This is a genomic window from Candidatus Baltobacteraceae bacterium (assembly GCA_036489885.1).
Lineage (GTDB): Bacteria > Vulcanimicrobiota > Vulcanimicrobiia > Vulcanimicrobiales > Vulcanimicrobiaceae > JAFAMS01.
Map to the genome: position 1 here is coordinate 461374 of DASXEW010000003.1, position 114362 is coordinate 575735.

Annotated in this window: 116 protein-coding genes and 2 tRNA genes (2 of these 118 only partly in view); 57 read left to right on the plus strand and 61 right to left on the minus strand. The window is 60.7% G+C overall.

Annotation, left to right across the window (positions count from 1 at the left end; genetic code table 11):
* Positions 1-493, minus strand: the 5' end (the start) of a protein-coding gene (locus tag VGG22_08120; protein ID HEY1728321.1) for a LuxR C-terminal-related transcriptional regulator. Its footprint begins 1307 nt before the window's first position; 493 of the gene's 1800 nt are visible here — the first part of the coding sequence; its start codon is at positions 491-493; the stop codon falls past the left edge of the window.
* 87 nt (positions 494-580) lie between these two features.
* Positions 581-1180, minus strand: a complete 600-nt coding sequence (locus VGG22_08125) for a DUF4336 domain-containing protein (GenBank protein ID HEY1728322.1) — start codon at positions 1178-1180, stop codon at positions 581-583.
* A gap of 55 nt (positions 1181-1235) precedes the next feature.
* Here VGG22_08125 and VGG22_08130 point away from each other — a divergent pair, with 55 nt between their 5' ends.
* Together VGG22_08130 and VGG22_08135 are read left to right on the plus strand one after the other, a co-directional pair.
* Positions 1236-2993, plus strand: coding sequence for a chloride channel protein (locus tag VGG22_08130; GenBank protein ID HEY1728323.1), 1758 nt, complete (start codon positions 1236-1238; stop codon positions 2991-2993).
* Between the two features lie 49 nt (positions 2994-3042).
* The gene (locus tag VGG22_08135; GenBank protein ID HEY1728324.1) at positions 3043-5304 is read left to right on the plus strand and encodes a hypothetical protein; all 2262 of its coding nucleotides are present in this window, start codon (positions 3043-3045) and stop codon (positions 5302-5304) included.
* A gap of 3 nt (positions 5305-5307) precedes the next feature.
* Here the strand turns inward: VGG22_08135 and VGG22_08140 are convergent, their stop codons facing one another.
* Positions 5308-5577 carry a hypothetical protein gene (locus VGG22_08140; GenBank protein ID HEY1728325.1) on the minus strand — a complete coding sequence of 90 codons (270 nt, stop codon included), beginning with the start codon at positions 5575-5577 and terminating at the stop codon, positions 5308-5310.
* A 62-nt stretch (positions 5578-5639) separates the two neighbouring features.
* On the opposite strand from VGG22_08140, the gene VGG22_08145 reads away from it, so the two are divergent.
* Positions 5640-6527: a helix-turn-helix domain-containing GNAT family N-acetyltransferase gene (locus VGG22_08145; GenBank protein HEY1728326.1), complete on the plus strand. Its 888-nt coding sequence runs from the start codon at positions 5640-5642 to the stop codon at positions 6525-6527.
* Here the strand turns inward: VGG22_08145 and VGG22_08150 are convergent.
* The 5 genes from VGG22_08150 to VGG22_08170 are packed head-to-tail and all read right to left on the minus strand — an operon-like array spanning position 6524 to position 11824.
* Positions 6524-7813: an MFS transporter gene (locus VGG22_08150; GenBank protein ID HEY1728327.1), complete on the minus strand. Its 1290-nt coding sequence runs from the start codon at positions 7811-7813 to the stop codon at positions 6524-6526. The genes VGG22_08145 and VGG22_08150 overlap by 4 nt on opposite strands.
* A 44-nt stretch (positions 7814-7857) precedes the next feature.
* Complete coding sequence (locus VGG22_08155; protein HEY1728328.1) at positions 7858-8619, minus strand: 5-oxoprolinase subunit PxpA; 762 nt, start codon at positions 8617-8619, stop codon at positions 7858-7860.
* The gene (locus VGG22_08160) at positions 8616-10229 is read right to left on the minus strand and encodes an ABC transporter substrate-binding protein (protein HEY1728329.1); all 1614 of its coding nucleotides are present in this window, start codon (positions 10227-10229) and stop codon (positions 8616-8618) included. Before VGG22_08160 ends, VGG22_08155 begins: the two co-directional genes overlap by 4 nt.
* A 9-nt stretch (positions 10230-10238) precedes the next feature.
* Entirely contained in the window at positions 10239-11642 is a 1404-nt protein-coding gene (locus VGG22_08165) for an amidase (GenBank protein ID HEY1728330.1), read from the minus strand.
* On the minus strand, positions 11639-11824 hold the full coding sequence (locus VGG22_08170) for a hypothetical protein (GenBank protein ID HEY1728331.1): 186 nt from the start codon (positions 11822-11824) through the stop codon (positions 11639-11641). The genes VGG22_08165 and VGG22_08170 overlap by 4 nt, the downstream gene beginning before the upstream one ends.
* Positions 11825-11916: 92 nt before the next feature.
* Here VGG22_08170 and VGG22_08175 point away from each other — a divergent pair, with 92 nt between their 5' ends.
* Positions 11917-12504 (plus strand): TetR/AcrR family transcriptional regulator, encoded by a 588-nt coding sequence (locus VGG22_08175; protein HEY1728332.1) that lies wholly within the window; start codon positions 11917-11919, stop codon positions 12502-12504.
* Here VGG22_08175 and VGG22_08180 read toward each other — a convergent pair.
* From VGG22_08180 to VGG22_08190, 3 genes are read right to left on the minus strand one after another with little or no spacing between them, the layout of a single operon-like run.
* On the minus strand, positions 12486-13352 hold the full coding sequence (locus VGG22_08180; GenBank protein HEY1728333.1) for an ABC transporter permease: 867 nt from the start codon (positions 13350-13352) through the stop codon (positions 12486-12488). The two genes, VGG22_08175 and VGG22_08180, sit on opposite strands and share 19 nt — an antisense overlap.
* Entirely contained in the window at positions 13352-14299 is a 948-nt protein-coding gene (locus VGG22_08185; GenBank protein HEY1728334.1) for an ABC transporter permease, read from the minus strand. Before VGG22_08185 ends, VGG22_08180 begins: the two co-directional genes overlap by 1 nt.
* Positions 14299-15063, minus strand: a complete 765-nt coding sequence (locus VGG22_08190) for an SDR family NAD(P)-dependent oxidoreductase (GenBank protein ID HEY1728335.1) — start codon at positions 15061-15063, stop codon at positions 14299-14301. The genes VGG22_08185 and VGG22_08190 overlap by 1 nt, the downstream gene beginning before the upstream one ends.
* A gap of 59 nt (positions 15064-15122) precedes the next feature.
* Between VGG22_08190 and VGG22_08195 the strand changes: the two genes are divergently transcribed.
* Positions 15123-16199 carry a YXWGXW repeat-containing protein gene (locus VGG22_08195; protein ID HEY1728336.1) on the plus strand — a complete coding sequence of 359 codons (1077 nt, stop codon included), beginning with the start codon at positions 15123-15125 and terminating at the stop codon, positions 16197-16199.
* Positions 16200-16272: 73 nt separating this feature from the next.
* On the plus strand, positions 16273-17814 hold the full coding sequence (locus VGG22_08200) for an FAD-dependent oxidoreductase (protein ID HEY1728337.1): 1542 nt from the start codon (positions 16273-16275) through the stop codon (positions 17812-17814).
* Here the strand turns inward: VGG22_08200 and VGG22_08205 are convergent.
* Together VGG22_08205 and VGG22_08210 are read right to left on the minus strand one after the other, a co-directional pair.
* Positions 17811-18203, minus strand: coding sequence for a RidA family protein (locus VGG22_08205; GenBank protein HEY1728338.1), 393 nt, complete (start codon positions 18201-18203; stop codon positions 17811-17813). The two genes, VGG22_08200 and VGG22_08205, sit on opposite strands and share 4 nt — an antisense overlap.
* Positions 18204-18220: 17 nt before the next feature.
* Positions 18221-19333 carry a PilZ domain-containing protein gene (locus VGG22_08210; protein HEY1728339.1) on the minus strand — a complete coding sequence of 371 codons (1113 nt, stop codon included), beginning with the start codon at positions 19331-19333 and terminating at the stop codon, positions 18221-18223.
* A gap of 260 nt (positions 19334-19593) precedes the next feature.
* Between VGG22_08210 and VGG22_08215 the strand changes: the two genes are divergently transcribed.
* The 5 genes from VGG22_08215 to VGG22_08235 are packed head-to-tail and all read left to right on the plus strand — an operon-like array spanning position 19594 to position 24294.
* Positions 19594-20793 carry an MFS transporter gene (locus VGG22_08215; protein HEY1728340.1) on the plus strand — a complete coding sequence of 400 codons (1200 nt, stop codon included), beginning with the start codon at positions 19594-19596 and terminating at the stop codon, positions 20791-20793.
* A 9-nt stretch (positions 20794-20802) separates the two neighbouring features.
* Positions 20803-22251, plus strand: a complete 1449-nt coding sequence (locus VGG22_08220) for a M20/M25/M40 family metallo-hydrolase (protein HEY1728341.1) — start codon at positions 20803-20805, stop codon at positions 22249-22251.
* Entirely contained in the window at positions 22251-23384 is a 1134-nt protein-coding gene (locus VGG22_08225) for a threonine synthase (GenBank protein HEY1728342.1), read from the plus strand. Before VGG22_08220 ends, VGG22_08225 begins: the two co-directional genes overlap by 1 nt.
* Positions 23381-23854, plus strand: coding sequence for a RidA family protein (locus tag VGG22_08230; protein ID HEY1728343.1), 474 nt, complete (start codon positions 23381-23383; stop codon positions 23852-23854). The genes VGG22_08225 and VGG22_08230 overlap by 4 nt, the downstream gene beginning before the upstream one ends.
* A gap of 44 nt (positions 23855-23898) precedes the next feature.
* On the plus strand, positions 23899-24294 hold the full coding sequence (locus VGG22_08235) for a cyclic nucleotide-binding domain-containing protein (protein ID HEY1728344.1): 396 nt from the start codon (positions 23899-23901) through the stop codon (positions 24292-24294).
* 5 nt (positions 24295-24299) lie between these two features.
* Here VGG22_08235 and VGG22_08240 read toward each other — a convergent pair whose 3' ends face one another.
* Genes VGG22_08240 through VGG22_08250 form a run of 3 tightly spaced genes read right to left on the minus strand, consistent with a single transcriptional unit; the run spans position 24300 to position 26519 of the window.
* Entirely contained in the window at positions 24300-24716 is a 417-nt protein-coding gene (locus tag VGG22_08240) for an ATP-binding protein (protein HEY1728345.1), read from the minus strand.
* Complete coding sequence (locus tag VGG22_08245) at positions 24709-25035, minus strand: STAS domain-containing protein (GenBank protein ID HEY1728346.1); 327 nt, start codon at positions 25033-25035, stop codon at positions 24709-24711. Before VGG22_08245 ends, VGG22_08240 begins: the two co-directional genes overlap by 8 nt.
* Positions 25032-26519, minus strand: a complete 1488-nt coding sequence (locus VGG22_08250; GenBank protein ID HEY1728347.1) for a SpoIIE family protein phosphatase — start codon at positions 26517-26519, stop codon at positions 25032-25034. The genes VGG22_08245 and VGG22_08250 overlap by 4 nt, the downstream gene beginning before the upstream one ends.
* 113 nt (positions 26520-26632) lie before the next feature.
* Here VGG22_08250 and VGG22_08255 point away from each other — a divergent pair, with 113 nt between their 5' ends.
* From VGG22_08255 to VGG22_08275, 5 genes are all read left to right on the plus strand, one after another.
* The gene (locus tag VGG22_08255; protein ID HEY1728348.1) at positions 26633-28165 is read left to right on the plus strand and encodes a Na+/H+ antiporter; all 1533 of its coding nucleotides are present in this window, start codon (positions 26633-26635) and stop codon (positions 28163-28165) included.
* A 69-nt stretch (positions 28166-28234) separates the two neighbouring features.
* Positions 28235-28423: a hypothetical protein gene (locus VGG22_08260; protein HEY1728349.1), complete on the plus strand. Its 189-nt coding sequence runs from the start codon at positions 28235-28237 to the stop codon at positions 28421-28423.
* Positions 28424-28484: 61 nt separating this feature from the next.
* Positions 28485-28979, plus strand: a complete 495-nt coding sequence (locus VGG22_08265; GenBank protein HEY1728350.1) for a lytic transglycosylase domain-containing protein — start codon at positions 28485-28487, stop codon at positions 28977-28979.
* A gap of 15 nt (positions 28980-28994) precedes the next feature.
* Positions 28995-30155, plus strand: coding sequence for an LptF/LptG family permease (locus VGG22_08270; protein ID HEY1728351.1), 1161 nt, complete (start codon positions 28995-28997; stop codon positions 30153-30155).
* A gap of 35 nt (positions 30156-30190) precedes the next feature.
* Positions 30191-32716 (plus strand): hypothetical protein, encoded by a 2526-nt coding sequence (locus VGG22_08275; GenBank protein ID HEY1728352.1) that lies wholly within the window; start codon positions 30191-30193, stop codon positions 32714-32716.
* A 7-nt stretch (positions 32717-32723) separates the two neighbouring features.
* Here VGG22_08275 and VGG22_08280 read toward each other — a convergent pair whose 3' ends face one another.
* Both VGG22_08280 and VGG22_08285 read right to left on the minus strand, forming a co-directional pair.
* Positions 32724-32888: a hypothetical protein gene (locus VGG22_08280; protein HEY1728353.1), complete on the minus strand. Its 165-nt coding sequence runs from the start codon at positions 32886-32888 to the stop codon at positions 32724-32726.
* Positions 32885-33673 (minus strand): hypothetical protein, encoded by a 789-nt coding sequence (locus VGG22_08285; GenBank protein HEY1728354.1) that lies wholly within the window; start codon positions 33671-33673, stop codon positions 32885-32887. Before VGG22_08285 ends, VGG22_08280 begins: the two co-directional genes overlap by 4 nt.
* On the opposite strand from VGG22_08285, the gene lnt reads away from it, so the two are divergent.
* From lnt to VGG22_08300, 3 genes are read left to right on the plus strand one after another with little or no spacing between them, the layout of a single operon-like run.
* A complete protein-coding gene (gene lnt, locus VGG22_08290; protein ID HEY1728355.1) occupies positions 33672-35243 on the plus strand; it encodes an apolipoprotein N-acyltransferase in 1572 nt (523 codons plus the stop codon). The two genes, VGG22_08285 and lnt, sit on opposite strands and share 2 nt — an antisense overlap.
* Positions 35222-35752 carry a hypothetical protein gene (locus tag VGG22_08295; GenBank protein ID HEY1728356.1) on the plus strand — a complete coding sequence of 177 codons (531 nt, stop codon included), beginning with the start codon at positions 35222-35224 and terminating at the stop codon, positions 35750-35752. Before lnt ends, VGG22_08295 begins: the two co-directional genes overlap by 22 nt.
* Before the next feature lie 5 nt (positions 35753-35757).
* Positions 35758-36276 (plus strand): hypothetical protein, encoded by a 519-nt coding sequence (locus VGG22_08300; GenBank protein HEY1728357.1) that lies wholly within the window; start codon positions 35758-35760, stop codon positions 36274-36276.
* On the opposite strand, the gene VGG22_08305 is transcribed toward VGG22_08300, so the two are convergent.
* Positions 36273-36617 carry a hypothetical protein gene (locus VGG22_08305; GenBank protein ID HEY1728358.1) on the minus strand — a complete coding sequence of 115 codons (345 nt, stop codon included), beginning with the start codon at positions 36615-36617 and terminating at the stop codon, positions 36273-36275. The genes VGG22_08300 and VGG22_08305 overlap by 4 nt on opposite strands.
* Before the next feature lie 67 nt (positions 36618-36684).
* Between VGG22_08305 and VGG22_08310 the strand changes: the two genes are divergently transcribed.
* The gene (locus VGG22_08310) at positions 36685-38274 is read left to right on the plus strand and encodes an amidohydrolase family protein (protein ID HEY1728359.1); all 1590 of its coding nucleotides are present in this window, start codon (positions 36685-36687) and stop codon (positions 38272-38274) included.
* Entirely contained in the window at positions 38271-39002 is a 732-nt protein-coding gene (locus VGG22_08315; GenBank protein ID HEY1728360.1) for a BsuPI-related putative proteinase inhibitor, read from the plus strand. Before VGG22_08310 ends, VGG22_08315 begins: the two co-directional genes overlap by 4 nt.
* Here VGG22_08315 and coaE read toward each other — a convergent pair.
* From coaE to VGG22_08355, 8 genes are all read right to left on the minus strand, one after another.
* Positions 38896-39507 carry a dephospho-CoA kinase gene (gene coaE, locus VGG22_08320; protein ID HEY1728361.1) on the minus strand — a complete coding sequence of 204 codons (612 nt, stop codon included), beginning with the start codon at positions 39505-39507 and terminating at the stop codon, positions 38896-38898. The genes VGG22_08315 and coaE overlap by 107 nt on opposite strands.
* Positions 39507-39995: a hypothetical protein gene (locus VGG22_08325; GenBank protein HEY1728362.1), complete on the minus strand. Its 489-nt coding sequence runs from the start codon at positions 39993-39995 to the stop codon at positions 39507-39509. The genes coaE and VGG22_08325 overlap by 1 nt, the downstream gene beginning before the upstream one ends.
* 12 nt (positions 39996-40007) lie before the next feature.
* Entirely contained in the window at positions 40008-41069 is a 1062-nt protein-coding gene (locus VGG22_08330; GenBank protein HEY1728363.1) for a S1 RNA-binding domain-containing protein, read from the minus strand.
* Between the two features lie 299 nt (positions 41070-41368).
* Entirely contained in the window at positions 41369-42181 is an 813-nt protein-coding gene (gene mutM, locus VGG22_08335) for a bifunctional DNA-formamidopyrimidine glycosylase/DNA-(apurinic or apyrimidinic site) lyase (GenBank protein HEY1728364.1), read from the minus strand.
* Positions 42165-42596 (minus strand): DUF192 domain-containing protein, encoded by a 432-nt coding sequence (locus VGG22_08340; GenBank protein HEY1728365.1) that lies wholly within the window; start codon positions 42594-42596, stop codon positions 42165-42167. Before VGG22_08340 ends, mutM begins: the two co-directional genes overlap by 17 nt.
* Complete coding sequence (polA, locus tag VGG22_08345) at positions 42593-45292, minus strand: DNA polymerase I (GenBank protein HEY1728366.1); 2700 nt, start codon at positions 45290-45292, stop codon at positions 42593-42595. The genes VGG22_08340 and polA overlap by 4 nt, the downstream gene beginning before the upstream one ends.
* Positions 45289-47622, minus strand: coding sequence for a hypothetical protein (locus VGG22_08350; protein ID HEY1728367.1), 2334 nt, complete (start codon positions 47620-47622; stop codon positions 45289-45291). The genes polA and VGG22_08350 overlap by 4 nt, the downstream gene beginning before the upstream one ends.
* Positions 47623-47656: 34 nt before the next feature.
* A complete protein-coding gene (locus VGG22_08355; GenBank protein HEY1728368.1) occupies positions 47657-48073 on the minus strand; it encodes a hypothetical protein in 417 nt (138 codons plus the stop codon).
* A gap of 205 nt (positions 48074-48278) precedes the next feature.
* Here VGG22_08355 and VGG22_08360 point away from each other — a divergent pair, with 205 nt between their 5' ends.
* Both VGG22_08360 and VGG22_08365 read left to right on the plus strand, forming a co-directional pair.
* Positions 48279-48821, plus strand: coding sequence for a hypothetical protein (locus VGG22_08360; protein HEY1728369.1), 543 nt, complete (start codon positions 48279-48281; stop codon positions 48819-48821).
* Between the two features lies 1 nt (position 48822).
* Complete coding sequence (locus VGG22_08365) at positions 48823-49092, plus strand: hypothetical protein (GenBank protein ID HEY1728370.1); 270 nt, start codon at positions 48823-48825, stop codon at positions 49090-49092.
* Here the strand turns inward: VGG22_08365 and VGG22_08370 are convergent.
* Positions 49082-50452, minus strand: coding sequence for a DUF5069 domain-containing protein (locus VGG22_08370; GenBank protein HEY1728371.1), 1371 nt, complete (start codon positions 50450-50452; stop codon positions 49082-49084). The two genes, VGG22_08365 and VGG22_08370, sit on opposite strands and share 11 nt — an antisense overlap.
* A 160-nt stretch (positions 50453-50612) precedes the next feature.
* On the opposite strand from VGG22_08370, the gene VGG22_08375 reads away from it, so the two are divergent.
* The 6 genes from VGG22_08375 (at position 50613) to VGG22_08400 (ending at position 54996) form a co-directional block, all read left to right on the plus strand.
* Positions 50613-51485, plus strand: a complete 873-nt coding sequence (locus tag VGG22_08375; protein ID HEY1728372.1) for a fumarylacetoacetate hydrolase family protein — start codon at positions 50613-50615, stop codon at positions 51483-51485.
* On the plus strand, positions 51485-52621 hold the full coding sequence (locus VGG22_08380) for a Re/Si-specific NAD(P)(+) transhydrogenase subunit alpha (GenBank protein HEY1728373.1): 1137 nt from the start codon (positions 51485-51487) through the stop codon (positions 52619-52621). The genes VGG22_08375 and VGG22_08380 overlap by 1 nt, the downstream gene beginning before the upstream one ends.
* Complete coding sequence (locus VGG22_08385) at positions 52618-52932, plus strand: NAD(P) transhydrogenase subunit alpha (protein ID HEY1728374.1); 315 nt, start codon at positions 52618-52620, stop codon at positions 52930-52932. The genes VGG22_08380 and VGG22_08385 overlap by 4 nt, the downstream gene beginning before the upstream one ends.
* The gene (locus VGG22_08390) at positions 52929-54335 is read left to right on the plus strand and encodes an NAD(P)(+) transhydrogenase (Re/Si-specific) subunit beta (GenBank protein HEY1728375.1); all 1407 of its coding nucleotides are present in this window, start codon (positions 52929-52931) and stop codon (positions 54333-54335) included. The genes VGG22_08385 and VGG22_08390 overlap by 4 nt, the downstream gene beginning before the upstream one ends.
* A gap of 74 nt (positions 54336-54409) precedes the next feature.
* Entirely contained in the window at positions 54410-54589 is a 180-nt protein-coding gene (locus tag VGG22_08395; protein HEY1728376.1) for a hypothetical protein, read from the plus strand.
* Entirely contained in the window at positions 54589-54996 is a 408-nt protein-coding gene (locus VGG22_08400; GenBank protein HEY1728377.1) for a hypothetical protein, read from the plus strand. The genes VGG22_08395 and VGG22_08400 overlap by 1 nt, the downstream gene beginning before the upstream one ends.
* Before the next feature lie 88 nt (positions 54997-55084).
* Here the strand turns inward: VGG22_08400 and VGG22_08405 are convergent, their stop codons facing one another.
* The gene (locus VGG22_08405) at positions 55085-56215 is read right to left on the minus strand and encodes an MFS transporter (protein HEY1728378.1); all 1131 of its coding nucleotides are present in this window, start codon (positions 56213-56215) and stop codon (positions 55085-55087) included.
* Between the two features lie 90 nt (positions 56216-56305).
* Here VGG22_08405 and VGG22_08410 point away from each other — a divergent pair, with 90 nt between their 5' ends.
* The gene (locus VGG22_08410; protein ID HEY1728379.1) at positions 56306-57145 is read left to right on the plus strand and encodes an amidohydrolase family protein; all 840 of its coding nucleotides are present in this window, start codon (positions 56306-56308) and stop codon (positions 57143-57145) included.
* Position 57146: 1 nt separating this feature from the next.
* Here the strand turns inward: VGG22_08410 and VGG22_08415 are convergent, their stop codons facing one another.
* Genes VGG22_08415 through VGG22_08425 form a run of 3 tightly spaced genes read right to left on the minus strand, consistent with a single transcriptional unit; the run spans position 57147 to position 60720 of the window.
* Positions 57147-57935: an enoyl-CoA hydratase/isomerase family protein gene (locus VGG22_08415; GenBank protein HEY1728380.1), complete on the minus strand. Its 789-nt coding sequence runs from the start codon at positions 57933-57935 to the stop codon at positions 57147-57149.
* Entirely contained in the window at positions 57920-59131 is a 1212-nt protein-coding gene (locus VGG22_08420; GenBank protein ID HEY1728381.1) for a CaiB/BaiF CoA-transferase family protein, read from the minus strand. The genes VGG22_08415 and VGG22_08420 overlap by 16 nt, the downstream gene beginning before the upstream one ends.
* Before the next feature lie 5 nt (positions 59132-59136).
* On the minus strand, positions 59137-60720 hold the full coding sequence (locus VGG22_08425) for a peptide ABC transporter substrate-binding protein (protein HEY1728382.1): 1584 nt from the start codon (positions 60718-60720) through the stop codon (positions 59137-59139).
* Between VGG22_08425 and VGG22_08430 the strand changes: the two genes are divergently transcribed.
* From VGG22_08430 to VGG22_08455, 6 genes are all read left to right on the plus strand, one after another.
* A complete protein-coding gene (locus VGG22_08430; GenBank protein ID HEY1728383.1) occupies positions 60684-61634 on the plus strand; it encodes a hypothetical protein in 951 nt (316 codons plus the stop codon). The genes VGG22_08425 and VGG22_08430 overlap by 37 nt on opposite strands.
* Entirely contained in the window at positions 61631-62440 is an 810-nt protein-coding gene (locus tag VGG22_08435; protein ID HEY1728384.1) for an isocitrate lyase/phosphoenolpyruvate mutase family protein, read from the plus strand. Before VGG22_08430 ends, VGG22_08435 begins: the two co-directional genes overlap by 4 nt.
* 194 nt (positions 62441-62634) lie before the next feature.
* Positions 62635-63120 carry an Lrp/AsnC family transcriptional regulator gene (locus VGG22_08440; protein ID HEY1728385.1) on the plus strand — a complete coding sequence of 162 codons (486 nt, stop codon included), beginning with the start codon at positions 62635-62637 and terminating at the stop codon, positions 63118-63120.
* Positions 63117-64187 carry an L-erythro-3,5-diaminohexanoate dehydrogenase gene (locus VGG22_08445; protein HEY1728386.1) on the plus strand — a complete coding sequence of 357 codons (1071 nt, stop codon included), beginning with the start codon at positions 63117-63119 and terminating at the stop codon, positions 64185-64187. The genes VGG22_08440 and VGG22_08445 overlap by 4 nt, the downstream gene beginning before the upstream one ends.
* A complete protein-coding gene (locus tag VGG22_08450) occupies positions 64184-65539 on the plus strand; it encodes a KamA family radical SAM protein (protein ID HEY1728387.1) in 1356 nt (451 codons plus the stop codon). The genes VGG22_08445 and VGG22_08450 overlap by 4 nt, the downstream gene beginning before the upstream one ends.
* 8 nt (positions 65540-65547) lie before the next feature.
* Positions 65548-66102 carry a TIGR00730 family Rossman fold protein gene (locus tag VGG22_08455; protein HEY1728388.1) on the plus strand — a complete coding sequence of 185 codons (555 nt, stop codon included), beginning with the start codon at positions 65548-65550 and terminating at the stop codon, positions 66100-66102.
* Here the strand turns inward: VGG22_08455 and VGG22_08460 are convergent.
* Positions 66079-66753, minus strand: a complete 675-nt coding sequence (locus VGG22_08460; protein HEY1728389.1) for a hypothetical protein — start codon at positions 66751-66753, stop codon at positions 66079-66081. The genes VGG22_08455 and VGG22_08460 overlap by 24 nt on opposite strands.
* 76 nt (positions 66754-66829) lie before the next feature.
* Between VGG22_08460 and VGG22_08465 the strand changes: the two genes are divergently transcribed.
* A complete protein-coding gene (locus VGG22_08465; protein ID HEY1728390.1) occupies positions 66830-67255 on the plus strand; it encodes a pyridoxamine 5'-phosphate oxidase family protein in 426 nt (141 codons plus the stop codon).
* On the opposite strand, the gene VGG22_08470 is transcribed toward VGG22_08465, so the two are convergent.
* The 3 genes from VGG22_08470 to VGG22_08480 are packed head-to-tail and all read right to left on the minus strand — an operon-like array spanning position 67252 to position 72106.
* The gene (locus tag VGG22_08470; GenBank protein HEY1728391.1) at positions 67252-67602 is read right to left on the minus strand and encodes a VOC family protein; all 351 of its coding nucleotides are present in this window, start codon (positions 67600-67602) and stop codon (positions 67252-67254) included. The two genes, VGG22_08465 and VGG22_08470, sit on opposite strands and share 4 nt — an antisense overlap.
* A gap of 38 nt (positions 67603-67640) precedes the next feature.
* Entirely contained in the window at positions 67641-68153 is a 513-nt protein-coding gene (locus VGG22_08475) for a DUF1697 domain-containing protein (protein ID HEY1728392.1), read from the minus strand.
* Complete coding sequence (locus tag VGG22_08480; GenBank protein HEY1728393.1) at positions 68153-72106, minus strand: multifunctional oxoglutarate decarboxylase/oxoglutarate dehydrogenase thiamine pyrophosphate-binding subunit/dihydrolipoyllysine-residue succinyltransferase subunit; 3954 nt, start codon at positions 72104-72106, stop codon at positions 68153-68155. The genes VGG22_08475 and VGG22_08480 overlap by 1 nt, the downstream gene beginning before the upstream one ends.
* A gap of 132 nt (positions 72107-72238) precedes the next feature.
* Between VGG22_08480 and VGG22_08485 the strand changes: the two genes are divergently transcribed.
* Positions 72239-74347 carry an adenylate/guanylate cyclase domain-containing protein gene (locus tag VGG22_08485; GenBank protein HEY1728394.1) on the plus strand — a complete coding sequence of 703 codons (2109 nt, stop codon included), beginning with the start codon at positions 72239-72241 and terminating at the stop codon, positions 74345-74347.
* 3 nt (positions 74348-74350) lie between these two features.
* Here the strand turns inward: VGG22_08485 and VGG22_08490 are convergent, their stop codons facing one another.
* Positions 74351-75412: an HD domain-containing phosphohydrolase gene (locus VGG22_08490; protein ID HEY1728395.1), complete on the minus strand. Its 1062-nt coding sequence runs from the start codon at positions 75410-75412 to the stop codon at positions 74351-74353.
* Positions 75413-75475: 63 nt separating this feature from the next.
* Positions 75476-75829, minus strand: coding sequence for a metalloregulator ArsR/SmtB family transcription factor (locus VGG22_08495; protein HEY1728396.1), 354 nt, complete (start codon positions 75827-75829; stop codon positions 75476-75478).
* Between the two features lie 131 nt (positions 75830-75960).
* Between VGG22_08495 and VGG22_08500 the strand changes: the two genes are divergently transcribed.
* From VGG22_08500 to dctP, 4 genes are read left to right on the plus strand one after another with little or no spacing between them, the layout of a single operon-like run.
* Positions 75961-76197, plus strand: coding sequence for a hypothetical protein (locus VGG22_08500; protein HEY1728397.1), 237 nt, complete (start codon positions 75961-75963; stop codon positions 76195-76197).
* A gap of 5 nt (positions 76198-76202) precedes the next feature.
* Positions 76203-77801 (plus strand): DHA2 family efflux MFS transporter permease subunit, encoded by a 1599-nt coding sequence (locus VGG22_08505; protein HEY1728398.1) that lies wholly within the window; start codon positions 76203-76205, stop codon positions 77799-77801.
* Positions 77798-78454 (plus strand): hypothetical protein, encoded by a 657-nt coding sequence (locus VGG22_08510; GenBank protein ID HEY1728399.1) that lies wholly within the window; start codon positions 77798-77800, stop codon positions 78452-78454. Before VGG22_08505 ends, VGG22_08510 begins: the two co-directional genes overlap by 4 nt.
* A gap of 12 nt (positions 78455-78466) precedes the next feature.
* The gene (gene dctP, locus VGG22_08515) at positions 78467-79438 is read left to right on the plus strand and encodes a TRAP transporter substrate-binding protein DctP (GenBank protein HEY1728400.1); all 972 of its coding nucleotides are present in this window, start codon (positions 78467-78469) and stop codon (positions 79436-79438) included.
* Here dctP and VGG22_08520 read toward each other — a convergent pair.
* Positions 79435-79656 (minus strand): hypothetical protein, encoded by a 222-nt coding sequence (locus VGG22_08520; GenBank protein ID HEY1728401.1) that lies wholly within the window; start codon positions 79654-79656, stop codon positions 79435-79437. The two genes, dctP and VGG22_08520, sit on opposite strands and share 4 nt — an antisense overlap.
* 86 nt (positions 79657-79742) lie before the next feature.
* Between VGG22_08520 and VGG22_08525 the strand changes: the two genes are divergently transcribed.
* Complete coding sequence (locus VGG22_08525; GenBank protein ID HEY1728402.1) at positions 79743-80000, plus strand: GlsB/YeaQ/YmgE family stress response membrane protein; 258 nt, start codon at positions 79743-79745, stop codon at positions 79998-80000.
* 265 nt (positions 80001-80265) lie between these two features.
* Positions 80266-80646: a DUF805 domain-containing protein gene (locus VGG22_08530; protein HEY1728403.1), complete on the plus strand. Its 381-nt coding sequence runs from the start codon at positions 80266-80268 to the stop codon at positions 80644-80646.
* A 211-nt stretch (positions 80647-80857) separates the two neighbouring features.
* Here the strand turns inward: VGG22_08530 and VGG22_08535 are convergent, their stop codons facing one another.
* The 6 genes from VGG22_08535 to VGG22_08560 form a co-directional block, all read right to left on the minus strand.
* Entirely contained in the window at positions 80858-81739 is an 882-nt protein-coding gene (locus tag VGG22_08535; GenBank protein HEY1728404.1) for a hypothetical protein, read from the minus strand.
* Positions 81739-82107, minus strand: a complete 369-nt coding sequence (locus VGG22_08540; GenBank protein HEY1728405.1) for a hypothetical protein — start codon at positions 82105-82107, stop codon at positions 81739-81741. Before VGG22_08540 ends, VGG22_08535 begins: the two co-directional genes overlap by 1 nt.
* A 91-nt stretch (positions 82108-82198) precedes the next feature.
* Positions 82199-82789, minus strand: a complete 591-nt coding sequence (locus tag VGG22_08545) for a hypothetical protein (protein HEY1728406.1) — start codon at positions 82787-82789, stop codon at positions 82199-82201.
* A 30-nt stretch (positions 82790-82819) separates the two neighbouring features.
* Positions 82820-82906: transfer RNA gene (locus VGG22_08550), tRNA-Leu, on the minus strand.
* Between the two features lie 43 nt (positions 82907-82949).
* The gene (locus tag VGG22_08555) at positions 82950-84131 is read right to left on the minus strand and encodes an MFS transporter (GenBank protein HEY1728407.1); all 1182 of its coding nucleotides are present in this window, start codon (positions 84129-84131) and stop codon (positions 82950-82952) included.
* 32 nt (positions 84132-84163) lie between these two features.
* A complete protein-coding gene (locus VGG22_08560; protein ID HEY1728408.1) occupies positions 84164-85033 on the minus strand; it encodes an oxaloacetate decarboxylase in 870 nt (289 codons plus the stop codon).
* Between the two features lie 68 nt (positions 85034-85101).
* Between VGG22_08560 and VGG22_08565 the strand changes: the two genes are divergently transcribed.
* From VGG22_08565 to VGG22_08600, 8 genes are all read left to right on the plus strand, one after another.
* Positions 85102-86049 carry a trypsin-like peptidase domain-containing protein gene (locus tag VGG22_08565; GenBank protein HEY1728409.1) on the plus strand — a complete coding sequence of 316 codons (948 nt, stop codon included), beginning with the start codon at positions 85102-85104 and terminating at the stop codon, positions 86047-86049.
* Between the two features lie 7 nt (positions 86050-86056).
* On the plus strand, positions 86057-87559 hold the full coding sequence (locus tag VGG22_08570; protein ID HEY1728410.1) for an MmgE/PrpD family protein: 1503 nt from the start codon (positions 86057-86059) through the stop codon (positions 87557-87559).
* Positions 87559-88737: an MFS transporter gene (locus tag VGG22_08575; protein ID HEY1728411.1), complete on the plus strand. Its 1179-nt coding sequence runs from the start codon at positions 87559-87561 to the stop codon at positions 88735-88737. The genes VGG22_08570 and VGG22_08575 overlap by 1 nt, the downstream gene beginning before the upstream one ends.
* 18 nt (positions 88738-88755) lie before the next feature.
* Complete coding sequence (locus VGG22_08580; GenBank protein HEY1728412.1) at positions 88756-89457, plus strand: 2OG-Fe(II) oxygenase; 702 nt, start codon at positions 88756-88758, stop codon at positions 89455-89457.
* A 14-nt stretch (positions 89458-89471) separates the two neighbouring features.
* Positions 89472-89876 (plus strand): VOC family protein, encoded by a 405-nt coding sequence (locus VGG22_08585; GenBank protein HEY1728413.1) that lies wholly within the window; start codon positions 89472-89474, stop codon positions 89874-89876.
* A 209-nt stretch (positions 89877-90085) separates the two neighbouring features.
* Positions 90086-90688, plus strand: a complete 603-nt coding sequence (locus VGG22_08590) for an RNA polymerase sigma factor (protein ID HEY1728414.1) — start codon at positions 90086-90088, stop codon at positions 90686-90688.
* On the plus strand, positions 90685-91467 hold the full coding sequence (locus VGG22_08595; protein HEY1728415.1) for a methylated-DNA--[protein]-cysteine S-methyltransferase: 783 nt from the start codon (positions 90685-90687) through the stop codon (positions 91465-91467). The genes VGG22_08590 and VGG22_08595 overlap by 4 nt, the downstream gene beginning before the upstream one ends.
* A gap of 73 nt (positions 91468-91540) precedes the next feature.
* Positions 91541-93319 (plus strand): hypothetical protein, encoded by a 1779-nt coding sequence (locus tag VGG22_08600; protein ID HEY1728416.1) that lies wholly within the window; start codon positions 91541-91543, stop codon positions 93317-93319.
* Here the strand turns inward: VGG22_08600 and VGG22_08605 are convergent.
* The 4 genes from VGG22_08605 to ligD (VGG22_08620) are packed head-to-tail and all read right to left on the minus strand — an operon-like array spanning position 93282 to position 97270.
* A complete protein-coding gene (locus VGG22_08605) occupies positions 93282-93815 on the minus strand; it encodes a hypothetical protein (GenBank protein HEY1728417.1) in 534 nt (177 codons plus the stop codon). The genes VGG22_08600 and VGG22_08605 overlap by 38 nt on opposite strands.
* A 30-nt stretch (positions 93816-93845) precedes the next feature.
* Entirely contained in the window at positions 93846-94697 is an 852-nt protein-coding gene (locus tag VGG22_08610; protein HEY1728418.1) for a Ku protein, read from the minus strand.
* Between the two features lie 3 nt (positions 94698-94700).
* Positions 94701-95654, minus strand: coding sequence for a non-homologous end-joining DNA ligase (gene ligD, locus VGG22_08615; GenBank protein HEY1728419.1), 954 nt, complete (start codon positions 95652-95654; stop codon positions 94701-94703).
* Positions 95651-97270, minus strand: a complete 1620-nt coding sequence (gene ligD, locus VGG22_08620; GenBank protein HEY1728420.1) for a non-homologous end-joining DNA ligase — start codon at positions 97268-97270, stop codon at positions 95651-95653. The genes ligD (VGG22_08615) and ligD (VGG22_08620) overlap by 4 nt, the downstream gene beginning before the upstream one ends.
* A 159-nt stretch (positions 97271-97429) precedes the next feature.
* Here ligD (VGG22_08620) and VGG22_08625 point away from each other — a divergent pair, with 159 nt between their 5' ends.
* Positions 97430-97711: a hypothetical protein gene (locus VGG22_08625; GenBank protein ID HEY1728421.1), complete on the plus strand. Its 282-nt coding sequence runs from the start codon at positions 97430-97432 to the stop codon at positions 97709-97711.
* Positions 97708-99438, plus strand: coding sequence for a DUF255 domain-containing protein (locus VGG22_08630; GenBank protein ID HEY1728422.1), 1731 nt, complete (start codon positions 97708-97710; stop codon positions 99436-99438). The genes VGG22_08625 and VGG22_08630 overlap by 4 nt, the downstream gene beginning before the upstream one ends.
* Here the strand turns inward: VGG22_08630 and VGG22_08635 are convergent.
* Both VGG22_08635 and VGG22_08640 read right to left on the minus strand, forming a co-directional pair.
* Complete coding sequence (locus tag VGG22_08635; protein HEY1728423.1) at positions 99420-100709, minus strand: hypothetical protein; 1290 nt, start codon at positions 100707-100709, stop codon at positions 99420-99422. The genes VGG22_08630 and VGG22_08635 overlap by 19 nt on opposite strands.
* Positions 100625-101779, minus strand: a complete 1155-nt coding sequence (locus VGG22_08640; protein HEY1728424.1) for a hypothetical protein — start codon at positions 101777-101779, stop codon at positions 100625-100627. The genes VGG22_08635 and VGG22_08640 overlap by 85 nt, the downstream gene beginning before the upstream one ends.
* A 24-nt stretch (positions 101780-101803) precedes the next feature.
* On the opposite strand from VGG22_08640, the gene serA reads away from it, so the two are divergent.
* The 3 genes from serA to VGG22_08655 all read left to right on the plus strand — a co-directional run bounded on the left by serA (position 101804) and on the right by VGG22_08655 (position 104565).
* A complete protein-coding gene (gene serA, locus VGG22_08645) occupies positions 101804-103414 on the plus strand; it encodes a phosphoglycerate dehydrogenase (GenBank protein ID HEY1728425.1) in 1611 nt (536 codons plus the stop codon).
* Entirely contained in the window at positions 103415-104044 is a 630-nt protein-coding gene (locus VGG22_08650) for a histidine phosphatase family protein (GenBank protein ID HEY1728426.1), read from the plus strand.
* 446 nt (positions 104045-104490) lie between these two features.
* Positions 104491-104565, plus strand: a tRNA-Ala gene (locus tag VGG22_08655).
* A 97-nt stretch (positions 104566-104662) separates the two neighbouring features.
* Here VGG22_08655 and VGG22_08660 read toward each other — a convergent pair.
* The 10 genes from VGG22_08660 to VGG22_08705 form a co-directional block, all read right to left on the minus strand.
* A complete protein-coding gene (locus VGG22_08660; GenBank protein HEY1728427.1) occupies positions 104663-106267 on the minus strand; it encodes a glycosyltransferase in 1605 nt (534 codons plus the stop codon).
* A 2-nt stretch (positions 106268-106269) separates the two neighbouring features.
* Positions 106270-106908, minus strand: coding sequence for a hypothetical protein (locus tag VGG22_08665; protein ID HEY1728428.1), 639 nt, complete (start codon positions 106906-106908; stop codon positions 106270-106272).
* Positions 106909-106919: 11 nt separating this feature from the next.
* Positions 106920-109541: an alanine--tRNA ligase gene (gene alaS, locus VGG22_08670; protein HEY1728429.1), complete on the minus strand. Its 2622-nt coding sequence runs from the start codon at positions 109539-109541 to the stop codon at positions 106920-106922.
* A gap of 160 nt (positions 109542-109701) precedes the next feature.
* Positions 109702-110520 carry a SigB/SigF/SigG family RNA polymerase sigma factor gene (locus tag VGG22_08675; GenBank protein ID HEY1728430.1) on the minus strand — a complete coding sequence of 273 codons (819 nt, stop codon included), beginning with the start codon at positions 110518-110520 and terminating at the stop codon, positions 109702-109704.
* Positions 110521-110533: 13 nt separating this feature from the next.
* On the minus strand, positions 110534-110959 hold the full coding sequence (locus VGG22_08680; GenBank protein HEY1728431.1) for an ATP-binding protein: 426 nt from the start codon (positions 110957-110959) through the stop codon (positions 110534-110536).
* 3 nt (positions 110960-110962) lie between these two features.
* Complete coding sequence (locus tag VGG22_08685; GenBank protein HEY1728432.1) at positions 110963-111307, minus strand: STAS domain-containing protein; 345 nt, start codon at positions 111305-111307, stop codon at positions 110963-110965.
* Between the two features lie 24 nt (positions 111308-111331).
* Positions 111332-111538 (minus strand): YtxH domain-containing protein, encoded by a 207-nt coding sequence (locus VGG22_08690; GenBank protein ID HEY1728433.1) that lies wholly within the window; start codon positions 111536-111538, stop codon positions 111332-111334.
* 3 nt (positions 111539-111541) lie between these two features.
* Positions 111542-111934, minus strand: coding sequence for a hypothetical protein (locus VGG22_08695; GenBank protein ID HEY1728434.1), 393 nt, complete (start codon positions 111932-111934; stop codon positions 111542-111544).
* A gap of 65 nt (positions 111935-111999) precedes the next feature.
* Positions 112000-113160: a cysteine desulfurase family protein gene (locus VGG22_08700; GenBank protein HEY1728435.1), complete on the minus strand. Its 1161-nt coding sequence runs from the start codon at positions 113158-113160 to the stop codon at positions 112000-112002.
* Positions 113157-114362, minus strand: the 3' portion of a protein-coding gene (locus tag VGG22_08705) for a replication-associated recombination protein A (GenBank protein ID HEY1728436.1). It continues 99 nt past the right edge of the window; only the last 1206 of its 1305 coding nucleotides appear in the window; its start codon lies off the right edge, out of view; the stop codon is at positions 113157-113159. The genes VGG22_08700 and VGG22_08705 overlap by 4 nt, the downstream gene beginning before the upstream one ends.

Sequence of the window (114362 nt, forward strand, 5' to 3'; positions counted from 1 at the left end):
GGCGCGCGAGCCGCAGCAGAATTCGACTCGCTTCAGGCACAGTCTCGTCGTGCTTGGCGTAGATGTCGAATGCGCGCTCAAGCCACGGGCGCGCCCTCTCAGGACGTGGCCCGTAGAACAGCGCAAAGGCGACCTTTTCGCAGAGCCTCGCTTTGTCTGTCGTCGTTTGGCTCTGAGCCGTGGCGCGTTCGAAATGCGACGCCGCATCCGAATAGGCGTACTGCTCGACGGCTAAATCGCCGGCCGCTTCGTAGTCGCGCCCGAGCGTAATGCTGCGACGTCGATCCTGCTCGCGGACGCGAGCGCGGCGGACACGCAATGACGCGGCATCCCGGCAGGGACCGCATGTCGCCTTACCGGCCGGCGGCCGTCGTGCGCAGCAGGTCGCGCAAAGACCCAGTGTACGCGCAAGTTCACGCCTGCGCTGAACGCGGTTGTTCGGTTGCGATGAGACCTTAGTGGGCATCGTCTGCGCGGAGCGTTCGTTGATCATCACCTGCGCTCCGCCATGAGAAGGCGCCGGCACGCTGCAGCGCATGCGGGCGCACAATCGATCAGGGTCTCGTTGACGTCGGGACGATCAGCGGTCTTCTTTGCGCCTAAGCCATGAAAAAGCGCGTTCGACGAATGGCTTTGCGTCTCGGTCCAGGCATTTTCCGTGTGCGATAATGAGCTTGTCGAAATCCCAGGCAAGAATTCTGCTCAGCGATTGGCGCGCGAGGTCGCGACGCGTGAACGACAACCGCGCATCCAGTGGCACCCCTCTCCATGTGCGGTAGTTCTGGATCAAGTCCGCAAAGATCAACGTGTTCGATCTTGTGTGGAAGAACTCGAGCTCTTGGATGAAGGCGTTCCCACGGAAGAGCACCTGATCGATATCGGCCGCCCACGCGGCGCCGCTTGCCTTCGGTCCGCAGAGCTCGGCCGACGGAAAGCACGCCTTCCATGATGCGAGTCGCCATACATGGAGCGGCGTCGGCGCAACGAGATATCGAATCGGACCCATCTGTGAGACACTCTGCATCTCTTCCGTAGACGCCTCGATCGGCGAGTTGATCCAAAGCGAGCCATCGGAGAGTTTGACGACGATCATTCGTGTCGGGAGCTTGAACGGCCCGAATACGTTGACGGGTGGACCGTCGCCGATCCAGATGTCCGGCCCGAATTGCTGCAGATTCAAGTTACGTCCAGATCAGACATCAGATGTCGACCAACGGGTATGCTTAGAGAGATTCATGACGACAGCGGTACAGCAGCCACACATTTTCCTACCCCGGTACGTCGAGACCGACAAAGGCTATGCACTTTACTTCGGACGAGTGCAGGTCAGTCAGAGCACGTTCATGCTTTGCGCGGCCGTTCTTATCGGCATCGGCGGTGGCTATGGTGCCGTCATCTTCCGCCACATGATCGACGGCGCGGGATATCTCGCGTTCGATCTCATCGGCGGGAGGCTGCTCGGACACCTTGGGTTCCTCGCAATCGTCATCGTGCCGATTATCGGCGGCATCGCGACCTCGGCGATCGTTGCCCGCTTCGCCTCGGAAGCACGCGGTCACGGCGTGCCCGAAGTAATGGAGGCAGTTGCACTGCGAGCCGGTCGAATGCGCCCGCGCATCATCGCCGTCAAAAGCATTGCGTCCGCGATCTGCATCGGATTCGGCGGCAGTTGCGGCCGCGAGGGACCGATCGTGCAGATCGGCTCAACGATCGGCTCCGTGCTCGGACAGCTCGGCCGCGTTCCGGCGCCGATTGCGCGAACGCTCGTCGCATGCGGAGCTGCAAGCGGAATATCGGCGACGTTCAATGCGCCGATCGGCGGCGTGTTCTTCGCGAGCGAAGTCATCCTTGGAGAATTCGCGCCGCGCTCGTTTGCCGCAATCGTGATTGCAAGCGTCGTTTCAGCCGTAATCGGTCGCGCGTACTTCGGAAATCACCCGTCGTTCACGGCGGCAGCCTTCAACCTCGTTTCTCCGGCCGAACTGCTCTTCTATGCGGTGCTCGGTGTGATTTGCGCGTTCTGGGCTGCAGGCTTCGTCAAGCTGCTTTATGCGGTCGAAGATCGATTCGACGCGCTCAACGTGCCGGGATGGCTCAAGGCCACGATCGGCTTCGGAACACTTGGACTCATTGGCTTATGGAAGCCGCAGATTTTCGGCGTTGGTTACGGGGCCATCGATCAAGTTCTTCGCTCGCACGTGCCGCCGTCGCAAGCGTTGCTACTCTCAGTACTCAAGCCGATCGCAACGGCACTCACACTCGGCTCAGGAGGAAGCGGCGGCGTCTTCTCTCCGTCGCTCTTCACGGGCGCGATGATCGGCGATGCGTTCGGCCGCGTGGTTCACATGTTCGCGCCGACGTGGACGGCAACGGGGGCCGCCTATGGTCTCGTTGGCATGGCGGCCGTCTTCGCGGCTGCAGCCGAAGCCCCAATCACCTCGATAATGATCGTATTCGAAATGTCGAACGATTATCTGATCGTCCTGCCGCTAATGGTTGCTACGGTAATTGCGACCATCCTGGGTCGATGGCTCATTCGAGGCACCGTTTACGAACTCAAGCTGATTCGACGCGGAATCAATTGGGCAGCCGTCCGGCATCCGCGCTTGCTCACTCGGCGCAACGTTGCGTCCATTAAGCGCGAACTGCCGCCCGTGGGTTACGCGGGTGAACCGCTCTCGCAGATCGCGCAACGTATTTCGACGGCTGCCGAAGGCGCAATTCCCGTACTGCGGGACGGGCATTGCATCGGTATCGTTCCATTCCCGGACTTTATCGAGCATTTGCGCAGCGAGCCAAACGCATCGATCGACACCATTGCACGCACGACGGAAACACTCGTCCCCGATGACAGCTTCGAGCGCGCGGCTACGCTCCTTGCCGACCCGGGGATCGCAGCGCTTCCCGTTGCGGACCCGGCCACGGGGAAGTTCATCGGCATGATTACGCGTCGCGACGTTCTTGAGGCGTATCGAAGCGCGGTCGAACTCTAAGCAGTCGCTTCCGGGAACAGACGTGCTCGAAGTAGCGTTACAGAGTAAGATGCGATACCGACGTCTCGTCATTGCGTTGATCGTCGCGGGTCTCCTCGGACCGCTTGCGGCACGCGCCGATCAGGCCCAGCCTTTTGCCTTCGGAGCCAGCGTCGGCCCGGCCGCGTCGTCGCGCATTGAGGCCACCGTAACGCGCACCTTCGACGGAAAGCCCGTCACGCTACCGGCAGCTGCCGTCCCGGCGCTCGCGCCCGGCGACAAGGTCTCGGTACGATTTGTCGATTACACGCGACCGCCCGCCAAGGTGAATTATCACGTCAACGTCGCGTTCATCACCGAGACGCCACCGGTCGGCTGGCTCTACGCCAAGAGCGGAACGGACGACCGTCTTTTTTCGAATCCGCACGGGCGTCGCAAGATAACACCAACGACCCCTACGACGCACTTCGTCTACGGAAGTGGCGACCACCGTGGAATCCCCGTCTTTTTCGTCGTCCCCGAAGACGGGAAAACGCGCGGCATGGACGGCGTGCGCGATTACGTGCAAGCCCATCCAACCGACTTCAAAGACATGTCCGTCTCCTCGAACGATGCGGTCGAACGCTACAGCTGGTTTAGCGATTTTCTCTCGTCGCTTGCGCAAGGCTCGATCGATCCCATCTCCGATCAGCAGCGCGTCGTCGGCATTGCGACCGCGCTTGGTGCATCACCCGATTCGGTCAGCGAATGCTACGAGGCAGGCGCGACGAACGCTGAAGTCGCGAATTGCGTGCAGAGTAGCCTTCTCTCGGTACAATATCAAACGAATATCGAAGCACCGACGCAGGCGCAGTTTTTCGGGGGCGTTGCAAGTGCGGCGACGCCGGTTCAGCTCGCGCTCTACATGCAGCCGCTCTTGGCGATCTGGAAAATCTTCTCGCAAGACGGCCACAAGGAATACGAATATCTTCCCACCGCGCTTCGATTGACGAAACCCGTCATGCCCGGGACGTCGCCGCAGCAGCTCTTGATGGGTCTCAAAGTTCCAACGTTGCGGCCGCCGGCCGCATACTCGAGCGTGCTGTTCTTCACCATCGGCGATCCCGATGCAATCGGGAGTCCCCCGACCGTCGTAAGCGACGATAAGGGCGGCGGCTCGTGTGCGGCCGCCTTACGCGTCGAGCTTCCGGTTCATCTGAGTAAGACGTCGCAGTATGTCAACGACACGAGCGTGACGTTGACCTCGGGAAGCGGCGCAACGATCCACGTTCCGATCGACCCGCGAACCGCAGCTGCGCCAACCATCGATCGCTCGTCGTTGCACGCCGGCCAAGGCTACGATGTCAAACTCAACGGCCGTTTCGGATTCAATCCGTTGCCGCAATCGCAGCGTGCGCTCGCGCATATTGCAGTCCCCGGCGCTGCTGCATGGAAGGTCGAAACGATCGCCTACCATCCCGCGCTCGCGGGCGGAACGCTCGACGCCGTCGCATCCTCGGAGGCGGCACCGTGCGTGTCGGGTGCTGAATTGCAGATGGCCGGCAACACGCCGGTCTCGCTCACGATCGATCATCTTGACGATCGGCGCGTTGAGCTCAAAGGCTCGCTGGCGGCCATTCCCTCAGGTCTTGCGCACATTCACCTTTTTCAATCCGACACGGCGCAGCATCGGCGCATCGCCGATGATACGACGCTTGCAATTGCACCGGCGCCGGCAGAGGTCGATGCGAAGAAAGGGCAAGTCGCGTACATCGGAGATCACGAAATCTTATTAACCGGTGCGGGCTTCGATGGAATAAGCGGGGCGCGCATCGGACCGAACGTCTACAAAAAGGCGCCTGCCTCGAATGCGGACGTCGCGTGCTTCACCGGCCCGCCGATCGGTGGCGGCGATGTACGCGAAGGAAGCGTCGTGACGGCGGAGCTCATACCCTCAGCCGGCGGAAGTGGAGAAGCGTTTGCACTTCGTCTCGGCGGTATGCGTCCCGAGCTCGATACCGTCGGTGTGACGCCGTCCGCCTCCATTCATCATGCAAGCGATGCGCTGACGATCGGTCTGCGCTCGCAAACGCTGCCGCGCCGCTTTGCGGTTCGAATCCGCCAAGTGCCGCAAGCCGCAACGCCTTGCGACGCTCTGCTCGACGATGCGACCGCGGTCGCGGTACCCCCGGCCGACGTGCATCGCGATTCGGCGTCCGACGCCGACGTCAACCTTGCTGCCGCCGACCTCTTGCACGACGACGCGTTCGGGACGTTACAAGTTCAGATCGTCGACAGCGTTACGAAGCTCGCGAGCGACTGGACCGATCTTGCAGGTCAGTTCACGCAATAAGCGTCAACCGCCGGCTCGTTTCACTCTTCGCTTCTGCTCTTCAAACCACGCCACGACGCGGTCGCGGTGATCGCCCTGTAGCTCGACGATTCCGTTCTTCGCGGTACCGCCGGTACCGCAGAGCTTGCGAAGCAATCCGCCGACCGAATCGATCTCGTTTGGCGCGAGGCCGTGGATCATGGTGACACTGCTCGCGCGACGCCGCTCGCGGCTGACACGAATGACGCCGTCATCCGGGAACCCGTGTGCGCCCTGCTGCGCTCGCTTCTTCACAGCCGTCAGTTCGTCGTCGCCGTACGGGAGGCTTGCCGGGATTATCTGACTAAGGTCAGAGAATGGACCGGGCCGCTGTCGAGCGTGTGCGCAGCTTCAACCGCATCGTCGCCGAGCGTACGGGGACGGTCGCGGATCGCTTCTTGGACCGGCCCCGCCCGTACGGCGAGTCGCGCGTGCTCTGGCAAATCGGGCGGGACGGCAGCGACGTCCGCGATTTGCGCGCCAAGCTCGGCCTCGATTCGGGCTACGTCAGTCGCGTCTTACGTTCGCTACAAAAGCATCGTCTGATCAGAGTGGTGACGAGCCAACAGGACGCACGCGTGCGTCGCGTTACGCTCACCGCTGTGGGACTCAAGGAACGCGAGGAGATCGACCGGCGCGCGAACGCTGCGGCGCGCTCGCTGCTCGAACCGCTCGACGAAAAGCAGCGCGAACGTCTCGTCACGGCAATGCACGAAGTCGAAGTTCTCCTTGGCGCCTCGCTCGTCGAATTCAACGTCGAAGACCCGAACTCGCGCGACGCGCGCTGGTGTCTCAAGCAATACTTCGCCGAGCTGGCGAAGCGCTTTCCGGGCGGATTCGATCCTGCGCAGAGCATTTTCGCAACGGCCGAACATTTCAAGCCGCCTGAGGGATACTTCATCATCGCGCGATTGCACGGCGAGCCCGTCGCGTGCGGTGCGATCCTATTTCTCGAGAAGTCACGAGCGTATTTCAAACGAATGTGGGTCTCGCGGACGGTTCGCGGCGCGGGACTCGGGCGGCGACTGCTCTGTGGACTCGAACGGCTCGCGGGCGAAGCGGGAGCCAAGATCGCCTGCCTCGAGACGCACAACGCTTTGTCCGAAGCAATCGCGATGTACCGTAGCTCCGGCTTCCGCGAAGTCCCGCCGTTCAACGACGAGCACTACGCGCACCATTGGTTCGAGAAGCGGCTTAAGGTTTAAGTCGCGGCTACCGGTTGAAGCGCCGGGCGACGGCGGCCGAAACCGATTGCGAGCGACGCGATGGCAGCCACGAGACACAAGCCGGCCGATATGTAAAACGCGTTGTCGTAGCTGCCTTGCGTCGTGCGAATGATCCCGGCAAGAAGCGCGATCGAGCTGGCCCCGAGCTGATGGCCCGCGGAGATCCAACCGAACACGAGCGGGCCTTTATCGCGGCCGAACGCATCAACGGTGAGCCGCACGGTCGGTGGAACGGTCGCGACCCAATCAAGTCCGTAGAATAACGCAAACAACGGTAAGCCGAATGGTCCGGTGATCGTGAACGCAACCGGAACGAACATCAACGAGAGTCCGCGCAAACCGTAGTACCAAAACAGCAGATACCGGCTGTTGAGCCGATCGGTGAGAATGCCCGACAGGGTCGTGCCTACGAGATCGAACGCGCCCATCATCGCGAGATACCCCGCAGCACGAACTTCGGGGATGAAATGATCGCCGCAGGCCGGGATGAAGTGCGTACCGATGAAACCGTTCGTGCTGGCGCCGCAAATGAAGAACGTTCCAAAGAGCAGCCAAAAGTCTCGCTTCTTCGAGGCGTCCCGCAGCGTCGTGAACGCGGTGCGAAGAGGATTGCCGCTGCGCAGAAGCGGCGAATCGCCGGCTTCGCTGTCGGCCGTCGCGCCATAAGGTTTTTCACCAACGTCTTCCGGGCGGTTGCGCATGAGAAACGCAATCGGAATTGCGGTTACAAGTGCGGCCGCTGCGACGAAAAGCCCGACGTTGCGCCAGCCGAAGTTTTGTGCAATGAGGGCGAGGACCGGTAAGAACACGAGCTGACCGGTCGCATTCGCGGCCGTCAGAATTCCCGTCACGGTTCCGCGGCGCTTCACGAACCAGCGTGTCGAAACGGTTGCGGCGAGCACGATGCCGATCATGCCGACGCCGAGTCCGACGCCGATACCCCACGTGAGCACGAGCTGCAATGGTGTGTGCACGAATGAAGTCAAGGCCGTCGAGATCGCTACGACAACAAGTCCGAGCAGTACGGTTTTGCGTACGCCGATGCTTTGCATGAGCGCCGCAGCGAAGGGACCCATAAGCCCGAACAGCGCGATGTTGATCGCAACGGCGATCGAGATCGTCGCAGCAGTCCAGCCCATTTCGTTTTCCATCGGCTGCATCAGCACGCCGGGCGTCGAACGCGCGCCGGCTGCGACCAGCAGCACGAAGAACGTCAGGGGAACGATGATCCAACCGTAGTAAACGCGCGAAGCCGGGGCCTTCATACTTCCCCTGTAACTCGGCCGGAGTTACAGAGGCTGCGCTTGGTTTACCGGAACCACTCTCCCAGCGGTTTAACGACACAGCCTGCTTGCTCGAGCGCGCTACGCACGGCCCCAGCGATCTCGTCCGCACCGTCCGTATCGGCGTGGCACGCCACACTTTGTACCGATACAGAAAACTCGCTGCCGTCAATCGCGCGAACTTTTCCCTCGCGCACCATGCGAACGGCTTGCGTGGCCGCCATTGCGGGATCGGTGATCAAGGCGCCCTTCGCCTTTCGCGAGACGAGTGTTCCATCGGCGTTGTAGCCGCGATCGGCACAGGCTTCCGTTGCAACGCGCGCACCTTTGCTCTTCGCAACCTCCGCGTAGCGGCTCGACGAGTGCGCGATGAGGATGAGATCCGATTCGATCGCCATCTCCGCCATTGCACCAGCGAGCTCGTCCTCCATGCTCATCATGTGATAAAGGATGCCGTGCGGCTTCAGATGCTGCAGCGTTTTTCCGGCAGCCCGCGCATACTCGCGCAACGCGCCGATTTGGTATCGAACGTAATCGCGCATCTCGCTTGGGGTGACGTCCATCTTGCGACGCCCGAAACCCATGAGATCGGGCAGACCGGGATGTGCGCCGAGTGCGACGCCGTGCTTGAGCGCGAGATTCACGGTCCGGCCCATCACCTGCGGATCGCCGGCGTGAAATCCGCATGCGATGTTTGCCGAGGTGACGTGCGGCATGATCGTCTCGTCGTAACCCATCGCGTAGGCACCGAACGATTCGCCCATGTCGCAGTTGAGATCGATGTTCACGTCTTTGTCAACCATACCGTATCGAGCTGTTGATTGAGATAGTGACTGGGCGTGATCGTCCAGCCATGCACCTTCGCGTTGTATGGGACGATGCGGTGCCATTGGATCGTCATGATGTAATGACATTCGTCATCGATCAGCCGCTTCTCGAAGCCGCGGATCAGTTTCTTTCGTTCACCCACGTTCGAGGTGCGCGACTGCTTGATATACAGATCGTCGAGCGTGCGGTCCGTATAACGTCCGAAGTTGAAATCGCTGACGTCCTTGGACTGATACTTGAACAGATCGAGCGACGGATCGACGATGTAGCCGCAATTGTTGTCACTGGCGACGTCGAAGTTCCCTTTGGAAAGCTCGCCGTAGAATTTCGATGCCTCGACCACGTTCTGCGCCACGTTCAAGCCGATCTGCTTCCATTGATCGATCAGCCAAATGCCGAGCGGCTCAAGCGGCATTGGAATTCCACGGTTCATGTACGTGAACGAAAAGCCGTCCGGAACGCCGGCTTCGCGGAGCAGCCGTTTGGCCTCGGTGCGCGAGCGCTCGATGTCGTGAGAATAGCCCGCCAAACTCTGCAGCTCCGAAGCTGATGCTGCGTAAGGAGTTCCCGGAACGAGCACGCCCGCGACGTCGCGCAAAATTGCAATCTTCGAAAGCACTTCCGATCCCTGATAGCGATCCAGTGCGAGTGAGAGCGCGCGGCGCACGCGCTTATCGTCGAAGGGTTTCCTCTCGTGGTTGATCGCGAGGACGACCGAGCAATCCCACGGACTCTCTTGCACGGCAATCTTGTCATGCATCGTGCTTACGAGCGTGTCGCGCTGTTGAGGCGTAAAGCCGCGAAACTCGATCATCGCCCGCTCACCGCGAATCGCGGCGACTTGTTCCGATGGATCGCCGACAAAAATCGCCTGAAACCCGTCGAGGTAGGGCTTGCGCTTGTCCCAGTAGTTGGGATTCTTCTTTCCGGTCCAATGCGAGCCGCGAACGTGTTCGACAAACGTGAACGGACCCGTCCCCATAATGTTGGTTTCGTAAAAGTGAAGGTCTTTTGCGAGCAGATCGGCCTTGTAGACCCAGTTGAAGGGTGACGCGAGCGACGAGAGCAGCGAGCTCATCGGATACTTCAGCCGAAACACGATCGTGTCCGGATCGGGCGCGTCGACCGATTGCATGCCGACGTACTCGCCTTTGCGCAGCGAGACGACGCCCGCCGGCGGAAAGATGATCTTGTCGTAGGTTGCTTTGACGTCGCGCGACGTCATCGGCGACCCGTCATGGAACCTCACGCCGCGCCGCAGCTTGAACGTGTACGTCTTGCCATCGTCGGAGATCGTCCAGCGCTCAGCCAGATCGCCGACGATCTTGATGCCGAGCTTGTCGAACGGATCGATCCGCAGGAGTGTGGAGTAGTGCGGCGCCGCAACATCGATCAGGGTAAACGTGCCTTCGCGATGCGCGTCGTATGTGGGCGGCCCCGTCTGCACGATATAGACGAGCTCGCCTCCGTATTGAGGCTGATCGCCGGCAGCAGCGACTCGAACGGGACCGCCAAGCATCATCGCCGTCGCGAACGGCCCCGCGATCGCACCGAACTCTGCTCGATTCATTTTACGCATTTATAGCCTCGCAATCGTGTAGGGAGAAACGCGGTGCCACTCGGTAACGTTTTGAAAACTTGCCGCGACACGGAACAATGTGGCTTCGTCAAACGTCTTGCCGATTATTTGCAAGCCGACGGGTAAATGTTCGTTCGTGAATCCACACGGAATCGAAATCGCCGGATGACCCGACAAGCTGAACGGGCTCGTGCAAAGGTTGCGTCCGCCGAAGACGGTTCGCCAAGCCTCTTCTTTGCTGCGAATCCGCGCGGCAGTAATCGGCGGCGCGCCGCCCGTCGTCGTCGGCGAGACGAGCACGTCGACGTTTCCGAGCGTCTCATCGACTTGCTGCTGCAGAAGCTGGACGAATCTCACGGCTCGAGCCCGGAACGATGCAGGGATCAGACTGGCCGCGAACAGACGGCACCGCGGCAAGACGTCGATGTCGCCCGGCCGCTCCATCAGATGCTGCCGATACCATGCTGCAGCCTCGGGCTCGGCGATGACGGTCTGCGCCGTCGAGGCGAGATCGATATTCGCAATCGAAACCGCTTGGACCGAGGCTCCCAATTCTTTGAGCGTGCCGAGCGCTGCTTCGAACGCGCTGCGGGCGTCCGGTTGCAATTGATCCGTCTCGAGAAATTCGCGCACGACGCCAATGCGCATTCCTTTGATGTTCTCGTTGCAAGCGGCGAGATAGTCGGGAACGCCGTCGCTGCTACTCTGCGGATCGTTTGCATCGAGGCCGGCAATCGCGCCGAGCACGATCGCACAATCAGACGCACTGCGTGCGAGCGGTCCGGCGCAATCGAACCAGCCGCCGAAACTCATCAAACCGTAGCGGCTCACGCGTCCACGCGAAGGTTTCATCCCTGTGACGCCGCACAGGGCCGCAGGTAAGCGAATCGAGCCGCCCGCGTCAGCACCCAGTGTCACCGGTACGAGATCGGTAGCGATCGCCGATGCGGAGCCGCTGCTCGAGCCGCCTGGAGTGCGTGAGAGATCCCACGGATTTCGCGGAACGCCGTACGGCGGTTCGAGCGTCGGACCGAATCCGAGCTCCATCATGTTGAGCTTGCCGACGAGAATCGCCCCGGCATGCAGCATCCGGGCGACGACGGTCGCGTCGGCATCCGGAACGAAATCCGAATAGAGACGCGATCCGTTCGTGGTTCGAATCCCACGAGACCAAAATTGATCCTTGACCGCGAAGGGGATTCCGTGGAGCGGTCCGCGTTGCTCCCCTTTGCCGATTTCGCGATCGGCACGCTCGGCCGCCTCGAGCGCCGCGTCCGCGCACACGGTGATGAATGCGTTCAGCTTCGGGTTTTGCTTCTCGATGTTTGCAAGGCACGCGGCAACGAGCTCTTTGCTTGCAACACGGCGCGCACGCAGCTGCGCAGAAAGATCGAGAACGCTCACGCGTTCCGCAGGTCCTTGTCGCTCAAGAAGTACGTTTCGTCGAGCTCGACTCGATCGAGATCCCGCACGCGTTCGAGCGTAGCGTTTATGCGAAACGCGACGTCGGCGATGTCATCTTCACCGGGCCTCAGGCCGAGTGCGGCTAAGGCATCGCGGACTTGCTCGAGCGTTAGATCCGGCATGGGCGCACCTGTGCTTGACGATCGACGACCCGGGTGATAGGTTGGGCCTGTACTGACCGAACGGTACACAGTCCTCCCGAGAGGTCTACGGGTTGAATACGGCACCCTCGAAACAGCTGCGCACGATCACCTCGATCGCGGCCAAGCTTTTCGCGAAGAGCGGTTACCACGGAACGTCCATGAGCGACATCTCCGAGGCGACGGGCCTCGGCCGCGGCGCGCTGTACTACCACATCAAGAGCAAAGAAGATCTGCTGTGGGAATGCCACAACGTCTTCATCGAGCCGATTCTTGAGTCTGCGTACGAAATTGAACGCGGCGCCGGCACGCCCGAGGAAAAGCTGCGCGGCCTCAGCGAGACGCTGCTCAACATGCTCGATGAATACCGGCCATTCGTGCGAATCTTTCATCGCGAGCTGAACGCACTCTCGAAAGTGCGCCTCGCAAAGCTCGTGCAACGGCGGCGCGAGTACGAAGACCTCATCGAACGCGTGATCCGCTCGGGGATCGCCGAAGGCGAGTTCGAAATCGAAGATGCGCGCATTTCCGTTCTTACATTCTTAGGCATCCACAATTGGACGTTCGAGTGGTTCAATCCGCGAGGCCGGCTTAGTGCACGCGAACTCAGCCGGCAATTCATGGATATCTTCTTGCGCGGAATTCAGCGCGGATCGAGATAGTCGCGCAGCGCGTCACCGAGAACGTTGAATGCAAGCACCGCGATGCTGATCGCGAGCCCGGGGAAGACGATCATCCACGGCGCCTGCGCGTAGAAATCCGCCGCCGAGCCGGAGAGCATTAGGCCCCACGACGGCGTCGGCTCTGCGACGCCGAGTCCGAGAAACGATAGCGACGCTTCCGCGATAATCGCCTGCGCCATGAACGTCGTCAGCATGATCAAATACGGCGCAGCGACGTTCGGAATCATGTGCCGGAATATGATCCGCGCGTGCGAACAGCCTGTCGCCTGCGCGGCTTCGACATATGGAAGCTCGCGAATGAGAAGTGCCGCCGAGCGGACGACGCGCTGAATCGACGGAACCATCGGCAACGCGATCGCGATGACCAGATTAATGTCGAGTCCACCGACCACGTGCCGTCCGAGAATCGCGACGATGACCAGCGCGAGCACGATGACCGGAATTGCCTGCATCACATCCATCACGCGCTGCACGAGCATATCCATCTTGCCGGAGAAGTATGCGGACGACACTCCAATGATCGTTCCCAGCGTCGCAGACGTAAACGATGCAATGAAACCGACGGAAAGCGCCGTCCGCGCGCCGTAGATGATTCGCGAAAAGACGTCGCGCCCGAACGCGTCGGTGCCGAGCCAGTGGTGCGGTCCCGGCCGTGCTAACATCGCACCGTAATCGACCGCGATCGGATCGAACGGGGCTACCCATTTTGCAAAGATAGCCGCAAATGCCATGAGCAGGATGACAACTAAGCCAAGTGTTCCAAGCGGCTGACGGATGACGAAGTTCGCGACGAATCCGCTTCGTCTCTCAAGACCGATCGTCGACATCAGTTGTACCTAATGCGCGGATCGAGCGCCGCATACATCAGATCGACGACGAAGTTCGCGATGACGAACGCCGTCGCTACCAAGAGGAGCAGCCCTTGGATCAGCGTGTAGTCGCTGTGCGCGACGGCCTGTACGAGCAGCTTTCCAACGCCGTTCAAGTTGAAGACTTGCTCTGTGACGACCATGCCGCCGATCAGGAATGCAAACTCGATGCCGATCACGGTCGTGACGGGAAGTAAGGCGTTGCGTAGTGCGTGTCGCCCAATCACCAGCAACTCGTAGGCGCCTTTGGCGCGCGCGGTGCGAATGTAATCCTCGTGCAAAACCTCCAGCATCGATGAGCGCATCATCCGCGTCGCAACCGCCGAGTAGCGATAGGCGACGGCAATCGCAGGCCAAATCAGCTGCTCCAGATTCGCTTTCGGATCGACCCAGAACGGCGTAAACGTGATCGGCGGCGTGTACGAGAACAACGCCAGCAGCGAAAGAATCATGATCATGCCGATCCAAAATGACGGAATGGCGAGCCCGCTGATTGCGTAGAAACGCACGCCGTAGTCGATCCAGCTGTTGCGGAAAACGGCCGCGAGCGTTCCGAGCGGCAACGCGATGACGATGGCTAAGACGGCCGCCATCACGACGACTTGCAACGAGAGCTGCAGACGAATCGCGATCTCGTGCGAAACCGGATGGCCTGTCCACATCGAGAGGCCGAGATTACCGTGAACGATTCCCCAGAGCCAATTCGCAAATTGAACGGGTACGGACTGATCGAGGCCCAAGCGCGAACGCTCCGCCGCGAGAACGTCCTTGGTTACCGCCGTTCCGCCGAACATCGTAGCAACCGGATCGCCCGGCATCAGACGCAGCATCGCAAAAACCAAGACGCTCACGCCGAAGAGCGTAGGAATCATGAGCACCAGCCGGTTGATGCAGTAGCGGACCATTAGAACTTAGTGTAGCCGCCGTCGATCAAGAAAACGTCTCCGGTGTGGTACGAGCTGGCGTCGCTCGCGAGGTAGACCGCGATTCCCGCAAAGTCGTCGGGTGTTCCCCAACGGCGAACAGGCACGCGGCGCAGCACGTTCTCGGTGAATGCCTGGCCATGCAACGCATCGTGGGTCATGGCCGTATCGATCCAGCCCGGCAGAATCGCATTGGCGCGCACTTTGTAACGCGCTAGCTCGACGGCAAGGCCTTGCATCATTGCGATTAGACCGCCCTTACTCGCAGCGTAGTGTTGGTTGCGCGGAGGTCCCGAGATAGCCGCCAGGCTCGAAGTCACCACCAGCGAGCCACCACGTTTTGTTTCCATCATATGGCGCGCAGCGGCACGCAACGTAAAGAACGCGCCGTCGAGGTTGATGCGAAGAACGCGCCGCCATTCGTCGGCCGTAATATCGACGAATGATTTGACGTCGTGACTCCCGATGACACCGGCATTTGCGAAGACAGCGTCCACCTTTTGGAGCTGCGAAAGTGACTCGGCGAAGGCTCTTTCCACCGCAGCTTCATCGCCGATGTCGCACTGCAAGGCCACAACGCGAGTCCCATGTGCCCGCAGTTTCTCCAGTGCCTCCGCGTTTTTGCGTTCGCTCGTGCCCCAAATACAGACATCAGAGCCGGCTTTCGCCACAGCCTCCGCCATCCCGAGACCGATACCACTATTGCCGCCTGTTACGACGGCCACTTTGCCGCTTAGATCAAACACCACGAAGATTTCACGGGCCGGGGATTGTCCGCCCCTTGTTTGGGGGACAAGGACAGTATATGAAAGCACTTCGTCTTTTTGCGGTCATGATTGCGGCGCTCGCATTCGTGGCATTTCCTCTAACGGCGCGAGCGCAAGTCTCGGTCGGGATCTCGATCGGAACGCCACCTCCGCCGATCCCGGTCTACGCCGTTCCGGGCCCACCGGGTCCCAATTACGTCTGGGAACCGGGCTATTGGGCGTGGGGCCCCGGCGGCTATTACTGGGTCCCCGGCACATGGGTGTATGCGCCCCAATACGGGCTGTACTGGACGCCCGGTTATTGGAATTGGACCGGATTCGGCTTCGCGTTCGTCGCCGGATATTGGGGCCCGCAAGTCGGCTACTACGGCGGCGTCAACTACGGCGGCGGCTATTGGGGTAACGGCTACGTCGGCGGTTACTGGCGGCACAATTCGTTCGTCTACAACACCTATGTCGTCAACGTAAACCGCAACGCCGTCGGAGGGAACGTCTACTACCATTCGTATCCGCGCGGCGGAACGCAAGTAGGCTATGTCGGCGGAACCGGCGGGTTGCGGACGCGTCCAACCGCTCAACAAACGACGTATATGCACGCGCACCACTATGCGCCGACGTCCGCGCAGGTTCAACACGCGCAGATCGCGTCGCAGAATCGCGCCTACTATGCGCACGTCAACAACGGACGCCCGGCGACTGCCGCAGTAGCTCGCCCCTACACGGCCGCAACGCGACCTGCGAATTTCCGTCCGGTGACGACGCAAGATCGCACCGCGGCGCAGGCTGCCATCAGGCATGCGCCGGCCGCAGCTCCGCACGCAGCCCCAATGCAACATGCGGCTCCGGCGCACGCGGCGCCAGTGCATCATGCGGCTCCGGCGCACGCGGCCCCAATGCAACATGCGGCTCCGGCGCACGCGGCCCCAATGCAACATGCGGCTCCGGCGCACGCGGCCCCAATGCATCATGCGGCTCCGGCGCACGCGGCCCCAATGCATCATGCGGCTCCGGCGCACGCGGCCCCAATGCAACATGCGGCTCCCGCGCACGCGGCGCCTCAGCATGCTGCGCCGCAACACGCAGCCCCACCAGGCGATCACAAGGAGCAGCACTAGTAGAAACTCGGACAACCGAAAAGCCCCGCTCCGGCGGGGCTTTTTTATTTCATCTCCGGAAATAGCATTCTCTATGAGACGGCGAGATTTTGTTGCACGCGTCGCGATTGCCGGAGGTTCCGCGTACTCGGCGATGTCGGCGCTCCAGCTGCTGTCGCCCGAACGCACCGAGGCTGCGACGCTCGATATCGAAGGTTCGGGAAACGGCGCGAGCGTCATCATTCTCGGCGCGGGCGTCGCGGGGATGTGCGCGGCGTACGAGCTCGGCAAGCACGGTTACAACTGCCACATTCTGGAGGCACGTTCGCGCGCAGGCGGACGCGTGTGGACGATCAGGGGCGGCACGACGGAAACTGAAATCGGCGGTTCTCGTCAGGCCGCGACGTTCTCGAAGGGATTGTACTTCAATCCCGGTCCGGGACGCGTCTCACACAATCACGTCACGATGGACTACTACCGTGAACTCAACATCGCAATCCAGCCGTTCGTTAACGATAACTACAACGCATACTATTACAACTCGACGATAAACGGCGGCTTACGCGTGCGTTCGCGTCAAGCGCGCTTCGATATGCTCGGCTACACGTCGGAGCTGCTTGCAAAGGCGATATCGCAAGACGCACTCAACGCGGAGATGACCAAAGACGACAAGGCCGCGCTCTTCGATTACTTGCGCGCGAGCGGTAATCTCGATCCGAACATGATCTACAAAGGATCCGGACAAGCCGGCTACTCCGTCCCGCAAGGCGCATGCGATGCACCCGGTATCCCACTCGATCCGCTCGGTCTGATCCCGCTTATCAGTTCGCGCTTCGGAATGAACGCCGTCTTCACGAGTGAGTACGATCAACAGCCGACGATGTTCCAACCAGTTGGCGGGATCGATGCACTTCCGATCGCGTTCGCAAAGAAGCTCGGCAACCGTATCACCTATAAAACCGAAGTGCGTGAAATTCGGCGGACGCCGAGCGGCGTGCGCATCGTCTATCGCGATGGCGACGGCGCTGAGAAGACGGCTGAGGCGCAGTACTGTATCTGCACGATTCCGCTCTCAGTCCTCAAGAAGATTCCCTCGGATCTCTCTACCCGCATGAAGACTGCGATCGGCGCAATCCCTTACGCGCAAACGATAAAGATCGGCCTCGAATTCAAACGCCGATTTTGGGAAGAGGACGATCGCATCTACGGCGGCATATCGAATACGAACGACGACATCACGCAGATCTGGTATCCGAACTTCGACTTTTTCTCAAGCCGCGGCGTGCTCACAACGGCGTACGCATTTGATAAACCGGCGGGACGCCTCGGGGCACTTTCACCCGGCGACCGGATCAAAGCCGCGCTCGAACAGGGTGGCAAAATCCACACGCAATATGCCACCGAATATGCGAACGGATTTTCCGTGGCGTGGGATCGCATACCGTACACCGAAGGCGGCTGGGGCGCCTACACGCGCGACATGCGCAAGACGTATTACCCGACGCTTTGCGAAGGCGACGGTCCGTTTTATCTTGCGGGCGAGCACATGAGTTATCTCACCGGCTGGCAAGCCGGATCGCTCGAATCAGCGCGCTCCGTCGTAACGCAGCTGCACAAACGCGTGCACGCGGCTTAAACGGCGGCGATCGCTTCGATTTCGATCAGTAGCTCGGGTTTGACGAGCCGGCTGATCACGAGCAATGTATTGGGCGGATAGCCGCCCGACGGATAGAGCTTCGCAAAGATCTCCTTGCGCGTCTCCATGAACGTCGCCAAGTCGGAGTCGCGCGTGATGTACGTCGTGAACTTCGCAACATCGGCAAACGAACCGCCGGCTGCTTTCAAAGCGACGCCGAGATTTTCGAACGTCTGACGCATTTGCGCCGAAAAATCACCCGGACTGACCAGACGCCCTTGCGAATCGACGCCGACTTGTCCGGCAATGTAAATCGGAGTCCCCGATTTTACGCTACTGACGTGCGAATACAGACCAAGAGGTGCAGCAAGTTCGCCGCACTCGACCATCTCGACGCGCGAGTTGCCTACGCGCTTACCCTTCCGAGACCGAATATATCGTGCTCATCGACAACCGGTACAGCCGGCGTGAGACCAAACAGTTCATCGGCCGGAGCGGATACGGCGGTTGTGACCGGCATAGGCTTGCTGAATCCGAAGATGTCTTCGCTTGCAGGCGCGAGGCGAGGTGCCTGAACCGGAAGCCGCAGCCTTTGGGGTTCTTGCATGCGCTCGCGATGACGTTCGTGCTCGATTTTCGGAAGAGCCGCTGCCGCGAAGACTTCACCGACCGCTTGACGCAGCGTGATCGTTCGCGCGGCAACCGTGTATTCACGGTGTTTCGCCGCAAGCGTCGATTGGCGTGCCGGAGTCGCGGCACGCGCAACCTTACGATGTTTCTTCGGCTCCTTTGACTTGCGCAGCTGAATCAGCTGGTGCGCATGAATCCAACGGGCAACTTCATCCTCGAGCAAGCCTGAGAGACCGACGAAACGGACACCGAACAGGGGTTGCCCGTTGCGCGCGTTGCCCAGCACCTTGATGATGCGTGCACGCGTTTGGATCTGTTCGAACGGACGAACCGGAGTCGATGTGTTGCGGCGGCGTTCACCGAAGGGCGTCACCTCGACGACTACTTTGTTGTTCGCATCGTGCGCTTCGTGATCGAAGGGCAGATGGAAGGCGACTTCGAGCTCCGTTCCCTTTTCGAACTCTTCCGGAAGGGCGAGCATCATGCCGCCGATCGAAAGGTCGCGCGCTTCACCACGCAGCGGAATCCACGTTTGCGCGTTCTTCTTGACTTGCACGGTGACAGGGAATTGTACGACGGTTCGATAGGCTTTGCGGTCGGCGACGCGTTCAAACGCAAAGTCGCCCATCATCTCGGCGGTCGCGTTCATTATCTTGTCGCGCCGGCGGCGCTGGACTTCATGCAGCTCGAAGCCCAGGCGGTCGCGCACGCCGTCCGTCATCGTAAAGTCGATGTCGTACTCGGCCGTGCGCTTGTCGATCATGCGGGTATCGGAGACATGGCCATGCACGACCAGCGTGTCGCGCGACGGGCCCATCCATTTAAAAGTAAGACCGGCTTGCAAAGGCAGAACGACGCCCGTCCGGAAACGCGCGCGATTTTCTGACATGTCGACAAGGTGCATCTTGACCTGACGGCCATGATCGTGGAGATGAACAACGATCTCGGCGTTCAGTTCGAGGCGTAGTGCTTGTGGATTATCTGGGCGCTTCTCAGCTGCGAGATTACCGCAGCATTTCAGCGCACTTGCTTCTTGAGACGAACGTGAAAGAAACGTAGGACTGCCCTCCGGCCCGCTTCTTACCTAATCGGCCTCCCGGAAAGGGGGTATTAGCTCTGCCCTATCGCGCCCGCGACCTTCCGCTGTTCCTGGGGGCCCGCGTCCTCTCGGAGTTGGCGACGCTGGTCCAGTCCGTCGCGGTCGGCTGGCAGCTCTACGCGATCACGCACCAGCCCCTGGCCCTCGGGCTGGCCGGCCTGGCACAATTCGTCCCGATCTTCATTCTAACGCTCCCAGCCGGCGAGCTCTGCGATCGCGTGGGTCCCAAGCGCGTCCTCGCGGTCAGCATGGTGCTCGAGGGGGTCTGCGGCGCGATCTTCCTTTGGCTGACGCTGACCGGAATACACGCCGCGTGGCCATTTTTCACCACCCTGGCGATCTTCGGCGTCGCACGATCTCTTTACGAACCGGCGGTCCAATCGACGCTCCCGTTCCTCGTTCCGCGCGACAAGCTCCCGAGATCGATCGCCCTTAACTCGTCGCTCATGGAGGCCGCGATCATTTCGGGGCCCGCGGTCGGCGGGATCGCCTACACGCTCTCTCCGCAGCTGCCCTACCTTATTTGCATCGTGGCCTCGCTGATCGCGGCGCTTGCTGTTCTGCCGCTCGGCGGCCGCCGCGTCGAACGTGAAGACACAGCACCCCTCGCGGGACGGATCGCGCGCGTCATCGAGGGATTGCGCTTCGTCGCGAAGCGGGAGGTGCTGCTCGGTGCGATCTCACTCGACCTTTTCGCCGTGCTGCTCGGAGGCGCGACGGCGCTCTTGCCCGTTTACGCCCGCGACATTTTGAACATCGGCCCGATCGGACTCGGTATTTTGCGCAGCGCCCCGGCGGCCGGTGCAATCGTCACGGCGTTGTTTCTCGCGCAGCGGGGACTGACCCGACGCGTCGGTTCGAGTCTCTTCGTTGCAGTCGCAATTTTCGGCGTCGCCACGATCGTGTTCGGACTGTCGCACAGTTTCATACTTTCGCTCGTCGCGCTTGTCGTTGCGGGCGCATCCGACCAAATGAGCGTGTACATTCGCGCTTCGCTGACGCAACTCGCGACGCCGGATTCGATGCGTGGACGCGTCAATGCCGTGTATATGGTTTTCGTAGGCGCCTCGAATGAGCTTGGAGCGTTCGAATCCGGCGCTGTCGCTGCGCTTTTTGGAACGATTCGATCCGTCGTGTTCGGCGGCGTCGGCACGATCATCGTGGCTGCACTTTGGACGAAGTTGTTTCCGGCCATCCGCAACATCGATTCGATGGATGAGGTCCAGGAATTCGCTGAACTTCCGACATAACGCTGAACGATGTACGTACGTTTAGCTTCGATCGCAGCTTTTGTCTTAACAGTCGTATCATTCGGTCCGCCCGCCATCGCGCAAGCACCGTCGCCGGCGCCCCCGATGTTCTCAGCCGCCACGCTCGCAGCGTGCGCGAAAATTCGCGATGCTGCCCTCGATGACGACTATTCACTCCGACGCGTCGAGGATCTCGCTGATACGATCGGTCCTCGCTTGTCAGGCTCGCCCGGGGCAGCCGCGGCGGTAACGTACGTGCAGAAACAGTTTCAAGCACTCGGTGTGACGACGCGTTTGCAGCCGATCATGGTGCCGCATTGGGTGCGCGGTGCCGAGTTGGCGCAGCTCACGTCGTGGCCCGGCCAACCGCAAGGCCTCACGCAGAAAGTCGTCGTCACCGCGCTCGGTTCGTCACCCGCAACGCCACAAACCGGAATCGAAGCACCGGTTGTCGTCGTCCCGGATTTCGCAACGCTCGAACGTCTCGGTCAAGCCGGCGTCGCCGGTAAGATCGTCTTGTTCGAAGAGAAGTTCGACGTCCAAATGGCGCACGACGGCCTCGCAGGACAAGCGTACGGGAGCGCTGTCGCATATCGCGGCCGCGGACCCGCTGCAGCATCCAAGCTCGGTGCCGTCGCCGCGCTCGTGCGCAGCGTCGGCAGTGCCGACTTCCGCATAGCACACGCCGGCGGAACCGGCTTCCGCGATGCAAAACCGATTCCAGCAGCCGCGATTGCCGCTGAAGATGCCGACAAGATCACACGGCTCAGCCAACGTGGCGTCGTTCGTCTGCGCTTGATTCTCACGCCACAGACAATGCCCGACGTTCCAAGCAATAATGTCATCGCGGAGATTCCCGGACGCGAACATCCCGAACAAGTCGTCACGATCGGCGGACATCTCGACTCGTGGGATCTCGGCGACGGTGCGATCGATGACGGGGCCGGTGTCGCAATCGCGATGGAAACGGCACAGCTGCTCCAACATCTCCAGCTCCGCCCGAGACGGACTATTCGTATCGTCGCATTCATGAACGAAGAAAACGGAACGCGCGGTGGACAGGGGTATGCCGACGCTGAGAAAGCCAAACCGCAAAACGACGTGGCTGCAATCGAAGCCGACACGGGCGCTTCGCACCCGCTCGGCGTCACGGCCTACATCACGCCGGCGAGCGAACGCGCGCTCCGGCCGCTGATGAACGTTCTTGCGCCGATCGGCGCGATCGCGATACGGCGCGCCGACGAATCACCCGAAGAAGACATCCGCCCGCTAAGCGAGCTCGGCACGCCCGCGCTCGGAATTCTGCAAGACGACCGGCACTACTTCGACTACCATCACACGGCCGCGGACACGTTCGACAAAATCGTTCCTCGCGAGCTGGCGGAAAGCTCCGCTGTGATGGCGGTCGTGGCGTATGGCCTCGCCGAGGCCGACACGACGCTTGCGCGCATGAAATAATGCTGCGGCACCTCGAGTGCTCGCTCGTTCCCGAGCACACGCTCGACGCGGAAGCGCTCTACAATACGTGCCCGCATGACGACGCGCCGTTGCTCGTACGTTACGACGACTTATACATCGACGTCGACGAGAGCGAACGTTCGATGTGGCGTTTTCGCGGCGTCTTGCCGATCGATTCGGGCGAAGATCCGATAACGCTCGGCGAAGGTCTAACCCCGCTGTTGCTTCTCCAGAACGCGATGGCGTCGCTGCAGCTCGACGCGCCGCTGTACGTCAAAGACGAATCACAGAATCCGACGGGTTCGTTCAAAGCGCGCGGCATGTCGGTTGCGGTGACGGTCGCAAAGCGACTCGGCGCAACGGCGCTCGTTGCGCCCAGCGCCGGCAATGCCGGGAGCGCGCTCGCTGCTTATGGCGCAAAGGCCGGTTTGGCGGTGCACGTCTTCTTGCCCGCGGACACGCCGCGCATGATAATCGAACAAACAGAACGCTACGGTGCGCGCGTTACCAAGGTCGACGGATTGATCACCGATGCCGGAAAGCTCGCCGCGGCGCACGCGCGCGAAACCGGAGCGTTCAACGTCGCGACGCTGCGCGAGCCATATCGCGTCGAGGGTAAGAAAACGATGGCGTACGAGATCGTCGAGGAGCTCGGCGCCGTTCCGTCCGCGCTCATCTATCCGACGGGCGGCGGCACAGGTATCGTCGGGATGTGGAAAGCCTTCGAAGAGATGGAACGTCTGGGATGGATCGGCAGCGAGCGTCCGCGTCTCTTCAGCGTTCAATCCAATTTGTGTCCCACGATCGTCAACGCATTCGCATCCGGAGCCGAAACGGCGCAGCCGACGGCATGTTCGACGAGCATTCACGGCTTGCGCGTCCCCTATCTGATCGGCGACCGCCTGGTGCTGCGTGCTTTGCGCGAATCCGGCGGTGGCGCGGTTGCGGTCAGCGAGCCGCAAATGATCCAGGACATGCTCGTGCTGCACGCGCGCGAGGGCATCGACGCGACCGAGGAAGGCGGCGCGACGCTCAGCGCATTGCGCGCGCTGCTCGAGCGCGGCGAATCATTCGACGGTCCGATCGTGCTTTTCAATACCGGCTCTGCATTGAAATACGGAGAACGTTCGTGAGCATCACCGCTGAAGCACGACTCAAGCAGCTCGGTATCGAGCTTGGTCCGCCACCGAAACCGGCGGGGAACTACGTGCCGTACGTCATTACCGGAAATCTACTGTACGTTTCCGGAAATGGTCCACGCCTACCGGATGGTCGGTTCAAATCCGGGAAAGTCGGCCGTGAGGTAACACCGGAAGATGCGTATGATGACGCGCGACTTGTCGGCATCGTTATCCTCGGCATCGTTCGTACCGCGCTAGGTTCGCTCGATCGCGTAAAGCGTGTCGTAAAACTGTTCGGTATGGTTAATGCGGTCCCAGAATTCACCGATCATCCCAACGTCATTAATGGATGTTCCGATCTTTTCGTCGAGATATTCGGTGAAAACGGACGCCATGCGCGTTCCGCAGTCGGCATGGGCAGCTTGCCGATACAGATCACCGTTGAGATCGAGGCGATCTTCGAGATAAGTCCCGAAGTGTAATCCCCCGCACTTATGCGGCCTCGAGAAGCTGCTAAGATGCGAACATGACCAATGGCGAGATGATTAGTCACGCGGGTGGCGACGTAGTCTCGGTAGCCAAGGACGAGACGGTCTTTCTGCACGGCTCGATTGGTGCGCACATGTACGTCGTGCTGGACGGACAAGTCGAGATTCGGATCGGCGAGCGTGTCGTTGACGTCGTGAGTCCCGGACAATTCTTTGGTGAGATGGCGCTCGTCGACGAACGTCCGCGCGCCGGTACCGCAATTGCACGTACCAAAGGAAGCCTGCTGCGCATCGACAGCAAGCAATTTCTGAAGCTCGTTCGCGAGTCGCCGGATTTTGCACTCAAGCTGCTACGCGTGGTGGTTGGACGCGTGCGCCGCGCCGATTCGCTCGGCGGGCTTACGGTTCCGACGAAGAGCTCAACCCAAACCTAGCGCGTTTACTTGACGGCGCGAATCCGGCGCCGGCGTTGATCGATATCGAACGACAGGTGCACCTGCGTTCCGCGCGAGCGATCTATTTCGACGCTACGTGCGATCGCACGGGCGATGCGCAAACCGAATCCACGTCCGGCGCGCTCCGAGCGTTCGATATATCTCCCCGAATCTCGAACGTCGACGGCGAGTATCGCTTGACCGGCGCGAGCGTGGATTTCGACGCTCCCGGCCGCTCCATCGACATAGGCGTGCTCGACCGCGTTTGCCAGCACTTCGCCGACGGCGGTCAAAACGTCGTCGACCGTATCCGGGGCAAGCTCGAGCGCTTCAAGAAACGAGCGCAGTGCATGACGCATCGGCCGCACGTTTGCACGCGCAGCCGTCCGCGTCATACGCAGCTCGGCAACGCCGTCATCCATTATTTAGGAGATACGTCAAGGCAGCCGAACGTTCCCTGAACACCGGGAAGGCCTCGCTAAGCCCGGCGTACTCCAACAGTCGAATGAGCTGCGGCTTGACCATCAGCACGGCGATCCGCACGTTCGCTGCCGTGGCCTTTTCGCTGAAGTGAAACAACGCCGAAATCACGGTCGAATCCGCATAGGATACGTCCGAAAGGTCGAGCAACACGGGCGTCCCGCTTCCTGAAAGCGCCAGACTGCGCGCGACTTCGTCGGCTCGGCCGACGTCGAGCTCACCCGAGAGTCCGATGACGACGACCGAAGAGTCGCCGCTCACGCCGCGTTCGCTCCGGTAACGGGGGTCGAGCTCGTCGAAGGCGTATGGCCGCCGCGCGACGCGCTCGTGATGATTTGTGCCTCGCGTGAGCCGTCGCCCGCATATTCTTCCCGTTGCACAAACGCGAGCGTCAGAATCGCGACGTCGTCTTCGGCTTCTCGAAATCCGAAGATATGATCGCGAATCGCTCCGGCCGGCTCCGGATTGCCATTTTCGACCGCGAGACGGATCGCTTCCAGCAGCACTTTCTCTCCCTCGATCGGGTCACGCGCGAACTCGACGGCCCCGTCCGTATAGAGCACCAACGTCGCGCCGGGCACAGTTTGAATGCTTTGCGTGCGATATTCACGTGAGGGAAGAACACCGAGCGGAACCCCGCCCACAGGAAGAATGCGCGGCGCGCGCCCGGGCTCGACGAGAATCGGCGGCGGATGCCCGGCCGTCGCATAGATGAACGAAAACTTGTTCGCGTCGGCGATACCGCACACAGCGGTCACCATGCGTCCGCGATCGTCGATCAACTCGTCGTTGACGCGGCTAAGCATCTTGGCCGGATCGGCGTGGAGCAGCGCCGCGGAAACGATTGCCTGCCGCGCACGATTCATCGAGACCGCAGCCTCGAGTCCGTGTCCCGCGACGTCGCCGATCGCAAACATGACGCGACCGTCCTGAAGCTCGACACCTTCGTACCAATCACCACCAACTTTGCGTTCTTCGCGTGCCGGGATGTACGTCGCGCTGAACGCAACGCCGAGCAGCGTCGGCAACGGCTTCTGTAGAAATGCGTCTTGCAGCGCATCCGAAACGCGCCGTTCTGCGGCATATGCGGCACGCAACGTCGCGGCTTCGGCCTCACGTTCTGCGAGCTGCCGTATCGAACGCGTCTGCACGATTCCAACAACGATGCCCGTGAGCCCGAGAATGACGAGCGTGCCCACCGTCACGAGCGCGTTCTGCTCGATCGCGGTACGCGTCGCAACGTCCGTCTTGCTCTCGAGTGTGGCCAAAGCGTCTTCAATCGAGGTGATGTCGAGGCGATAGCGATCGATGAGCTTTTTTCCGTAGCGCTGGATGGCGTCGGTACCTAGCGGACCGCCCAATACCGGCGCCGCGACGAGCTGCAGCCACTGGCTATTGACCTCGCGCGCGTCGTTGAGCGCAGCCGCGCGTCCAACATCGAGTTTTGAGAGAAGCGCTCCGAGATGGTCGAATGTTTTCGGCAAGACAGGCAACGCGGCTTGATATGGCTCTAGAAGCACGCGCGATCCCGTTGCGGCCCAACCGCGAATTCCGGTCTCCTCGTCGAGCTGGAGCGCGAGCGCATCTTCAGCGAGCTGCCGCGCGCTGCGAACTTGCGCTTCGGTCGCAAAGCTTCGTGAGATAAGGCTGTTCACGGAAGCGCTCGCTTCCGCTAAGATCGCCATAGCGACGACCAGCAAGATAGCAAAGGCGACGATGGGCCCGTTGGCCCGCAAACGTTCCATGCGTCGGCTTATTTTGTTGACTTCCTAGGTTGATGCCTGCGATGCTTGGGTAGGTAAGCGTTCGAGCGAGGTGCGCGGAGCTGGAACAAAACGATCTTTGGATTCTGGTCGGACTGCTCGGCGCAGCGATACCGCTGATCGCGCTAGCGCGCCGCGCAAACATCCCTTATCCGATCGTGCTCGTGCTCGGCGGCCTCGTCCTCGGGTTCATTCCCGGCCTGCCGCAGCTCGAGCTGGATCCGAATCTCGTGCTCGTGATCTTTTTACCGCCGCTTCTGTACTGGGAAGCGGTCACCGCGCCGACCGACGTGATGCGCCAGAATTGGTCGCAGATTTGGGTTCTCGCATTCGGTCTCGTCATCGTGACCGCGATCGTCGTCGCGGCGATCGCGCATGCTACGATCTCGCACCTGACGTGGGCGATGGCGTTCGTGCTCGGCGCAATCGTCGCGCCGACCGACGAGCTTGCTGCCGCGCCCGTTCTCGAGCGGATGCGAATGCCGCGACACCTGATCGCGATCGTCGTCGGTGAAAGCCTCCTCAACGACGCGTCCGCGCTGATCTTGTACAAATTTTCGATCATTGCCGTCGTGACAGGCAGCTTCATCTTCAGCGGCGCGTTGTTTCACTTCGTCGTTGCGGCTGTTGGTGGAATTGCAGTCGGACTGCTGGTGGGCCGGCTCGCGGTCGAGGGCTGGCAACGCATCAAGGATACGCAGCTACAAGGGATCATCTCGTTCGAGCTTTCGTATCTTGCGTACTTGCTCTCGGAGCACTTCTCGCTATCCGGCGTGCTCGCGGTCGTGTACGGTGGTACGTACATCAATCGTTTCACGCCGCGTGTGGTGACGCCGGCGTCCCGATTGCAAGTCGTCGGCTACTGGGAAACGGTCGTCTTTCTCATCAACGCCGTGCTGTTTTTGATAGTCGGCATGCAGCTGCACGAAGTTGTGCACAACGTCTCGCTCGAATATTCGTGGCAAAGTATCGCGTGGTACGCACTGGTCGTCAACGTCGCCGTTGTCGGCGTCCGGTTTGCGTGGATTCTCGGCGTCGAATACATGCCGTTCATCGGTGCATCCTCGGAGCATTCGAAGGGCGATTGGCGTCACGCCGTCATCGCAAGCTGGTCGGGATTGCGCGGCGCCGTATCGCTCGCAGCAGCGCTTGCAATTCCCGTTTCACTTCAGGGCGGCGGACCGCTGCCGCATCGTCATCTCGTTATCTTTCTCACGTTCAGCGTGATCTTCGTAACGCTGGTCTTCGGCGGATTGACCTTGCCGTGGATCGTGAAGTTACTCTCCGTTCCCGAAGACGAGAGCGAAGAGGAAGACGAGTTGCGCGACGGATTGCTCGGCATGACGAAAGCGGCGCTCGAAGAGCTGGATGCAATCGACGCCGAGGGCGGTCTCGATGCGCCGGCCGTCGCAAGGCTTCGCAAGCAGTACGAACACCGGCGCGACCACGCCGAAGGCCCGCCGCCCGAAGAGGACGCCATCCTTGATGCGGAGCGCCGCTTGCTCGCCGCCGAGCGGCGCGCATTGCTCGAGATGCGCGAGCAAGGCAGCATCGACAACACCGTTTTACGCCGGCTCCAGCGCGTGCTCGATATCTCCGACGAGCGTCTCGACCGCGGGATTCATTAAATGGGCGAACAAACGTTCGATGCGAATGGCGGTAGGCCGCCGGGCATCGAGAGCTAAGACAAGAGGCCGATGGATCATCCTGAAAACGAGCCGAAGCAGGACGAAGTCGAACATCTTCAGCGCTCCGAAGAAGAAGTTGCGCTGGAAGATCTCGATATTCCGGACGACCTCAAATCCGAATTGCTTCGCGAGCTGGATGGATTTAAGGAAGGGGACGACGCACGCCGGCGCGGCGAGCGCCCTCCCGGGAGAGCTTAAGCCTCTACTCATCGTGCGCAGCAGGCCGCTACGCCGCGCAGAGTCGAAGGCGGGTCCGGTCGTGTGCAATCACTTTCGGACAGCTTTTGCGCGGCTGGGCCCGATCACGATCGCCGTTCTTTTATCTGCCTGCTCCGGCTCGGGGAGTTTGCCGTTCTCATCGTACTCGATGAACCCGCAGACGCTCGCGCATCTCGAGAAGACGTATGCGCAATCGAACCGCGTCCCGGTCGCATTGGTTCGCGCCGTCGTCGACGCCGAGTCGAAGGGGAATCCTTACGCGATCAGCCGCGCCGGCGCGCAAGGGCTCATGCAGTTGATGCCCGCAACGCAAGCGCGTTACGGTGTCTGCGATCCCTACGACCCTGCCGCCAACATGGACGGCGGGACGCGTTATCTCCACGATCTTTTGGCGAAATATCACAACGACGTCCAACTCGCGCTGGCGGCATATAACGCAGGTCCCGGCGCGGTTGCGTACTATCACGGAATTCCGCCGTTCGCCGAGACGCGGTCGTACGTCGCGCGCGTGAGCGCGGCGCTCCGAAGCCTCTAAGGGCCTCCGCTTTCTATGGCTTCATTCCCGGGCGTCGTGAGCGCCGTGCTCACCGCATCGCCACGACGGAAATTGACGCTGCCGATTCTCGACGGATACATCTTCCGCGAGATGGCGCCGCCGTTTGCGATCGGCCTCTGCGCCTATCTGCTCTTTCAGTTCTTGAACATTTTCTTCTTAGCGGCAGACTACGTCATCAACCAGCACGCGTCGGTACTCTTGGTCTTGCGGTTTTTGATTCTGCGCGTTCCGCAAGCTGCGCCGCTGGCGTTCATTTTCGGATGTCTGTTTGGAACGATGCTCGCATTCGGCCGCTTAGTCGCGGACAACGAGATCACGGCCCTGCGCACTTCGGGCATCTCGTTTTGGCGCATCGCTCGCGTCCCACTGCTGTTCGGGTTGGGCGCATTTTTGCTGTCGTGGTTCATCAACGAAGAGCTCGCACCGAAAGCCACGACGCTCTCGACGCGAACGTTCTATCAGATCATCTACCACACCTCAGCATTGCCGATCGAGCCGCAAATCTTCCGCAAAGATCCGACGACGGGACGCGTCTTCTTCGTCAACACCGTAGATTCGATCACGCACGAGATGTCCGATGTGATGATCTTCGATCGCGGAACCAGCTCGCCGTTCGACTCGGTCATGACTGCAAAGCAAGCCTACATCAAAGACGGCAAGCTGCACTTGCAACATCCGACGATCATCCGCTTCAAGCCGAGCGGCTTCGTGGACGTGGAGAATCGCAGCGAAGAGGTCATCGTCGGTTTGCCGCTCGACGTCAACGCCGATGAATTCTTCAATCAATCCGGCGGCGATCCGACCGCGCTTGATTCGAAAACGCTCTCGGCACAAATCAGAGCTCTCCAAGTAACCGGCACGGGCGGACAGGCGATCGACAATTTGAAGTTAATCCTGGCATCGCGCCGCGCGTTGCCCTTCGGTTGTTTCATTGCGATTCTCGTCTCACTGCCGTTGGCCGTCGTTTTCGGCCGGCGCGGGCGCGAGCTCGGCATGGCGCTCTCGTTAACCGTGATGTTCGTGTACTATCTCGCAGCCTCCGCGATGGCGGCGCTCGGAAGGAACGGCGTCGTCGACGCAACGCTCGCATCGTGGACGCCGAACATCATCGTCGGAGTGGCAGGCGCCGTGCTTTTGCGCAAAGTCGAACGATAAAGCGGTACCAGATGCGCGGGTGGATAGCTTGTTGCTTGGCAATCGCGGTGTTCGCGATTTATGCGCTCCCAGCTAACGGCGAAAACGCATATCAGACGCCTGAAGCCTTACAGGCGCTTGCGATTCTCGATCATTCGTGTTCGCCCGACTCCAACGTCAAAGACCGTCTACCGGACATCAAGTCGCTGCTGAAGCGCGCCGGACGCCGCAGTACATATTTCCAAGTCGCGCAAGCCGAAGAAAGCGCGTCGCCCGCGCCGGTACCGACGGGACCGGGCAACGGAACTCCGATTCCGGGCGCCTCACCAACGCCGTTCGCTCAACAGCCGCCGATCGGTCCGGGCGTCATTCCGCCGCCGACGACGCCGCCGTCCACGTCGGCGCCTGCGCCGCCAGCCGTTCCGTCGCCATCTCCGTCGTCGACCGGAACGCTCGGACCGCTGCCGATCGTGCGTCCGACGGGCGGCGTGCCGACCGTGGCGCCGAGAAGCACATCACCAACGCCGTTTCCAACGGGTTCGCCGTTGCCCGGACCCTCGCCGACGATCGCGCCGTTACAGCCGGGACAGATTCTTTTGTTGTCCGACCGCTACGCGGGCTCAACGGACGAGAGCAAGCCGCAAGATTTCGACGGCAACGTCAACCTGTTCTACGATCAGGGCGTCATCGTCGCCGAGCACGCGCACTACGACGGCTCGCGATATCTCGATTTCACCGGACATCCGTACCTGCGCAATTATTCGGGCGACACGGTGTTCGTCGCGGATACCATTCGCTTCGACAAGTTTACGCAGCAGGCAACGTTGGTCCATGGCAGCGGCGACACGACCGAAGGTGTTGAGAAAGGCAAACTGCATTTCTCGGCGGCCGAGATGGTTACGCTACGCAACGGACACACGGTCGGCAAGAATGCGAGTTGGACGACGTGCGACAATCCGCACGCCGGCTATCACATGGAATCCAAGACGTTCGAAATGCGCCCTAACGACAAGATCATCGCGCGCAAAGTCACCGTCTTTCTCGGCCCGCTTGCGATCTTCTACCTTCCCGTACTCGTCATCAGTCTCGTGCACGACAAGGGTCCGCCGCGGACTTCATTCCTGCCGCTCTTCGGATACGATCAAGCCGAAGGCTTTTGGGTCAAGACACGATTCGGCTTTGGAAACAGCCAGCAATTCTACGGATATTACCGGCTCGAGTATTATTCGAAGCTGGGCATAGGTTTCGGTGCGAACTTCGTTATCGGTACGCGCAATCACCGGCGGCAGACGACGATTGACTTTTATCGTTCGCCGCCCAAGCCCAGCGGCGGCGCCAACAACTTCAACCTGAACGATCAAGAGAATCTGAGCTCAAAGCTCAAGGCTCAATTTCAGGTTCAGTACATCAGCAATTACGGTCCGCTCGTCACCGGTCAACCTCCATCGACGACGATCGGCGGCAGCATCGCATACACCGGCGCGCGCACGAGCGACGACTTTACGTTTCAGCGCTACCAACAAGGCTCCGAACAAGGCTCCGACAATCTCGGCTACACCGAGACGATCAATTTCCGCCAGAACCTCACCGAAGCGCTCAACATCGGCTGGACGCGTAACTTCAACTCGCTGGCCGGACAGTCGAGCAACGTCGACTCGACCACGATACAATCGTTGTTGAACTATACGACGCCTTGGGCGCTTTACAGCATGAACTTCAACAAGACGTTGTCGCTCGAGCCCAGTGGAAAAGACATCGAGCCGGAGTTCTCGATTCAGCCGCGTGCGATCTTCCCGTACGACAAAGCCATACCGATAACGGCGCAGTTCGTAACGGGCGAGTATACCGAACCCCAAACGCCGTTCTCAACGGCGGCGGGAGATCTCTCGCTCAACTTCGGTCCGGCACTTGCGCACTTCTGGGGCAGCGATTTCTCAGCAACCATGCGCGTGCAGCAATATGCGTTTGCAACCGGCGACATGAAGGCTGAAATCGACCAACAAGCTTCATTTACGACTCCGTTCGGCAATCATGTCCTCAACGCGATCACGTACACGGAAACGAATTCGAACGGTCCGGAAAGCGAGCCGTTCCAAACCTTCGACTTGCTTTCCGGCGGCTCGCACGGTGCGCAAGACGTCATACAGTTCTACAATCAGGACGATTGGGTGTTGCGTCTCGCAAGCGGCACCGGTTTCAACCGTCAGGCACAACCGATTTCATATTCGCTGACCGTACGGCCGTCGTTGCGCTCGTTTTTCACGATGAACGGTTCGTGGGCTCCGGGTCCCGGTCAGGGCTTCGAAACCACGCAATATCAGATCATCACGCCGTTCGGCTACAAAACCGATCTACAATTCGCAGCCACACAGAATTGGAAAGCCCGGGGACAGATTACCGACAAAGTCGTGTATCTACGGCGTATCATCGGCGACTGTTATGACGTGCGCGTATCCTACAACCAGGACCTCAAGCTCGTCTCCGTCGGGTTCGACTTGCTCGCATTCCCGTCGTACGGCGTCAATTTCGGTTTAGGTCAAGTCGGATCGATCGTTCCGGGCAACCTCACCGGCTCGTTCTAGTCTTCTCCTAGCGATCGTCGCACGGCGGATGACCGCATTCGCAGAAGTCCATCTCTTCGGCTTCATCCGCAGCCTGGCAGTATTCGCTGCAAAATGCCTCGGTGTCGATCACCTCGGTAACCATGCAATTACAGGTCGCATTCGCGCACTCAATCGTCTGCTGATTGCTCATGGGAACGCGTTCTTGATCTCTCCGCCGGCGATAGTTGTACTTGCATTACCGGTACCGACCGCGCCGGCTGGTACGGTCAGCTGGTTGACGTAGTCGAATATCGTGTTGGTCGGCAGCGGCAGCGAGAACGTCGTGTCCGTGCGGCCGTTGAGCCCCAGTGCGTCTAGTGGTACCCCGTTTTGATCGAGGACAAAGAAGTTCACGTACCACGTGTCGCAGACATAGAGAAATTGCACGCTGCACGAGTTGCTGGGCAGTGGTGAGGGTGACGGCGTCACGCCCGGAGGCAGCGGCGTCGGGCTCGGCGTCGGCGTTACGCCGGAGGGCAGCGCAGTCGGGGTAGGCGACGGCGAGGGAGTTGCGGCGCCGATCGGTGGCCGGTCGAGGAGCGTACGTGAGAAGAGCAACGTGAATTGGGTGTTCTGTCCGTTGCTGTTCAATGTAAGCGTCGCCAAGTTGAGCGGCACGACGATTTGCTGGGTCCCGACGTTGGTCGTGCTACCGGGGGTCAGATAGTATTGCAGCAGGACGGGCGGACTTTGAACGGTTCCGAATTTTCCCCCGATGAACCAGGCAAACGAATAATTCAAGAAGCCGCCGTTGAATTGCGTATTGGCATACGGCGTACCGCCGTTAGCGCTCGTGTTGAACACGATCGCGTACGTGTAATCCGTGAAGTCGAAGGGTCCGGAAACGGTGTAGCGGATCAGCATGTTCCCGGACGGAAGACCGGCGATGGTCCCCGGCGCGGGGAACGTCACCTGGCGCCCGCACGCGGCAAGCATGATCGCGACGAGAGAGAAAGCTAAACCGATCGACCGTAACATCCTGACCTCAACGCGCACACTCGCAATAGTGATCTCTGTGGCGTCCGCAGTTGCGTTGACGGCGGCATTCCCAAAGCTCGATTGGGCTTGGATTGCGCCGTTTGCAATGGCCGGACTTTTTTGGTCCTGGTTCGTGACTCCCGCTCGCACCGCGTTCTGGATCGGACTTCTCAACGGGGCTTTGTTTTTCACGATCATGTACTCGTGGTTTGGCGTGACCGCGGCCAGCCTGGTCGGTCCCTATGGCTTCGTGACCGTTCTGGGACCCGCGATCGGCGATGCGCTCGCCTTCGCGTTCGCCGGGTTCTTCGCGTCGCTCGTTTTCGCACGCGCTCCGGGGCTTCTGGGAGCATTTGCCGGAGCTGCGGCGTTCGCGGTCAGCGAATGGTGCCGTTCGGTCGGGGTGCTGGGCGTGCCGTTCGCGCAGATCGGCTACTCGCAAACATCGAGCCTCTTTGGGCCGCTCGCCGCGTATGGCGGATCGATCTTCGTCACATTCATAGTCGCCGCAATCGGCGCCGTGTTCGCCTCCTATGTCATCGAGCGCACGCGCCTCATTCAAACGATTGCGGGTCTGGCCGCGATCGGGCTGTTGACCCTCGCAGCGTATGCGTTCTGGCCGGCACGTCATGCCGCGCCGGCTACGATTCCGGTTTCCGCAATTCAAGGCAACATCAAACAGCAGACAAAGTGGGATCCGCAATCATTTTTTCTCGCCTTCGAACGCTACGTCGAATTGACGCAGGCCACGCAGGCTACGCATCCGGTTTTCGTGCTCTGGCCGGAAACGGTGATCACTGCGGCGATTGGCGACGATGATGCACTTGCACCAAGAGACGTCCCCGGCGCGCGTCAAACACGCGAACGCTTCGGGATGCTCGCGCAGAGCTTGAACACGACGATCGCGGTAGGCTCGCTCGAAGTCTCACACGACGGTTTGCACAACGCGCTCTACTTTTTCGCACCGGACGGCATGCTCGACGTCCTCTACCGGAAACGTCAGCTGGTGCCGTACGCGGAGTGGATTCCGTTTGGCAGCTCCTTGCTCAAATGGTTTCCCTATCTCGATCAGCTCGGAAGGCAAGTCCCCGGGCACGATCCGGCGGTCGTCACGATCGGTCCGCTTGACATCGCGCCGCTCATCTGCTGGGAATCCGCATTTTCCGACGTGGTTCACGATCAGATTGCACGCGGCGCAAACCTCCTCGCAATTTCGACCGACGACGGTTGGTTCGGCGAAAGCGCCGGACCCTACCAGCACGCGCAAATTGCGCAAATGCGCGCGATTGAAAGCGGCCGCTGGGTGCTGCGCGCGGCCGCCACGGGTGTCTCCGGGATCATTGCGCCCGACGGTCACTGGACGCAGCGCTCGGGTCTCGACGAGCAAGTCGCGATCAATGGTTTCGTCGGACCCCCGGCCCCAACGCTGTTCGCAACGATCGGACCCTGGAACGTCGCGTACGCGCTGTTCGCATTTTATCTTCTCTCGCTCCTCATCGGTTGGCGATGGCAAAACGCCTTGCACTAATCGCGACGATCGGCTTGCTTCTCGGACTCGGCTTCGCATTGTGGCGTGCCGGCGAAGAAGATCTGCCGCCGCCGACGGAAACGCAGACGATGAAAACGGGCGAGGCTCAGGGGCGCCGCGCGCAGTTCGCATCGTGGCAATTCACATACGATAGTGCAACGACGCTCCAGGACGGCGTCACCCAGGAGATCGATGGCATTCACGACGGCGTCTATTTAAAAAAAGGGAAGCCATTCGTGCGCATGCACGCCGATCGCGCCGTCTACAACTCGCTGACGCACGATTTTACCGTAAACGGTCCCGTGCATTTCGACGTCAACGATCATGGTAAGAACCGCACGTTCGATACGGACTACGCCGTCTGGACCGAGGCTAACCAGACGCTGCGCATCCCCGGGAAGGCGACGGTCGGCAGCGGTCGCGAGCAGGTGACGGTCACCGACATCACGGTCGACCTTAGCAAAGGCCAATACACCATAGGGAAGATTCAGGGCGCCGCCCAACCGTGAACAGCATGCGCAGCTCCTTGATCGCGTGCTTCATTCTCGTTCTCATGGTGTCGGCATGCAGCGGAAAGGGCGGCGGTGGCGCCTCACCCGACGCGACGCCGACGAGCGATACATATCTCTCCCATCGCGGCGAGGTGATGCCGCTGCGTAGCGCGCTCGGCGGAGTCGCATTTCGCCCGTTCATTCCGGCGCGCGAGATCATCGAAACCGCTGTTCTTCCCGCTTACAACGGCGGAGACGACACGCGTGTTAATCGCGGCATCGGTTTCGAGTACACCTCGAAACGAGAAGCTTACGTTCTCAAAGAATGGCCGGGAAGCGGCTTGCCCGGGCCGCGCAACGTCGCTACGATCGACAATTGCCTAATCACGTCGTACGACATCAGTGGCGGTGCGACCGGAAAGCAAGGAGCGCTATGGTCGAACGGACGAGTCGTTTCCAATCTTGTCGCGGTCGGCAACGCCTCTGACCGTGAGACGTTCGAGGAAGCGCGCCGGCTCGTTCGTCTCGGCGCGTGCCGTTAAGTCTTTTTTCCTTCCTCGATTTCGAGAGCTTTTTTCGCGTCGGCGATCAGCTTCTTGACTTTCTGACCGCCTTTGTGACCGATCTCTTCGTAGAAGTCAGAGCCGTACTTGTTCTTGACGACCTTGCCGCCTTTTTGGCCGATCGCTTCATAGAACTCGGCGCCGTGCCGCTCGCGGGTAACTTGACCACCCTTACGGCCGATCTTTTCGTAAAAGCCTGAACCGTAGCGATCACGCACAGTGTCGCCGCCTTTTTTGCCAGCTTCACGCACCGACATTTCGCCGCCATCGTTTTCATCTTGTGGGCGTTCGTTCACATTTTTATCCTTGTCGGTTGCCATTGATTCCCCCGGCCATTATCGAGCGACTCCGTGGTTCGTTCCCCCCGCAGCAAGCGACTAAACGCCAATGCTCAACTACATATTTGAGCGAGCAAGCGTCTACGACGGTTCTGGGAAGCCACCGTACGTCACAGACGTAGCAACGTTCGGCGATCGCATCGTGCTCATCGGTGATCTTTCCCAGCACGATGCAATCGAACGCATACCGTGTAGCGGTCGTGCGCTCGCTCCCGGATTCATCGATATTCATTCTCACTCCGATGAGAATTGGCTGATCGACGACGCTGCTGCAGGCAAGATAACGCAAGGCGTTACGACGGAAATCGGCGGCAACTGCGGCTCATCAATCGCTCCGTTGCTCGGTTATGCGCGCGAACGCAAACGCGCAGAGGCCAAACGGCTCGAGATCGAGGTCCAATGGTCCTCATTCGATCAGTTCTTTCGGGAAGTCGAACGTGCGGGTGTTGCGCTTAACGTCGCGTCGCTCGTCGGACTTGGAACCACACGGGCGTGCATCGCCGGACCTGAAGATCGCCGGCTCGAACGCGAGGAACTTCGTTCGCAAGCGCGACTGGTGCGCGAAGCGATCGACGAAGGTGCCGTCGGAGTTTCCAGCGGTTTGATCTACGAGCCGGGACGCTACGCAGATTTGGACGAGCTTGCGAGCTGCGCAATTGCAGCGCGTGAAGCCGGTGCCCCGCTTTATGCGTCGCATCTTCGCGACGAAGGCGATCGGCTGATCGAGGCCGTCGACGAAGCACTGGCGGTAGGCGCACGAGCCGACGTCATGGTGCAACTCTCGCATCACAAGGCTGCATGGCGGCGCAATTGGGGCAAAGTGCATCGCTCGCTCGAGATCGTCGATCGCGCGCGCACCGCGGGGCGGAGCATTGCCTGCGACGTCTATCCGTACGTCGCGATGTGGACCGATCTCGATACGATCCTGCCGGACGACGTCCGTGACGGCGGTCCCGAGGCAACCCTCGCGCGTTTGCGCGATCCAAAGACCGCGACGGCCGTGCATCTCGCGCTCGAGATGCGCTTTACCGCGCAGGAGTGGCACGATATCTTGATCACCGACGTGCGCAGCGCCCGTAATGAAGAGCTGGCCGGAAAGCGAATGGACGAGATCGCCTCCATGCGTGGCGTCAAACCGGCTCGTGCCGCCCTCGATCTGCTGGTCGAGGAACGTTTGCACGCACAGGCTGCGTTCTTTGCAATGAATGAAGACGATGTTGCAACCGTCCTCTCGGCCTCGTTTTGCGCGGTCGCAAGCGACGCTTCGACGCGCGGATTTTCCGGCCTCACGCGCCACGGCGTGCCGCATCCACGCGCATTCGGCTGCTTCCCGCGCATTTTCCGCAGGTTCGTGCGAGCGCGCAAGACGCTTACGAACGAAGAAGCGGTGCGGCGTATGACTTCGTTACCCGCGTCGCTGTTCAATTTGCGCGGCCGCGGAAACATCGCGGAGAACGCCTACGCCGATCTGGTTGTCTTCGATCCGGCACAGATCGGGGATCGCGCCACGTACGAGCAGCCCTACGAAGCAGCCGAAGGAATCGCACACGTCTTTGTGAACGGCTCGCCCGTAATGCGCGACGGTAGGATGACGCAAGCGCGTCCGGGACGTGTACTGCGTGGAGGAGGAGCAGCGTGATCGCGCTTTTCTTTGTTCTCGCACTTGCGGCTGCCACGCCGCCACAGCCGTTGACATTGACGGTTTCCGTCAATCCGGCGCATACGGCTTCGCTCGTCCCTGTTTCGATCTCGCTGACGGTTACGAACCGGACGCGCTCACCGATCACGCTCGAGTTTCCATCGCCGGATCTCTTTGACGTTCAAGTCCTGGACGCGGGCGGACAGGTTCTTTTCGATTCGCACACCGGGCACAACCCGATCGACGTGCATCGCAAGATGGTCTTCCCGGTCGGACGTACGAACATCGCGACGTACGCTTGGAGTGGTTTAACCGACGAACGTCACGCGCTTGCCGCGCCTGCGCAATACACGATCCACGTCGAGATGGCGAGCTCGTCGACAACGCTCGCAACGGACGTACCGCTCACGCTCGATGCGCCGCAAACGATCGACTCCGTGGTCGCGGCAGCAAAACCCGCAATCGCGACGATTTCCGGAACGCCCGAACGCGAGGGCGGCATCACCTACCTACGCGACGACACCGGACGCGTCGCGATCACGCAACCGCTGGGAATTCGTCCGCAAGGCACGTTCATCGCCCGCGGAATCATGCAAACGGTTTTGAATGAGCGCCGATTCGTCATTGACCGGTTTGCTCCGGCGTCCGACAATTCCGATCCTGAAGGGACGACCATACCGCGCGCGATGCCGCTTCCAAACTCGAGTAGTCTCCCGCGTTCTCGATAACGAACGTTGCTTTTGCGCGCGCGATCTCGGGATCGATTTGCGCGCCCATCCGGCGTAGGACGTCCTCGCGGCTCGCGCCGTCACGGGCGAGAACGCGCGCGATCCGGGTTTCGACCGGTGCGATGACGACGATCGTCGCATCGCATTTCTTCCAATAGTCGCCTTCGAAGAGTAACGGCACGACGTGTACCGCGATGCCGTCGCCGGCATTGCGCTCGACTTCGGCTGCGCGCGCACGCACACGCGGGTGAACGATCGCGTTGAGCGCGTCGCGCTCGCTCGCATCCGCAAACACGATCGCCGCAAGCGCAGCCCGGTTGATTGCACCGTCGCGGATCACCTGCGGCCAGCGCTTCGCTACCGCAGCAAAGCCATCGGTTCCCGGTGCGACAACCTCACGCGCGAGCTGATCGGCATCTATTATCGTCGCGCCGACCTGCGCGAAGATGCGTGCGACCTCGCTTTTTCCCGAACCGATCCCACCGGTCAGACCTACGCGCAGCATTAGGGCTGGTGCGGCGTTTCCTCGATCGTTTCTTTGACCGCGGAGAAGTCGGCTTCGAGCTCTTGCTGCAACATCTCGAGCAGCATCTTGGCCGTCGCTTCGGCGATACGTTTGCCGATAACGGCATCGAAGGCTTCACCGACGAGGCCGAGCGGCGGTTGATATTCGCCGCTCAGCACGATCTCGGTGTTGAGGCCGACCGGATGCATCTTCAGCGAACCGGTGAAGGTCGGAAAAGGTCCGCCGCCTGATGGCTCCCATACGAATTGCAGCTCGTCGTGCAAAAGGCGCTCGCCCTTGTGCCCGTGCAGCGGAACGAACGAAACGTCCACCTCACGTTCGATGCCCAGATTCGCTCCGAATCCCAGCTTCGCGAGGGGGACGCTTAATTTTAGGCGATGTTTCTTGACGCGCAAGCGCCGTACAATCGAATCGAGTGCAACCGAGTAAGGCGCGTTGACGGTGGTCGTTCCGTAGACTTCAGTCATCGCGCCTTTCGCTTATTCGACTTCGACGGTCTCCGCGATTGTGCCTAAGGGAGCGCCGTCATCCAGTGCGTAGTCCGCGATCTCTTCCGGAGAGATGTCGGCGACGTGTTGGATCGAGCCGGTGATGCGTCGCGTACCTTGATTGATCGTCAGCAGTGTGACCTCGACTTCTTGGCCGGGACTGTACTGCGCTGCGGGATCGAACTCGCCTTTCGGAACCATAGCCAGAACACCGGGGACGATTTCGACGAGGATGTAGTTCGGCGTAACCTTGACGACTTGCGCAACGAGCTTGTTGCCCTCGATCAGCTGATCTGCATGTTGCAGCCAGGGATCGGGCAGCGCGTGCTTGAGCGACAGGCTAACCTTCTTCGCTTCGGGGTCGAACTTCATGACTTCGACCTGCACCACGTCACCGATCTTGACGACTTCGGACGGATGCTTGATGCGCGCGTAGGAGAGCTCGCTGTTGTGAATGAGACCATCCACGCCGCCGAGATCGACGAATGCGCCGAACTCCGCGAGCCGGACGACAACGCCTTCGCGAATCTGTCCGACTTCGAGCGTTCCAAGCAGCTCTTGCTTCTTAGCGTTGAGCTCTTCTTCGAGAACCAAACGCTGGGAAAGCACGACGCGATGACGCTTGTGATCGAGATCGATCACTTTCAAGCGCAGGCGCTTTCCGACGAGTTCGTCGAGATTGCCGACAGGCTGCCGGCGAATCTGCGATGCGGGAACGAATCCGCGCATGCCGAGATCGACGAGAACGCCGCCCTTTACGACTTGCGTGACCGTTGCTTCGATCACTTCGTCGCGCTCGTGCGCTTCAATGACCTTTTCCCATGTCTTGAGCGCGCGTGCACGCCGTTCGGAAAGAAGCAGCTCGCCATCATCGTCAATGCGATGAATCATCACTTCGAGCTTGTCGCCAACCTTGAGCGTCTTCGGCTCGATCGCGAGACTCAACTCGCGGAACGGAAGCGTGCCTTCCGACTTGCCTCCGATATCGACGAGTAATTCTTCTTGATACTTCGCGACGATGACGCCGGTTAGGACTTGACCCTCGTCGAGCACTTTGAGGCTCTCTTCGTAGAGCCGTTGCTCGAGGGCGAGTTGGTCTTCTTCAGTTACCGCCGGTTTCGGCGGAGCGATTTCTGTTGTAGAGATCTGTCTTTTCCTATCAATATCACGGTCGTCGACCGTGAGCCCCGGAAATCTCCCGACCCGTCATCGTCCCGGACGAGGTGGACCCCGTCGGGGCCCGGGACGAGCAAAGTAGCCGAGAGCCGATCACAATAAGTGGCCACAGGAGCCTAACCGATATAAGCTCCGTTAGTCAAATCCGCTATGGCGGTAAAGGGTTTCTATGCGGCTCAGCGTTGACAATTCCGGCACCACCAGGTCCCCCGCTGCGCCAAAACCGTCCGAACGAGCGGCCTCTTACAACGAGGACACGGCTCGCCCTCACGGCCGTAGACCGTGAGCTCGTTTTGGAAGCCGCCTTCCATCCCTTCGGCATCAACGTAGTCGCGCGAACTGGTCCCGCGCATCTCGATTGCCTTGTGAAGCACGGCTTGGAGTGCCCCGTGCAGCCGAACGATCCGTTCATGCGAGAGTTTCCCAGCCGGCGTCGTCGGCTTGATCTGCGACTCCCACAGCGCTTCGACGGCATAGATATTTCCGACACCCGCGATCCGCCGCTGATCGAGTAGAAACGGCTTGATCGCGGTTGGCCGGCCTTTTAGAATTGCCGCAAATCTCGGAATGTCAAATTCCCGTGAAAGCGGCTCGACACCGAGCTCGGCATCCCATATTTCATCCTTCTGAACGAGCCGCATTCGCCCGAACCGGCGCACGTCGGCGAACGCCAGACGCGTGCCGTCCGTGAAGTCGATGACGACGTTCGTATAAGGATAGAGGGCGTCTGTCTGTCGCTGTACGATCAACCGTCCCGTCATTCGCAACGACACGACGAGTTTGCGTCCCGATGCGAGATCGATGACGGGATACTTTCCGCGACGTCCGGCACGTGCAATACGATCGCCGGCGAGCTGCTTCGCGAATGCCGGCCGCCGCGGGGCGATCACGATCTCGGGACGTAGCGCACGCGCACCGGCGATCGTTTTGCCGACGATCGTACTTGCGAGTCCGCGAGCTATCGTCTCGGCTTCAGGAAGCTCCGGAATCGCGTGGCTCCAACTTTGGAATCGTCAGCTTCAATCCCGGGTGTAAGCCGGCGCGTTTGGCTTCTCCAGCCGCCAGCTCGATCACGTATTTGCCGTAACCGTCGCGCCGAATCTCTTCGCCCGGCGTTTGCGCCGATTGAGCCGGAACGTCGGCCGCGATCGAATCGATCGTGCCGTTGGCTCGTACGAACAGCATGTCGAGCGGAATCAAGGTGTTCTTCATCCAGAAGCCTTGCCGCTGATCGGCGGAAAAAATGAAGATCATCCCCTCGTGCGCCGCGAGTTGCGTGCGGAACATAAGACCGTATTCACGTGTAGCGTTGGTGTCGGCGATCTCGAGCATCAACTTTTCATTCGGGGCTTGGACGGTGATGCTGCGCGCGAGCGCCAGCATCAACGCGAGCAGCACCATCATGCGACGTTTTCTCCTTCGGCGCCGGCCTGATCGGGATCGTAGGCGGCGATGTCATACCAACTGCCGCCGACTTTGATCGTGGCCTCGACCGGGACGGAAAGCTGCATCGCGCCCTCCATCTCGCTCTTAACGAGACGCGCTACCTTATCGCGCTCATCGGCTGCGACTTCGAAAATCAGCTCGTCGTGAATCTGCAGCTGCATGATCGCATCCAGCTTGGCGTTGCGCAGCGCGGCGTCGACTTTGACCATCGCGAGCTTCATGAGATCCGAGGCGCTGCCTTGCAGGGGTGCATTCGTTGCCTCGCGCTCGGCCGCCGCTCGCAACGCGAAGTTTCGCGCACGCAAATCCGGCATGTAGCGGCGCCGCCCGAGCAGCGTGCTGACGTAGCCTTTCTCGCGACCCTCTTCGAGATTACCGTCAATCCAAGCGCGTACGCTGGGGAAGCGCGCGAAGTACGCATCCGTCATCGCACGCGCTTCGGCTTTTGGAATCTCGAGACGCTGGGAGAGTCCGAATTCCGACATGCCGTAGAGCAACCCGAAGTTGACGGACTTCGCGATGCGGCGCTGATTCGGATCGACGTCCTGTCCTTTCGGCACCGCGAAGATTTGGCGAGCCGTAAAATCGTGAATGTCCTCGCCTTCCGCGAAGGCCGTGCGCATCGCCTCATCGCCGGAGAGATGCGCCATCAAACGCAGCTCGATTTGACTGTAGTCTGCGGCCAGCAACACGCGTGCGTCCGGCGCGACGAACGCTTTGCGGACGCGGCGTCCAAGCTCACTGCGCACCGGAATGTTTTGCAAATTCGGGTTCGTCGAGGAAAGCCTTCCGGTCGCGGTCGAGGTTTGATTGAATTCCGTGTGGATTCGGCCACCGGAATCGGCGAGCGACGGTAAAACATCGACGTACGTATTCTTGAGCTTCGAGACTTCGCGGTATTCGAGGATACGCGCGCAAATCGGATACTCGCGCGCAAGTCCTTGCAGCACTTCGATCCCGGTCGCCCAACCGGTTTTCGTTTTCTTACCGCCCGGAATGCTCAACCTTTCGAACAGGACGCGGCCGAGCTGCAGCGGTGAGCCGAGATTGAACGTCTCGCCGGCCAGCTCGTAAACCTCGTTTTGCAACGAAGTGATGCGCGCGTCGATTTCCCTCGACATCTTGTTGAGCTCACGCGGATCGAGCTTGATCCCGGCGCGTTCCATGTGCGCGAGGATCGTGGCTAGTGGGAGCTCGAGCTCTTCGTAGAGTGGAATCTGCTCGCGCAGCGCCAGCTCGTGTCGCAGCTTTTCGGAAAGACGCCAAACCGCATCCGACCAGGCCGCAGCTTCTTCCGGCAGCGTAAGCGCCAGATGCTCTTCGGCGGCATCGGTTAAGCGGGTGTACGCGCGTCCCGGATTGAGCAAATGCGCCGCGATCATCGTATCGTCAACGACGTGACAGACGTCGCTCTTGGTCGCTGCGATCAATGCTTTCGCATCGTGCACGACGATCTGCGCTTTCCCGGACCATAGCTCGGAAAACGCTGCGCCGACGTCATCCAGTTCGAGCGCCGTCACCAGGAACGAAATGCCCGTCCCTTCTTCGGCCGTAATTCCGAGCGTCTCGTTGCTCGGCAACAAACCACGTTCGGTGATCCCCGGTTTGAGCGCAATTGCCAAGCGCGTTTTCTTCGCGAGCTCGCGCAACGTTGCAGCCAGGCGTTTGAAGTTCGGTGGATCCGTGTCGCCGACGAAGGTCATATACTTGCCGGAAAGGGCTTTCGGTGCAGCTTCCATCGCCGCCGCGTCTTTCGGTGCTTCCAGCTTAGCGAGCAACGATTTGAATTCGAGCTCGCGATAGAGCATGTACAACGCGTCGTTGCCCGGCGGTTTATAGTGCGCATGATCCCAGTCGACGTCGATCGGAAGATCGCGCAGCGCGGTCGAGACGTCGCGGCACAATTGAGCCTGCAGGCCATACTCACGCACCAAGCCTTCGAGCTTCGGCGTTCCGGCGATCGCCGGATTTGCGACCAGCGCGTCCAGTGTCCCGGCTGCATTTATCAATTTGCTCGCAGTTTTTTCGCCGACGCCCGGGATGCCGGGCAAATTGTCGGACGGGTCGCCCTTGAGCCCGCGATAGTCGGCGAGCTGGCTCGGTTCGAGATCGAAACGTTCGCGCACCGCGGCTTCGTCGTAACGGCCAAGGTCGGTAATACCGCGGCGCGTCATCAACACGGTCGTGCGGTCGTCGACGACTTGCAAGAGATCGAGATCGCCGGTTACGACGAGCGTGCGCTGGCGCGCTTCGACGGATTTCTTCGCGAGCGTTGCGATGATGTCGTCGGCCTCTTCGCCGTCGATCTCGACGATTGGGATATCGTATGCTGCCAGAACTTTGCGCACGAGCGCGAATTGGCTGCGCAAATCGTCTGGCGTCTCCTGACGGTTGGCTTTATACTCGGCGTAGCGCTCGAGCCGCGCGCGCGGAACGCCTTTGTCGAAGGCCGCGATAACGTGCGTCGGGCGTTCGTCGGCGAGCACTTTTTGTAGCATCATGATGAAGCCGTAGGCCGCATTGGTCGGCATGCCGGTCGCCGTCGTCATCACCGGCAGCGCAAAGAAGGCGCGATAGACGAGCCCGTATGTGTCGAGCAACATCAAGGTCGCCGTATCAGGCGGCGGTGTACGCGCGGCGGTAGTCGTGGTCATTGCACGGAAAGCGCGAGCGACGCGGCCCCGACGTCGCCGTCGTCCGAGATTTTCAGCACGGAGACGACGTAGCGACCCGGTTGCGTCGGAAGATCGATATTGAATGCATCGCCTTCATTCTGCCCGATGCGCCAAACGATCGCATGCGGCGCTGAGATCGCAAGACTATTGTCAGGCGCTGCAACCGTGCGCGCGTTATCGGCGCCGAAAATATCTTGCGCTTTCGATCCGGCCGGCGCGACGTATGCGTGCCAACTCGGGTCGGTCGATGCGGGATCCTGAGTCGTCGTTCCGCCGGCTGCCAAAATGGCCGGGGCGTTGTCAAACGATGCGCCCGCGCTCGGCCGGCCGTCGGAGACGCGCACGGCGAGCAACGCGGCAGCCTGTTCTCCGCCGTCCTGAATCGAGATATGCGCGGTTGCACCCGGCGCGTAATTGCCGCGGTCGGCGCTGAGCGCTGTGACGCGCGGATAACCCGGCCCGTCGATCGCGACCGGAAAATCGCTCGTGTAGACGGCGCCGTCTTTGACGAACGCGACACCTATCCGAACCGTACCTACCGCATTTGCGAGCGATAGACGTGCCGTCGCGTGTCCGCCGGATGCGCTCACGACACGTGTGTCCGCGATGCGTGCGCCTTCAACGGTAAATAGCGCGCTGCCGTACGCGCCAGTCAGCGTCGCGTCAACGTCGATGTGATCGCCGAGTTTGTAACGGTCTTTATCGAGCGTCAAAGTGACGTCGGCGCTCCGGCTTGCAAGCCGGGCTCCCAACACGCTTGGCGCGACCGTGACGGCGGTTGCGTCCATTGCCGCCGAGTTATCGGTCAGCTGCGCGGTCGCGATATTGGTGCCGAGCTGCATCGAGTGAAACGTCGCTTGCGCGTGCCCGAGCGAATCGAGCTTTACGGTTTCATCCGACGTGTTCGGACCTTTCGTCAAAACCACGTGCACTTGCCGGCCTGCCGCCGGGCGTCCGTCCGCCGCATCGAAGCCATGCACATCGAAGATCGCGGCTTGCCCGACGTCGAGCTGCGCATTATCGGGTGTGATCGAAACAACGGTCGATGCATTGGGAACGACGACTTGGGTCGTGGCGGTCGCGCTTTGCGTCGATGCGACGACACCGTACGTCGACGACAGCCCGTCCGTCGGCGCCGCCAGCGTCACGAGCGCAGTTCCATCCGAGGTCGTGCGAACCGACGTGTTCAGAATCGTCGTCGTTCCCCAGCGAGGCACATCCGGATTTTCGCCGGGCGGGATGACGTGCGGCGTGCGCACCACACGAACTTGCACGACTTGCCCGGAAATCGGTTTGCCCTGACTGCGTAGCGACACGCGCAGCGGGACCGAGGACGATGCCGAACAGTTTGCGCCGCACAATGCGGCGACGCTCAGTGTGAAATCGCCGCCCCCGTCGACGTGGACGGCAGTGCCGCCCGTACCACCGCCGGCAGTTGCGATGATGGCAAGCTCGCCGGCCGGCGTATCTTGTGAGATCGGGAGCGCGCCCCAAAAACCGCCGCTCGGTTCCAATTCGAAGATCGCGTTTGCGACGGCCCGTCCATTGACGAGCGCGCTGACGTGTACTTGTCCGCGCATCGGCTTGAACATCGCGCCCTCGCGCTTGCGCGCGAACCCGACGACACGCAACGTTTCGCCGGCGCGCACGACACCACGATCGGCGCGAACGCCGACTATCGCGAGCGGTAAAGGCGGCTGCGGCGTGAGCGATACGAACGCTTTGCTGCGTCCCCACTCGGCAAGTGCAAAGCGCGCGCCGGCGATGCCGTGCGCAATTCCGTCGGCGCCTGTCTTGGTCTCAACGAATTTGCCTCCGGCCAGCAGCGTAACGCGCATGCCGGCAAGAGGCTGCCCCGTACGCAAGTCGGTTCCGTACAGAATCCAGCCTTCCGGCGTTTCTTTCGTGACCAAACCGATTCTCGTGAGATTGATCCAGGTTTGCTGCGAGGCATCGCCGCGGCGCGCCTCGATCACGAAGAACCCTTCGCGATTACCGAGCGGAACGCTCACATCGTTCGATTCGAATCGATAACCCTGAGGCGGCGTGAACTTCCAGCGTGCGACTGCATGCGCGTGTGACGTATCGATCGCGTGCATGCGCGAGCTGCCTGCGATCAGAACGTCGGCCGGATCGGTCTCGTAGGCTACGAAATCGACCGGTGCGCCCGAATACGTGTCGAGCCGAACCACGACGTCTTTCCACGGCACCGTGACGTCGCGCGCATACAGCGCGAAGACGCCGTCTAGCTTGTGGGTGTCGAGGAGCGGACGCGCGGCGCGCACCGCCGGCGCCATCTGCGCGAGCACGATGACGACGATCAGGGCGACGCGGAGAAGTGCTCTAGTATTCGTACGAAATCGTGCCGGCTTGTTCGAACGCCATCTTGAACGCGACGCCGAAATTACGAACGTCGCCGCGTTTCATGGGCGAGTAGTCGTTGCTGATCCCGATCAATGCCGAAGAGCCGCTGTCGATGCCGGCGTAGCGGCTGCCGTCACTGCCGGTAAAAACAAAATGCGTCGCAACCGGAAAGAGCTGCGACGAAATGTCGTTGGTCAACTCCACCTTGAATATCAAATACGACTGCGACGCGCCTCCGACGGTTCCAACCGATGCATCGTTACTACTCACGAACCGGTTGTCGAGAATCTTAATGTCGGTAGCCGAAGAATAGAGGCTCGCCGGCGTCGGTTTCTCTTGGCATCCCACGGTCAGCAGACCAAGCGCAAACAACGCTGCGGATATCCGTCGGGGCATGCATTCGGTCTTCGCGGACTGCGAAGGTTGCGCCTCGCATCAACGGGTACAAGCTCTCAGCTATGAACGACGAGACTGGCGGGGAACCGGCGACCGTTCCGTGTCGCTACTGCGGGAACGATGCGGACACTGCTACGCCCGGGACGGAGCTGGAAGCAACAAACGGAAAAACGGACGTGTACCAAGTAATCGTACTGTGCGCAGCTTGTCGCCGCCCGTTCGCGACGATCGCGCGGAATTGATCGCGATGCTCGTACGTAGCGCTATCCTCGCCGCGGCAGTCGCATTGCTCGGCGCATCGCCTGCGCCGGTCAGCGTTCCCGTACCCGGCGTTCCCTTGCACGCGACGTACACCGTCGAAACGAACAAGCTCGGACAAGTCGTGCGAGTCGTGTCCGCCAACGCCTCGAACGATGCGCGCTTCAACACCGCGACGCGCGGCAATGCGTTGCAAGCATTCATTCGGCGGCCTGACGGGACTGCAACTGCGGGCGTCTACAAGCTCAACTATGACTATTCGCCCAAAACAAAAGACGTGCGGCGCGACGTGCAGCTGGTTCACGCCGGCGGCGTCGATCCGAATGCGAAGGGTTACGTAACGCTCGCGCTCTCGAAATCCAAAGCGCTGCCGGGCACAACGCCCGATCCGCTCCAAGAGGCGAAGCGCGCCACTGCAGCCGGATCGAATTCGCATCTGCCGGATTTCAACAAAATCGTCGAGCCCATACCGTCCAGCTCGAGCAAGTAGTATGGCGCGGCGTTCACGCAAGCCGCAAAAACGCGAAGCTGCAGCGACGCCGGAAGACTTGATGCAGTTTTACCTGCGGAATCGTGAACAGTTCGAGAAACGCAGCGATGCGGATCTTGAGCGATCCTGCGCGTCGAAGGATGCCTATCCGACCGAAGCGCACGCGCGCGCGGTTGCCGCAATGAACGGCATGGCGAACGTTCTGTATACCTACGAGTGTTTTTATTGTAAGCAGTGGCACCTCACGCGGCGGCCTACTCCTAGCGCGTAAAGCTTATCTCGTCGTCGTAGTGAATGAGATCGAAGAAGTTCTCAATATCGCGGCGCGTTTCGAGGCACGGATAGCGCGCTACGAATTGCTTGCGATGTTCTTCATCGCGGAACGCACGTGACGTGAGCTTTTGGCTGATCTCGGAAAATTTGCCGGGATCGCTCTTGCTTCGCACCCAATTCGCAATCTTCTCGTCGTCGCGCAGATCGCGCACCGCTTGCGTGAAGTCGTCTTCGTTGACGCCGAGCCACTCGAGAAGATAACCTGAGAGTCCCGGCGTGACTTTGTAGCCGCCAAGCGTGCCCTGCAGTTTGGCCTTCGTTTTATCGATAGTACGCGCAAGCAACACGAGCCCGCCAAGCTCGACGTGCGGCGAACGCGGTGGATGCGCGCGCAAATCGGCTTCCGGAAACTCGAGCGCAGCGGCGCGATAAGCACCCACGGCGTCAAGCAACGGACGATCGTCGAAGCGAAAGAAATAGGCCTTTTCATCGGCCGTGTGCACGTACGGCATCCAAGCCGGAACCGCGAACGTATCGCCGCGCTTCCATTCAAGGACGGCGTCGCCGATCTGGGTGCGTCCCGAGCCTTCGACGACATGATAGACGGCGCTCGCCGTCTCGCGGCGTTCGGGCGATGACGTTCCCGCATTGACGCGTTCAGCCGAGGCGCCGATCGTGCGCGAAACGGGACACAGCGCATCGCGAAGCACGTAGTCCACCGATGCAAATGATTGCGACCCTTGATCGACGAGCGCGACGATCTCCGCCCACGGATATTTCAGCCGCGACGGTCCACTCGGTGGACTCGAGGGGTATCGCGGGTCGACGTAGCCCTCGGCAAAATTGGCTGGGATGAATTGCCAAACCGGCAGATCGAGCCCGTCGAGCCAGATCATCTCGCCGTCGCCCTCGTGTCCGTGATCGTGGAATTCCCAGGAAGGCGTGAGGATCACGTCGCCGCGTTCCATCGTCACCTTCTCGCCGCCGACCGCCGTGAAGCCGCGGCTGCCTTCGATAATAAAGCGCAGCGCGAATGCGGTGTGGCGATGAGCCGGCGCCGTCTCGCCCGGTAAGATCATTTGCAGGCCCGCGAACAACGTGTCGGTCGTGTACGGCGCACGCAACGCCGGGTTCACGAGCATCAGCACGCGGCGTTCGGCTTCGTCCGCCGAGATCAGATGACCGGCGCGCCCGAGCAGCTCGCGGAGCTGCGCGTAGCGCCATACGTGCGGGACCGCTTTTGGTACCGGTTTAGGTGGAACCATCGCGCGCATCGCCGTCCAGAGTGGTGCCGTCGCCTGCGCTGATACGTCTTCAAGAAGACGATCCAGGGAATCGGCCGGGACGGTTGTTGCCATGATGCACCCCCTTGTTTGAAAGGCGCTTCGCCCCCGGCTCCGCGCCCCCCGTGCTGCGCACGGGACCCCCACGCAGTAGGGCCCCTCATAATTGGAGTAAAGTAAGCATTCCCCGTGGGGGCCCTTAACAACATTTTCTTTTTTGGGGTGTGGACCTAGTATGCGATTCGTCAGCTTTATGCGAGGCCGCGATGCGGCGTCAGGCGTTATCGAAGGGATGTCCGTTCGTCCGTTTCGCGCCGGACTCGATCTTGGAGCGTTCATCGCGCTTGCACCCTCAGAGCGTGCAGCCGAGCTGAAAAATCTCGGTCAGCCGATGTCGCTCGACGACGTGCGTTTGCTCGCACCGGTCCATCCGCACAAGAACGTCTTCTGCGTCGGCCGCAACTATCTCGCACACGCCGAAGAAGGCGCGCGCGCACGCGGACAGGAGCTCAAGCTCCCCGACGTCCCGACGTTCTTTACGAAGGCGCCGACCGCGATTGCGGATCCCGAGCAAACACTCGAGCTGGATCCGAAGCTTTCCTCACAATACGATTGGGAAGCGGAGCTGGCCGTCATCATCGGAACGCGCTGCCGCGACGTTGCGGAAAAAGACGCGCTGGATGTCATTTTCGGTTACTCGTGCCTCAACGACGTAACGGCGCGCGATCTGCAAAAGGCTCACGTACAGTGGTTTAAAGGAAAGACGCTCGACAACACGTGCCCGATTGGTCCGTGGGTCGTCGAAGCTTCCGACATTCCCGACCCGCAAAAGCTCGAGATCGCACTGACGGTCAACGGCGAAGAGAAGCAACACTCAAATACCGATAAGATGATCTTCTCGATTGCCAAGATCATCGAGAGTCTCAGCGCCGGACTCACGCTCGAACCAGGCGACGTGATTGCGACGGGAACGCCCGAAGGCGTCGGTTTCGCGCGCACGCCACCCGAATTCCTCAAAGACGGCGACGTCATGGAGATCACGATTCAGAACGTCGGCTCGCTGAAGAATAGCGTTCGGCTCACCGCGCCGGTCGCCAGCGCCCGCTAATGCTGATCGTCGTTCCGAAAGAATCCGCCGAAGGCGAGCGGCGAGTCGGCCTTGTCCCCGACACGGTTGCCCGCCTCATCAAAGCCGGTCACACGATTCGCATCGAGCACGATGCGGGGACGCGTGCGAGCTTTCCCGACGATGCGTACACTGCGGCTGGGGCTACAGTCGTCGATCATTCGGCGCTCTTTGCGGGCGCCGATTTGGTCGTGCACGTCAGCCGCCCGAGCGACGCGGAGTTGAGCGAGATCCCGCAAGGGACGGCGCTGCTCGGACTCCTTGCGCCGCTCGGTGATCCGCGGTATGTCGAAGCGCTCGCCGCTCACAAGCTCCGGGCGCTTTCGATGGATGCGATCCCGCGCATCACGCGTGCCCAGAGCATGGACGCGCTTTCCTCGCAAAGCAACATCGCCGGTTATAAAGCCGTCATTCTCGCGGCGGAATATCTGCCGAAGTTTTTTCCGATGCTCACGACCGCAGCCGGCACGATTGCACCGGCGAAAGTCCTGATCCTCGGCGCAGGCGTTGCAGGACTGCAAGCCGTCGCGACAGCGCGGCGCCTCGGTGCCGTCGTCTCCGGATACGACGTGCGCGCGGCAGTCAAAGAACAAGTACAAAGTCTGGGCGCAAACTTTCTCGAGTTCGACCTGGGTGAAAGCGCCGAAGGCTCCGGCGGATATGCAAAAGAGCTGACGCCGGAACAAGCCGAGCGGCAACGTCAATGGATGGTCGATCACATCGGCAATTCGGACGTCGTCATTCCGACCGCGCTCGTCCCCGGACGGCGCGCGCCGATCCTGATCACCGAGGAAGCGATCCGCAAAATGCGTCCGGGCTCCGTGATCGTCGACGTCGCGGCCGATGCGGGTGGAAACTCCGCACTGACCAAGCCGGGTGAAGTCGTCGTCGAGAACGGCGTCACGATTGTCGGCACCAAGAATCTCGCAGCGACGATGCCGCTGCACGCGAGCCAGCTTTATTCGCGCAACGTTCTCGCATTGCTCGACGCAATCGTCAAGGAGGGCAAGCTCAACTTGGATCGCAGCGATGAGATCGTACGTGACACGCTCTTGACCGAAAACGGCGAGATCTTGCACGAGCCAACCAAAACCGCGCTTGCCGGAGGACGCACGTGAGCGCACACCTTCTCACCGAACTCACCGTCTTTATTCTCGCGCTCTTCGTTGGCATCGAGGTGATCTCGAAAGTTCCGACGACGTTGCACACGCCGCTGATGTCGGCGACAAATGCGATTCACGGCATCGTTCTCGTCGGCGCGATCCTCGTCGCGGGTCTGCCGAACCCGCCGTTGCATCCTATCCTCGGCGTCATTCTCGTGGTGATGGCGAGCCTCAACGTGTTCGGCGGTTACACCGTCACCGAACGCATGCTCGAGATGTTTAAGCCCAAAGCGGCACCCACACCGACTGACGGGAAGCGCGGATGACGGCAAATCAACTGGCAAATCCCGTCGACATCGCCTACCTCATCACCGGCATCTGTTTCATTCTCGGCCTTCGTTATCTGAACTCACCCAAGACGGCGCGCCTTGGCAATCGCATTTCGATGTTGGGCATGCTCATTGCGCTCGTCGCAACGCTGACGCAAGGTATCGTCGGCTGGTGGGAAGTTGGGATCGGCATTGCAATCGGTGCGGCGATCGGCATCTACTCGGCGCGCGTCGTCAAGATGACGGCGATGCCGCAGATGGTCGCTGCGTTCAACGGAATGGGCGGCGGTGCGGCTGCGATGGTCGCACTCGGCGACGTTCTTCGCTTGATGCGCGACTCTGGCGGAACGGTACCCGTCGATCAGGGCGTTCCGATCGTACTCTCCTGCGCAATCGGTTCGATCAGCTTCGCAGGCAGCATCATCGCGTTCCTCAAGCTGCAAGAATTGATGACCGGACGTCCGATTCAATATCCGGGACAGCAAGTCGTCAACGCGCTGATCGCGCTCGTGATCGTCGTATCGGCTGTCGCAGTCTGCGCCAGCTACGTGCCGGAGCTGGCGTTCTACCTGCTTCTCGCGGCGGCACTGCTGCTCGGCGTGCTCTTCGTGCTGCCGATCGGCGGCGCGGACATGCCCGTCGTCATTTCGCTCTTGAACGCGTTCACGGGTCTAGCAGCCGCGATGACGGGATTCGTGCTCGACAACAACGTGTTGATCATTAGCGGTGCGCTGGTCGGCGCGTCCGGTACGCTGCTCACCGTGCTGATGGGCAAAGCCATGAATCGCTCGATCACGAACGTGCTCTTCGGTGCGTTCGGTGCGGTTTCGAAGGCTACCGGAGGCGCAGCAGTCGCCGGCGGCGACGGACACGTGCGCAGCGGAACGGCCGACGACATCGGCGTCATGCTGGCGTACGCGAAAGAAGTCATCATCGTTCCGGGTTACGGCATGGCGGTCGCGCAAGCCCAACACAGCGTGCGCGAGCTTGCCGATCAGCTCGAGAAAAAGGGCGTCGAGGTCAAGTACGCGATCCATCCGGTCGCGGGACGCATGCCCGGCCACATGAACGTCTTGCTCGCCGAGGCCAACGTACCGTACACCTCGTTGTACGACATGGAAGACATCAATCCCGAATTTCCGCGCGCCGACGTCGCGCTTGTGATCGGCGCAAACGATGTCACGAACCCCGCAGCGCGCAACGTCCAAAGCTCGCCCATCTACGGCATGCCGATTCTCGACGTCGACAAAGCGCAGAACATCGTCGTGCTCAAGCGCAGCATGAATCCCGGTTTCGCCGGCATCGACAATCCACTCTACGAAAATCCGAAGACGATGATGCTCTTCGGCGACGCCAAAAAATCCATCGATAACCTAACATCGGTCGTTAAAGGGTTGTAAGGATGCGCGGCGCCGCGTGTCATCCCGAGCGTAGCAATGCGAAGCATTGCGTAGTCGAGGGACAGCGATAATCGATGAGACCGATTATCTCGCACGTCGATATGCGCGTGCGGCATCGCAAGAAAGCCGAAGCGTTCTATCAACGCATCTTCGACGTGCTCGGCGGCATGTACGGCGAGAACTACTACGCGGTCATTTTCAATGATCCCGACGGCAATCCACTTGAAGTCGTCTGTTACGAGGCAGAGGACTAATGTTTTCGCCGGAGTGGATTTCGGCTGCGAGCGCCGCGATTGCGCTCATCGTCGTCGCTATTTCCGTGCACGCTGCGCTTCGGCAGCTCGAATTGATTCGTATATCCAACCAATCGGCGACGTTTTTGTCGCTCGTACAGCTAACACATTCGGAGACGGTGCTCGCAGCACTATCGTTCATTTACGACGGGAATCTCGAGCGCCTATGCGATGAACTCGGCGACGCGCCAACGGCCGAGCAGGTATGGGAGAAAGGGATCCCCGCTCTTCCGGCGCTCTTTTTTACGAAACCCTCGGAGCGTGCGTGCTGCACAAGATGCTCGATCGGGAACTCGCCTTTGGTACCTTTAACGCCGCCGGCGTTTGGGGTAAAGCTGCCCGATTCATTCGCCTATACCGCAGAGTAGCAAACAGGCCCGACGTGATGGATAAACTTGAAGCACTTGCGGCAATCGCGCAGACGCACCGGGAGCCCGAGTGGCCGCGGATGCCCGACTAACGCCGAGCGGCTACGAGGGCAACGATGGCAAGCAGAACGACCATTCCCGCGAGCGCAGAGCTCGCGACATTCAGAGAGTAGAGCGTCGAAAGCGCGCCGACGCCGATTACCGGTATCGAGTTTCCGGAAAAGCAACCGATGAAATAGGCCGAGGCTACTTCGGCGCGGCGATCGGACGGAGCGATTGCGTTCACGACCTGCAATCCACCGCGATATCCGAGGCCGAACACGATTCCGACGAGCGCGCTCGCGACGAGCAGCAGCAGCATCGAGCCTAAGAGCTGCGCCGTAACGAGCAAACCCGCCGCCGGCACGAGCCCGAAGAGTCCGGCCAACATCGAAACGCGCCCGTCCAGCTCGCGCGTGACTATCATAACGACGACGGCAATCGCGACCATCTCGAAGACGACGCTACCCGCGACGGCGTTGTTCGAGTTGTGCAGCGCTTCGCGCAGCATGCTTGGAATCAGCGCGAAATAGAACCCCGCGAGCGCAAACGTTGCGAATGCCGAAACGACCGGCGGGACGAATGCGGCCCGAATATCGCTCGGCACGCCGACGCGCGGGCGAAGATCGAGCTCGCCGATGCTCCGGACGCGATGCTGCACCGTCTCGGCCGGAAAAACGAGAATCATAATGACTGCGACGACGATGATGAGCACGTTGACGACGAATGGCAATGTCAACGGGTCGGGCGCGTATTGTGCGAGCAATCCGCCGATGAGTGGTCCGATCGCGATGCCCGTCATGTTGCTTGCCGTCGCCATCACGGTCGCAGCGGAACGTCGCTCCGCGCCATAGAGCTCGACGAGCCACGCGGTACCCGTCCCGGATGCGATTCCGACCGCGAGACCGCCGAGAATCCGCCCCGCGTAAAGCCACGCGGTGTTCTGCGCAAACGAGAACAGCAACACGCTGCCGACCGCCAGCAGCATTGCCGCAACGGCGACCTTCTTGCGTCCCATTTGATCGGAGAGTCGACCGAATAGCAAGAGCGCGACGAGATTACCGGTCACGTAGACCGCGTAGATGAGCGTGAGCGTGACGTTCGAGAAATGGAACTCGCGCTCGTAGAGCGCGTACAACGGCGTGATTACCGTACTGCCTAGGAAAGCGGCGCCGATCATAACCGCTACAGCTGCGATTCCGCGCATACTTCCCACGGTGGGCGAAACCCGCGCGAGGTGGGTGCCGTTGCAGAGGCGTAGCTCGCTCGCATGGTCGTCGACGCGCATCATCATTTATGGCGCTATCGTCCCGGATTTAAACCGTGGATGGAAGCTAGGGAAGAGCTTGCGCCGCTGCGTCGCGATTTTCTCGGCGACGATCTACTGAAGCTGATTCGCCAGAACGGCATCGATCGCACCGTGATCATTCAAGCCAATGATACGCTCTCGGAATCGGCGTTCATGATCGATTGCGCGCACCATCATCCGTTCATCGCCGGCGTCGTTGCGTGGGCGCCTCTCGAGCAGCCAAAGGCAACCGAAGAAGCTCTCGATATCTACGACAAAGCGCCGCGCGTCAAAGGCTTCCGGCACATGATCATTTGGGAACCGGATCCGGATTGGCTCATCCGTCCGGCTGTAATCGAGAGTCTCGGGCTCGTTGCGGAACGTGGCTACACGTGGGACACGACGGCGACCGTGCCCGCGCATCTCGAGCACGTCAGCACGCTCGCCGAACGTCTACCGAGTCTCAAAGTGGTCATAGATCACCTCGGGAAACCCGCCGCCACGCAAGGGCTTTGGGAGCCGTGGGCAACCTCGATGCGACGCGCATCGTACTATCCCAACGTCTACGTCAAGCTTTCCGGATTTCTGAATGCGGCGACGCTCGCGAATGCGACGCAAGATCAATTCCGCCCGTACGTCGAGCACGTCTTCACGTACTTCGGCCCCGAGCGCGTAATGATCGCGAGCAACTGGCCGGTCTCGAATCTCGGCACCGACTATCGCACCACCTGGAACCAGGCGCGTGCGCTCATCCCGCAACTCGACGAAGCCGGACGCACCGCCGTGATGGGTGGTACCGCGACTGAGTTTTACAAGCTCTAGGCTATTTTCCGGTCCATTTCGCGGGACGCTTTTCAAAGAAGGCCGTCATGCCTTCACGGAAATCTTGGCTCATGTAACAGCTGAGGACCAAATCTTGTCCTTCGGCATTCGCACCCTCGTGCATGATCCGGCGCAACGCTTCTTTGGTCGCGCGGATCGTCAGCGGCGCGTTTCCAGCGATCGTCTCCGAAAGTTCGGTCGCGCGCTCCATCAATTTGTCGGGCTCGACGATCTCACTCAAGAAGCCGAGCTGGTACGCGCGCTGCGCATCAAATAACTTCGCCGTGAAGACGTTTTGCTTGACGGCAGTGTAACCGAGCTGGTTGACGAGCCGCTTGTAGTTTTCGATCGATAGGCAGTTCCCGAGCGTCCGCGCGACGGGATACCCGAAACGGGAATCCGGCGTTGCAATCCGCAGATCGCACATCGTTGCGATCGACATTCCGCCACCCGTGCACGCGCCACGTACGACCGCGATCATCGGAACGCGCACGCGCTCGAGCTTGTCCATGACGGCGTTCATTTGGACTTCGTAGTTGATCGAGTCTTCGGGCTTCTTGAAGTTCTCGAATTCCGAGATGTCGGTCCCAGACACGAAGGCTTTGTCGCCGGCGCCGGTCAGCATCACCACGCGAACGTCATCGTCGGCGTTGACCTCGTCGGCGATCTCCGCGAGCCGGTCGTACATCACGCGTTTCATCGCGTTCCGAGCCTGCGGACGATTGAACGTCACCCACAGCACGTGTCCTTTTCGTTCGGTGAGAATCTCGTCGGTTAGGACAGAACGCATGCCAACCCCACTACTCCACGTTCGCTCATTTTAGTGATCGCTTGATTGTCGAAGCCCAACTCCCCCAGAACGTCTGCCGTATCCTCGCCGAGCAGCGGACCCGCGCGCTTGATTTGTACGGGCGACTCTGAGAACCGCATCGGTGAGCCAAGCTGGCGCACCGGGCCGACCTTGGTGTGCGGCGCATCGACGAAATAGTCACGCGCCAGCAAATGCGGATCGTTGAAAACCTGATCGTAGTTCTGCAAGAGCGAGCACGGAACGCCGGCTTTTTGCAGCTCGTCGACCCACGAGTGACTGGGTTTCGTCGTCGTCACCGCCTCAATCGGCGGGACAAGTTCCGCAAGATGTTCGCGCCGCAGATGCGGACCGGCGTAGCGTGGATCGTTGATCAAATGTTCGAGGCCGAGCACTTTGCAGAACGCGCTCCAATTCTTTTCGGAGTTCGCGCCGACCGTGAAGTAACCGTCGGAGCTGCGCAAGGCCTGATAGACGGCGTTGGTTTGATGCGCAGAACCATGCCGGCGCGGAATTTCGCCGGTCGTGAAATACTTCGCGGCTTCGTATATCGAGAAGCTCACACCGGCCTCGAAGAGCGAGACGTCGATCAGCTGGCCTTCGCCCGTTGTTTCGCGCACCCGTAGCGCAGAGACGGCAGCCAGCGCACCGTACATCGCGCACACGAGGTCGCACATCGGCACACCGATCTTCACCGGACCGCCACCTTCCTCGCCCGTGATGCTCATGAGACCACTCATTGCCTGCGCCATGATGTCGAGACCCGGCAAGGCACCATACGGACCGTCTTGCCCCCAACCGGAGGCTACGACGTAGATCAAGCGCGGATTGATCGCACGCAAGCGCTCGTAATCAAGCCCGAGTCCGCGCATCGTCCCAGGACGCAGATTCTCGACGACGATGTCGGTGCGAGCAACCAGCTTGCGAAAGATGTCTTTGCCTTCTTCCGTCTTGAGGTCGAGCGCGAGGCTGCGCTTGTTTCGGTTGATGCGCAAAAAATTTGCACCCTCCCCATCGACGAAGGGCCCGCCTTGACGCGACATGTCGCCGCCGTCGGGATTCTCTACCTTCACGACGTCTGCGCCCAGATCCGCGAGCTGCATCCCGCAGAACGGACCCGCCATATAGTTGCCGACCTCGAGCACCCGAATACCGGTCAGCGGAGGAGCTTGCGTCATCCGTTTCATTTCGTCAATCGCCATCCGGCGGCATTCCACGTGGGCGAGAAAGCGCTCGGCGCGAAGCCGGCAAGTCGTTTGTCGTACGCGTAGACGTAGGATGGATTGAAGAGGTAGATGATCGGCACTGCGTCGGCGACGGCTCGCTCGATCTGCGCGTAAATCACCTTCCGGCGCGCCACGCTCACGTTGATGAGCGCTTCTTGCTCCAAACCGTCGACGTGTGCGTCGCACCAGCGTGCGTAGTTTGCGACGCCGTTGCAGCGAAAAAGAAAACTGTCGTCCGGATCGACTCCGACGGGAAACGGAACGTATGCGAGATCGAACTTCCCCGAAGCGAGTATCCCGGTTTGCGGCAAGAACAGCTGAGCGTTCGAGATCGACTTAATCGTAACGTCGATTCCGCGAATGCGTAGCTCGGCTTGAATGAACGTTGCGGCTGCGACGCCGGTGCGCGTTTCCGGAAACTGAACGTACACGAGCGCAAGCTTCTTACCGTCCTTCTCGCGCATCCCGTCGCGTCCACGCAGCCACCCTGCCTCATCGAACATACGATCCGCAGCAATCGGGTCGTACGCCGGCTCGTGCACGGACGGATCGCGCGCCCACGAGTAGAGCGGCTGGATCGTGTCGATTACCGGATAACGTCCGAACGTGATTTTCTGACTGATGGCTTGCCGGTTGATCGACGCCGCGAGTGCGCGACGAACGCGCACGTCATCGAGCGGCGGATGCGTCGTATTGATGACGATGCCGGCCACCAGCGCGAGCGGTACGTAGCGAAACGTGATGTAAGGCTGATGTTCGACGATCGCTTGTTGATCCGGTGCAATGAGATTCCAGTCGATGCTGCCGGATTGCAAGAGCGTAAGATTCGTTCCGGGATCCGGGACAATGCCGACGTTGAGGCGCTTGGTCGCGGGCTCGCCGCGCCAATAGCGTGGATTGCTGACGTATTCCAAACGCTCGCCGCGCTGCCACGAAACGAACAGATAGGGTCCGTTACCGATCGGATGGTCGTTGAACGACGAGCGCTCGAGTGAATTCTCGTGGATCAAGAGATGCGCGGGCAGGACGAATTGCGAGGATGCACCGACGGTGAAAAACGAAACGACCGCCGGCGCCCAGGCGCTCTTGAGTCGCACAACGACGGTTTGTGCGTCGACTGCATACGCGCTGGCGATTCGATCGTAGCCTTCGCGCGAACGAACCGGATTGTGCGGATTGCCGATCGCTTGGAGCGTAAAGAGCACGTCGGAAGACGTGACGGGCACACCGTCGCTCCACCTGACGTTAGGCCGCAATCTGTAGACGATCGTGCGTCCGTCGCGCGAGAGCCCGCCGTTCTGCAAGGTAGGGATGACCGAAAGCAACGCTGGGACGAGGTGCCCGTGTTCATCCACATCGATGAACGGTTCGAACACCAGCCGCGCTAGCTGGGCTTCAACGGAGGCGGCATCCGGATGCGCGAAGAGCGGATTGAGATTCGCCGGATCTGCGGCGATGTCGAAGCGCACCACCGGAGCCGGAGCAGCCGCACCGAGCGTCAAGAATGCCAGCACGAAAACAAGTAGAGCGACCCTCTTCATCAGGCCGCGTTTCGCACGAGCGCCTGACGCTTCCGCTGAAAGGCCCCGGCGGCGAACCGATCGACCTTCGTCGCACCTTGTGCTCGCACGGATTCGTCGAGCTTGCGCCCAGCGTCCCCGACGACGACTACCGCGGGATGACGACGACCCTCGCGCTGCGTCACGGCGCACGGACGATACATTTCTTCGAGGCCTCGCCGGGCACACTTGCGATCGACGTCGCCGGTCCGCGTCCGAGCGCAAAAACAAGCGACGAAATTGAGCGCGCGGTTCACGTCATGCTCGCGCTGGACGACAATCTTTCGCCGTTTTACGCGCTCCTGGCGGGCGATCCGATCTTAGAATGGGCAACAAAAGGCGCAGGCCGGTTATATCGGAGCCTAACGGCGTTCGAGGACGTCATTAAAACAATCCTTACGACGAATTGCGCGTGGTCGGCGACGATTCGCATGAACAACGCCCTCGTGCAGCACCTCGGCGCGGAAGCGCCGGGCGGCGCCCACGCCTTTCCGACGCCGCAAGAAATGGGGGGCGCCCCGCTATCGTTCTACAAAGACGTTGCGCGGGCCGGCTATCGCGGTCCGTATCTTCGCTCGCTCGCGAAATCGGTTGCAAGCGGGGAGATCGATCTCGAAGCGTTACGCGCTGCGGATCGCACGGTGCTTGATGACGAGGCGCTGGAGAAACAGCTGCGAGCTTTACCGGGCGTCGGACCGTATGCGGCCGCACACATTATGATGCTGTTCGGACGGCGGCACCGGCTCGTCCTCGATTCCGCGACGCGCCCACGCTACGCGAAGCTGACCGGGCGAAAAACGAAAGACTCGACGATCGTTCGAAAGTTCGCTCGCTATCGAAATGACGCAGGACTCGCATTCTGGCTCTACATAACCCGGCATTGGATAAAAGAATGAACGCATACGAAACATTTCTCCAGCTTCATCACGGCAAAGAAGCTTTCGTCATGCCGAACGCATGGGACGGCGCATCGGCCGCATTATTAAAACGCTCCGGATTTCTTGCGCTCGGCAGCACCTCGGCGGGAATTGCGTTCGCGCTCGGACGGCAAGATGGACGTCACGCCGTTTCGCTCGAGGAAGCAATCGACAACGCAAAACTTCTGTTTCGTGCGAGCGGCCTTCCGATCAACGGTGACTTGGAAGATGGATTCGGCCCGAGTCCGGATGATTGCGTGCGAACCGTACAAGCTGCAATAGACGCGGGTCTCGGCGGCGTCGGCATCGAGGATACGACGGCGGATCCGAACGCACCGATTCACGGCTTCGACGCAGCCGTAGCGCGCATTCGCGCCGCTGCCAAAGCGGCGCACGGCAAGATCGTGCTGACTGGCCGCACCGACAACTACCTCAACGGTCGCGAGGATCTCGACGACACGATTCGCCGCCTCGTTGCATTTGCGGAAGCCGGCGCCGACGTGCTCTATGCGCCTGCGCTGCCGGATATGGACGCAATCAAAAAAGTCATCGCGGCCGTGGCACCAAAACCGGTCAACGTTCTGATTGGCCCGGGAACCGGTATCGTTCCGGTCAGCGAACTTTCAGCCGCAAGCGTAAAACGCATCAGCCTCGGCGGCGCACTCTATCGCGTCGCAATGTCGGCGCTCGTCGACAGCGCAAAAGCGATGCTCGCGGGCAATCTCAAACCTGCAACGACCGGCATCCCGTTCGGTGAGATTAGCGCGCTCTTTCCGAATCGGTGACGTGCGCGCCGATTTTCACCTCGGCATGGCCGACGCTGCCGTCGGGGCGAGAATGGCGCTCGATTTCGGTTGCCTCGAAAACCGTCTCCATGAAATCGATCAATTTGACGGGTCGGCTATTCGGCTGGCTGGAAGCTCATGAATAAACAGCCGCAGGTCTGGGCATAATATCGAACGAATCGACTCTATCAGCCATGATTAGCACCGCTCTGTTCGGAAACTCCGAACTGGACGAACTCGACGTCCGGCTTTTGGACGCGCTCCAAAGAAATGCCCGCTCAACCTACGCCGAGCTGGGCCAGATCGTTGGCCTCAAGCCCCCCGCCGTTCACGAGCGGGTGAAGCGTCTGGAGACCCGGGGCTACGTCCGCGGGTACGGGGCCCGCCTCGACGGCCGGCTGCTCGGCCTCGAGCTGATGGCCTTCATCGGCTGCTATTCGACCCCCGATGCCAACTACGACGTGCTGGTAGCCGACCTGGCCGCCCTCCCGGAAGTCTGCGAAGTCCACAGCGTGGCGGGCGAGGAGAGCTTCATCATCAAGACGGTGACGCGCTCGACCGCGCACCTCGACGATTTGCTCGGACGACTCAAGCGCATCGCCGGCGTCGCCCGCACCAAAACGACGGTCGTTCTTTCCACGCCCTTCGAGCGCGGCGGGATTGCGGTGAGCGTATCATGATCGCCGCGGCACCCGGCGTTTCCAAAAGCTGCCGCTACGGGACGCATCGCGTCCTGGAGCCGGCCGGCGCGTTGCCCCAGGCGGCGTGGCGTCTCGACAACACGCCCATTGCGCGCGAAAACGAGATCCTGTGCGGCGTCGACGCGCTGTCGATCGACTCTGCAAGCTTCCGGCAAATGCGCGAAGCCGCAGGCGACGATCCAACCAAGGTCGGCGACGCGATCATAGAAACCGTCGCGACGCGCGGCAAGCAGCACAATCCCGTCACGGGCAGTGGTGGGATGTTCGTCGGTCGTGTTCTGGACGTCGGCACGAACCTTGCCGATGGTTGCGAAGTCCATGTCGGCGATCGCATCGCGTCGCTCGTTTCGCTCACGCTCACGCCGCTCTCGCTCGAGCGCATTCGCAACATCGATCTGAAGACGGCGCGCGTCGACGTCGACGGTCGCGCGATTCTGTTTGCGTGCGCGCACTTCGCCCGGCTCCCCGAGGATATTCCGACCGGCGTTGCGCTCGCCGTCCTCGACGTCGCGGGTGCGCCCGCCCAAGTTCGGCGGCTTGCGCAGCCGGGGTCGACGGTCGTCGTCATCGGCGCCGACGGCAAATCCGGACTGCTCGCCTGCGCGCAAGCCAAGGCACGCGCCGGTTCGACCGGCCGGGTCATCGGAATTGCGCCCGACGCCGAATCCCCCGGAGCGCGGCTTTTGCGCTCGCTGAACTTGGTCGACGACTTCATCGAAGCCGATGCCCGAAAGCCGGGTTCCCTACTCGCAGTTCTGCCCGACCGCATCCCTGGGCTGGCCGACCTCGTTGTTAACTGCGTGAACGTGCCCGGTACCGAGCAAGCCTCGATCCTGTGCGCGCGAGACGAGGGGACCGTTTATTTCTTTTCGATGTGCACGTCGTTCACCGCAGCAGCGCTCGGAGCTGAAGGCGTCGGCAAAGACGTCACCATGATCGTCGGCAACGGGTACACCAAAGGGCACGCGGAGCTCGCGCTCAACACCTTGCGCGCAAATCGTCTGCTGCTCGATTACTTCACGGAGACGTACGGCAAGTCAGCATGATCTCACTCGATCGCCCAGTTCAGTCACTCGAGCACCGAGAGCTTCTCGGCGGTGAGTTTTGGCGCGCCGTCCCTAAATATCGCGAGGTCGACGAAGCGACATTTCTCGATCACGTCTGGCAAGGCCGCAATTCCGTCAAGACGCCGGAAGAGTTGCTCGAAACGATCAAAGGCCACGCGCCGCCTGCCTTCATCGAAGATGCCCGCGCCGGATTTGCGCTCGCACCGATGGCCGTGCGGGTTTCGCCGTACATGCTCTCGCTGATCGATTGGAACGATCCGTACAACGATCCGATTCGCCGGCAGTTTATTCCGCTCAAATCCGGGATCCGTCCCGATCATCCACGTTTGACGCTCGATTCGTTGCACGAACGTGCCGATGCGCCCGTGCCGGGACTCGTGCATCGCTACGCCGACAAGGCGCTGTTCATCGCCTTGCAAACCTGCCCGGTGTACTGCCGCTTTTGCACGCGTTCATACGCGATCGGCCCGGACACCAGCGACGTCGAGAAAGTGCATCTCACGACACCGCACGAGTGGCAGCGCATCTTTGATTACATTGCCTCACGTCCGGAGCTGGAAGACATCGTCATCTCGGGAGGCGACACGTATCAGCTGCCGCCGCGCAGCATCACGCTGATCGGCGAAGCCCTGCTTGCAATCCCGCACGTTCGCCGCATGCGCTTTGCGACCAAAGGCCCGGCCGTCATGCCGATGAAGCTACTGACGGACGACGCGTGGCTCGATGCGCTGACCGCAATCGTCAGCGAAGGGCGGACGCTCGGCAAAGAAGTCGTCATTCACACGCACTTCAATCATCCCAAAGAGATCACGCAGATCACGCAGCGCGCGATGCAGCGGCTGTTCGAGCGCGGCGTCATCGTTCGTAACCAGAGCGTGCTGATGCGCGGCGTCAACGATGATGAGCAGACGATGGAGCTGCTTGTGAAACGGCTCTCGTATGTGAACGTGCATCCGTACTACGTCTACATGCACGATCTCGTTAAAGGCGTCGAAGAGCTGCGCACGACGATTCAGCGCGCAATCGATATCGAGAAATTCGTTCGCGGCGCGACGGCCGGCTTCAATACACCCACGTTCGTCTGCGACGCACCGGGTGGCGGCGGCAAGCGCGACGTGCATTCGTTCGAATATTACGATCGCGAGAACGGTATCGCCGTCTACACGGCACCCAGCGTGAAGCCCGGCAAGTACTTCGTGTACTTCGATCCGATTCAGGAACTTAGCTCATCCTCGCAAGCGCGCTGGAAGGTTCCCGAACAGCAAGAGACGATGCTCGAAGCCGCCCTCGATCGCGCGGGCGCATCGCCGCGGGATCTCGTAACCGCGTAGATCTCATCGTGCGCCTGTGTGTCTTCTGCGGTTCGAAGACCGGTGACGATCCGCGTTTTTCGCAAGCCGCGATCGATACCGGCACCCTGCTCGCGCGGCGTGGAATCGGTATCGTTTATGGTGGTGGGCGCGTCGGGTTGATGGGCGTGCTCGCCGATGCGGCGCGCGCGGCCGGCGGCGAGGTCATCGGGGTCATCCCGCGATCGCTTGCGGAGCGCGAGGTCGCACATTCGGGGCTTTCGCAACTGCACATCGTTGAATCTATGCACGAACGCAAAGCGCTGATGGCCGAGCTGTCGGCAGGATTCATCGCGCTGCCGGGCGGCTTCGGAACGCTCGAAGAGTTTTGCGAAGTGATCACGTGGTCGCAACTCGGGATTCACACGAAGCCGTGCGGCATCTTGAACGTCGCAGGCTACTTCGATAATTTGATCGGGATGTTCGACTACGGCGTGCGGCGCGGATTCATCAGTGATGTGCATCGTGAGATCGTGCTCGAGTCCGAAGAACCGGGCGACCTGATCGAGCGCATGTTGAAGCTAACGGAAGTCGGTTTCCGTTAGACCCGTATTGACGCGCAAGTCGTGGATGTCCCATTGCTCGAGAAGCGTGTCTCCCGAATAGCGCATCCGCCGTAGCGGCAAATTGGTATGCGGATCGACGATGACCGCGTCTTTCGTCACCGTCTGGATGTCTTTGTCCGAATAACCGGGACACGCGATCGGGCCATCGCCGCTGAGGACGAGCTCGATCGTCGCAGCGCCGTCGATATCGGGGCCCTCGCGCTCGCGTACGGAGTCGGCGTGGGCGTCGAAGCACGCGAGCGCGCTTCCGAAATCAGCGGTCGCAATCGTATTGCCGCGCGGTGAAGTGACCATACGATCGGTCAGCGCAAATCCGACGCGCACGCCTGCGAGCATGCCGTGATGGAAGACGATCACCCTATCGCCGCCGTTCCAAATCGCAACCATCCCGCGCATTGGCCCGTCCATGATCTCCGCCTTGACGTGATTGGGGCGCAGGTAGCTGAAGTGAAAACGCCGCTCCTGGCGGGTGTCGGCGTCGAACTCTTGCGAGACGATGTTGGCCTGATAATCATTGACCTTGGCCCACGTCGCGTCAAGCATGCCAAGCTCCGCGGGACCCGAGGCCGCCCCTGCGGGAATGGCCGCCAGCAATAGCACGGCGGTCAGTCCCCCGACCATCGATCTCACTGAGCTAGATTATGCCACACTTCTTAACCACGTCTGAGGGCGGGTTTGCCCAGAAGCGCTGACGTACAATCTTTACATGACGACGCCGCCGTTTTTCCATCCCGATACACGGCGAGCCGACCTCGCATGGACGGATTGGGACGAAGTCCGCGCGTGGCTCGAGACGCAAAGCTTTTGCCGCGTTGCGATCAACGAAGATCCGTGGCCGTATGTCGTCGCCCAGACCTATTCGTTCACCGGCGAAGCCTTCGTCATGCACTTCTCGCGTAGCGGACGCCTGGCGCGACTGATCGCCGAAAATCCGCTGATCACGATTGAGGTCGACGAGCCGCGCGGACATATGGATGCAATCGGCGGGGCGATCGGTTATCACAGCGTCGTGGCCCGCTGCCGCGCCAAACTCGACGACGTCGCGGTCGGCGAAGGTTATATCGCGCGCGTAACTGCGGAGATCGTTTTGCTCTCGGCGAAGCGCCGCGCGCTCCCCGAGCATACCGTTTAGCTCTTCAGCTGATGGAGGGCGAAGCGGTTGCCTTCCGGATCCGTCACGAAACACGCCTGACAATTGGGGAATTCGTGCATGTCGCTGACCTCGATGTTGTTTTGCACGAGCTTGTCACGCATCTCGGAAATGTTGTCGACTTCGAACGAAACGCCCGTAGATTTTCCCGGAATGAATCCAAGCGGCGTTCCGTCGCCGATTCCGAATGCCGTCGAGCCGACATTGAACTCGACCCAATGATCGCCGAACGCTTGTCCAGGCTCTAAGCCGATGATGTCGCGATAGAACGCCCTTGCGGCGGGCACGTCTTTGACCGAATACGCGCAGAACGCAATGTCTTTCACCATAGTCCCGCCTATTATGACCGGCTCCGGCGTGATTCCCTTCAGCTCAGCAAATCGACAATTTTTAGGACGGTGTTCCAATTGCGTCCGGAACCGATCCACGGAAAACGCAGCTTTGATTCGCCCACACCGTCGGGATAGTGTACATAAAGGTTCTTGCCGATCGCTTTGAGCCTCTCGCGGCCTTTGTTTGCAGCCTCTACCGCAGCGACATCTTTCGCGCTCGGCGCGTTTTTCATAAACACGACCAGGAGATGACCCGGATCAGTCTTCGCTTCCTTCGGAAACGGATTGGCCGCGACAAGCGCCTGCATCTCTTGGGTCGTGCGCACGAAGAACTCGGCCTTGACCTTGAACTTCTTTTCCGTTTCGGCTTCGAATAGTTTTTCCAGCGTCCCATCCGAGCGTCGATCCGCGCTGAACACCACATTCCCGCTATTCAGCAACGTCTTCGCGTCGCCGAAATCGAGCTTAACGAAGAGGGCGCGTAAGTCGGCCATTGCAACCTTGCGTCCGCCAACGTTCACGGCGCGCAGTAGCGCGACGCGGTTCACTACTCGGTAAGCGCTTCTTTAACGACGCGTTCTTGTTCGGCCGCGTGGGCGCCCGGATAACCTTCGCTCGGGCTGGCACGATACGGACGGCCGATATAGTCGATTTCGCCGAACTTCTTCGGTAATTTTTCGAGGAGGCGCCGCCGGACGTGCGCGCGAGCGCCCATGTTCTTCGGCTCTTCTTGCACCCAAACGACATTTTTCGTGTTGGGATAGCTTTCGAGAACCGAGATGATCTGCTTGCGCGGTAACGGCGAGAGCAGCTCGACGCGCACGATTGCAGTCTTCTGCATCTTCGCGTAAGCCGGGTCGGCGACCAAGTCGTGATAAATCTTCCCGCTGCAAAGGATCACGCGTTCGACGGCTTTGCGATTCTTCGACATCCGCGGATCGTCGATGACTTGCTGGAATCCGCCCTTGGCAAGCTCGTCGAGCGTCCCGAACGAGACAGCGTTGCGCAGAAGCGACTTGGGCGTGAAGATCACCATCGGGAAGCCATGATGATCGAGCCCCTGCATCCGCAGCAAGTGGAAATACTGCGAAGACGTCGATGGAACCGCGACGCGGATGTTACCTTCGGCGGAGAGCTGCAAGAAGCGCTCGATGCGCCCGCTCGAATGCTCCGGACCCATGCCTTCGTAACCGTGCGGCAGAAGCAGCGTTAAGCGCGACTTCTGATCCCACTTTGCGAGGCCCGCGGCCATGAACTGGTCGATGATGATCTGCGCGCCGTTCGAGAAATCGCCGAACTGCGCTTCCCACAGCACCATCGCTTCTTCGGAGACGACGCTATAACCGTATTCGAATCCGACGCACGCGTATTCCGAGAGCGGGCTGTTGTAGATCTCGAACGAGGCCTTCGCGCCGGCGAGATGCTGCAAGGGAACGTAACGAGCATTGGTGATTGCGTCGTGCAGCACGGCGTGACGATGACTGAACGTTCCGCGTTCGGTGTCTTGCCCCGTCAAACGCACCGGCGTCCCTTCGGAGATCATGGACGCGTACGCAAACCATTCCGCGAGGCCCCAATCGATGGCGCCGGTTTTTTCGAGATCATCTTCGCGTTTGCTGAATTGACGTTCGAGCTTCGTGCTGACCGCAAAGCCTTCGGGGACGCGGATCAGCTCGTGACTCCAAGCCAAGATTTTCTCGCGCGCGACGCGCGTATCGGTTGATTCGTCGGTTGCGTAGTCGATCAGTGATTTCTTGATTAGGAGGCTCGCGTGCTGCTTTGCCTCTTCATGCTGCCGTGTAAGCCGTTCGTTTGCGGCTTCAACGAGCTGATCGGCCTGCTGCTGTGAGATGATATTTTGCGCGACGAGATTCGCGGCGAAAAGCTCGCGAACGGTTGGATGGTTCTTGATCTTCTCGTAGATGCCGGGCTGCGTGTATGCCGGCTCGTCCTGCTCGTTGTGTCCGAAACGGCGATAGCCGATCACGTCGATCAGCACGTCGCGTCCGAACCTCGCGCGGAAATCAAGGGCGAAGTGGACGGCGCTCATGCACGCTTCGACGTCGTCGGCATTGACGTGCACGATCGGAACGTCGAAGCCCTTGGCGAGATCGCTCGCGTAACGCGTGGAGCGGCCTTGATCCGGATCGGTCGTAAAACCGAGCTGATTGTTTGCGATCAGATGGATCGTGCCTCCGGTCGTGTAGCCCGGAAGCGATTGCAGGTTGAGGACTTCGGCAACGATGCCTTGCGCGGGAAACGCAGCGTCACCGTGCACCAGAATCGGCGCAGCGTTGACCATGTGCTGCACCGGCGGGTTGACGGCGTGATCGGTCTGATATGCGCGGGTCATCCCTTCGACAACGCCGTTGACGGCTTCGAGATGACTCGGGTTGCTGGCCAGATGCACGTCGATCTTGGTACCGGTCGGCGTTACGTACGTGCCGTCGGCGCCGTGGTGATACTTGACGTCGCCGAGCGCGTCGTTGCCCTCTTCTTGCTCGCCGCGCATCTTCGCGGCTTCGAACTCGCCGAGCAGCTCTTTATAGGGGCGATTCACGACGTGCGCGATTGTTGCAAGACGTCCACGATGCGCCATGCCGATGACGGCAGCTTTCGTTCCGTCGTCGGCGAGCATCGAGATCGTCTCTTCGAGCATCGGAACGATGATGTCGAGCCCTTCAACCGAGAACGTCTTCTGCCCGAGGAAGTTCTTGCGCATGTAGCGCTCCATCGCCTCAACTTTTGTGAGGCGTCCGAGCACTTGCACCAGGCGTTCGGGTGAGAGCTTGAGACGGTGCAATCCGCCTTCGATATAGTCGCGAAGCCAGCGGCGTTGCTCGCGATTCGAAATGTGCTCGACCTCGTACGCGATTTGTCCGGCGTACGTCTCGCGCAGTTTCGGCAAGATATCGGCGAGCGAGTTCCCTTGAAGTTTTGTGTGCAACGCAGCGCCCGGAATCGCCGACATCAGCGCCGGCGTGAGACTGTAGCTGCGCGGATCCAGACCATCATCGCCCGGCGGCTCCGATCCGAGCGGATCGAGGTTCGCAGCCAGATGTCCGTGCATGCGATACGAATTGATGATTGCAGCTCCGGCAGCGACGCCGCGCAAGAGCTCGAGGCTCGGCGCAGTGCCGGCTACTGGTGTACCCGTCGCGGGTTCGCTGACGATTGCGAGCGCGCGCGCGGACGGCGTCACGCCGTACGCAAGGAAGATCGCGTCGTAGAACGCGTTGTCGCCCAGCTGCTGATCGATGCGGCGCAAGAACTCGCCCGAGAGCGCACCCTGAATCACACGATGATCGTAGGTGCTCGTCATCGTCATGACTTTCTCAACACCGAGCAACTGCAACGCCTGCGGCGGTGATTTTGCAAAGCCCGGCGGCAAACCGATCGCGCCCGCTGCAACGATCACGCCTTGTCCGGCCATGAGACGCGGAACGGATGCGACGGTACCAATCCCACCCGGGTTGGTCAGCGTCATCGTCGCGCCGGTGACGTCATCCGCGCCGAGCTTGTTGTCGCGCGCTTTTGCGATCAGCTCTTCGTAGCGATCGTGGAATGCAACAAAGTTCAGCGTGTCCGCAGCTTTGATGACTGGGACGATGAGGAATCGTGTTCCATCTTTGCGCGTGACGTCGACGGCGAGACCCAGATTGATCGGACCGTCGACGCGCGTCGGCGTTCCATCCTCGCGACGGAAGCTGGCGGTCATGCCGGGGACGTCGCGCGCAGCTTGCACGATTGCGTACGCGATCAGATGCGTGAACGAAACTTTCTGCGGCTTGCCGGCGGCGGCGAGCGCGTCATTGAGTTGACGGCGGCGCACGTCGAGCGTGCCGACGCCGATCGTACGGAAGCTCGTCGCGGTTGGAATCGCGAGACTTTGCTCCATCGCACTTGCGAGCATTGCGACGGGACCGCGAAGCGGCGTTGTCTTCGCGTCTTTCGGAAGCGGCGGCAGCGGAATGCCGCCGGGTGTTGCGCTCACGGCCGGTTTGGCGCTGCCGCTTTCGATCGCGGCATCGACATCGTGGCGAACGACGAGCCCGTCCGGTCCGGTTCCGCGAATTCCGCGGAGGTCGACATTGTTGCGCTCGGCAACACGGCGCGCTTGCGGCGTTGCAACGCCGCCGTTTGCGGCGCTGCCGTTTGGGGGCGCGGCTTCGGCCGCTTTAGGAGCGGGCGCAGCGGCGGGAGCGGCCTGCACCTCGGCGGCTTTCGGAGCCGGTGCGCCGTCGGGACGCTTCGCGGCCGTGTCGATCTCCGCGAGCGGCGTGCCGACCGTTACGGTCGCGCCTTCGTTCGCGAGGAGCTTCGATACAACGCCCGATGCGGGCGCGGGGACCTCAACGTCGACCTTCTCGGTCGTGATCTCGACTAAGGTCTCACCCTTATCGATCCAGTCGCCGACGTGCTTGCGCCACTCGACAACAGAACCTTCGGTAACACTCTCGCCCATCTCGGGCAGTGGGACTTGAACCGTTGTCCCGATCATCGCCATGCTCTCGCCACCATCTCCCTCGACTCATTCGCTACACCCCGTGGATGCGACTCTCGATACGTGGCGCAGATCACGTCCATCGCTCAGCCGAGGGAGCGTTAGGCGAGGCAACGGAAGCCTGGGTCCTTGTTATCGCGCCGACGCGTCCCGATTCAGGCGTATCTGGCGGCGCTTTTTGCGCTGCTCACGCTGGTGATTGGCCTGCTGACCGCAGCAATATTCTACGAGCGCATGAAGAGCGAGAGCCTTCACGCTGCGAGTTTGCTGTTCGATAGCACCACGACCGTTCTCACGCAAGATATCGGGCAAGTGCGCTGGGAGGTCAGCTATGCGCTTGCGCTTGCAACGGGCAGCGATCTCGCAACCGCAAGAACGTTCGAAGCGCGTCTACATTCAAAGAACGTCCTAACGTCGATCATCAAATCCAACGATCTCAGCGTCGCCGCGTACGCGGGCTACCCCGACGGTGATTTCTTCTTCCTCTTGCGCCTCGATCAAGCAAAACCACCGAATCTCGAGATTCCGAGTAACGCTGCCTACCTTCTGCGCAGCATCGGTCGGATGCCCGGAAAGAAAACGATCGGCAGCTACTCGTTCTTCGATCGCAACTTTGAATTGCTCTCGACGCGTCCGGATCCGAATCCCGATTTCGATCCGCGCACGCGTCCGTGGTTTGCAGCGAAAACGAGCGGCGTGTACGTTACGTCGCCGTACATTTTCTTCACGACACATCACCTCGGCATCACGCTGTCGCAGCGCTCGCCGGCCGGCAGCGTCTTCGGTGTGGACATCGACTTGACGTCGATCTCGCAAAAGATTGCGCGCCTGCTGCCGACGCCCTCGACCCTGGCTGCCGTGATCGAACCGAGCGGCGAGGTGTTGGCGTTTTCGAATCCAAGGCAACTCCAACAAGCGAATCAACGTCCGGGCGCACCGGCGGCGACGTTGGCGCAGATGAACGCTCCGCCGCTCGTCGCGGCGTACCACGCGGCGTCCTCAACGACGATGCAATCTGAGGGGACATTCAAGGACGCGCACGGACGCGTTTGGCTTTATCGTATGACCCCGGTGCTGCAGCGCGAGGGAGCGGTACGTGGCTTCGCGGTCGCAATCCCCGAAGATGAGCTGCTAACGTCGGCGATTCGCGTACGCAACGACGCCCTGATCCTCTGTCTCACTTTGATTTTGATGTCTGTTCCGATTGCGTTTTGGCTTGCGAAACTGATCGCACGGCCGCTGAACGGATTACGCAGCGACGCGCTCGCGATTCGAAATCTCGATTTCTCGCAACGGCCGCCCCACGACTCGTTCATCGCAGAGATCGACGAGTTCGCGCGGACCTTCGCCGCTATGCGGCAGCACATTCGCGAATACAACGAGTCCGCGACACGATTCATACCGCGTGAGTTCATGAGCCAGCTCGGACGTCTGGACATCAAGAGCCTGCAGCTCGGCGATCACGCGGAAGAGACGATGACGATCCTGTTCTCGGATATCCGGTCGTTCACGACGCTTTCGGGCGGTATGACGCCGGAAGAGACGTTCAAGTTCGTCAACTCATACCTGACGCGCATCGGCCCGATCATTCGCGACTACCACGGCTTTATCGACAAGTACATCGGCGATGCGATCATGGCACTCTTTCCGGAATCGCCCAGGCAAGCCATCGAGGCTGCAGTCGCCATGCAAAAACGCGTGGTCGTGTATAACGAAGAGCGCTTCCGCGCGGGCTATCCGCCAGTGGCTATCGGGATCGGCGTGCACAGCGGGGATCTAATGCTCGGAACTATAGGTGAAACGCAACGGTTTGAGACGACCGTCATCTCCGATGCGGTCAACATTGCTTCGCGCCTCGAAAGTCTGACGAAAACCTTTGGCGTGCTGATCCTCGCCAGCAGCACCGTGATGTCGGAAGTCGATCCCACCCGGGTGCCTTCTCGACGGCTCGGCGACGTGCAGGTGAAGGGCGCGACCCACCCTGTCACGATCTACGACGTCTTTGCAGCCGATCCACCGGATTTGCTCGAGCACAAGATCAAAACGCGCGACGAATTCGATCTGGGCCGCATGGCGTACGCACACGGCGAGTTTACCGAAGCGTATCGCTACTTCCGAGAAGTCGCGCGCAACAAAAAAGACCACGCGGCCGCATACTATCGCGACCGCTGCGCGATTCTGGCCTCAGCCGTTCGGACGCTCGAATGGGACGGCGTCGAACATATGGATTCGAAGTAGCGCTTAGGCGACGCGCTCGTCGGGGAAACGCACGCGCACGGCCGTAACCTCGGGCATTGCGCCCATGAACGCCTCAACGAGGTCCGGATCGAAATGCGAACCACTATCCGCCTTGATCCGCTCTAGCGCTTCACCGACTGGCCATGCCTTCTTGTACGGACGCTCTGATGTAAGCGCATCGAAGACGTCGACGAGGGCCGTGATGCGGCCCCAGAGGGGAATGTCTCGACCTTTCATTCCGCGCGGATAGCCCGAACCGTCGAATTTTTCATGATGTGTGAGCGCGATGTCGGCACCCGCACGCAACAGATCGGATTTGCTTTTGGCGAGAATCTCATAACCGGCAGTCGTGTGCTGACGCATGATGACCCATTCTTCCGGCGTCAGCTTCCCGCGCTTGAGCAGAATGTTGTCCGGCGTCGAGACTTTGCCGATGTCGTGCATCGGCGCGGCAAGCGCGATCATCTCGACGCGATCCGGAGATTCGCCGACGACGCGTGCGACGACCGCCGCCAGCTGTCCGATGCGGACGATGTGGCTCGCAGTGTCCTTGTCGCGAAATTCTGCGACGCACAACAGCTGAAGGATCGATTCGCGTTCGCGCTCCGCAAGCGCAGCCGTCGCCTTCCTGACTTCATCGGCGAGGTGAAGTGCGCGATCCGCGAGCTTCTTTTGACCTTCACGCAATGCCAGCAAATTGCGCGCACGTGCGATGAATTCGAGCGGGTCGGCGGGCTTGTTCAGAAAATCGGTCGCGCCCAATTCGAGCGCGGTCTGCCGCACGGTCTTGTCTTGCGATGCCGTGATCATCACGATCGGCGTTAACGCGCGTCCGGGAAGCAAACGAAAATGCTTGATGAACTCGTGCCCATCCATCTTCGGCATTTGGTAGTCGACGAGAACGAGATCAGGCTCGTTCTGCGAGGCCCATGCGAGCGCGTGCTCGGGCGATTCGTACGGCACGCAAACAGCGCCCGAAAGTTGACGAAGGATGGTCTGATAGACCGCGAGATTCGTCCGGGAATCGTCGACGAGTAAAATTTTAACGGAATCAGGAGACAACATAGACGTCACCCCCGCGTCGTCTAGCTGGTTTACCCGAGTATACAGCTTATTTAAACTGCGGCCCTACCTGGCGCTAGAAGCCTCGACTGCCTTAAGCAGCCCGTCGAGGAGACCGGGGAAGAGCGAATCGATATCGTCGCGGCGCAGCCACACGTACTTGTTGCGGCCCTCATAGCGGGCCTTAACTAGGCCGGCCTCGCGCAGCACCTTAAAATGGTGGCGCAGATTCTGCTTGCTGCCGATGTCGAGAAACTCGAAGGGACAGCATTCTTCCTGGCGCGCAAGGGCGCGAACGATCTCCAGCCGCGTGGGGTCGCTGAGAGCTGCGAGGATCCCGTAGATCGTGATATCCTCGCGCTCGGGGTACCAGAACTCGCGCTGTTGGGCCGGCGCCTCGGCAATTTCGTTTGGTGACATGCTTGACAGTAAAATAGCTGTTGTACTATTATTGGTACAAGATGTATTTTACCATTCCCAAGGGCGCTCCGTCTACAGTAGCCCTAACAACCGACGCCTTGGGGTCGTTCCAACGCCTACGGCAGCATGCCGTGGCGCTCGGAGGCCTCTCGGCGAGCTTTCTTACCGAAGCCGAGGCCGTCACGGACTCCTACGTCGCCGCGCTTTCTAAAGGCGATCGCGACGCATGGTCGACCTTCGTTGCCGATGCCGCATCACTCGTCCGTCACAGTGAAAGCGTCGACTCGATCGTCCATCTCGATGCGCGCGAACGCGCTGCACACGACTTCTTCGCACAGATCACGCGCGAGAACGACGACCTGATCTAGAAGCCATGCCTTTGGTCGTCGAATACGGCACACGACGTACGCTCGTCGTGACCGCCGTGATGTTGGCTGCGCTCATGCAGCTGGCTGACACAACAATCGTCAACGTCGCACTGCCCACGATCGACGGCGCGCTCGGCGCGTCCGTCGATCAAGGCGCGTGGTTCATCACCGCCTACATCATTGCGAACGTCATCATCATTCCGCTCTCGCCGTGGTTTCAGACGATGCTCGGGCGCAAAAATTACTTTGCGATTTCGATCGTCGGGTTCACGGTGACGTCGGTTCTGTGCGGGCTCGCGAACGACACGTCCACCGAGATCGGCCTTCGATTTTTGCAAGGCGCGTTCGGGGGCGGCTTGATGGTGCCGGCCCAACAAATCATTCGCGATACCTTCCCGCCCGCACAGCTGGCGACGAGTCAGTCGCTCTTCGCGCTCGCCGTCATTTTGGGACCGACCCTCGGCCCGACATTGGGCGGAATTCTCACCGACGACTTGACCTGGCGCTGGGTTTTCTTCATCAACGTCCCGCTCGGGATCGGTGCAACGATCCTAACGCTGCTTTTTATTCGCGATCCGGCTCCGCCCAAGCGCATGCCCTTCGATATACTCGGCGTGGGTTTGCTCGCGCTCGGACTCGGCGCGTTGCAATACGTCCTCGACGAGGGTGAACGCAACGGTTGGTTCGACGATTCGCGCATTTGCTTGGCAGCGATCATCGCCGTCGTTGCGCTTGTCGTCTTCGTCTTGTGGGAGCTCTTCGGCGCACGCGCGCCCGGCGTAGCGTTACGGACGTTCCGCCACCGCACGGTTTGGGCGCTTGCGATCATCTACTTTGCCGTCGCCGGCGGAATCTTCGCGCTGATCTTCATTCAGCCACAGTGGGCGCAGACGTCGCTCGGCTTTACCACGACCCTCGCAGGACTGCTGCTCATGGTGCGCGCGGGGACGCTGGTCGTGCTCTTTCCGCTCACGACGTGGGTGACGTCGCAAGCGAATTGGGACATGCGCTGGGTCGCGGCCGGCGGAATCGCGCTGGCCGGGATTGCAACCTGGGTGCAAGCCAACGTTATGACGACGCACACGACGTTCGCAGCGCTGGTGCCGATGCAAATCGTCGGCGGCATCGGATACGCGTTCATCTGGGTGCCGCTCAGCGTCGTACTCTTCCGAACCGTTCCGCAAGCTGAGATTCCGTCGGCGCTGGCGCTGACGCGGCTCGTGCAGCAGATTGGTGCATCGGCCGGATCCGCATACGCCGCGACGTTGCTCGATCGCGGTTACGACAACGCGCTCAGCGGCCTCGCAGGTTCGGTGAACCTCGGGAACAGCGCCGTTGCCTCGTACGTCGCGCAACACGGTTCGCAAGCCATCGCGCAGCTGAGTCAGCTGGTCGCGAGCGAAGCCCAAAATCTTGCGGCGACCGACGCCACGCGCGTCTTCGCGATCGCCACGATCTTTGCGGCAGGCCTGCCTTTCTTGCTCAAGCGTTATCGCGGCCAGACACCGGTCTCAGCATTGCCGCCGGCGCCGCTTCCCTCCCCGCCGGTACCCGTGCTCCGTGAAAAGGTATCTTCGAACGGGTCACGAGTTACTTCGGCATGAGATATTGGCTGGTAGCACTTGCCTTGAGTTTATCGATGGGATCGGTGGCATTTGCCAACGAGCATCCGGGATTTCAGAAACCGATCTATTCCGGAACGATGACCGCACGTGAGAAAGCGTTTGTCGCATCGTCGCAAACCGATTTGATGTCGCGCTTTGCGACGGCGCAGGAAGCCCAAGCTGCCGGGTACGTGCGATATACCGGGGTCGACGACACCGGTGCGATCAGCTACGCAAATAAGGATTGGCAATCGGCCGACGCGCAGCATCCCAGTCAACTTTGGTATGACAAGCACGGAAAGTTGATGGGCGCGGATTTCTCTCGCTTGAAGACGTCGAAAGTACGTCCGAACATTTGGGGAATCAATCCCGGCCGCTGGTGGGAATTCGACCGCCACATGCACTACGTGACGCACAATCCGCGTACCGGGAAGACAGTCTACGATCTCTACGTCGCCGACGACGATTTTATCAATGCGGGCGGCAGCCTCGCGAATCCGCGCGCGGCAACGCTGGTGCGCATGCACCAGGTCAAGCGCGCAAGTGACGTCGTGACGATCTTCAACTTCCCGTCCGTGTGGGATCTCATGGTCTGGGTACGGCCGAATCCCAAAGGCGCATTCTCGTACACAAACCCGGCCGTAAAACCGTAAGCGCCTGAGGCCGTGAAACGGGCTACCGTTATCGCTTCGCTCGCCGCGATCTTCGCGACGCGAGCGAAGTCGTTCGCGCAAGTCAGCTGGTCGATGGCCACCGACTATCCACGCGATTCGATGTCGGGCGCGGGCATCGTCGCGTTTACGGAAGAGCTTGCGCGTGCGAGCCGCAACGAGTTAACGGTTTCGCCGGCCTTCGACGGCAGCGGTGTCAAAGCGTCACAGGCGATTGCCGCGATCGGCGCTGGCAGCTTGCAAGCCGGCGATGTGTTCGGCGGCGTCGTGGGCGCAACCGATCCGATTTTCTTGCTCTCGTCGCTGCCGTTCTTGACGACGTCGACGGCCGATGCGCGGCGACTCTACGAGATCGCGCGCCCTACGTATGAGGCGACGTTCACGCGACTCGGTCATCGGTTGCTCTACGTCAGCCCGTGGCCGCCGTCGGGGATTTGGGCAAAGATTCCGGTCCGCGAACCGAGCGACGTCGCGCAGCTGCACATCCGCACCTACGACGCGACCAGCACCACTGTTATGAACGCGCTCGGTGCGCACGCGCAATCGCTAACGTTCGGCGAAGCCATGCCGCTGCTCAAAAGTGGCGCGATCGATGCCGTGCTTTCGTCCGGCGACGGCGGCGCGGGCCGGAAGCTCTGGGAATACTTCCCGGTCTACACCAAGCTTGAGTACGCGTTCCCGCTCAGCTTTGCGACGATGAACAAAGGGCTCTACGACGCGCTCGAACCCAACCTGCGAGCCGCCGTCGATGGGGCCGCCTCACACACGCAGATGCGGCAGTGGACGGCGATCGAAACGCGACTTGCGCGCAACGAAGAAACGATGCGCGCCAACAACGTCACGATCGTCGGCGACGTTTCACCGGCGCTGCGCAAACGCGCAGCCGTTGCTGCCGCCGACGCGATCACCGCCTGGAAAGCCCAGGTCGGTGCGCCGGGTCGCGCGATACTCGACCGCTTTAGCTAGCGCTTACGCTTTTTCGCGGCTGACTTCTTCAATTTTCGGGGATTGTCGAGCGCGACTTCGAGAGCGGCAGCGCCGGCTTCGACCATTGCGCTGACCTCTTTCGCCGCGCGGCTGACTTTGCGAACGGTTCGCGTTGTTTTCTTTGCAGACCCGAGTGCGCGCTTTAATGTTGGTTTTGCGCGCTTTGCGGCTTTCCTTGACTTCTTCTTAACTGCCATTTCATGGACACTATGCCCGGATCGTGTTTGGTTATAGCCTTACCTGGACAACTATTTTGGAGCCGTTTTCAAATGGAGTTAGCTTTATGAGCATTCTCGCATGGCTAATCGTCGGGCTTATCGCCGGCATTTTGGCAAGATGGGTCGTTCCGGGTGAGGGACCCGGCGGGATTATCGGCGACATCATCATCGGAATCATCGGCGCGTTCATCGGCGGATGGATCTTCAACTTGTTCGGTCACGCCGGCGTGACCGGCTTCAACCTCTACAGCGTGCTCGTCGCATTCGTCGGCGGAATCGTTCTGTTGTACATTCTGCGCCTCTTTACACGACGGACCGTATAGAGTTACTTCGTCTCCATGTGCTCGACGCCGTCCCATGAGACGGCCTCGTGTCCAACAGCCATGATCGCGCACCTATCTCGGAAATAGACCGCGGGTTTATCGGCCGCGTTTTGCCCAATCGGGGTGAAAAGTCGAAGTGCTTCCGTTTAGGCCCGCTGGCGGGCAAGGAATGTCGAAACACAGGCTGCCGCGTCTTCGTACCAACGACATGATCGATGCACGCCCGGTGCGTGCCGCCTAAATTCGTCTGGAAGGAGCGCTGCTCATGACCCTGCCGCAAGCGATCAGGAGCGCCTTCGCGCGCTGGCTCATGTTCAGCGGACGCGCCGGCGGCACCGAATACTGGTGGTTCGTGCTCTTTGGGACGATCGTGTTCGGCCTCGCAAGCCTCCTCGATCATGCGTTGTTTGAACGCGATGCGCTCTTCTGGGCCATCTCGCTCGTGTTCCTGATGCCATACCTCGCCGTCGCGGTCCGTCGCTTGCACGACACCAACCGCAGCGGCTGGTGGCTGCTACTGATCTTTGTCCCGCTAGTCGGCAACATCGTTCTGTTGATCTGGTTTTGTACGCCCAGCTCGTCGGGGCCCAACCGGTTCGGCCCGATGCCGGGTGCGATCTTGGATGGAGTCGTGGCGGCCCGCTGACGGTTGAACCGATTGTCGTGCTGACGGCTCTGGCGGGCATTATCGTTCCGTCGAACTGGCGCATCACCGCGACCGCGTTAAACGATTGCTCAATAACGCTTGGGGCTCCGGACCAGAATTTGCAATCCCTATGAGCGTAGCCCGGATTTAGCAATCGCCTACAAGGCATCCCATAATTCGGTCTTGGTACCTTCGCGAGAGTGAACTGACCCTACCGGTTCTTTTTTCGGAGATCAATCAACGTCCGCATACCCTCTGCTCCGGCCAGGCTCAGTGCGGCTTCGATCGTTGCGACTCGCTTGGCAGTCTTCGGAAAAGCACTCGTCAGCATGACGATCGGATATGCGTCCTCCGTGCAGCGAGGATAAGAAAGAAGCCTATTGTCGATCGGCTGCGCGTCTCTTAGCGCGAGCGTCGGAAAGTCGAAGAAATCGAGGTTGCGCTGCGCTTTGTATTCTGTGACGTCAGCGACCAAAGCGAACGTGTCCGCCGCCAAAGGGCCAGTCATGAGATAATAGAGCGCGACACCCACCTCGACTGGCCCGCGAATCGCCAGCGGGTTCAGCATCCCGAGCCAATTGGTGCGCATGAAGCGCATGAGTTCAGCGACCCTCGTCAGCGGCTGGTCGGCCAGCCCAGGAACGCCATGAAAGACGCGCCACCCGAACACGTCTTCGGCGGAGAAGCGTGGCCGCGCCTCGGTTCGCAATGTCATCTCGGAGTTTGCGCTCCCGAGAAAAGACAAGACGAGGTAGCCCACCAACTCCCCTGACTCCGCGGACGCGGCCAGAATGTGAACGTCATCGCTCCCACCGGGGCACCACCATTCGCACTCGACGCCGTGCTGACCGACCAACGCCGAATCGACCTCGCCGTACATCAGCCGGTTCGCCAGCCGGTAACGCCGGATGGTTGCCAACTGGGTCTGGTCGAGATGCCCTTGCCGCAGCGCAACTACGACGATCCCCGCGCGGCGCCGCACGTACAAAGCCTCCGGGTGGGGAGCCGCGAAAAGCTCCGGTAGACGATCGCTCTTCGCCTTCGCTATCAGGGCGTCGACGAACATCTCATCCCGGTCGAGAGGCGCTCGCACTAATGGTGGTGCGTTTTGGAACCGCCCTTTGTCGGATGCCAGTCCATGACGAGTTCCGAGATGTGAGCTGCGACTCTTTCCGGATGGTGCCCGGTGAGCTCTTCGTATTGCTTATCGAACCACTTCTCGAAGTCGTCGTCTTCGTCGTGCCCCTTCAAGGTGGTATGGATATCGTCGGACTCTGCGTAAACGACGAACAGCTCGACAGGCCATTGCTGGTGGAATACCTGAAATCGTTTATAGCCGCGAGCCAACATCCGCCGCTTGAAGTGGCCGGACTCGTCATGCAGTAGTGCTTCAACGAACTTCCGCGCATCGGCGCCGTTCTTGCCGCTCGCGACGGGCAAGGCAAAAGCGATCGAAGACATGCGTTAACACCCTCTCCACAAAAACGGTGAAGGCATTAGGCTCCACCCGCATATTTAAGATTCTAGCAAGCGGAGCGGTTGCTGTCTATCCTCAAAAAAAACCAGATGGACCAATGAAACAGGCGCTTGCCGTAACGCTCGGCCGGGAGACCGTGGTGCTTCTAAACGACGCTATTGCTGAGCGAGTCGAGCGCACGTTCCATGCGGGCGAGGCGCTGGTCTCCGCTGGGCACGCCCCGGCGGGAGGTGCAAGTGCGGCTTCAGCAAGCTCTTGCATACCTTTAATAGAGAATCGGCGCGTACTAAAGTGATCGGTTAAAACAATCCTAGCCCCATTGAAATCCGCGACGCGGTCCTTTCCGGCGTCACGCCATTTAGCGTCCTCGAAAATCCGCTCGAAGACTCGCCGGCTCGCCTTCCCGTAGCAGACGATCAGTTTTCGATCGTTCTTACTCAAGACGTCGTGAATTAAGCGAATTCTTTCCGGAAGCATTTGCGCTTCGTACTCATCTCGCGTATCAAATCGTCCAAATTGCTTGTCGGCATTTGTGAAGGACTCGTCGCTTTGCGATCGATGTCCCCATTGCGTCGGATCCGCACCGACGCCAACAGCCGACCTAGGCGCTGTCCCGGAATTTTTTCCGGTGCTCGCCTGTCCCAAATTTTCGACGTCGAAAATCAAAATATGGGTCACAGCGAACGCTTGGACGTTTGGTGCCCAGAAAGGGACTCGAACCCCCACGACCTCGCGGCCACAGGTACCTGAAACCTGCGCGTCTACCAATTCCGCCATCTGGGCACGGACAGCCGCCCGTAGTTAGCCGGGCTTAACCCGTCCGCCTTTAGCCCAGTGAGGCTCGCTCGCGCAGCTCGGCCGCCGCAAACGCGCGGCGTGCAAGCACTGCGGGAAAAACACCGATTGCTGCCAGCACGGCGATCAGCCACCATGCTGACGAGAGTCCGTACGCATCCGCAAATGCGCCGAATGCGAGCGGCCCGGCTGCGCCCGCGAAAAAAACGGCCGTCAGTCCGATCCCGATTGCGCTGCCCGCAAGGCGCGCGCCGCCGATCTCCGCCATTGCGGCCGCAAAGAGTCCGTTCCAACCCGCTCCGGTGAACCCATAGAGCAGCGCACTCGCGAACAGCACGAGCGTCGCGCCCGGTGCCGTGATCGCCAAACCTGCGGCTGCAAAAACCAGCAGGCCGCACGAAAGCGCGATCGGCATGACGCGATCACCGCCGAAGATGACGTCGCTCGCGCGTCCCCACACGAGCCGCCCCATCATCGACGCTGCTTGCGCAACGATAAAGACACCGGCGGCAAGCGTGATCGACACGTGCGCGCGATTTACTGCGGTGAGCGCCAGAAATCCGACCATGGTCTGCTGCGCGATTGCGAGCAGCGCGCACGTCGTCGCAAGACACAACATGCGCGGATCGAGCACGATCGAACGAATACCGCCAAAAACTTGATGGAAGCGCGGTGCCGGAAACGCATCTTCCGATGCGTCGTGATAGAGCGTCGCCGCACCGGCCGTTAGCACGAGCGCTAAAATTGCGCCGCCGAAAAGGGCGGCGCGATAGTTCCAGTGCGTTGCAAGCAGCGGCAGCATGACTCCACCGACCATCGCACCGATCGGTACGCCCATCTGACGAATGCTCATTGCGAAACCGCGATCGCGGGTGAACCAGGTGAGGATTGCGCGTCCACCCGCGGGCGTCATCGCGCCGTACGTCAAGCCCATGATGAACAGCCATGCGATCATTGCGCCGTACGTGGACATCAGCGCCGCCATCGTGAGCGTGAGGAATATGCCGACGCCCGCGAAGATCGTCATGGTGCGCTCGCCGAAGCGATCGACCGCCATGCCGCCGAGCGCAACCGTGAACGCCGAGCCGAGCATGATCAGCGTGAAGGATGCGCCAAGCGCTGCTTTGTTGATGCGGAAGTATTCAACGATGAACGGCGCGAGCGAACCGTAACCTTGCTGCACGACGGCGCCGCCGATTTGGGCGGCCGTCATGATGGCCAGTGCGCGGTAACGTCCGGAGTGTTCTATCGTTGTTGCGCGCGCGTGTCGATGGCGAGCGTCTCGGAAAGTCCGAGAATCTCGAAAATCTCGGTCGGTCCCAACCCGACGGACGTGTGTTCGTCGGTTCCGGTCTTCTTGAATTCGCGAACCGCGGCTTGCATCGCAGCGATCGCCGCGCGGTTGAGAGCGCCGGGCCAAATCGCGAATTTGAATCCGAGATCGCGCACCTGATCGACCGTCAGCATCGGCGTCTTGCCGTTGGCAACGACGTTGAGCAGCATCGGCCCCGGTGCTTCATTTATGATGCGATCGATTTGCTCCATGCTGGTCGGCGCTTCCAGAAATCCGACATCGGCGCCGGCAGAAAATCCGATCTTGATCCGATTGAGCGCGTCGTCAAAACCGTTGACGGCATTCGCATCGGTGCGCGCGATGATCACGAAATCTTTATTGTAGCGTTCGCGCGTCGCAGCATGAATGCGCGCATGCCACTCGTCGAGCGAGCAAACGGATTTGCCCTCGAGGTGACCGCAGCGCTTCGGAAACGTCTGATCCTCGATGTGAATCGCGGCAACCCCGGCTTGCTCATATAGATGCACGGCCCGAGCAACATTGATCGAGCCGCCGAACCCAGTGTCGGCGTCGGCGATCAGCGGCACGTCGATCACGCCCGCAATCATGCGCGCGTTCTCGATCATTTCGGTCATCGTAGTCAGACCGAGATCGGCGTGGCCGAGCCGGCTGCCGGCAGTGCCTGCTCCCGTCATGTAGAGTGCGGGAAAGCCTTCGGCGTTGGCGATGCGAGCAGAGTAACCGTCGAAAACACCCGGCGCCCAGATCAGCGGCGTCGTTTGCATCAGCTCGCGTAAGCGTTCCGGTGCGTTGACTAACACATGGACGCGTTGCGCGGTGAGGCAAGCTGAAACCTTCGCGTCCGCTGCGCGGTTTTCAGCATCCCAACGTGCCTACCGTTCTTCAAATCAACGACCCTTATTCCGAGACCGTCACGCATGCGGTCGATATCGCCAGCCCATCGGTGGTCGGCATCGACGTCACAACCGGAGGCGGCCGTTCCGGCTCCGGATCCGGCTTCGTCATCACTCCGGATGGCTTCGCGCTGACCAACAGCCACGTCGTTCACGATGCAAAACAACTTGCTGTTGCGACGATCGACGGCCATCGCTACGAAGCGCAGCTGATCGGTGACGATCCTGCGACCGATCTCGCAGTCATTCGCATCGCGGGCAACGATCTTGCACACGCGACGCTTGGCGACTCCGCGACAATTCGACCCGGGCAGCTCGTCGTTGCGCTCGGCAATCCATATGGCTTGCAGACAACCGTGACCGCCGGTGTGGTCAGCGCGCTGGGACGCTCGCTCCGCTCGCAGTCGGGGCACTTGATCGACAATGTCATTCAAACCGACGCGGCGCTCAATCCGGGAAATTCGGGCGGTCCGCTCGTCGACGCACAAGGACATGTCATCGGGGTCAACACGGCGATCATCGCGTGGGCGCAAGGCATCTGTTTTGCAACGGCGATCAACACCGCCAAACAGGTCAGCGCGCTCTTGATACGCGACGGTCGCGTGCGGCGCGGTTACCTGGGCATTGCCGGCGCCGATCTGAAGCTGCCGCGTTATCTCGAGCGGCTGCTCGAGCTCGATGATCCGCGCGGCGTGGTCGTCCATTCCGTCGAGCGGCAAAGTCCGGGCGCGAAAGCCGGTTTGCAGGACGGCGACGTCGTGCTTGCGCTCGCGGGCCGGCGCACGGCCGGGATCGACAGCCTGCACCGAATTCTCACCGAGATTCCGCTCGGGGAATCGACCGCGCTCGACGTCCTTCGGAAAAACGAACGCGTCCGTCTTCAGATCACACCAGTAGAAGCCCAACCCCGCGTCGCAAACTAAGGGCGCAGTGCGCCGCTACACCATCCGAGTCCATCCTTCACGCGAGCGGTTGCCGTTGCGGCAGCAGCTTGCATACCGTCTCGCGCTCATCGCGACCGCCCGTCCAAAGCTCGATACGGGCGCGGTTGGCACCGTTGTCGACCGCATCATCGACGACGTCGCCGTTTCGATCGCCGCGATCGATCGGCATCCGGTTGCTAGCGCACGCGCGCAAGCCTTCGCGCATCCACGTGAAGGCGGTGCGACAATCTGGGGCGCCGGCGATCGCCGCTACGAGTGCGAGTGGGCGGCGTGGGCAAACGGCGTCGCAACCCGCGAGCTCGATTTTCACGACACGTATCTCGCGGCGGAGATGGGACATCCCGGCGACGCGATTCCAGCCATCATCGCCGTCGCGCAACAAATGCGCCGCGGCGGCGATGACTTGGTGCGCGGGATTCTCACGGCTTACGAGATCGACGTCGCGCTCATTCGCGCAATATCGCTGCACCGTCACAAGATCGATCACATCGCACACCTTGCGCCGGCAACCGCTGCCGGCATCGGGACGCTACTGCAGCTTTCGCCCGACGTTATCTTTCACGCGATCGGTCACGCGCTGCACGTAACGACCACGACGCGGCAGTCACGGAAAGGCGAGATCAGCTCCTGGAAAGCCTACGCGCCGGCCTTCGCCGGAAAGATGGCGATCGAAGCCGTCGATCGCGCAATGCGCGGCGAGACGTCACCGTCGCCGATCTACGAAGGCGAAGACGGCATCATTGCCTGGATGCTCGACGGTAACGACGCGCGCTACGAGATCGAGCTTCCCGACGACGATGAACCACGCCGTGGGATTCTGGAGACGTTCACGAAGGCACACTCCGCTGAATATCAGGCGCAAGCGCTGATCGACCTCGCGCTACGCATGCGTAAGCGTATCGGTGACGTCGGGCGAGTCGCAAAGGTCATCTTGCGTACCAGCAATCATACGCACGTCGTGATCGGCAGCGGCTCCAACGATCCGCAAAAATACGATCCGCAGGCCAGCCGTGAAACACTCGATCACAGCGCGCCCTATATCTTCGCGGTGGCTCTCGAAGACGGCAAGTGGCATCACGTCGACTCGTATACGCCGCAGCGCGCAAGTGAGCCGTCGACGCTACGCTTGTGGCGTTCGATCGAAACGGTCGAGGATCCGGAGTGGACCGAACGCTACCACATCGCCGATCCACGACGCAAAGCATTCGGCGCTCGTGCCGAGATCACGCTCGACGATGGCCGCGTGGTCGAAGACCAACTGCTCGTCGCGGACGCGCACCCGAATGGCGCGAAGCCGTTCGCACGCGAAGAGTACCTTGCAAAGTTTGCGACGCTGACCGAAGACCGCGTCGATCCGGGTGAAAGCCGCCGCTTTCTCGACGTCGTTCAGCGCCTACCGGCGCTTGACGGCGCGGGTGTCGGTGCACTGAACATCCGCTGTCTGCCCGGCATCATCGATCGTACACACGTCGACTCGGGAATTTTCTAGTGCTCGTTCGGCTGGCGCCGATTCTCGGAATCACGTTCATCGATATCCTCGGCTTCTCGATCCTCATTCCACTGCTGCCGTATTTCGTGAAGCACTTCGGCGTCGGCGACGTCGTCGTCGGCTTTCTCTTCACTGCCTTTGCGCTGACGCAATTCATCGGCAGTCCGCTTTGGGGCAATCTCAGCGACCGCATCGGACGCAAGAAGGTGTTGATCATCAGCCAGGTCGGCGCGGCAATCGGTTGGGGAATGCTCGGATGGGCGCCGACGATCATCTGGGTCTTTGTCGCGCGCATCGTCGAGGGAATCTCCGGCGGGAACATCAGCGTCACGAAAGCTTACGTCGCCGATCTCGTCGAGCCGGAAAAACGTGGGCGCGCTTTTGGCTATATCGGGGCAACTTTTAGCGGCGGGCTGATTTTTGGCCCGGCAATCGGCGGATTTCTCGTCGACCGCTATGGATTCTCGGCACCGTTTTACGCAGCGGCCGCATTGCAGATCGTGACGCTGATCGCGACGATCATCTTTTTACCGGAGTCGCTATCAAAAACTGAAGAGACGACGCCGGCTACGTTCCCCGAGATCGTGCGCTCGCTGAAGGATCCGCGCGTCGCGCCGGTCTTGGTTCAAGATTTGTTCAACTCGATGGGCCTCTACGGGTGGTTCAGCGTGTTCGCATTGATTGTCGGCGCACAACTCCACTTCGGCCCCGGCGACACCTCGCGGATGTTCTCCGTCTTCGGCGTGTTCAGCGTCATCATGCAAATCTTCGTCGTCGGCCGGCTCACCGACACGCTCGGCAACCGTATGATGTCCAACGCCGGATTCGCCTCGTTGATCATCGCATTCGGCTTCGCGCCGTTCATGCACAATTTGTGGGGAGCCGCGCTACTGGTTGCGACCTTCTCGTTCGGTATGTCGCATGTCAATGCGACGATTCCGGCACTCCTCACCGAGGGCGCACCGGCAAACATGCGCGGAACGATCCTGGGCAGCGCGGCATCGCTCGAAGCCTCAGCGGGCATCTTCATGCCGCCGATCTCGACGGGCGTGCTCGGGACCGTCGGAACCGCCGGGCCTGCTGCGATCTCGGCGTCGTTCGTCGCGATAGCACTTGCGCTCGGGATTCGAGCGCAACTCGCAGCGACACCCATTGCCAACGCAACGCGCGCGGAGTGAACGGTGTTGGCCGGCTCTATGCAGCACCGCGTTTCTGAGCTCGATTGGAGCGAGCTCGAGCGAGCGCTTTTCACCGACGGGTACATCCTCGTGCCGGACGTCATCGACGCATCTACATGCAACGACGTGGCCGCCATGTATACGAGCGACGATCTCTTTCGCAGCCGGGTGCACATGGAAGCACATGGATTCGGACGCGGACAGTATCGCTATTTCCGGTATCCGCTACCGGAACTGATTCAATCGCTGCGAGAGGAGCTGTACACGCGCCTCGCGCCGATCGCAAATCGATGGATGGCAGCGTTAAAGTTGCCGGACCGCTTTCCGGATTCGCAGCAAGCGCTCTTCGATTTGTGCGCTGCTCGCGGCCAGACGCGTCCGACGGCTCTCTTGCTCGCGTACGAAACGGGCGATTGGAACGCGCTGCACCAAGATCTATATGGCGAGATCGCGTTCCCGTTTCAGGCAACGGTCTTCCTTAGCCGTCCGGGCAAAGATTTCACGGGCGGTGAGTCCGTCCTCGTCGAGCAACGTCCGCGCTTACAGTCGCGTCCCGAGGTGATCGTCCCCGAGCTGGGCTCGATGTTAATCTTCGCGAATCGCTATCGGCCCGTTCAGGGGAAGAATGGCACGTACCGCACAATCGTGCGGCACGGCGTCAGCCGGATCAGGAGCGGGCGCAGATACGCTCTCGGAATCATTTTTCACGACGCAGAGTAAGGGAGTCCATACGAATGAAGCTGGTGCCGTACGTTTTCTTCTACGGACGCTGCGAAGAAGCGCTCGAGTTCTACAAGACCGTGCTCGGCGGCGACTACGAGCTCTCCAAGAACGACGAAGGGCCGATGGCCGATCAAGTTACGCCTGATTTCAAAGGTAAGGCGATGCACGCGACGTTTACCTCGGGCGATCTGACATTCATGGCCTCCGACGGGATGGGCGGCAAAACCATCGATCCGGAAGCCGGTAACATAACGCTGTGCATCGAGGCCGACGGTCGCACCGACGGCGAGCGTATCTTCGAATCACTTTCGGCCGGAGGCAAGGTTAAAATGCCGTTCGCAGACGCGTTTTGGGGCGGCCGTTTCGGCGCGTTCGACGACCGTTTCGGGATCGAGTGGTATGTAACGTCGCCCTAGCCGGCGATGCAACGCGATGGCCTCGGCTCGTGTTTCCTACGCATTCAACCCGTCCACACAAGGAACACCCCGATGGTCAACCTTCTCGATGTTGCGATTTTCGTGACTTTTATCGTGATCTTACTCCAACTAGCACGTCCAGGATCCCCGCGCACGCAAGACGTCCAAGTCTGGACTGACGACGTCGAACGCCGCATGCTCCGCTAACGATGACGGCTGCGCTTTCGAGTTTCGAACCGGTAACCTCAGTCGACGAAGTCGGCGAGTTGCTTGCTCACGCGCTCGCCGACGACGTCGACCTGGCGTTCGAACAAGTCGTGCGCACGTATCAGGATCGCATCGTGAGCGTCGCGGCCCGTGCGCTCGGCGACCGTCAGCGCGCGGAAGAGCTCGCGCAAGACGTCTTCGTTCGCGCGTACCGCGCGCTGCGGACATACGATCGTCCGCGAATTCGCAAGCTACGTTTACGTTCGTGGTTATATGCGATCACACTCAATCTCATTCGTAACGCGGTTCGCGGTAAACGCTTGCGCACCGTCGGGCTCGAACGCGACGACGGCAGTCCACGGCCGATCGCCGATCCGAAGCCGACTCCGGAATCCCAAGCCGAGATTCGTGAGGATTGGCAATACATCGGAGGCGCGGTCGCGCAACTCTCGCCGAAGCTGCGTGACGCCTTCGTGTTGCGCTATGTGGAAGAACTTTCATACGACGAGATCGCGGATGCGCTCTCGCAACCCGTCGGAACGGTCAAGGCGAACGCGCATCGCGGGCTGATGAGCGTCCGCGCTTTCCTGGAGGAACAATCATGACGGAACGTCTTCGTCAGTGTCTCGACGACTTTCGCGCGAACACGCAGTGCACGGCATCGCCTGAGTTTACATCGGCGACACTCGACCGGCTGGGACTCGCGGATCGTTACACGACCCTCGAAAGCGTAATCGGTCCCGTGTACGTTGCTTGGAATCCGCGCGGGGTCTCCGCCGTTCGACAGGCCGATGGTACGGAGGCCTTCGAACGCTGGTTCCGCAAGCGCTTCACGCGCCGCGCGCTCCCGGCTGAAAACATTCCGTCGATCGTTGAGGATGTGCGGCGCGCGCTCGCCGGTGAAGACGTGAAGCTCGACATCGACTTGCGTGACTGCACGCCTTTCGAAGCAGCCGTCTTGCACAAAGCGCAAGAGATTCCGAGCGGCCATGCCCGTCCGTATGCGTGGGTCGCACGCGAGCTGGATAATCCGCGCGCAGTGCGTGCCGTCGGCAGTGCACTCGCGAACAATCCTGTGCCGCTCTTGATTCCTTGCCATCGCGTCGTGCGCAGTGACTACGCTACGGGCGAATACGTTTTCGGCTCCGCAAAGAAACGGGAATTGCTCGAACACGAGGGCTTGCACGTGCATGAAATCGAGGAGCTCGCGAAGCGCGGGATTCGCTACATCGGTCAACCGCAAGACAATTGCTTCTGCTTGCCGACCTGCGGACCGGATTTGATCGCGGATCACAATCCGGAACATGTCGAGCTGCACAGCGTTGATGAGGCGTTGGCAATGGGTCTCGAACCGTGCGCGACATGCCGTCCGATTGCGGCCTAGCGCACACATTCGTAGACAGGTCAGACAACCACGCATGAAATAGTGTGAACGCCTTCCCATTCGGAGGTCGCACATGCGCGCGTTACATATCGCTGGAGTTTTTCTCGTCGCTGGTTCGGTTTTCGCAGGGTGCGGCGGTGGCGGCTCGTCGGGCTCACACGTTGGCGCCGGCAGCAACACGTCGAGCAAGCACGCGCAGTATACCGTAAAGGTTAAGATTCCGTCAGCATCAAGCAGCTCGGCGAGCGCGGTGCGACGCGCGAAATTCGTCTCACCATCAGTGCAGTCGATCGTCGTGCAAATCTTCGATGGTTCGACGCAGATCGTGCAAGGTACGAATTACGTCAACGTTACGGCGACAACGGCGAACGGCGCGAGCGGCTGCACGACCGGCGCAGGCGGCGTGTTATGCACGGTTGTCGTCAACGCGTCCATCGCAACCGCGGGATCGTACACGATCGTCGTCGCGACGTATGATGCGCAGCAAACCGTTACGTGCGCGCCGGGCGGCTCTCCGGCGTGCTCGGGAAACTTGCTTTCGATTTCGAATCTGCCGCAGCAAGTCACGCCCGGCGATACGATCAGCCTAACGCTGGGCGGAATACCGTCATATCTCCAGCCGGTCGAGCTCGTTTCGGGATACATCTCAGCCAATAGCAGCGACATGGTCACGGTCTACGGTCCGGGACCACAAGCTATCTCCTTTGAGTTTCTCGATGCCGATCACAACGTGATCATCGGCGCCGGCGCACCAACCGTCACGCCGGTGAACAATACCGCCGGCACATTGACGACAACAGTGACGACAAGCGGCGGTTCGGGCCTCTACACGCTGCAATTGGCGCCTGTGACGACAACCGTCGGCAGCTTGCAAGTCGTACAAGCCGGAACCGTTGCGCCTCAATTCTCCGTAACGATCCCCAACACGACCCTGTCCGCCACGATAACGTTCCCGATCACGATCGCGCACAGCGAACTGTTCGTTTCGGCCAGCGTGCCGTCACCGCCGGGAACGACCTCAATTTACGTTTACTTCGACGGGAACACGACGCCGCAGTACAACGTGTACAACACCGGTTATTCGCCGCTGAATCTCGCGACCGATATCAACGGAAACGTCTGGGGAGCCGATTACGGCAACAACAAGATCCTCGAATTCAGCGCGCAGCCGGCCTCGGCGCCCTCGGAAAATGATGCGGTCGGGACTCTTTCAGAGCCGTATTCGATCGGATTTGATTCGTCCAGAGACGCCTACGTCGGTAACGGCTCTCCGTTCGGCGTCGTCCAGTACAGCGCGCCGTCGCCGCAGAGCACACCGAACTTCACAACCAGCGCGTTCACCTACTCGTCGAATCCGAATCTGGATCCACAAGGCATCGCCTTCAACAATAGCAACGGAACGCTCTACGTGAGCTACTACAACTATTCGACCACGCAATATTCCGTCGGTTCGTACCCATCGGGTTCCAGCTCGTTAACGACACTCTACGGACCCGGCTCGACGGTAACCAACGGAGTCGCCATCGATCCATTGCACGGCGACATCTGGTTCGTGGCGGGAAGCCCGACCGTCGTGGAGATCAATCCCGCGGGGACGCAAGTCGGATCGATTTCGGGTTTCAGCTCAGCCGGTGTCGCAACCGATTCGCTCGGCAATGTTTTCGCAACGAACTCGAGCGGCGGTATTAAGGAATTCGCCGCGCCTTCGTTCTCCTCGCCGGTGACGATCGGGTCGGTGGTCGCGCCTCAGAGCGTCGCCGTCTACCCAAACGCACTCATCGGTTTTCAGAGTCCCGTTGGCGTTCTTCCCAACCCTACGCCTTCGCCGATTCCGATCCCGACGCCGACGTAGATTCTTCGTCCGGCTCGGGATCGGGTCGTATTGCAAGATACGTCACGACATCCCACGCGTTACGTATGCCGATGAAGACGAGAAGAAACGTTGCGCCCGCAAGCGCGAACAGTACGATTCTCGTGAAATGCGCCAGGAGCAATCCGGATACGAGAGTCACCACGTACGCAACGCACGGTAGGATTGAGTAGAAAATCCAGTCGTCGATTTCCGCGCGATACGACGTGAGGCCCCACGTCCTCAACGCGATGCGAGCGATGTAGACCGTACCCACGAGCCCGAGCAATGCGATTGCAATCCCGGGAACCCACAACGAGTGCCATGGCGCGAGCGCGATTCCAGAGATGAGGAGCGCCGCGCAAAAATGGTAGACGGTCGGCGTACTAAATGTCGATAGGCCATCTTCGGGTCTTGGCCTGCTTCGAATCGAGTCCGTAACAAGCGTGATGACGACGAACATTAAGCCCGTCAGCGCGGCGGCCGACGAGCCCATCATCACGTAAAAGTTAGACCACTCGCTGATTGGCTACGCTGCCGAACGCTTGCGCGTTTTCTTGGCGCCGTTCTTCTTGCGTGCAATCGAGGCACCGCGGCCCTTTTTCGATTCCTCGATGCTGCGCTGCAGTACGTCCATGAGGTTGACGACGTTCGTTGCTTCGGGGGCTTTGGCGCGCGACGCGGGAATCGCCTTGCCCTTGGCGCGCGCTTCGACGAGCGCCAACAATTTCTCACGATACGTGTCCTCGAAGACTTCCGGCTTGAATTCCGAGGTCATCGTGTCGATCAGCAGTTTCGCGACCTTCATCTCAGTCGCCGGAACCTCGGCTTTGAGGGGAGGAAATGCGAAGTCCGATTGGTCGACGAGCTCCTCGTTGAAGTGCATCAGCTCGAGGACGAGGGCATCGCCGTTCGGCTTGACGGCCGCCAGATGCTCGCGATTGCGCAGCACGACTTTCGCGATGCCGACTTTGTTCGCGTCGCGCAGCGCATCGCGCAAGAGCGCGTAGGCGTGGCTTCCTTTCTTCTCCGGTTCGAGATAGTACGGCGTGTCGAAGAACATTGGGTTAATCTCGTCGAGATCGCAGAATTGCACGATGTCGACGGATTGCGTGTTCTCGGCGTCCAGACGCTTGAGCTCGTCATCACTGAACGTCACCCACTCGCCCTTTTCGTACTCGTAGCCGCGCACAATCTCGCTGCGGGGGACTTCTTTGTCTTCGCGTTCGCAAAACGTGCGATAGCGAATGCGCGAATCATCTTTCTTGTGGATGAAGTTGAAGCTAATATCGCTCGAGCGCGAGCGCACGGCGGTGAAGAGCTTCACCGGGATCGTGACGAGCCCGAAATTTATAGCGCCCGACCAAATTGCGTGTGCCACCGTTTACCCCCAGAGCTTGCGTGCTTTTTGAAGCGCCCGTTCCAGGCGCTGTCCGCGCCATTGTCCCTTCCAGGCGTCGCCGTCTTTCCGGAGGAGCGCCGGCACCGTTTCGAGATTCCAACGTTCCCATTCTTTTGATGGATCCGGGACGCGCTTCTTGCGAAGCTTCTCGACCTGCGGCCAAGTCAGCGGGAACGAGACCGGAGCCCCATCCCGTGCTCGCACCGCGAACGGCGGCACCAGCGTCTTTCCCCGGCCGACCTGGACATAGTCGAGATAGACCGTACCGGAAGGACGTCTGCGCACCGACCTTTCGAGCGTTGTCGTCTCCGGGGCCTGTTCGTGGATGCGGCGTCCGAGCAGCTCCGAGAAACCCTTGATGATCTCGTAGTCATAGCGGGGTTCGAGCGGGACGATGACGTGCAGACCGCTACCGCCCGTCGTCTTTACCAGCGCCCGCAGGCCGATCGACTCGACGGTGTCGCGAAAGAGCAGCGCGACGCTGCACAGTGTAGCCAGCGTACAATCGTCGCCGCGATCGAGATCGACCAAGAGAAAATCCGGGTGATCGAGTTTGGGTTCGCGCGACGTCCAAACGTGCAGCGTGATCGCGGCGAGATTCGCAACGTACGCAAGCGTCGCTTCATCGTTGCATAACATGAACTCGACCTTACCGGTGCGTCCGTACTCGGCTTGCACGTGGACGGTTGGAACCCAATCCGGAAGACCTTTGGGAATCTGCTTCTCCCACCATCCGGGCTTGTCAACGCCGTTCGGATAACGTTCGAGCGTCAGCGGTCGGCCTTTCGTGTACGGCAGAATATAGGGCGCGACCGCGCGATAGTACGCGATCAGCTGACCCTTCGTGATCTTGTCTTTTGGAAAGATCACTTTGTCCAGATTGGTAACCGCAAGCGTGCGGCCGTCGACCGCGAGCGCGGTCTTGACGCTGGCTATGCGACCTCTCCGCGCGGAATCTCGGGCTCACGCACAACGGCCTTTGCATCTTTGTCTTCGCGCAAGCCCATGAATGCAGGATGACGCAGACTCCCTTCATCCGTCCATTCCGTAAAGCGAACTTCGCAGAGGAGCTCCGGCGAAACCCAGTGCGCGGGTGCCGCGGATTTCGGCGGCGCCGTTGCAAACGGACACGTCTTTCGTTCGAGCTTCACCAAACGTTTGTGCAGCGACGCAAGCATCTTCGCATCGAATCCGGTCCCGACATGTCCGGCGTAGATCAGCTTCCCTTTTGCGTAATAGCCCACGATCAAGGCACCGAATCCTGAACGGCTGCCGCGCGGTTCGGTATATCCGCCGATCACGAACTCCTGACGCTTTTGCGTCTTGATCTTCAGCCACGTGCGCGTGCGGCGCCCCGATTCGTATTCCGAGTCGCGGCGCTTGGCCATGATGCCTTCGAGCCCGCGCTTCTCTGCAAGCGCAAAGAGCTTCTCGCCTTCGCCGATCACGTGCTTCGAATAGATTACGCGGTGTCCGTCGACGATCAAACCTTCGAGAATCTTCTTGCGCTCTTCGAGCGGAAGCGCGCGGAGGTCGCGTCCGTCGGCAAAGAGCACGTCGAAGGCCGCGTATGCGATCTCGCCCCCGCCCGCCGGCCGGCGCGGTCCACGAATGCTTTCGATGCGATTTTGCAGTCGCTGAAATGACGCGCGGCCTTTGTCATCGAGCGCTACGATTTCACCGTCGACGATGATCGGCAGCGAGCGAAATGCGTGTCCAATATCCTCAAGCTCGGGGAACTTACTCAAGAGATCCTTGGCGTTTCGCGACGTCAGTTTGACGGTGCCGTCCGCTTCGATCGTCGCCAAGGCGCGAAATCCGTCCCACTTGATCTCGAAGAGCCATTCGTCGTTGTCAAATGGCTCGTCGACCGCGGTCGCCAGCTGGATTCCGGATATTATGGGAAGTTTAACTGGCTTAAGAGGACGTTGTGACTTGCCTTTTTTAGGTGGACTTATCCACTTCTTCACAGAGGGGCTGTGAGCAATTTGCTCGATCGTTTTGTGGCTGATGACGCTTTTCGGCTGGTCGTCGACACTCCATTTTGGATCGACGTAACGATCTTTATCCTTGATCAGCAGCCACGGCTCGCCGCTTTCACCAGCGCGCGCACGTATTTTTACGAGCGTGAATTCGCCTTTGAGTTTGTGTCCGTGCAGGATGAATTTGATCTTGCCTTTTTTGATTTCTTTTGCGGGATCTTCGCCTTCCGCAAGCTCGTACGTCCCCTCGTCCCAAATAATGACGGGACCGGCGCCGTAATGTCCCTCCGGGATGATGCCTTCGAACTTGCGATATTCAAAGGGATGATCCTCAACGTGCATCGCGAGACGCTTCTCGCCGATCTCGCGCGAGGGGCCCTTGGGAACCGCCCAGGATGCGAGCACGCCATTCGCTTCGAGACGGAAATCGTAGTGCAAACGCGTCGCGTCGTGTTTCTGTATGACGAACACCAGCTTGCCGTGGCCCTTGCGAACCTTGCCGGCCGGCTCCGGCGTCGCCGTGAAATCGCGCTTGCGGTTGTACTCCTTGAGCTGGGTGCTCTTGGGCATGGTCCTACTTACCCCACAAGGAGCCGTTGGAGTTCCACGGCTGCCAGACAAAGAGGCCGATCACGATGACGGCGATCGCGATCAGGACTGCCACATAGGCGGGACTGCGCTGTTGCACGCCCGGCGGTTTCGCCGCCGCATCGGCGAATACACGCCCCGATGTGGGCTCTCATCGGAATCATCCTGGCGCTTGGCGGGGCGGCACTCGGTTTGGCGCGTAGCCGTACCGATAAGCCTGGGTATTTTGAAGCCGAAGTGTACACGCTTTCCGCGATCTCGCACCGGCGCTTCGCAACCGCGAGCCTGGCGTTCGCCGGCATTTTTGCTGTGCTCGGCGCGTTTCCGATTCTGCCGGTCTTCCCCGTCTTTGCGGCATATGTAATTCTCGCGGTTCTGTACGTCACGTCATTTGCGCGCGGCGCGCAGGGGGAGGACGAATGAGTCACCATTTCAGCCCGCGCGCGAATCGCGCTTCCGAGATCGGTTGGATGGAGTGGGGCAGCGAAGCTTTCGAGCGCGCGGCATCGGCGAACCGCCCGATCCTGCTCGGCATCTCGGCGGTATGGTGCCACTGGTGCCACGTCATGGATGAGACGACGTATTCCGACGCGCGTGTGATCGACGTGATTCGCCAGCGCTACGTTCCGATTCGCGTCGACAACGATCAGCGTCCCGATGTCAATGCGCGTTACAACATGGGCGGTTGGCCGACGACGGTATTTCTGTCGCCGAGCGGTGACATTCTTACCGGCGGGACCTACATTCCGCCCGACGACTTCGTCGGGGTTCTCGAACAGGTCGCGGACATGTGGGCAAACGACCGCGAGGATCTCGAGCGGCGGATGCAAGCGGCGAAGCACACGCACGCGCACCCGCCTACGAAAATCGCACCGGATGCTCCGTCCACGATCGCGAGCGCGATCGTCGAAGGCTACGACGAGGAGTTCGCCGGTTTCGGAACGGCGCCGAAATTTCCGCAAAGCGACGCGCTGCGTTATTTGTTGCTACTCTATCGCCGCGACCGCGCCGCGGGCAAAGCTGATGAGCGTCTGTACGACATCCTCGCGCGCACCGCGCTCGCAATGGCGCGCGGCGGAATGTACGACCACGTCGAAGGCGGTTTCTTCCGCTACTCGACGACACGCGATTGGTCGATCCCCCATTTCGAAAAGATGTCCGAGGATCACGCGGGCTTGCTGCGCTTCTATGCCGATCTGTATCGCGTCTCGGCGAATCCGCAATTTGCGCAAACACTGCGTTCTGCATTGCGCTGGCTACGCGGCACGCTACGCAATCCTGGGAATGCGCTCTTCGGCGGAAGCCAAGATGCCGACGAAGAGTATTTTTCGCTCGCGCTTGAGTCGCGTGAGAAGCGCCAGGCTCCTTACGTCGACCGCACCGTGTACACGAATTGGAATGCGGGCCTTGCGAGCGCTCTGGTCGCAGCCTCGATCGCGCTCGACGACGACACGCTGCTCGACGACGCGCGCGCAACCGTCGATGCGTTGTGCGGTGAAATGCTCGCCCCCGATGGGCTCGCGATGCACTTCCGCGCGGCCGGTGGCACGCCGCAGATCGGCGGTCTGCTGACCGATCAGGTGGCGTTGCTGGATGCGCTCTTGTCCGTCCATGCAGCAACCGGCATCGCGGACTATCTCGAACGCGCGCGTGCGCTCGCCGATGGCACGATCGCGCGCCTGCGGCGCGATGACGGAGGGTTCGTCGACAGCGACGATCCCTCCGCGCTCGGGAACGTTCGCATTGCGCACGCACCACTCGATGAGAACGCAAAGCTTGCAGATGCCTTGCTTCGTCTCGGCGCGATGTTTCACGACGAACGCTACACGCAAGTCGCGCGTGCAATCTTGGAGTCGTTTGGCGGAAAATGGCAACGCGCGGGATCTTTCGCAGCAACCTACGGCGCGGCCGTCCTTCGGCTTCTCGAGGAGCCGCTCACGATTACGATCGCGGGAGCGCCCGACCGCGCCGAGTCGTTGCGCGATGCGGCGCTGCGTCTTCCCGATCCGCTGGCCGTGGTGCACACCACGCCGTCCGACGATTCACCGCTCGCCACGATCTGTTCGGGCACGCGCTGCGCGGCGCCGGCTACGGATGCCACGACGCTCCAAGAATCGTGGGATGCTCTGCGTCAGTTACCGGTGCGGTAAAACGCGTCCCAGTACCAGATGCCCCAGACGCTCATAGCAATCGACCACCCGATCAAGATCTTTTCCCAGCGCGGAAGTCCGGCGCGCGCCGCGAGCGCCATCAACACGAGCAGAAACGGCTCGAAGTCGAGCGCGTGACGCATGCCGTACTGATACCATCCATTGAGGTAATAAAGGAAACTCGGCAGCGCGACGAGCGCAATCGTCGTCCACACGACGGCCAGATACATGCGCGGCGCCCGCGCCCAAAACGCGTAGATGAGCGCCGGACTGCTCCAGGTGAGCGCGACGCCGTGGACGTCGACCTTGAAGAACGGCCACCAGGCGAGCTGACGGAACTCAACGAGGGCCGGCGCCTGGAAGAAAAACGAATAGAACTCATACGGGAAATACGCAAGCCGGAAGGGCGAGCCGGTCGTCTGCCCCCAGCCGTCGTGGTGATAAAACTCGACGTAACCGATGTCGTACCAGACGCCCCAGCGAACGAAGTTGTACCAAACCCAGGCAGCCGCGAACGGCACGAGCGTCAGCGCGAAACTGCGCATGCGCGCAATGCGTGTCCTTGAATCGGGTGCGGAAGTTCCGGGCACGAAGCCTCCGTGCCACAAGAAGTGCGCATAGAACGGCAGCGCCAGGAGCATCGTCGAGCGCGAGCCGATCGCGGCCGCGGCGAAGAGCGCGACGAGCCACGCCTTCGGTTTTTCGGCAGCCAGCTCGCGCAGGGCGAGCATCGTGAACGCAACTGCCGAGCAGTGCTCGACGAACCACACGTCGCCGAGCATCGAGCACCACCACAGCGTCGTTCCGGCGTAGAGAAATGCGCACAGCCACATGGTCTCGCGCACGCCGGCCCCAAGCCGCCGGAAAAGATCCCACGCCGCGCTTATTGCAACCGCACCGAGCAGGATCGCGAGCGCCGTCTGGTTTGCCGCCGCATGGTACAAGAGAACGAACGGAATCATCAAGAGCGCCGGAATCGGGCCTTCGATCACGTAACGCTGAGCGTTCCAGAGGACCGCGTCGCTCGTATCGCCGGGCCAATCGATCCAGACGTGTCCGTGCAAGATCGACTGCGCGAGCCGCGCCATGTTGTCGTACGGCGTCGAACGCCCGTGTGAAGCGGCGAACGCCAAGAGCAGCGCGACCAGCGTCGCGAGCACCTGACCGTGACGCTCGAGCAGACCGTCTAGGCGCGACGAACGAACGTTGTCCAAAACCAGAATCCCCAGCTGCCGGCCAGCACCGAATAAAGGCACAAGAGCGCGCCCCACCAGCGCACGCCCTTGCGAGAGCCAAGACACATCAGCGCAAAAAGAAACGGCTCGAAGTCGAGCGCGTGACGCATTCCAAATTGCGTGAATCCGACTACGTAATATAGGAAGTTCGGTATAGCGACGAGCACGGCAGCCGCCCATAGCGCCAGCACCAAAACGCCCGGACGGCGCGCGAAGAACGCGAGGAAGAGCGCCGGACTCGTAAACGGCAATCCCGTCGCCCACTGCGTCACACCGAGATACGGAAAACCGCGGTACATCACCGGAGGATACAAGAAAAACGCGTAGAGCTGCATCGGCAAATACGCAAGCGAAAACGGCGACCCGACCGGTTGTCCCGCCGTGTCTTGGTGGAACCACGCGGTGTAGCCGATGTCGTACCAGAGGCCCCAACGCAGCCGGTTGTATCGAAGCCACAGGCCTGCAGCGATGACACCGATGCTGAAAATCGAGGTCGCGCGCGCACGCCGCTGCTCCGGCGTTCCGTCGTACATCAAGACGAAGATGTAGACCGGAATCGCAAGGACGAGTGAGAACCGCGAGAACGCCGCGCACACCGCAAACAAAAGCACGATCCACGCGCGCTTCTTTCCCGTCAGTTCGAGCAACGCGAAGAGCGTAAAGCATACCGCGCTGACGTGCGCGAGGTACCACACGTCGCCGAAAATTCCGCAAAAGAACAAATCGGTTCCGAGCAACAAGAACAGCACCAGCAGCAGACGCGAACGCCAGGGCACGCCGAGGCGCGCGGCCAGTCCCCACGCCGCGCCCGTTGCGAGCGACGTGAGGATATACGAAAGCAGTGCCTGATTCGTATTTAGGCCCCAAATCGCAACGGCCGGAACGAGCAAGATCGCCGGAAACGGCCCTTCGATGATGTACTGTCGTCCTTGATACGTGAGCGCGTCGATCCATGCGCCGGGCGACTCTACCCAGACGTGGCCGTGCAAGATCGCGCTCGCGAGAAGAACGTAGTTGTTGTAGGACGTCGCGCGCGCGTGATAGACGATCAGCATCGCGACAAATGTCACGATTGTCGTAAGAATCGCGCCCAACCATACCCTCACGAAGAAAGGCCGTTCGACGGTGGCGTGCAACTACTCCGCCTCATGCAGAACGCGCGCCGAGTCGTCGTCGCAGAGCCGTTCGCTGAGAGTGGGCTTGCCGTCTTACGCGCCGCGGGGATCGAGGTCGACTCTCTCGTCGGCAAGCCACGTAACGCACTGATCGAAGCGGTCGGCAACGCCGACGGTCTGATCGTGCGCTCCGAGACGAAGGTCGACCGCGAATTGCTGGCGGCCGGTCAACGGCTGCTCGCGGTCGCGCGTGCGGGCGTCGGCGTCGACGCGATCGACGTCGATGCGGCAACGCAAGCCGGCATCGTCGTCCTCAACACGCCGAGTGCGAATACGCTTGCCGCGACCGAACAGACGCTCGGGCTGATGCTCTCGCTCGCGCGGCACACACCGGATGCCGTTGCAGCGCTGCGTGCCGGCCGCTGGGATCGCAAACCATTCGTCGGCACCGAGCTTTACGGCAAGACGCTTGGGATCATCGGACTTGGACGCATCGGCGGCAACGTGGCACAACGCGCCCGCGCATTCGGGATGCGCCTGCTCGGACACGATCCGTATATCACGCAAGCACGGGCGGATGCATTCGACGTCTCCCTCGTTTCACTCGAAGAACTTTTGCGTCACGCCGACATCGTGACGTTGCACGTCCCACTCAGCGATCGGACTCGCGGCATCATTGCTGCGCGCGAGCTTGCGCTTGTGCAACCGCATGCGTACGTTATCAACTGCGCGCGCGGCGGCGTCATCGACGAGCGCGCGTTGCTCGACGCGCTCGATAACGAACAGCTCGCGGGCGCTGCGCTCGATGTCTTCGAAAACGAACCGCCGCCGGCGGGCGGAACCGCACAGAAATTGCAGCAACATCCGAAGGTCGTCGCAACGCCGCACCTCGGCGGTTCGACGGTTGAAGCTCTCGAACGCATCGCCGTCGAGCTGGCGCACGATCTTGCGCGCGTTCTCGTCGGCAGTCCGGCAGCGGGCGCCGTCAACGCGCCGAGCTTCGACGGCCCGGAGAGCGAATGGATTCATCCGTTCCTAGAAGCAGCGTACCGCATCGGCCGCTTTTATCCACAATACGCGCAGCCGTCGTCGTTGCCGTCGTTTGCATTGATCGCGGAAGGCGAGCTGGCGAATTTTGATACGGGACCGTTTGTCACGTCGTTCCTTTCGGGACTCTTACAAGGCACAACCGATCGCCGCGTTACGATCGTGAATGCGGATGCGATTGCGAATGAACTCGGCGTGCGCGTCGAAGCGCGCACTGGCCCGCGCCGCGGCGCGTACGCGTCAACGCTGCGCTTCATCGGCGGCTCGACGACGATCGCAGGAACCGTCGTGGGAGCATCGCCCCGCATCGTCGACCTCGACGGCTTCGAGATCGATGCCACGCCGGTTGGCGCGATGGTGCTCACCAAACATCGCGACGTCCCGGGCATGATTGGAAAAGTCGGCACGATCCTCGGGAATGCAGACGTCAACATCTCCGCGATGCAAGTCTCGCGCACGATGGATGCCGGCGGGTCTGCGATCATGGTTCTCGGCGTCGACCGATGTGCGCCTGATGACGCAATTGTCCAGCTGCGCGCCATCCCCGGTATCAGCGCCGTACACGCGATCGAGATCTAAGTGATCGTCCTGGTTGCGCGCCACGGCGAGACGACATGGAATAAGGAAGGCCGCTATCAAGGGCGGCAACAGTCGCCGCTTTCAGAACTCGGAATTCGCCAAGCCAGCGCTCTTGCCGACGCGATGGCGACGTTCGAGCCGCGCATCGAACGTATCGTTTCGAGCCCGCTCATTCGCTGCTCGCAAACCGCGCAGCTCAGCGCCGATCGCCTCGGCTTAGAAGTGGAGATCGACGACCGGCTGATCGAGATCGGTCACGGCGATTGGGAGAAGCGTCTGCGCGACGAGATCATGAGCAGCGAGCCGCAGAATTGGTATCTTTGGAAGAACGAGCCGAGCAAGATCACGTTCTCATCGGGCGACTCGATGCAGAAAGTCGCCGAACGTTGGCAATCGTTCGCATCGACTGTGCCGGTGGTCCCGACGCTCGTCGTCACGCACGATGCCGTCGTCCGCTCCGCAATAGTTCTCGCGCAGGGCCTCACGATCGACGACATGTGGAAGATCCCGATGGAAAACGCAGCGTACGCGAAGTTCGATGCAACTGCTGAAGGCTGGAAGCTTCTCGAGCCGTGCGTCAACGCGCATTTGCAAGGCCTCCGCGCCGACATCGCGCGTCAGGCTTTATAGTCTTCAGAACTGTCGACAGATACGTACCAGGAGCCGACGCGCAGATCCCGCAAAATCCCCCGCAACCCAACGAACAATGGAGCTGCATTGAATGCCGAAGGCAACGCCAGCTCAATCAGATCTGTCGCAAACTGAAATTCGCAAGTTAATATTGCGTCATTTTTAGGAACGCAATGCGCATGCGACGAGCCCGATGGGCAAACGCGGCTCGGCGGTCAAAATATAGCCGAAAAGGCGGTGAGGAAAGAGGTTCGAGCAAGAGGCGGTACGGTTATTCCGTCAACCACCGCCTTTTATGTAATTACCGCCTCGGGAATCGACAAGATCGAGTGACCTGGCGAATTCACGATGGATAAATTTCACGGCATAAAAATTGAAGCAACTGATGTGGCCCAACCTTTTGGTACATTCTCTTTCGGACGCTCGGTATCGCGACATAAGAGAAAGCGCTCGTAGCTCAATTGGATAGAGCAACTCTTTGGCGAAGAGGTAGGCTTTGGGTTCGAGTCCCTCCGAGCGCGCTCCGATAGCAAGCGGATTGAACGGGCTCGCCACCCGTGCTACAATCGATCTGCCTCTTCGCTAAAGAGCCGTAGAGCGCCGGGCTTCCCGGCGCTCTTAGTTTTTCGGGTTAAATCGCGAGCGTAGGGCGAGATCGTTGCGCACGAAGAATGCGCTCGTGCCTTTGCTCTCGATCCCGATGCAGGTGTAACCGGTCGATGACGCGAGCGCCTTCGGCGGGTTGTTGCCCGGCGTAACGATTACTTTAGGCTTGAACGGAACCAGTCGCGACCAGGCCGGATCACTGTACGACCCGAGTGCGAGCAGCTCGAAATCCGTTGGCGGACCGACCGAGCTAAGCTTGGCCGCAAAATCCGCATAGGTAGCGGTGTCGCATTCGATGACTGCTCCGCGCCAGCCGAGAGACCGCGAGAAGAACACACTGATCGATTGGCTTTCGCCGTTCGCGACGCACTCGATGTACGACGGATCCTCGACGCCAAGCCGGCGGAAAAGCTCGAGCAGCACGCCGTCCTCACCACCGCGTGAGGCGATCCGCAACTCGAACGTTTCCGTTCCGCTCGGGCCGTCGTTGCGAGTTTTCGCACGCGACGTAATCTTCGCGAGCGCTTCGATCCGTTCGAGTGCACGCTCCGCACCGCGTTCCCACGTCCAGCTCCTGGCGTGATCGGCGGATTTCTCCGACATGAACTTGACGAGTTTCGGGTTTTCGTAGACTTGGCGCATCGCGGCGATGACCTGTTGTTCGACGGGCTCGAGCAAGAACGCATCATCGACGAGCTCGAAGCCGCCATACGATTTCCCGAGCTTGACCGGTGAGGCGTCAATGTGAAGCGTCGTGTCTTTGGTCGTGAAGTCGTCGCTCGCACCGCCGCGTGTGGCAATCGATGGGACGCCGCACGCCATCGCCTCGAGAATCGGCAATCCGAATCCCTCGCCGCGATACGGAGCAACGAGGGCGGTTGCCGCGCGATACAGATCGGCGAGTGCGTTATCCGTATAGAACGTGTCGATGTAAAGCACCGGCGGAATATCGCGCCGCCCACCCAGTGAAGCAACGTGGTCGCGCAGGCGCGTGTCGGCTCCCGGATCTTTGCCACCGAAATCCTTGACGATCAACACCACGTTGTCGTGCGGCGAAAACGCGGCGAGGTACGCGTTGACGACGACGTCGACGCCTTTGCGTGCGATCGTGTCGCCCACGTACAAGAACGCAATTCTTCCGCGCAGCGTCGCCGAAAGCGGTGCCGGACCCGGCTTGAAGATTTCCGGATCGTAACCGAGCGGCACGACTTGCACGCGCTCGCGCTCGATTCCGGCGCGCACGTACATCTCCGCAATATATTTGCTGTAGCACCAAATCTCGTCCGCAACGGCCTTGGCGCCCTCAGCCCACACCTTCGGTAGGCTTCCGAATTCCCACGGCTGCATGTGCACGTACGCACCGCTGCGCACTTTGGGAAACACCGCCGGCCAGCGGTGCCGAATCATTATCTGCGGCTCGGGTACAAAGCGCCGCGTGCGCCGCGCCTGCAAGAGCACGTCGTCGCTGTTGCCGACGATCGGCGCTGCCGTCGGTTCGGGAAGAATACCCAGATCGACTTCGCTGCGGCGCGCGAGCGCGCCGAATAGCCCGCGGTTGACGCGTGCAAGAGACGATTCGACCAAAAACTCTCCGGTGACTTCGACCGTAGTCGGCATCGCTAACCCGCGGGTGGCGTCACTTGCGGTGCGCGTGGCATCACAAATGTCGAGGGTGGAAGATTCGGATAGAACTGATATCTCGACCAGTCGATGCGCTCGGTCTGCAAATCACCCCTCACGTCGGCCCGCGCCGTCACGGATTGCGGCATCCAGTACCTGTCGGTCCTCGCGAACGTCACCGTTCCCGTTCCGACGACATTTCCAGTCGTCGTACGATAGTCGAGCTGCAGCGGCAAGAACGATTTCCCGTCGATCACCATGCGCGTAACTTCATACTTAGGCGTGCCGCGCGCGTACACGTTGAAAACATACACGAGATTACGTCCTTGTTTACCTTCGCCCTCAAATGTAAACGCGTTCACATCGGTGCGAGGCGCAAGCGCGGCCACGTCATACGGGTCGTGGTGACCGGCGAATACGCGAATCATCGGGTGGGGCAACTTCTCGCTGTTGAATGCAACGATCTCGTCGCGCTCGTGAGTGCCCTGACGGAAAATGCGATGCTCGGTCTCCTGCGGATGGCTCCCATGGTGCGCGAACGTGTATTCGAAGATATATGCGGCCGGCGGTTTGAGGGCGTCGAGCGCTTGCGTGTAGTTCGCAAGCACTTGCTCGGGAGCGAGCAAGAGCGCCAGCACGATAAGGGCGATCAGCGCGCTGCTCCGTTCGCGGCGACTGCGGCCTTTAGCTCGGCGAGCGCGGCTCCGGCGCCCGAGGGATTGTTACCGCCGCCCTGAGCTTGCGTCGGCCCGCCGCCGCCTTTGCCGCCGATGTGCGGCGCGGCAATCTTCATTAGATCGCCGGCCTTCAAACCTTGCGTCGTTAGGGTCTCCGGGACGCTCACGATCATGCTGACGCGATCGCCAATTGTGCTCGTCACCGCGATCACGGCATCACTGTTGCGCTGACGCACGGCATTCACGACGCTGCGCAGATCGTCGTTCGAATAGTCTTTGAGCTCGACGACGACGATCGCACGGCCGTTCGACAACTTTTCGGGCTTGACGTCTTGTGCTTCCGCAGCCGCGAAGCGCGACTTGAGCTCGCCGACCGATTTTTGCAGATCGCGAATCTCGCTCTGCATTTTTTCGACGCGCTCCAGCAGCTCGTCGGGCTTGCTCGAGAGCCGCTCGGAAAGTGTCTCGACCAAATGTTGCTGATTTTGCACGAACGACTCGGCGGCGCGAGAGACGCACGACTCGATCCGCCGCACTCCGCTGCCAATCGAGGCTTCAGCCAGGATGATGAACATGCCGAGCTCACCGGTCGTATGCGCGTGCGTGCCGCCGCAAAACTCGACGGACGGTCCGGCTTGCACGACGCGCACCAGCTCGCCGTACTTCTCGCCCGCCATCCAATACGCGCCGGTCTTCTTCGCTTCTTCGATCGGAAGCTCGCGCGTCACAAGGTGATGGTCTTCCCGAATCATCGCGTTGACGCGTTGGGAGACTCGGTCTTGCTGCTCGGTTGTTAGCGCACCGGCCGGCCAGCGAAAATCGAAACGCATCCGATCGATGCCGACCCACGAGCCGGCTTGCGCTACTTCGTCGCCGAGAATCTCTTTGAGCGCCTTCTGTAAAAGATGCGCAGACGTATGGTGGCGCCGGATCTCTTCACGCCACATGGGATCGACGGCCGCGTTCACCCGCTCGCCGCGTCGCAGAATTCCCGAACGTAGCGTACCGTGATGCGCGATCGCCTCGCCGACGAACTGCGTGTCGGCGACATCGAAAACTGCCTCGCCGCCGGTGAGCTTGCCGCGATCGCCGATCTGGCCGCCCTTCTCGGCGTAAAAGGAGGTGTGGTCCAAGAAAATCTGCGCGGTCTCGCCGGCAACGAGCTCGTCGACCGGTTGGCCGTCACGCATGATCATCACGATCTCGCCGTCGGTCTGGAGCCCGGTGTAGCCGTGAAAAACACTGACGACGCTCGGGAGATCGGTGACGTTGACGACCGCGCGCTTTTCGGCTGCATCAGCACGTGCCCGCGCGCGTTGCTCTTGCATCGCCTCATCGAATCCGGGGACGTCAATTGCGACGCCGCGTTCCATCGCGATCTCGCGCGTCAGCTCGATTGGAAAGCCGTAGGTGTCATGCAGCGTAAACGCATCGTGTCCCGTGATCATCCGCGTACAGTCGCCGATCGCGTCGTCGACTAGCCCCTCGAGGAGCGCGTTGCCGCGATCGAGCGTGCGAATAAAGTTTTGCTCTTCACGCGCGAGCGCAGTTTGCACATCGCCGAGACGCTTGCGCAGCCCGGGATAGCCCGATGCAAGCGAATCCACGACGGCCCCGGCCAGCTGCGCCATGAACTCGCGTGGATAGCCGAGGATGCGCCCGTTGCGAATCGCACGCCGGATCAAGAAGCGCAGGACGTAACCGCGATCGGTGTTCGACGGATAGACGCCGTCGGTGATCAAAAACGTTACGGCACGCGCGTGATCCGCAATGATGCGGCGGCGTTCGAGCTGTTCTTGCGCATGTAGGCCCTTGTTCTCGACCGCGGGTTGCGCCGCGATCAAGTCGGTGAACAAATCGGTCTCGTACATCGAGACCTTGCCGTTCGCAACGGCGAGCATTCGCTCGAGTCCGGCGCCCGTGTCGATCGCTTTACGCGGCAGCTCGGTCAGCTTGCCGTCAGCACCGCGATTATATTGTTGAAAGACGACGTTCCAAATCTCGAGATAGCGATCGCCTTTGTTCGGCCCGGTATCGTCGGGTCCCGACGCATACTGCGGACCGCTATCATAAAAAATCTCGCTGCACGGGCCGCACGGACCGGTCGGACCCATCGTCCAAAAGTTATCTTCATCCCAGCGCGTGATGCGATCGGACGATACGCCGATCTCCCGCTCCCATATCGTTTGCGCTTCATCGTCGGTGAGATGAACGGTTACGTACAAGCGCTCTTTATCGAGCTTGAGAACTTGCGTGACGTACTCCCACGCAAACCCGATCGCTTCGCGCTTGTAGTAATCGCCGAAGCTGAAGTTGCCGAGCATCTCGAGGAACGTGCCGTGGCGTCCGGTCCGTCCGACGTTTTCGATATCGCTCTTTGCACCGGCGACGCGCAAGCACGGCTGCACGGTGACGACACGCGGCGCCGGCGCCGGGATTTCGCCCAGGAACACCGGCACGAATTGTTCCATGCCGGCGATCGTGAAGAGCGTCGTCGACATCTCGTCCGGAATCAAGCTCGCAGGCGCAACGAGCTTGTGCCCACGAGAGACGAAATAATCGACAAACGACGCGCGTAACTCTTCGCTCTTCATTTTGACGGTGCTCCGCCCCAGGCTCCGCACCCCCCATGCTTCGCATGGGGCCCCCAAACCGTCGAGCCCATCGACATTTCGAAAACGAAAACGTTCCCCGAGGGGGCTCGTAACAACAAGCTACCTACAGCCACGACCCGACCGGGTTCTCCCCGGCTGTTTAACGTTCTTGCAGAGCGGAACGCAGCTTATCGAGGGCTTTTGCCTGCAAGCGTGAGACGTGCATCTGCGAAACGTTGAGGCGCTTTGCAATCTCCGTCTGACTGACGTTTTCGTAAAACCGTAGGTACAAGATGACGCGTTCGCGCCCGGTGAGGACGTCGAAGGCGCGCTCGAGATTCGCTTTGTCTTCGAGCAAGTCGAGCGCGGCGTCGTTTTGTCCGACGTAGTCGGCGAGCGTCTGCGACTTCTTATCGCCTTCGCCGGACAGCTCGGTATCGAGCGAAAGCAGATTGTATGCTTGCCCGAGTTCTTGCGCTTCAAGGACGTCTTCCTCGGTCGCCCCGAGATGCCCGGCCAGCTCGGCGACCGTCGGGCTGCGGCCCATCTTGACGGTCAGCTTCTCGAGTGCACGATTGACGGCGAGATTTAGCTCTTGCAAACGGCGCGGGACTTTGACGGCCCAGCCCTTGTCGCGGAAGTAACGCTTGATCTCGCCAACGATCGTCGGCGTCGCGTACGTCGTGAACTCGACGCCGCGCTCCAGATCGAAGCGGTCGATCGCCTTGAGCAATCCGACGGTTCCGACTTGAATCAGATCGTCGAGCGCTTCACCACGATTCGCAAATTTGACTGCGAGGTAGCGGACCAAATTGAGGTGCGCAACGACGAGATCGGCGCGCAGCTGATCGTAGTCGGCCGTACCTTTGGCCGTGATCTTTCCAAGTTCGCGATCTTGTCGTAAGCGCACGAACTTCGTGAATGTCTCGCGCGTACGCTGGCGATCCCAACGTACGTCGTCTACCGAATGGGCCTGCATAACGATCAGTCCGTTACTGCGTTACGGTCTTGTTCATCACCAAGCGCGCGCCGCGCTGTGGATCCATCTCGTACTCCACGCTATCCATCAACGCGCGGATCAGAAATACGCCCAATCCGCCGACTTTATTGTCTTCCTCGGCGTCTTTGACGCTTTCGAGCTTCGGCGCACGTCCGTCACCAGAGACGGTGATGCGCAGCTCGTTAGGACTAGCTTCCCAGCGAAGGTCGATGTTTTCGATTGCTTCCGAACGCTGAATGATGTTCGTGCATGCCTCTGCGATCGCAAGCTTGAGGTCGTCGATCTCGTCGACAGAAAAACGCATGCGGCTGCCGACGGCGGCCGCCGCCAAACGCGCCACGGCAACCCATTCCGCACGAGCCGGAATGCGCAGCTCGACGGTCCCAAGGGTTTGGATTTCGGGTTCGGGCGCGTTCATATTTTATACCAGTGCTTTCATTGCGCTTTGTTCGTCATCGAAGATTCCGAAAATCTTGACGAGTCCCGTAATGTCGAAGATTTTCTTGATCTGCGGATTCGTGCAGACCAGATTTACCGAGCCGCCGTGCTCGCGCACGCGCTTGAGACCGCCGATCAACACACCGAGACCGGTACTGTCGATATAGCGGACTTTCTCGAGATTGATGACCAGGTTGTAGTGTCCCTGATCGATCAGCTCCGTAATCGCATCTTTGACCTTAGGCGATGTGTAGACGTCGATCTCTCCTGCGAGATCGACGACGTAGGCATCTCCTTCAGATTCACGGACGTTGACCTTGATATCCACGCTGTCTCCTGCTCTATGGCGGCTCTAATTGGTAACCTGTGACTGCAATGTTTGGCGCTGATCGTCGGCTACGCGCCGCCCTTCATCAATAGCGCTCTCGAGGATGGCTTTTCCCCGACCGATCAATTCCGCAACACTCGACGGCAATTCGCTGGCTTCGCCTGGCGCAACAACGAGCGCAATCCCGGCTCCGATTGCAAGTCCGACCAGCAAACCCAGCGCAAACTTCATGGCTTAGCTTCCGCCTCGCACGATCCGTCGCAAACCGGCAGTGATTCCGGCGACCGTCGCTCCCAAGCTCACGAACGCGGGCTCGACCGCCGACGAGATCAAATTCGTGCCCTTCGCCAGCGTTGCGGCGACACGTTCCAGCTGCCCGACGGCGCTCTTGGCGCGATCGAGTGTCTGATCCGCGGTCGTCGCAATGCCGCTGACGCGATCGAGCGTCTTGGCAAGCGGCACGCCGAGCGTGGCAATTTGACGATCGACTTCGTCGAGCGTTGTCCCGAGTCGCGTGAGAACGCGTCCCAACTGGATCGAAGCATACAAAAACCCGATCCCGACGAGTAGAACGCCAAGCCCAACGGCTATTTCACGAAACACGACGGCCGAGTCGGTGCCCGTCACGCCAAAAAACCTCCGCGTGCTCGTGTAGACGAGCACAGATATGAGATACCCCCAGACGGTAGAGTCTACACCGAAAGGGCCGCCCCCTCGCGTTGGGAGGCGACTAAGGAGGGAAGCAAGGAAGCGACGCGCTCGATCTCTTCCGCCGTGGTCCCCCGCCCCAGCGACAGGCGCAGGGTCGCCCCGTTCGCACCGGCTTCACCCAGCGCAGCGATAACGTGGCTGGCTTCGAGCGAGCCGGCCGCACAGGCGCTCCCGGCCGAAGCGGCCACGCCGGCCAGGTCAAGGGCAATCAGAAGCGATTCCGCATTGACCCCCGCAAATGCGAGGCTCGAGATCCCGGGCAGCCGCGCGACGCCGCGGGCGTTCACGTGAACGTGCGGCACAGCTGCCGTTACTTTGGCTTCGAGCGTGTCACGCAGCCCTGCGACTCGGGCGTTCGTGGCGTTCCGAGCGCCGTCGGCAAGCTCGAGGGCCTTGGCCATGCCGATGACCCCGGAAACATTTTCGGTTCCTGCCCGGCGCCCACGCTCCTGACCGCCGCCGTGAATGAGCGGGGAGAGCGGAGTTCCATTCCGCACGTAGAGCGCCCCCACGCCCTTGGGTCCATAGAGCTTGTGCGCCGAGATCGCGAGTGCATCGACCCCGAGCGCGGTGACGTCGAGATCGAGCGTACCTGCAGCTTGCACGCCGTCGGTAAGGAAAACGATGCCGCGCGCGCGTGCGATTTCGACAAGCTGCGCGATCGGCTGAATCGTTCCGATCTCATTGTTGGCGTACATCACTGTTGCCAGAATGGTGTCGTCGCGCAACGCTTCGGCGAAGCGCGTCCGATCGACGACGCCATCGGAATCGACGGGAAGCAGCGTAACCTCGAAGCCTTCATCGCGTAATGCACCTACGGTGTGAAGCACTGCGTGATGCTCGATCGCCGAAGTGACGACGTGCTTGCCGCGCGCGCGAGCGGCACGCGCCGCGCCGATGATCGCCATGTTGTCGGCTTCCGTCCCGCTCGCCGTGAAGATGATCTCTTTGGGCTTGCAGTGCAGAATCACCGCGATGCGCTCGCGCGCCGAATCGATCGCTGCACGTGCGCGCCGCCCTTCGGCGTGTATCGAGCTAGGATTGAAACCGTCGCGCGCAAAATACGGCTGCATCGCCTCGAGCACGTCGGCGGCAAGGGGCGTCGTCGCCGCATGGTCGAGATAGATGCGCGCGGCGCTCACTTCTGGTCCTCAAACGGATCGCGCTCGGGGGCTTTGGGACCGCGGCGTTTCTCGATCCAGTTGATGTACTTGCGTTCTTCGCCTTGTTCGCCGGGCTGATAATATGCACGGTTGCGCAGCGACTCCGGCAAGTACGATTGCAGACGCTGCGCGGGCGGGAGATTTCCGCCTTCGCCCATTACCGCATAATCGTCGTGCGCGTAGCGATAGCCCTCGCCGTAGCCGAGATCTTCCATCAGCGGCGTCGGCGCGTTCCGCAAATGAAGCGGGACCGGTTCGTTGCGCGTGTTCTGCACGTCGAGGGAGGCCGCTCCATAAGAACGGCCGACGCTGTTGCTCTTCGGCGCTAGCGCGAGATAAAGCGTCGCATGGGCTAGCGGATAGAAGCCTTCGGGCATCCCGATGAAATGGACGGCTTGTTGCGCGGCGACCGCGACGGAAAGCGCACGCGAGTCGGCAAGACCGACATCTTCGCTAGCTAGAATCACGAGACGGCGCACGATGAAGAGCGGATCCTCCCCGCCATCGATCATACGCGCCAACCAATAGAGCGCGCCGTCCGGATCGCTGCCGCGTATCGTCTTTATAAAAGCGCTAACCGTGTCGTAATGCGACTCGCCGGCCTTGTCGTAACCGGTCGCGCGCCGCTGCAGCGCTTCCGCGACCGTGGCGGATTCGATCAGGCCGTCATTGGCAATTGTGGCCGCGAATTCGAGCGTATTAAGTGCCGCGCGCGCGTCGCCGTTTGCGAGATTGACGAGCGCATCGCGCGCCGCGGGCTCGAGGACGATCTTGGATTTTCCGAGGCCACGTTCGGGATCGTGCAGCGCGCGGTCGACGATCGCGGCAATCTGTTCGTCGCCGAGCGCGTGTAAAACGAAGACGCGTGAACGCGAGAGCAGCGCCGAGATCACTTCAAACGACGGATTCTCGGTCGTCGCGCCGATCAGCGTGATCGTCCCGTCCTCGACATAAGGCAGGACCGCATCTTGTTGCGCTTTGTTGAAGCGATGAATCTCATCGACGAATAAGACGGTGCGGCGCCCCGTCTTCTGAAGCTCTTGTGCGCCGCTGGCGACTTTTCGCAAATCCGCGACTCCCGCGCTTACGGCGGACAACGCGACGAAGCGCGCGCCCGTCGTCGCGGCGATGATCTCGGCAAGCGTCGTCTTTCCGGTGCCGGGCGGTCCCCATAAAATCAT

Bases quoted from the DNA above. Each gene is read 5' to 3' on its own strand.
- VGG22_08130 (HEY1728323.1), top strand. From the start codon at position 1,236: ATGACGACAGCGGTACAGCAGCCACACATTTTCCTACCCCGGTACGTC.
- VGG22_08135 (HEY1728324.1), top strand. From the start codon at position 3,043: ATGCGATACCGACGTCTCGTCATTGCGTTGATCGTCGCGGGTCTCCTC.
- VGG22_08145 (HEY1728326.1), top strand. From the start codon at position 5,640: ATGGACCGGGCCGCTGTCGAGCGTGTGCGCAGCTTCAACCGCATCGTC.
- VGG22_08150 (HEY1728327.1), bottom strand. From the start codon at position 7,813: ATGAAGGCCCCGGCTTCGCGCGTTTACTACGGTTGGATCATCGTTCCC.
- VGG22_08160 (HEY1728329.1), bottom strand. From the start codon at position 10,229: ATGAATCGAGCAGAGTTCGGTGCGATCGCGGGGCCGTTCGCGACGGCG.
- VGG22_08170 (HEY1728331.1), bottom strand. From the start codon at position 11,824: ATGCCGGATCTAACGCTCGAGCAAGTCCGCGATGCCTTAGCCGCACTC.
- VGG22_08180 (HEY1728333.1), bottom strand. From the start codon at position 13,352: ATGTCGACGATCGGTCTTGAGAGACGAAGCGGATTCGTCGCGAACTTC.
- VGG22_08185 (HEY1728334.1), bottom strand. From the start codon at position 14,299: ATGGTCCGCTACTGCATCAACCGGCTGGTGCTCATGATTCCTACGCTC.
- VGG22_08195 (HEY1728336.1), top strand. From the start codon at position 15,123: ATGAAAGCACTTCGTCTTTTTGCGGTCATGATTGCGGCGCTCGCATTC.
- VGG22_08200 (HEY1728337.1), top strand. From the start codon at position 16,273: ATGAGACGGCGAGATTTTGTTGCACGCGTCGCGATTGCCGGAGGTTCC.
- VGG22_08205 (HEY1728338.1), bottom strand. From the start codon at position 18,203: ATGGTCGAGTGCGGCGAACTTGCTGCACCTCTTGGTCTGTATTCGCAC.
- VGG22_08210 (HEY1728339.1), bottom strand. From the start codon at position 19,333: ATGTCAGAAAATCGCGCGCGTTTCCGGACGGGCGTCGTTCTGCCTTTG.
- VGG22_08220 (HEY1728341.1), top strand. From the start codon at position 20,803: ATGTACGTACGTTTAGCTTCGATCGCAGCTTTTGTCTTAACAGTCGTA.
- VGG22_08225 (HEY1728342.1), top strand. From the start codon at position 22,251: ATGCTGCGGCACCTCGAGTGCTCGCTCGTTCCCGAGCACACGCTCGAC.
- VGG22_08235 (HEY1728344.1), top strand. From the start codon at position 23,899: ATGACCAATGGCGAGATGATTAGTCACGCGGGTGGCGACGTAGTCTCG.
- VGG22_08240 (HEY1728345.1), bottom strand. From the start codon at position 24,716: ATGGATGACGGCGTTGCCGAGCTGCGTATGACGCGGACGGCTGCGCGT.
- VGG22_08250 (HEY1728347.1), bottom strand. From the start codon at position 26,519: ATGGAACGTTTGCGGGCCAACGGGCCCATCGTCGCCTTTGCTATCTTG.
- VGG22_08260 (HEY1728349.1), top strand. From the start codon at position 28,235: ATGGATCATCCTGAAAACGAGCCGAAGCAGGACGAAGTCGAACATCTT.
- VGG22_08270 (HEY1728351.1), top strand. From the start codon at position 28,995: ATGGCTTCATTCCCGGGCGTCGTGAGCGCCGTGCTCACCGCATCGCCA.
- VGG22_08280 (HEY1728353.1), bottom strand. From the start codon at position 32,888: ATGAGCAATCAGCAGACGATTGAGTGCGCGAATGCGACCTGTAATTGC.
- lnt (HEY1728355.1), top strand. From the start codon at position 33,672: ATGATCGCGACGAGAGAGAAAGCTAAACCGATCGACCGTAACATCCTG.
- VGG22_08285 (HEY1728354.1), bottom strand. From the start codon at position 33,673: ATGCTTGCCGCGTGCGGGCGCCAGGTGACGTTCCCCGCGCCGGGGACC.
- VGG22_08295 (HEY1728356.1), top strand. From the start codon at position 35,222: ATGGCAAAACGCCTTGCACTAATCGCGACGATCGGCTTGCTTCTCGGA.
- VGG22_08300 (HEY1728357.1), top strand. From the start codon at position 35,758: ATGCGCAGCTCCTTGATCGCGTGCTTCATTCTCGTTCTCATGGTGTCG.
- VGG22_08305 (HEY1728358.1), bottom strand. From the start codon at position 36,617: ATGGCAACCGACAAGGATAAAAATGTGAACGAACGCCCACAAGATGAA.
- VGG22_08310 (HEY1728359.1), top strand. From the start codon at position 36,685: ATGCTCAACTACATATTTGAGCGAGCAAGCGTCTACGACGGTTCTGGG.
- coaE (HEY1728361.1), bottom strand. From the start codon at position 39,507: ATGCTGCGCGTAGGTCTGACCGGTGGGATCGGTTCGGGAAAAAGCGAG.
- VGG22_08325 (HEY1728362.1), bottom strand. From the start codon at position 39,995: ATGACTGAAGTCTACGGAACGACCACCGTCAACGCGCCTTACTCGGTT.
- VGG22_08340 (HEY1728365.1), bottom strand. From the start codon at position 42,596: ATGATGGTGCTGCTCGCGTTGATGCTGGCGCTCGCGCGCAGCATCACC.
- polA (HEY1728366.1), bottom strand. From the start codon at position 45,292: ATGACCACGACTACCGCCGCGCGTACACCGCCGCCTGATACGGCGACC.
- VGG22_08355 (HEY1728368.1), bottom strand. From the start codon at position 48,073: ATGCCCCGACGGATATCCGCAGCGTTGTTTGCGCTTGGTCTGCTGACC.
- VGG22_08365 (HEY1728370.1), top strand. From the start codon at position 48,823: ATGGCGCGGCGTTCACGCAAGCCGCAAAAACGCGAAGCTGCAGCGACG.
- VGG22_08370 (HEY1728371.1), bottom strand. From the start codon at position 50,452: ATGGCAACAACCGTCCCGGCCGATTCCCTGGATCGTCTTCTTGAAGAC.
- VGG22_08375 (HEY1728372.1), top strand. From the start codon at position 50,613: ATGCGATTCGTCAGCTTTATGCGAGGCCGCGATGCGGCGTCAGGCGTT.
- VGG22_08380 (HEY1728373.1), top strand. From the start codon at position 51,485: ATGCTGATCGTCGTTCCGAAAGAATCCGCCGAAGGCGAGCGGCGAGTC.
- VGG22_08390 (HEY1728375.1), top strand. From the start codon at position 52,929: ATGACGGCAAATCAACTGGCAAATCCCGTCGACATCGCCTACCTCATC.
- VGG22_08395 (HEY1728376.1), top strand. From the start codon at position 54,410: ATGAGACCGATTATCTCGCACGTCGATATGCGCGTGCGGCATCGCAAG.
- VGG22_08400 (HEY1728377.1), top strand. From the start codon at position 54,589: ATGTTTTCGCCGGAGTGGATTTCGGCTGCGAGCGCCGCGATTGCGCTC.
- VGG22_08405 (HEY1728378.1), bottom strand. From the start codon at position 56,215: ATGATCGGCGCCGCTTTCCTAGGCAGTACGGTAATCACGCCGTTGTAC.
- VGG22_08410 (HEY1728379.1), top strand. From the start codon at position 56,306: ATGGTCGTCGACGCGCATCATCATTTATGGCGCTATCGTCCCGGATTT.
- VGG22_08415 (HEY1728380.1), bottom strand. From the start codon at position 57,935: ATGCGTTCTGTCCTAACCGACGAGATTCTCACCGAACGAAAAGGACAC.
- VGG22_08420 (HEY1728381.1), bottom strand. From the start codon at position 59,131: ATGACGCAAGCTCCTCCGCTGACCGGTATTCGGGTGCTCGAGGTCGGC.
- VGG22_08430 (HEY1728383.1), top strand. From the start codon at position 60,684: ATGCCAGCACGAAAACAAGTAGAGCGACCCTCTTCATCAGGCCGCGTT.
- VGG22_08425 (HEY1728382.1), bottom strand. From the start codon at position 60,720: ATGAAGAGGGTCGCTCTACTTGTTTTCGTGCTGGCATTCTTGACGCTC.
- VGG22_08435 (HEY1728384.1), top strand. From the start codon at position 61,631: ATGAACGCATACGAAACATTTCTCCAGCTTCATCACGGCAAAGAAGCT.
- VGG22_08440 (HEY1728385.1), top strand. From the start codon at position 62,635: ATGATTAGCACCGCTCTGTTCGGAAACTCCGAACTGGACGAACTCGAC.
- VGG22_08445 (HEY1728386.1), top strand. From the start codon at position 63,117: ATGATCGCCGCGGCACCCGGCGTTTCCAAAAGCTGCCGCTACGGGACG.
- VGG22_08450 (HEY1728387.1), top strand. From the start codon at position 64,184: ATGATCTCACTCGATCGCCCAGTTCAGTCACTCGAGCACCGAGAGCTT.
- VGG22_08465 (HEY1728390.1), top strand. From the start codon at position 66,830: ATGACGACGCCGCCGTTTTTCCATCCCGATACACGGCGAGCCGACCTC.
- VGG22_08470 (HEY1728391.1), bottom strand. From the start codon at position 67,602: ATGGTGAAAGACATTGCGTTCTGCGCGTATTCGGTCAAAGACGTGCCC.
- VGG22_08480 (HEY1728393.1), bottom strand. From the start codon at position 72,106: ATGATCGGGACAACGGTTCAAGTCCCACTGCCCGAGATGGGCGAGAGT.
- VGG22_08490 (HEY1728395.1), bottom strand. From the start codon at position 75,412: ATGTTGTCTCCTGATTCCGTTAAAATTTTACTCGTCGACGATTCCCGG.
- VGG22_08495 (HEY1728396.1), bottom strand. From the start codon at position 75,829: ATGTCACCAAACGAAATTGCCGAGGCGCCGGCCCAACAGCGCGAGTTC.
- VGG22_08505 (HEY1728398.1), top strand. From the start codon at position 76,203: ATGCCTTTGGTCGTCGAATACGGCACACGACGTACGCTCGTCGTGACC.
- VGG22_08510 (HEY1728399.1), top strand. From the start codon at position 77,798: ATGAGATATTGGCTGGTAGCACTTGCCTTGAGTTTATCGATGGGATCG.
- VGG22_08520 (HEY1728401.1), bottom strand. From the start codon at position 79,656: ATGGCAGTTAAGAAGAAGTCAAGGAAAGCCGCAAAGCGCGCAAAACCA.
- VGG22_08525 (HEY1728402.1), top strand. From the start codon at position 79,743: ATGAGCATTCTCGCATGGCTAATCGTCGGGCTTATCGCCGGCATTTTG.
- VGG22_08530 (HEY1728403.1), top strand. From the start codon at position 80,266: ATGACCCTGCCGCAAGCGATCAGGAGCGCCTTCGCGCGCTGGCTCATG.
- VGG22_08540 (HEY1728405.1), bottom strand. From the start codon at position 82,107: ATGTCTTCGATCGCTTTTGCCTTGCCCGTCGCGAGCGGCAAGAACGGC.
- VGG22_08555 (HEY1728407.1), bottom strand. From the start codon at position 84,131: ATGACGGCCGCCCAAATCGGCGGCGCCGTCGTGCAGCAAGGTTACGGT.
- VGG22_08580 (HEY1728412.1), top strand. From the start codon at position 88,756: ATGCAGCACCGCGTTTCTGAGCTCGATTGGAGCGAGCTCGAGCGAGCG.
- VGG22_08585 (HEY1728413.1), top strand. From the start codon at position 89,472: ATGAAGCTGGTGCCGTACGTTTTCTTCTACGGACGCTGCGAAGAAGCG.
- VGG22_08590 (HEY1728414.1), top strand. From the start codon at position 90,086: ATGACGGCTGCGCTTTCGAGTTTCGAACCGGTAACCTCAGTCGACGAA.
- VGG22_08595 (HEY1728415.1), top strand. From the start codon at position 90,685: ATGACGGAACGTCTTCGTCAGTGTCTCGACGACTTTCGCGCGAACACG.
- VGG22_08600 (HEY1728416.1), top strand. From the start codon at position 91,541: ATGCGCGCGTTACATATCGCTGGAGTTTTTCTCGTCGCTGGTTCGGTT.
- VGG22_08605 (HEY1728417.1), bottom strand. From the start codon at position 93,815: ATGATGGGCTCGTCGGCCGCCGCGCTGACGGGCTTAATGTTCGTCGTC.
- ligD (HEY1728420.1), bottom strand. From the start codon at position 97,270: ATGCCCAAGAGCACCCAGCTCAAGGAGTACAACCGCAAGCGCGATTTC.
- VGG22_08625 (HEY1728421.1), top strand. From the start codon at position 97,430: ATGTGGGCTCTCATCGGAATCATCCTGGCGCTTGGCGGGGCGGCACTC.
- VGG22_08630 (HEY1728422.1), top strand. From the start codon at position 97,708: ATGAGTCACCATTTCAGCCCGCGCGCGAATCGCGCTTCCGAGATCGGT.
- VGG22_08660 (HEY1728427.1), bottom strand. From the start codon at position 106,267: ATGCCGACTACGGTCGAAGTCACCGGAGAGTTTTTGGTCGAATCGTCT.
- alaS (HEY1728429.1), bottom strand. From the start codon at position 109,541: ATGAAGAGCGAAGAGTTACGCGCGTCGTTTGTCGATTATTTCGTCTCT.
- VGG22_08675 (HEY1728430.1), bottom strand. From the start codon at position 110,520: ATGCAGGCCCATTCGGTAGACGACGTACGTTGGGATCGCCAGCGTACG.
- VGG22_08680 (HEY1728431.1), bottom strand. From the start codon at position 110,959: ATGAACGCGCCCGAACCCGAAATCCAAACCCTTGGGACCGTCGAGCTG.
- VGG22_08690 (HEY1728433.1), bottom strand. From the start codon at position 111,538: ATGAAGTTTGCGCTGGGTTTGCTGGTCGGACTTGCAATCGGAGCCGGG.